The organism is Stappia stellulata (assembly GCF_020176715.1).
GTDB lineage: Bacteria > Pseudomonadota > Alphaproteobacteria > Rhizobiales > Stappiaceae > Stappia.
On the sequence record NZ_JAIVMF010000001.1, the window covers coordinates 225,475 to 339,481 of the forward strand.

A 114,007-nucleotide genomic window follows, 5' to 3' on the forward strand; every position below is an offset into this window, starting at 1 on the left:
CTTCGGGACGCTCGCGCTGATCCTGACCCTTGCCCTGAAGGCCGCGCTCCTGGCAACGCTCGCGGCGCGCTTTGGCGCAGGCGCCGCCGCCCTTGGCTGGCTCGCGGTGGAAAGCGGATCGCGCGTCGCGCTGGTCGGCGTCTGGCGCGCGCTTCCCGCGGCGCGACCCGGCGGGCTGTCCGCCCTTTGCGGCGCGCCGACACGCCGCGCCTTCGTCTGCGCGCTGGTGTTCGCCGGTCCGGTCTACGCCGTCTGCATCGTGGCCTATTCTCCCGCAGCACTCCTGCTCGCGGCACTGGGCCAGGGGCTGGCCGGATATGGCGTGGCGCGGATCGCCATGGCAAAGATCGCCGGGCAGACCGGGGACGTGCTCGGCGCGACACAGCAGCTCGCCTGTATTGCCGGATTGACGGGCTTGTGCATCGTCGTTTGACTGCGATGCGGGAACCTGTCCAACTTGCACCGCCCGGAGACGCCGGGGGTTGTTCCAAACGAAAAGACATGCCGCGATGACCGGATGCCGACTGACGATCCATGCAAACACGCCGGGCGGCTCTGCGCGCGCGGTGGTGCTGCTGTTGAGCCTCATGGTTCTGCTCGCGGGATGCGGCACAAGGCCGGACGCCGGCATTCTGGAGGTCTCGCAACAGGTTGCGAGCGATACGACCCCCCATACGATCCTGGTGGCGACAACACGCGAGCCGGACACGCGGCCTGGCACATTGTTCGGACGCGAGCGGTCGACGGGGCTCAATTTCGCGGAAGCGACCGTGTCCGTCCCCTCGACGCATGAAGCCGGCAAGATCGAGTGGCCATCAACGCCGCCGGGAAATCCGGAGACGGACTTCACCGTCCGGGCAACGCAACGGCTTGACGACGATACGTTCCGCGCGGCCCTGAATGCCGAACTCGCCAAGCGCCCCAAGGGCAAGCGCGAGGTCTTCGTCTTCATTCACGGCTACAACACGCGCTTTCCCGAGGCGCTCTACCGGATGGTGCAGCTGAAGCACGATTCCGGCCTGCCGCATGTCGCGGTGCTATTTACCTGGGCGTCGGGCGGCAATGTCACCGACTACCTCTACGATTCCAACAGCGCCACCATCGCGCGCGACGGTCTGGAGCGAACCCTGCGCATGGTCACCGGATCGAATGCGGAGAAGGTCAATGTGCTTGCCCATTCGATGGGCAACTGGGTTCTGACGGAAACAATCCGACAGATCCGGATCTCCGGACGCCCGCTTCCCGAACGCAAGGTCGGTGTGGTCGCAATGGCGGCCCCCGACCTCGATATCGACGTGTTCAAGGCGCAGATGCGCCGCGCTGGAAAACCAACAAAGCCCTACATCATCCTGGTGTCGCGCGACGATCGCGCCCTTCAGGCGTCGAGCCTGATTGCAGGCGGCAAACAGCGCCTCGGCGCCTATGAAAACGAAGCGGAACTGGCGGAACTCGGCGCCATCGTCATCGACCTGACCGACATCGCCGGGACGGATGCGGCCAACCACGGAAAGTTTGCGGAGATCGCCCAGGCCGCGCCAGAACTGCGCTCGGCGCTGCAGTCGCTGGAACTCAGGCCGCAGGTGTCGACCACGGAAACCACGGTCGATGCGGTCGGGAATACGGCCAAGGCCGCCATCACCTTCCCGCTCAAGATCCTGACCGCACCGCTGACGGCCTTGTCCAATCGCCAATAGTTCCCACATCGAAGGAAAGACGCGCGCGCCGCGCCGCTTTTCCAGGGGCGACGCCATGCGCCCTCGCCCAGGACCCGATTGCCTATGACCGCTCCGATCGACAGCCCCTGCATCAAGCTCTGCCGCATCGACACGGCCACCCGCCTGTGCGTCGGATGCCTGCGCACGCTTGAGGAGATCGCCGGCTGGGGCCGATTGACGCCAGAGGAACGGCGCCAGGTCATGGCCGCCCTTCCGGCACGCGGATCTCTCCTGACGGAGGCCGGCTGATGTTTCGCGGCGGCTTTGCCGGAACGCTGGTGCTGGTGGTTCTCGGCATCATCATTTTCGCGGCCATCCTGGCCTTTCTGACCGGTACGGACATGCCGGGAGACGGCACGATGTTTTCCGACGCCGGCCCCAGGGTCGTCGCGCTGATCGCGCTGCTGCTCGTGATAGGCGGGCCGATGCTTGCAGCGCCGCGTCAGATCCCGGCCTTGTTGCGCGGGCTCGTGCTGTGGACGCTGTTCGGCCTCGTGCTCGTTGGCGGCTACGCCTACCGGGCGGAACTGGAAGACGCCGGACGCCGGATCATGGGGACGCTGTGGCCGGGCACGGCCATCGAGGATCGCGCGGGCACGATCACGGTCGTGCGCGACCGGAGCCGGCAATATCGCATCAAGGCCCGGGTGAACGACGCGGCAGTCGATTTCGTGTTCGATACGGGCGCGTCGGCCGTCACGCTGACGCAGGACGACGCCCGCGCGGCCGGCATCGATCCGTCGACCCTGAGCTACACCGTGCCCGTTTCAACAGCCAACGGGCAGTCGACCTTCGCTTTGACCACGCTGGAGGAGCTGCGGATCGGCAGTCTGCGCCTTGAGGATGTGCGCGCCTTCGTGGCGCGGCCGGATGTGCTTGAAACCAGCCTGCTCGGCCTCTCGGCCCTCGACCGGCTGAAAGGGTGGCGGGTCGAGGGCGACCGGCTCATTCTCGAGCCGTGACGCGTCCGACCCGCCGTCTGATCAGCCCCAGAGGCTCCAGGCGAAGCGGGCCGCCACCAGCAGCAGGAACAGGCCGAAGAAGACCTCGAGCTGCCGCTTCGGCAGGGCGTGAGCAATCTTGACGCCGAAGGGAGCGGCAAAGGTCGTGATCGGAATGATCAGCGCCACGCCCAGCAGGTTGACGTACCCGAGGGAAAACGCCGGCAGGTCAGGATTTCCCCAGCCGGCCCAGATCATCCCGACAACGCCCGGAATGGAAATCAGCACGCCGGTGCCGGCGGAGGTCGCCACCGCCTGGTGGATCGGACGGCCGTAGAGCGTCATGAAGGTGTTGTTCATCACGCCGCCGCCGATCCCCATCAAGGTGGAGAAAAAGCCGATCAGCGCGCCGCACACCGCGCGCAGCGGGTTGCCTGGAATATCCGCCCCCAGCCGCCAGCTCTCCCGGTTGAACAGCATGCGCAGGCCGACGACGACGGCGATGCCGGCGAAGATCGCCTTCAGGCCGTCGCCGGACACATAGGCGGCAACAAGGCTCGCCACGATCACGCCGGCGGGCACCGGGATCAGCCAGCTCTTCAGGAGCTCCAGATCGGCGGCGCCACGCTTCTTGTGAGCCGCGAAGGAGCGCAGCGAGGTGGGGACGATAATGCCGAGCGACGTCGCGACGGACACATGCATGCGCACGGATTCGTCGACGCCCAGCCAGGTGAGAAACTCAAAAAGGACCGGAACGAGAACCGCCCCGCCACCGATGCCGAAGACACCGGCAAGAAGTCCGGCCACGGCCCCGGACGCGACCAACGCCACGACGAGCCCGATTATTTCGCCGTTGATCGACGAGAGATCCATGAAAGCCCCCAAGCACTGCGGGAAGAGGAAGCGGGAGGTGGGGCGGTTCGCCTAGCGACCGCCCGTCCCTGTCATTTCTAACTGACCCAGACCGGCGGCTTTGTCCAGTGTCGCCTCGCCAATCTCGGCAAGTGCCGTGTCCAGAACCTCGACGCCGGCGCCGGGACGAACCGCATCCACGGTCAACCGCCGCCGCCAGGCGCGTGCACCTGGAACGCCGTGATAAAGCCCGAGCATGTGGCGCAGGAGCTGGTTCACCCTCGCCCCCTCCTTGAGGCGCTCGAGAATGAAGGGCCGGAAGCGCTCGACGGCCTCGACCCGGCTCGCGACCGGGTCCGCCGTACCGTAAAAGCGGCTGTCGACGCCCGCCAGAAGCCAGGGATCGTGATAGGCGGCGCGCCCGAGCATGACCCCGTCGACATGCGGCAGGTGCGCGGACGCCTCCTCAAGCGAGCCGATGCCGCCGTTGATGCCGATGAAGAGATCGGGAAACCGGCGCTTCAAACGATACACGCGGTCATAGTCGAGCGGCGGGATGTCGCGGTTTTCCTTCGGCGACAACCCCTTGAGCCAGGCCTTGCGGGCATGCACCCAAAGGCCGTCGACTCCGCTGGCGACAACGGCGTCGGCCAGCGCATCGAGAGCGACCTCCGGGTCCTGATCGTCGACGCCGATCCGGCATTTCACCGTCACCGGGATGCGCACCACCGCCTTCATCGCCGAAACGCATTCGGCAACCAGCTCCGGTTCGCGCATCAGGCAGGCGCCAAACCGTCCCGACTGGACGCGATCGGACGGGCAGCCGACATTGAGGTTGACCTCGTCATAGCCGAAGTCCTCGACGATGCGCGCGGCCTCGGCAAGCTGACCCGGATCTGACCCGCCGAGCTGGCAGGCAACCGGATGCTCCAGATCGCGAAACCCCAAAAGCCGCTGGCGATCTCCGTGCACGACCGCTGCCGAGGCAACCATCTCCGTGTAAAGCAACGCATGCCGCGAGAGCGTGCGGTGGAACGCCCGGCAATTGAGATCGGTCCACTCCATCATGGGCGCAACGGCAAATCTGGCGTATTGGCTCATCTGCATGTTTGCATGTCTTCAGACTGTTGGCGGCTGCGGTCATGGGGAGGCGTGCGGCCTCCCCTTATGCAGCGTCCGCGACGCCGCATTTCAGATGGTCCGGCGCTTGCCTGCCTGGCGCTGTTGCAAAAAGGCGGGCATCGCGCTGGCACGGTCAAGGACCGGCCACTCTGCGGACGGCCTTCATATAGACGACTGTGCCGCGAAGGGAAACCGCCACGTCCTTGCAGGCGCAGGCGCGTGCCGGGGGAGCCACGGTGACCAAAGCGCTCACAACGGCCAGAACACCAGCAAAAGCGGAATGCTGACAACCACGACCAGGACTTCCAGCGGCAGGCCCATCCTCCAGTAGTCGCCGAAACGGAACCCTCCGGGACCCAGGATCAGGGTGTTGTTCTGGTGGCCGATCGGCGTCAGGAAGGCGCAGGAGGCCCCGATCGCGACCGCCATCAGGAAACTGTCGGGACTGACGCCCAATGTGGCGGCTATGCCGAGCGCAATCGGACAGAGCACGGCAGCGGTGGCCGCATTGTTCATCACATCCGACAAGAACATCGTCGTAATCAACACGACCACGAGCGCGGCAACGGGGTTGCCCTGGGCAATCGTGTCGACAAGGAACCGGGCGAGCAGGTCGGCTGCCCCCGTGCTCTGCATCGCGCCGGCAACCGGGATCAGCGCCGCGAGCAGGACGATCACCGGCCAGTCGATGGCGGTATAGACCTGCTGCAACGGCACCGTGCGCAGCACCATGGAGGCCAGCACACCGAGCGCGAAGGCAACGGCGGCGGGCAGCACGCCGAGGGTCACCACGCCGATCGCGGCCAGCATGATCGCGCCGGCGGTGATCGCCAGACGCTTGTCGGGAATGCGCAGCTCGCGCTCGCCGAGCGGCACGCAACCGGTCTCGTTGACGAACCCCGTGACCGCATCCGCTGCGCCCTGCACCAGCAGCAGATCGCCGGACCTGAGCTTGACCGTGCGAAGCCGGGCGCGCGGCGGACGGCCTTCGCGCGCGACCGCCAGCAGGTTGAGCCCGTAGCGGGTGCGAAGAAAAAGATCGCTGGCCGACTGGCCGACGATCGTCGATCCGGGCAGGACGGCGAGTTCACGCAGCACTATTTCATTGTTGCGATCGCGCTCCCGACGCTCGTCCTCGTCCGTCTCTCCGGGCTTAGAGCTGCCGTCTTCGTCGCCGGCCGTCTCGTCCCTGCCGGTAGCACCCTCTTTGTCCGCCTCGTCGTCGTGCCGCTCGAGCGAGATATCGAAAACGGACAGGGCCTCGGCCAGCGCATCGACATCGGCCTCGAGAACCAGAATGTCGTTCGCGCGGATATGGCGCCCGCCGTGGGGCGCGGTCAGGCGGACCTCGTTGCGCACCAGACCGACAACCTGCGCTTCGCTGTCCTCGATCTTGCGCTCGAAGGCGCGCAGGGTCATGCCGACCGCCTTGCTGCTTTCGGGAACATGCAGCTCCGTGAAGTAGGCCCCTGTTTCAAAGCCTTCCCCGGCTGCGGACTTGCGCGACGGCACCAGCCGCCAGCCGATGACGGCGACGAAGAGGACGCCGGCCACCGCAACGGCAAGCCCCACGGGCGCGAAGTCGAAGATGGCGAAATGCCCCGGCCCGACCTCGGCCCTGAAACCGGACACGATGAGGTTGGGCGGCGTGCCGATGAGCGTGGTCATGCCGCCGAGGATGGTGCCGAATGCCAGCGGCATGAGAACCTGACCGGGCGCCAGGTCGAGCCGGTCGGAGAGCTGCACCGCGATCGGCATCAGCAGCGCCATCGCCCCGACATTGTTCATGAAACCGGACAGCGCCGCGCCGAGGCCCATCAGCGCCATCATGCTCGTCATCCGCCCGGCATTGCGCGGCAGCACGCTGCGCGCCAGCCAGTCCACCGCACCCGTGTTCTGAAGGCCGCGGCTGAGCACCAGCACGCTTGCCACCGTGATCACGGCCGGGTGCCCGAAGCCGGCGAAAGCGTCCTCGGCCGGGACCAGTCCGGCGACCACGCAGGCCATCAGCGCGGCCAGCGCCACAACGTCGTGGCGATAGCGCCCCCAGAGGAAGAGGCCCATCGAGCCGGCGAGGATCAGGAAGATCAGCAGTTGAGGGGTCGTCATCAAAACGGCCTTCGAAGCTTCGCCGCCGGCGGTGGCGCTTGAACGAAAAACGGCGGTCGCCCGGAAAAGGTTCCCTTGTGCGCTCGTCACCCGCCGACCGAACCGCCTCCGTCCGCACGCCGGCGTGTTGGTGGCTTAGGCGTGACTGTTTATCGGGCCCGCGGCGCGCGCGCGATCAGATTCTGAGCAGGCGCCCCCTCACCCGCGCAACCGTCAAACCGCCTGGAGCGTGAAATCCGGCGAGCCCGCCCAGGTGAGCGTCCAGCTCGCGCCGGGACGCACGTTCTGGATGATCCCGGGATCGAAGGCGACGAAACACCGGCCGCCCTTGTGCCGGACAGACGGATAGACGAGGCCCCGGTGCCCGTGCCGGCGCAGATCGGCGGCCAGCGCCTGCCCGGCCGGATAGCCCACCAAGGGATCGGGATCGAGGGCCGGATGCTCCAGTCCATGGAGATCGGGGAAATCACCAATGAAATCCGCGAGCAGTTCGACGTAGCGGGCCTCGTCCTGATACCGGCCGATAAACCCGAGTTCGCGCGTGCGGTGAAAGCCGACTTCCTGCACGCTCGTCAAAAGGTCCCAGGAACAATACCATGCGCCGCGCTCGCCGCCGTTGAAGCGGTTGCCGTCGGCCCGGGTGTAGGTGAAGGCCGCGTTGATGTGGCTTTCGCCATAAAGACCGAGATCGTGCGCGCGGCGGGCGAAGGCCAGTTCCCGACGGTCGAGCGCGGGGCTGCCCTCCCGTTCCGCGATCAAGCGCGCGCTGGTTTCGCCTTCCAGCTCCGCCAGGATCGCCGCTTCCTCGTCGGTATCGACCAGCCCGCGCAGCACCGGAGGCTTGTGGTGGGTTTCGGAGATCAACCGGACCAATGCGCGATCGTTGAGAGACGTGATCTTCACACGCCACCCCGCAGCGCATCAACATAGGTGCGCACGCGCAGGATCTTGGGCAGCCCGCCGGCAATCATTGCATCGACGGGACGTCGGCCATCGAACTCGGGTCCGGCGTTCGCAAGCTTGACCCAGTCGCGCGAAATCGGCTCGCTGAAATAGAGCTCCAGCGACTTGTACAGACCGACAAGCGCCCCCAGACGCAGCATCTGGTCGCGCGTCAGGTCGCCTGCATAATCGGGCTTCTTCGCACGCTTCCAGGTGGAATCGGACATGTCGGCCAAAGCCGCCGCCTCGCGCAAGGTCAACGACCACGCATCGGCGATCCGGGAAAACGCCTTGAGCGCCACGGCCTGCCTGTCGGGCGCCGCACGCTCCATCACGAGACTTTCCATTCGGCAAACTCCTGAGACCACCTCAAGATACGGTCATATGATCTGAAAATCAAGCTCATATGACCCACACCCGACGACAGGGTCGCAATCGGCCCGAAAACCGCCGGGATCGTCTCGATGCAATGTCCGGGAGAGCCCTATCCCTAGGCCGCTGTCGCCTTCACCTGCGCAGCGGGGACAATCCAGTTGGCAAGATCCTCCAGATTCGGCGCAAGCTCGACTGCAAGCCCCCCGGAGAATTGCACAAATGCCTCGGCGTTCAGACGATTGAGGCCGACCAACACCGGAATGTCGGCCGAAAGCGCCTCGGCGATGGCGGTTCGAAACCCGCGTCCCTCCGCCTCGTGCTTGCCGAACTTGTTGACGATCAGGCAGTCCGCACCCTCGGCGAGCCGGGCCTCGACAAGTCCGACAGCCCGTTCCAGCGCGGCCGGATCGAGCCGGCACCCCCTCGCCTCACGCCCCAGGCTTTTCGAGATGCGGATCGATGGACCGTCGGGCAGGACCTGGACATCCATGTCGCAGGGTCCGGCGTCGTCGCGCTCTGCGTTGATCTGCACCACGCCGGTCGCACGGATCCCGTGCTGCAACAGACGACGCGAAAGACCGTGGAGCAGCAGGTCGGTATCGCCGCGCCCGGCGGCCATCGTATAGGCAATCTTCATGGTGCATCTCCTCACACGCCGGCAAACGGCTGGAATTCGACCAATGCGCCCTCCGGCAGCACGTCCGTTTCGGCCGGCAGGAACATCAGGCCATGCGCCGTCGGCAAGCCGCCGACACGCGCGGAATGGGTGGCATTCTGGAAAGTCACGACCTCGCGCCCCAAGGCGTCGAACCCGACAATCGTCACCGGCCGGATCTCGCATCTCCCTGCCTTGCGGCGAATGCCATGGGCGGTCACGACGTGGCGCCGGCGGGGGCCGGAGACGGATTGACCGCAAAGCCGCCGCAGCACTGCCGTCCCGAAGAGTTGCCAGGTGACGAAGGCCGCAAGCGGATTGCCCGGCAGGCCAAGCCAGAGGGCGGAACCGAGACGACCGAACGCCACCGGCTTTCCGGGCTTGATGGCGACGCCGGCAAAGCGGATATCGGCCTCAAGCTCACCAAGGGCCGCGCGGACATGATCCTCCTCGCCAACCGAGAGGCCGCCGGAGGTCACGACAAGATCCGCGACACCGGCCATCCTGGCCAGCTGCAGCTTGAGACCGTCGCGACAGTCGGCGGAATGCTCCACGGCAACAAGCTCGACGGATGGACGTGCCAACTCGGCGCACAGCATCGGGGTATTGGTGTCCCAGATCTGCGCCGCCGAGCGCGTCGCGCCCGCCGTTCGGATCTCGTCCCCGGTGACCAGCAGCGCGACGCGGATCCGCCTGCGCACCCGGACGTCGCCGGCGCCCGCCGCTGCGCAAGCGGCAATTTCGCGGGGTCCAAGCGTATGGCCGGCGTCGACCACCGTTTCACCCGCCGCCATCTCGCTGCCCACGCGGCGGATGTTCGCGCCGATGTCGGGCCGCCGGTCGATGCGAACCCGGTTCGCGAGACGCTGCACCTGCTCCTGCATGACGACCGTATCCGCCCCTTCGGGCACGGGCGCGCCGGTGAAGATCCGGGCCGCTGCGCCGGTTGCGAGGGGCCGGCCCGCGTTTTGTCCCGCCGGAACGCGCGCCGACACGGCGAACGTCCAGGGTCCGTCTCCGGCCAAACCGGCCGCTTCAATCGCATAGCCGTCCATTGCCGCATTGTCGAACGGCGGCATCGCCGCTTGGGCGAAAACCGGCTCGCCCAGGGTACGGCCGAAGGCCTCGCCAAGAACAAGGCGCTCCGTCTCTCCGACCGGCGCTGTGACCTCCGAGATCCGGCGCAGCGCCTCATCGAGACTGATGAGGGAGCTGGTGTGTTCCGGCGCGTCGCATCCGCAACCGTCCGGCATGTGCTTGAGCAGGACCGTCATTCCACCGTCTCCTTCAGGAAATGTCCGGGTCCGACCGTGCAATCGAGATCGCGCAATCGGCCGTCCTTCAGTCCGTAGATCAGGCCGTGGATGCGCAGGTTCGTGCGACGTCGCCACGCCTTCTGGATGATCGGGGTTTCGGCGACCCGTCGAACGCCCTCGATCACGTTCAGTTCGGCCAGCCGGTCGCGCCGCGCGTCGATGTCCGCGCATTTGGCGAGATCCAGTGCATATGCGCGCGCAAGACGGCGAACCGGCTCCAGCCAGTGGTCGGCCAACCCGTGCGGCATGTCCTCGGTCGCCGCCTTCACGCCGCCGCATCCGTAGTGCCCGCAAACGATGATCTCGCGCACCTTCAACGCATCGACGGCGAATTCCAGCGCCGACAGGAGGTTCATGTCGGAGGAATGAACGACATTCGCCACATTGCGGTGGACGAAGACCTCGCCCGGATCGAGCCCGGCGACGACATTTGCCGGCACCCGGCTGTCGGAACAGCCGATCCAGAAGAATTCCGGCGTTTGCTGGGACGCAAGCCGCAGGAAATACCCCGGGTCCTCCGCCTTGCGCGCCTGCGACCAGACGCTGTTTCGCTCCAGCAGATCAGCCAGCATGTGTCGTCTCCGTCGGTCGGCCAAGCCCGCGGCGCTGTCTCATCCGCAAGGAAAGGGTGTGCAGGTCGCTGTCGGTCAGGCGCAGTCTTGCAAACGGGAGGATGATCGCGTTCTCGAAGATCAGATGGTTCCTGGTGTGGCCGACATAAGCGACCACACGCTCGCGCTCGTCCGGCGACAGGCCGTCCCCGCCGCGCTCCAGCCGCGCGAGCGCGGCTTCGACGGGCGGCGTCTGCGCATCGCTGCGCCGGTGGTCGCCGACAAGTCGGTCGATGGCCTTCCCGATCTCGTCCGGCGGTTCACACCGGCGCCTGAGCAGCGGAAACAGATCCTGTTCCTCGTCTTCCAGGTGAAGGGGAAGTTCGTCCCTCAAGAAACCAAGAACATGGGTCACCTCAAACGACCGCGGCACATCGGCAGTGGCGATCCTTTCGAGCATGGCGCAGATCTCCCGTTCACGCAGATGGTCCTCGTGGAAAAAGGCCAGCGGATCACTCAACAGCTCCGGATCGGTTGGCCGCAGACAATCGCTCCGCCGCCCGGTGTCTGCATGGCTGCGCATCGGCCCCTCCTTTCCCGCTAGGCCGGGCGCAGGTCGCACCCGGTGATTTCGGCGGACGCGACCAGAACGTTGACGAAGGCGCGGGCTTCTCGCGCCCAGGCGGCCTTCTCCATCGCCGCCGATATCTTGTCGCGCACCGCCTCGAACGGCAGCGTGGCCCCCGGTGCGACCGCATCCATGCGGATGACGTGCCAGCCGTGGCGCGTCGCAACCGGCTCGGGCGTGATATCGCCCTCCGACAGCCGGCGCAGCGCGGCCTCGAACTCCGGCACCGTATCGCCGGGACCGAGCTGGCCTAGCGCCCCGCTCGAGCCCCTGGAACCGCAATCGCTGTGGTTCGCCGCCAGCCGGGAGAACCCGGCCGGGTCGGCGAGCGCCTGCCGTGTCAGATCGAGCGCCCTCGCTTTGGCCGCTTCGGCCTGCGCTGTATCGGCGTGATCGCAGGCGACGAGGATGTGCGAGACCTCCCAAAGCGGCGGCGCGCGGAACCGTTCGGGGGCGCGCGCCCATTCGGCGCGGATCTCCGCGTCTGTCGGAGCCTCGATCTCGACGGCGATTTCCAGAAGCGCGCGGATGAGCGCTTCCTCTTCGGTCTCGAACCGGCCGGGCCCGACCTCTTCCGGCTCCGCGTCGAGCCCGCGACGCCGCGCGTCCTCAAGCAGGAGCGTGCGCAAGACGACGGCATTTGCCGCCTTCTTCCATGCCAGGCCGGGCTTGCCCCGGGGCGCCTCGTGGTTTTGCGCTTCGGCGGCGATGGTCCGGCTGTCGATCACCTGCCCGTTGACGCTGACCGTGGTTTCGATCGCCGACGGCGCCGTGGCCTCGCCGGCGACCGTTTGTCCGTTGACGGAAAAGACGGTTCTTGGATTGGCACTCATGGTTGTCACTCCGCTGGCGTGGAGGGTGCGGAACCGGGCGCTCCGGCGGCCGCCGGGCGCGCACCGGGCTCACGGCGCGGCGGCAGAGGGGTCTGCCGGCGCGAGCGGACGATCTGGTATCCCGGCCGGGCCAGCAGATACCGCACCGGCGCAGCGAAGCCGGAGAAGATGTGCACCAGCCGCGTAAACGGAAACAGGATGGTGATCAGGAGGCCGAGGAAGATGTGGGTCTTGTAGAGCCAGTGCACGTCGACGACCATCGCCCAGGCATTGAGGTTGAGCATCACCACGCTCTGCGACCAGGTCATGAAGCGAACCATCTCGGATCCGTCCATGTGCTGGAGCGTCAGGAAGATCGTGCCGAGGCCGATGAAGAGCTGCAGCCAGATCAGGACCAGAATGCCGATGTCGGCAAAGCTGGTGGTCTGCCAGATCCGCGGATCGGTGACCCGGCGGTGGATCAGCATCGATGCGCCGATAAGCGCGAACACGCCGGCGACGCCGCCGACCAGAACCGCCAGCCATTGCTTTAGCGCATAGGGCACGCCCAGCGCATCCAGCACCCAGATCGGCGTGAACAACCCGACGAGATGACCGAAGAAGACGACGATGATGCCGACATGGAAAAGGACCGATCCCCAGAACAGCTGCTTTTGCCGCAGGAGCTGGCTGGACGACGATTTCCAGGTGAAGGGATCGCGTTCATAGCGTGCGATGGAGCCGACGATCAGCACGGTCAGCGCGACATAGGGCATGATCCCGAAGATGAAGTAGTCGATATCGTAGCTTTCAAACATGTTCGTGATCTCCCTATTGGCCGGCGTGCCGCTGCGCCGGATCGACCGGCATGTCCATGCGCGAAAGCATGTCGCGCACCTGCGGGCATCCCGCATTGGGGTCGGGACCGAAACGCACTTCGCTCTCCTCCCAGACCTCGTCCAGCGCCTCCAGATCGTTCGGATCGACGTCGGGTTGGTCCAGAAGCTCCGCGACGGCGGCGCGGTTCACGCTGTCTCCGCTCAGTTGCAGAAGCGCGATGAAGACGGCGGCATAGGCGCTTTCCCGCCGCAAGAGCCGCTGGTTCAACGCGGCCAGGATGTGCGCGGCATCGGCAAGCGTCGCCCGCGCCTCGGTGAACGGCCGCGTTGCCAGGAACTCCAGCAACACCGGCAGGTGATCGGGGAGTTCGCAGGTCGCGGGATCAAAGCCCCCGTCCCGGTAGGTTTCCAGCAGGCTGACCATCGCCCCGCCCCTGTCCCGGCTCTCGCCGTGGACATGTTCGAACAGGTTCAGCGATAAGGTGCGTGACCGGTCGAAGAGGCTGACGTAACGCTCCTCAAGCTCGTAGATGTCGCGGCCGGCAAGTTCCTCCACGAAAGGACGCAGGTCCCGGCGCGCCGCTGCGGTCAGACGCGTGTCCGATGCCAGCACGGCGCCGATTTCCGGCATGGCCTGCTGCAATCCGCGCGTCGGATAGCTGAGGAGAAGCGAGAGGGCCTTCAGGGTGCGGTCCATCACATCACCTCCTTCGGCATTTTCAGGGGCTTCTTGGCGCCGCCGAACAGCGACCCCTTGGAGACGCCGGTGGAACAGCCATTGCCATCGGTGAACCCGCAGCCACCCTTGAGGTCGTAGGCATCCTCGACCTGTTCGCGGTGGGTGGTCGGGATCACGAAACGATCCTCGTAGTCCGCAAGGGCCATGATCTTGTACATGTCCTCGATCATGGCACCCGTCAGACCGACGCGTGCGGCGACCGCCTCGTCGTTGACGCCGTCCACCGTCTTGGCGCGCATGTAGGAGCGCATCGCAAGCATGCGTTCCAGGGCTGTCGCCACCGGAGCCTCGTCGCCTGCGGTGAGCATATTGGCGAGATACCGCAAGGGGATGCGCAGGTTGCGGACATCCGGCATGTCGCCGTCCATGCCGATGGCACCCGCCTCTGCCGCATTCTGGATCGGGCTGAGCGGCGGGATGTACCAGACCATCGGCAGTGTCCGGTATTCGGGATGCAGCGGAAAGGCGACCTTCCACTCCATCGCCATCTTCCAGATCGGGCTTTCCTGCGCAGCCTTGATCCAGTCTTCCGGAATGCCGTCGGCCCGTGCGGCCTCGATCACCGCCGGATCGTTCGGATCGAGGAAGACGCCGAGCTGGGCATCGTAGAGATCGGTCGTGTCCTCGGCGTTCGCCGCTTCCTCGATCTTGTCGGCGTCATAAAGCATCACGCCGAGATAGCGGATCCGCCCGACGCAGGTCTCCGAACAGACCGTCGGATTGCCGCTCTCGATGCGCGGATAGCACAAGGTGCACTTCTCCGACTTGCCGGTGGACCAGTTGTAATAGACCTTCTTGTAGGGACAGCCCGAGACGCACATGCGCCAGCCGCGGCATTTCTCCTGATCGATCAGGACGATGCCGTCTTCCTCGCGCTTGTAGATCGCCCCCGAGGGGCATGACGAGACGCAGGTCGGATTGAGGCAGTGCTCGCACAGACGGGGGAGATACATCATGAAGGTGTTCTCGTATTCCCCGTAGATCTCCTTCTGGATGCCCTCGAAATTGTAGTCCTGCGAGCGCTTGGAGAATTCGCCGCCCAGGATCTCCTCCCAGTTCGGCCCCTTCTCGATCTTCTCGATCCGCTCGCCGGTGATCTTCGAGCGCGGGCGCGCGGTCGGAAACGCCTCCATCTCGGGAGCCGATTTCAGGTGGTCGTAGTCGAAGTCGAACGGCTCGTAGTAGTCGTCGATCTCCGGCATGTTCGGATTGGCGAAGATGTTCGCCAGGATCCGCCACTTCGAGCCCTGCCTGGGCTGGAGCTTGCCGGATTTCGTCCGCTCCCAGCCGCCTTTCCAGCGCGCCTGGTTTTCCCAGTCCGTCGGATAGCCGGTGCCCGGCTTGGTTTCCACGTTGTTGAACCAGGCGTATTCGACGCCGTCGCGGCTGGTCCAGACGTTCTTGCAGGTGACGGAGCAGGTGTGGCACCCGATGCATTTGTCGAGGTTCAGCACCATGCCGATTTGCGCACGGATTCTCATTCTGCGGCCTCCTTCGCGGTCGCTTCGCCGTCGAGCCAGTCGACTTTCTGCATCTTGCGGACGATGACGAACTCGTCCCGGTTCGATCCGACGGTGCCGTAGTAGTTGAACCCGTAGGATTGCTGGGCGTAGCCGCCGATCATGTGGGTGGGCTTGAGCACGGCGCGCGTGACGGAGTTGTGGATCCCGCCGCGCTTGCCGGTCTTCTCCGATCCGGGCGTGTTCACGATCTTTTCCTGAGCGTGATACATGAACGTCGTGCCGTCCTTGATCCGCTGTGAGACCACGGCCCGGGCGGTCAGCGCCCCGTTGATGTTGTAGAGTTCCACCCAGTCGTTATCGACGACGCCAGCGGTCTTCGCGTCGTTCTCCGAGATCCAGATCACCGGCCCGCCGCGATTGAGCGTCAGCATCAAAAGGTTGTCGGTATAGGTGGAGTGGATGCCCCATTTCTGGTGCGGCGTGATGAAGTTCAGCACCACATGCGGCGTGCCGTCGCGCGCCTCGTCGTTGATCTCCGCTCCGACGGTCTTCAGGTCGACCGGCGGCCGGTAGGACATGAAGCCCTCCCCGAAAGCGCGCATCCACAGGTGGTCCTGATAGAGCTGCTGACGCCCGGTCAGCGTGCGCCAGGGGATCAGCTCATGCACGTTGGTGTAGCCGGCGTTGTAGCTGACCTTCTCGCTTTCGATGCCGGACCATGTCGGCGACGAGATGATCTTGCGCGGCTGGGCCGCGATGTCGTTGAAGCGGATCTTGTTGTGATGCTCGCCGTCGGCGAGATGCGTGTGCGCCCGCCCGGTCGCCTTCTCCAGAGCCTGCCACGCCTTGACCGCGACCTCGCCATTGGTTTCCGGCGCCAGCATGAGGATCACTTCGCAGGCGTCGATCGCCGTTTCGATCTTCGGACGGCCGGCGGCCGGCCCCTTGGTCTGCACGCCGTTCAGGGCGGCGAGATTGTCGATCTCGTCCTGGGTGTTCCAGCTGATCCCCTTGCCGCCGTTGCCGAGCGTGTCCATGAGCGGGCCCAGCGCGACGAACCGGTCATAGATCGCGGTGTAGTCGCGTTCGACGGCGATGAAATTCGGCGCCGTCTTGCCCGGGATCAGGTCACATTCGCCCTTGGCCCAGTCCTTGACCTGATCCTGCGCGATCTCGGCGGGCGTATCGTGCAGGATCGGAAGCGCGACGACGTCGGTTTCCTTGCCGAGGACCTCCGGCGCGACGTCCTGGACCTTGCGGGCAATGGATTTGAAGATCTCCCAGTCGGACTTGCTCTCGTAGGCCGGATCCACCGCCGCCTGCAGCGGATGGATGAACGGATGCATGTCCGAGGTGTTCATGTCGTCCTTCTCGTACCAACTGGCCGTCGGCAGGACGATGTCGGAGTAGACGCAGGTGGTGGACATGCGGAAGTCTATGGTCACCAGAAGGTCGAGCTTTCCGCGCGGCCCCTCCTTGTGCCATTTCGCCTCCCTGGGGAGCTGGCGCCCCTCCTCGCCCAAGTCCTTGCCCATCACCCCGTGATCGGTGCCGAGCAGGTGCTTGAGGAAATACTCGTGCCCCTTGCCCGAGGACCCCAACAGGTTCGACCGCCAGACGAACAGGTTGCGCGGCCAGTTCGCCGGATCGTCCGGATCCTGGCACGACATCTCCAGATCGCCGGACTTGAGCTGCTCGGCGACATAGGTTGCGACATCCTTGCCCGCCGCCTTGGCGGCTTTTGCGACCTCCAGCGGATTGGTCTTGAGCTGCGGGGCGGAGGGCAGCCATCCCATGCGCTCGGCGCGGATGTTGTAGTCGATCAGGCTCGCATCCCAGTCGCCCTCCGGCGCGGTCGGCGACAGGATTTCGGACGCGGCCAGCGTCTCGTAGCGCCACTGGTCGGTGTGCGCGTACCACGCGCTGGTCGAGTTCATGTGCCGCGGCGGACGGCTCCAGTCGAGGGCGAAGGCCAAGGGCTGCCAGCCCGTCTGCGGCCGCAGCTTCTCCTGGCCCACGTAATGCGCCCAGCCGCCGCCGGACTGGCCGACGCAGCCGCACATCACCAGCATGTTGATGACGCCGCGATAGTTCATGTCCATGTGGAACCAGTGGTTCATCGCGGCGCCAATGATGATCATCGACTTGCCGTTGGTCTTCTCCGCGTTTCTGGCGAACTCGCGCGCGACATGGATGATCTTGTCGGCGGACACGCCGGTGATCTTCTCCGCCCAGGCCGGCGTGCCGGGCATGTCGTCGGCATAATCGCCGGTCACCCAGTCTCCGCCCAGGCCCCGGTCGAGGCCGTAGTTGGCGCAGAACAGGTCGAACACCGTCGCGACCACGATCTCGCCGTCCGGCGTTTGCACGCGCTTGACGGGAATGTTCCGCGTCAGGACCTTCGGGTGCTTGGCGTCGGTCCGGAACTGGCCGATCGCCTCGCCGCCGAAGTAGGGGAAGTCGACGCCGACGACATCGTCGTGATCCTCCTCAAGGACGAGGCTGAGTTTCAGCTTCGTGTCGGCCGTGCCGGCCCGTTCCTCGAGGTTCCATTCGCCGTGTTCGCCCCAGCGGTATCCGATGGACCCGTTCGGCGCGACCAGACCGTTCGACACCTCGTCGAAGGCCACGGTCTTCCATTCCGGATTGTTGGCTTCGCCGAGCTTGCCGTCGAGATCGTCGGCCCGCAGGAAGCGGCCGGGTACCATCTTGCCGTCCGTCTCGTCGAGCCGGACCAGCATCGGGAAATCTGAATAGCGGCGACAATAGTCTTCGAAATACTCCGTCTGCCGGTCGAGATGGAATTCGCGCAGGATCACGTGGCCGAACGCCATGGCGAGCGCTGCGTCGGTGCCCTGTTTCGCGTTCAGCCAGACGTCGCCGAACTTGGCGGCCTCGGAGTAATCGGGGCAGATCACCGCGGACTTGGTGCCCTTGTAGCGCGCCTCCGTGTAGAAATGCGCATCCGGCGTGCGCGTCTGGGGCACATTCGACCCCCACAGCAGCAGATAGCCGGCGTTATACCAGTCCGCGCTTTCGGGAACGTCCGTCTGCTCGCCCCAGGTCATCGGGCTTGCCGGCGGCAGGTCGCAATACCAGTCGTAGAAGCTCATGCAGACGCCGCCGAGCAGGCTCAGATAGCGCGAGCCGGCGGCGTAGCTGACCATTGACATCGCCGGGATCGGCGAAAACCCGAAGACGCGGTCCGGCCCGTAGGTCTTGGCGGTATAGGCATTGGCGGCGGCGACGATCTCCGTCGCCTCGTCCCAGGTGGCGCGCACGAAGCCGCCCTTGCCGCGTGTCTCGACATAGGAGGCACGCAGGACCGGATCGTTCTGCAGCCTGGTCCAGGCCTCGACCGGGCTCAGGTTTTGACGCAGCTCGCGCCAGACCTTCATCAACCGGCCGCGCACCAGAGGGTTCTTCACCCGGTTGGCGCTGTAGAGGTACCAGGAATAGGACGCCCCGCGCGCGCAGCCCCGCGGCTCGTGGTTCGGCAGGTCCGGGCGGGTGCGCGGATAGTCCGTCTGCTGGGTTTCCCAGGTGACGATGCCGGACTTCACATAGATCTTCCAGGAACACGATCCCGTGCAGTTCACCCCATGGGTCGAGCGCACGATCTTGTCGTGCCGCCAGCGGTTCCGGTAGGTGTCCTCCCAGTCGCGGCTTTCGCGGGTGACCTGACCGTGGCCGTTGGAGAATGTGTCCAGCTGCTTGGGCGTCAGGAAGTTCAGTCTGTCGAGCAAGTGGCTCATATCGTCATCTCCTGTGGCTCCCCGGCGCGCGCGGGCCGCGCAACCGGGGGCATGGATGGGTCAGCACGGCACCGGTGCGTTCTTGCGGCTGTAGAAGATCCAGGTGATCGCGATGCAGACCACGTAGAAGGCGAGGAAGCCCCACAGCGCGCCGTTGGGGGCGCCCGTCATCGAAATCGACGTGCCGTAGGCCTTGGGAATGAAGAAGGCCCCATAGGCGGCGATCGCCGAGGTGAAGGCGATGATCGCGGCGCTCTCGCGCTCGGACTGCTTCAGGGTCGCGGCCGCGTCCAGCTCCGGCATCAGCCGCGGGACTTCCCGGCGCATGATCGTCGGGATCATCTGGAAGGTGGAGGCATTGCCCACCCCGGTCAGGAAAAAGAGCGCCATGAAGCAGGCGAAGAAGCCCCAGAAGTTTCCGGTCGGGCTGGCCGCCGAGGGCAGGAACTGCAGCACGCCCCACACCGCGACGATCATGCCGAGGAACGTCCAGAAGGTGACGCGCCCGCCGCCGAAGCGGTCGGAGACCCAGCCCGTGGCCGCACGGCTCAGCGCTCCGACCAGCGGGCCGAGGAAAGCGTATTGCAGGACGTTCACATCCGGAAACTGCGTCTTCATCAAGAGCGGAAAGCCGGCGGCATAGCCGATGAAGCTGCCGAAAGTGCCGGTGTAGAGAATGCACATCACCCAGTTGTGGAACCGCTTGAAGATCACCGCCTGGTCCCTGAAGGAGGCCTTGGCGTCGGCGATGTCGTTCATGCCGAACCATGCGGCGACGGCGCTGAGCACGATGAACGGCACCCAGATGAAGCCGGCGTTCTGGATCCAGAGTTGGCTGCCGTCCTCAAGCGTGACGGGCTCGCCGCCGAGCGCGCCGAAAACCCCGGCGGTGATCACCATCGGCACGACGAACTGCATCACCGACACGCCGAGATTGCCGAGACCGGCGTTCAGCGCCAGGGCATTGCCCTTGGTTTTCTTCGGGTAGAAATAGGCGATGTTGGCCATCGACGAGGCGAAGTTGCCGCCGCCGAAACCGCACATCAGGGCAAGCGCCAGGAACACCGTGTAGGGCGTCTCGGGGTTCTGCACCGCAAAGCCGATCCCGAGCGCCGGCAAAAGCAGCGTGGCTGTTGAGATCGCGGTCCATTTCCGGCCACCGAAGATCGGGATCATGAAGCTGTAGAAGATCCTGAGCGTCGCGCCGGACAGGCCCGGCAGCGCGGCAAGCCAGAACAATTGTCCGGTCGAATAGTCGAAGCCGATGGCCGGGAGCTTGGCGACCACGACCGACCAGACCATCCAGACCGAAAAGGCCAGCAGCAGGTTGGGGATCGAGATCCAGAGATTGCGGGTTGCGATGGCATGGCCCTTGGCCTTCCAGAAGGCCTCGTCCTCGGGCCGCCAGTCGGTCAGGGTCGGGCCCGGCCGAGCGGCATTGGCGTTGGTGATTGTCATGGGGTCGGTCCTTTCAGACGCGGATTGCGGGGGGCGGCCGGACCCGGTCGGGGCGGCCGCCGGCCTCTCAACTCAGGCCGCCGGCTGGGTGGCCGAACGGGACGGGCGCGAGGCGCGCGGCTCCGGAGCGGGGTGCGGCTCCTGCGGCACGTCGGAGAGGAAGGTCTCCTCCGCCAGGCCCGGATGACGGGCACGCTCCATGCGCCGGATGGCGACATGCATCCACACGGTGGAAATCGCGACGATGACGAAGAGCAGCATGAAGGGAGCGGTCCACACGCCGGTCAGATCGAGCAGCACGCCGAAGGCGATCGGCAGGAAGAACCCGCCCAGGCCGCCGATCATCCCCACCAGACCGCCGACCGAGCCGACGTGATGCGGGTAGTAGACCGGGATGTGCTTGTAGACGGCCGCCTTGCCGAGGCTCATCAGGAAGCCGAGGATCACCGTCATCGCGACGAACACGCCGACGGACAGTCCGAAGCTGAACTCGATCGGCCCGGTGATACCCTGCACGACGTAGCTCGTCTGCGGGTAGCTCATGATGAAGAGGATCGCGAGCGAGCCGATGAACGTCAGATACATCACGAAGCGCGCGCCCCACTTGTCGGACATCCATCCGCCAAGCGCGCGAAAGACGGACCCGGGCAGCGAGTAGAGACCTGCGAAGACACCGGCGGTGGTCAGCGCCATCCCGTAGGCGCCGACGTAGTAGCGCGGCAGGAAACTGGCCAGCGCGACGAAGGCGCCGAAGACGAAGAAGTAATAGGTCGCGAAACGCCAGACCTGAATGTTCCGCAAAGGCTCCAGCATCGATCCCGCCGATACCGGGCCGGCGCCCGAGCGTTTGCGCTCCTCCTGCACCGGATCCGTCTTGGCCAGCAGGTAGAAGAGCACCGCAACGACGGCGAGAACGATGGCATAGACGCGCGCGGTCCCCTCCCAGCCGAGGGCAACGACCAGAAAGGGCGCGGCGAAATTCGTCACGGCGGCGCCGACATTGCCCGCCCCGAAGATCCCGAGCGCGGTGCCCTGGTGTTCCTTGTCGAACCAGCGCGAGGTATAGGCCACGCCGACGATGAAGGACCCGCCGGCCAAGCCGAGACCAAGGGCGGCGATGAGGAAGACCTCGTAGGTCTGAACGCTGGTCAGCAACCAGACCGCGACGGCCGTGATCAGCATCTGCAGCGGAAACATGATCCGCCCGCCGAACTGCTCGGTCCAGACGCCGAGGAAGATCCGGCTTACCGATCCGGTGAGGATCGGGGTTGCGACCAGCAAGCCGAATTGCGTGTCATTCAGCCCCAGGTCCTGCTTGATCTGGACCCCGATGATCGAAAAGATCGTCCACACCGCAAAGCAGACCGTGAAGGCGAAGGTGCTGAGTCCCAGGGCCCGGTACTGATCCGAGCGTGTGACGCCGTCGAGTGTGTGCATGAGCTGCCTCTCCCAACCTGTGTGCCCGCGCGTTGACCCGCGACAGGCGTAGGAAGAGAACTGCGGGACAAAACGGTCTTGCTGATTGATCCAAGTCAATCGGGCGGAAAAAGTCTATATAAATAAATGACTTGCAGAATATTATCATGTCTTAGACATCCGGTGATCAAGGCGGGTTGAAACGCCGGTCAATTTGACGCTTGATAATTGTCAAATCTTCGGACGCTGTCAGTGAGGGAAGCCACGTGCACAAAGAGATGCCCGAGTCGGATTATCCGGACATCCGGGAACTCCATTTGTTTTCGGACATGGCGCATGACAACTTCATGGCGCTGATGCGCGGAGCCTATGTGCAGGCCTTCCCGCCCCAGATCGAATTGATCACCGAGGGCGACCCAAGCGATTTCCTGCATATCGTTCTCACTGGCTCGGTCGATCTGTTTTGCAGTTGGAACGGACGCGAGACCAGCATGGCGACCGTCCGCCCGATCTCCACGTTCATTCTTGCCGCGACAATCCGCGATGCGCCCAATCTCATGTCTGCGCGAACGCTGGAGAAGAGCCGCATTGTGCTGATCCCGAGTCAGGACGTCCGCGCCATCTTCAACGTGGACAACAGCTTTGCGCGCGCGATCGTTGCCGAGTTGGCCCAATGCTACCGATCCGTCATCAAGAGCCAGAAGGATCTGAAACTCAGAACATCGCTTGAGCGTCTTGCGAATTTTCTTCTACGGCAGCAAAAACGCGCCGCCGGGGAAGCCGGCTTCGATCTGCCCTTCGAGAAACGGCGGCTTGCGTCCTTTCTCGGCATGACACCCGAGAATCTGAGCCGTGCCTTCAAGGGGCTTCAGCCCTATGGAGTCACCGTGACAGGCACCCGCATCACAATCGCAGACCAGAGCGATCTGGAGAAATTCGCAAAGCCCAGTCCGTTGATCGACGATCATTCGACCTGACCGCCGGCAAGCGGTCACCGGCCGCCCGAACTAGGACAGCGGACTGACGCCGAAGAGCCACGGATGCGCCAGGAGAAGCGCCGCATATAGCGCAAGTCCGGCACCAAGGCGCAGCAAGAGCTGCGTCCAGGAAGCCGGTTGGGAGATTACGGGTCGCGCCGCGATGCGGTCCCGGAGCCTGTGCCATCGCGCCCCCAGTTCCCGCTGTTTGCGGCGGTCGACCAGCCGCCCGCCGATCAGGGCAAAGCCCGCAAAGCTGCCGAACAGCAGCACATGGGCCAGATCGCCGTTCGGAATCAGATGCGCCGTGGCCCATAGCGCCAGCGCCAGCAGGAGCGGATGGCGAACAAGCCGCAGTATGCCGGGACGCTCGGGGTCGAAGCGGTCGTCAGCCCCTCCGCCGAAAGACAAAGGGTTCGGGCGCGTGATGGACAGGCCCAGGATCAGGCAGACAAGCAACATCAGCACCAGCGTCACATGGTTCTGCCAGGGTGCCCAATACCACAGCGGGATGTGGGGCGCGCGACCGGCAGCGGCGATGAGCCAGGCGAGGACGCCCAGGGAGAGCGCCGAATAGGCCAGCGTGAAGCCGCGCGGCCCGAGCCGGGTGATCAGGATCGGGCGGAGCGGCGGGCGGATCGGCACGGAATGCGTCACCAGAAACACCGCAAAGGCGAGTGCGAATTCCGCCCAGTCGGCCATCTGCGCCCCCTACCCGGCCTTGGCCGGCGGACGCTGGAGCAGAGAGGGGCCGTAGACGGCCGCATATCCGGCGAAGGCCAATAGCCAAAGACCGGCGGACACCGCATAGAGGAGCATTGCCTCTTCCGGCCAAAGGGCCGTCGCGACCCGCGCCAGCACCGAGATCGCAAGCGCTGCGTAGATCGCGACCGTCGCGCCGGACGCGCGCAAGGCACGCCCGGTGTGGCCCAGGGTTGCCCGCGTCATGACGGCCAGTGTCATCATGCCGATGGCACCGCCCGTCCACAGATGCTGCGCCGCCGTCCGTCCGAGCGTGTCTTCCCACAGGATCGCGGCTCCCAGAAGCAGCGCGCCAAGCGGCAGGAAGGCGTAGCCCGCGTGCAGCACCGTCACCAGAGGCTCGGCGAAGGTCCGGTCACCGGCCCATCGCGCAAGGCGGGCGAGGTGCAGCGCTCCGGCTACGATCAGGGCGGCTCCGGCGAAGGCACTGAGCGGCGCCGCGATCCACAAGAGCAGCGCCAGCAGCAGCGCCGCAAGCGCCAGCTTGTCGAACCGCTGCATGGGCGGAACGGGCAAGCGTCCGGGTTTGCGTTTCGCGAGCCAGTTGCGGGTGAACGAGGGAATGATGCGCCCGCCGATCACCGCGATCATCATGAGGGCTGCACCGAGACCGATCCGCAATCCGGTGCCGCCGGCGGCATAGCCGCCCTGTGCGGCCTCCCAGTGAAACACGGCATTGCCGAGAATGAAGACCGCGAGCATGCCGATCACGACCAGATTGCGCCAGTTCCTGCCCGCGACGATCTCCCGCCCGATTGCCAAGGCGAAGACCACCGGAAAGGCAAGGTCAATGGCGGCGACGAGACCAGGCGACAGCCCGGCCGAGAAAGCGACGGCGATGCGCCCCGAAAGCCAGATCAGCGCGAGAATGCCCAGCCGCCAGCCGACGATGGGCAGCCGCCCGGTCCAGTTCGGCACGGCTGTCAGCATGAAGCCTGCGACGACTGCTCCCAGATAGCCATAGAGAAACGCATGAGCATGCCAGGACACCGGGTCGAAGGCCGTCGGCAGCGTGATCGCACCGGCGAGCATCGCCATCCAGAGACCCATGGCGAGCGCGGCCCAAAGCGCCGCGCCAAGAAAGAACGGACGAAACCCGTAGCTCAGGAGCGCGCTCCCGCGCCAGGCACGCATTTGTGCGGCTGTCGAGGTCATCGCACAGCCTCCCGCATGAGCGCATGCAATCCGAAATCCGCGAAGACCGTCCGTCGCATCACCAACCCCATATTCAAGAGTTGATCGACACCTACTCCCTTTAAGCGGTATTTAAAATACCTGTTTTTAGCTTGATGAAGGTCTGCGGCGTCATGTCACGCGCCGGCTTCGGCCCGCGTGTCCGGGACGACCGCCTCAGAACGCCGCCGTGCCGACGAGACCGATCTCGACCGCGATCAGCGCCAGGATCAGCAGGAACAGGGTTTCCACGAGGATCACGGCGACATGCTGCCAGCCGAGCTGAAGCATGTCCTTCATGTTGGTGCGCACGCCGAGCGCGGAAATCGCGATCACCAGCATCCAGGACGAGGCGTTGACGCCAACCGTCGTCACGACTTCGGGAATGACACCGAAGCTGTTCAAGGTGGTCAGCGCCGCGAAACCGATCACGAACAGCGGCAGGCGGACCTTTCCCCCACCGCTGGCGCCGGAGCGGGCGAGCACCAGAACGACGATGATCAGCACGACGGGGAGCATGGTCACCCGCAACAGCTTGATGATCGTCGAGACGTCGCCGGCTTCCGAGGAGATCGAATAGCCGGCACCGACGACCTGCGCGACATCGTGAATGGTCGCGCCGACCAGGAACCCGCTTTGCGGATCGCTCAGGCCGAGCAGCGAAAACAGGATCGGATAGACGATCATCGCGATGGTCGAGATCGTGGTGACGGAAACGACCGTGAACAGCGTGTTGCGTTCCGTCTTGTCGTTGTGCGGGATGATGGAGGCGATGGCGAGCGCCGCCGAGGCTCCGCAGATCGCGACCGACCCGCCGGTCAACAGCGAGAACCGCCAGCCCTTGCCGAAGATCCGGCCGCAGACGAAGCCGCACCCGATGGTCAGCGCCATCAGGCCGACGACCGTCAGAAAGGTCGAGAGCCCGAGCGAGGCGATATCGGCGCCGGTGATGCGCATGCCAAGCAGCACGATGCCGGCCCGCAGCAAGGACTTGGAGGCGAACTCGATGCCCTTGGCAAAACGGTCGTCGCTCGCCAGGAAATTGAAGGCCATGCCGATCAGGAGCGCAAACAGCATGACGGGCGCGCCGTAGTGCTCGCCCAGGAATTTCGCCGCCGTCGCGACCGTGGCGGCGAGCAGCAGGCCGGGGAAAAGGGGGCCCCAACCGGACTTGAACTTCGTGAGCGAGGTTGAAACCACAAGGCACCTTTGAGGCTGCCCGGACGACGCGCCCGGGCAGCATTGACTGTTGACCCTAGCGTTTAGGCGCTGCGGTAAAGCTTTGTCATCGAGAATTCGCGATGACCGAGCGCTTCGGCCGCCGTCGCGCGACCGTTGGACGTGCGCCGGATCATCTCGATCAGCTCGTCTCCGGCCTCGTCGATGGTCATCTCGCGCCGGAGAATGCCGGATACGTCGACGTCGACATGCTCGCTCATGGTGCGCACCGTGCGCGGGTTGGCCGTGATCTTGATCACCGGCACGATGGGGTTGCCGATCACATTGCCCTGCCCGGTCGGGAAGGTATGCACGACATAGCCGCCGGCCGCCATCAGCGTCACGCATTCCGCGGCCGCCGAGGAACTGTCCATGAAGTAGAGGCCCTTGCCCGACTTCGGCGCCTCGGCAGGACCGAGAATGTCGATGAACTGCGACGTCCGGCCGATCTTCTCCAGATTGCCGAGCGCCTTTTCCTCGATTGTGGTCAGGCCGCCCTCGATGTTGCCCTTGGTCGGCTGGCTGTCGGAGAGATCATCCGTCTGATGGGCGAAGATGACATCATCTTGATACGCCTTCCACATCTTGTACCAGCGCTCGCCAACCTCCTCGTTGATCGCCCGCTTCTGGCAGATGTGCTCCGCGCCGGTGATCTCCGAGGTTTCGCCGAAGCAGCCGTAGATGCCCTCGGGAAGCAGCTTGTCGTACATGTTGCCGACCGTCGGGCACGAGCCGAGACCGGTCGTCGTGTCGCTCTCGCCGCATTTGGTGGAGACCCACAGCTCGGAGATCGAGCATTCCTCGCGCTGAAGCTCCGAGGCGAAATGAACGAACTCCTTGGCCGTGCGCGAGGCGTCCATGATCGTCTTGAGGTCGCCGTTCTGCTCGATGGAAAAGCCCTTCACCGGCTTGCCGGTGGCGGCGATGCCGTCCACGACCTTCTGGGTCCAGCCCGGCTCGATGCCGATCACCACGCAGGCGGCGACATTCGGGTTCGCGCCGGTGCCGATGATGGTGCGGAAATGCAGATCGAGGTCCTCGCCGAACTGCAGCCGGCCATAGGCATGCGGGATCGCCAGCGTGCCCTTGATGTTATTGGCCACCGCCTCGCAGGCCGCGTTGGAAATATCGTCGAGCGGCAGGATGACCACGTGGTTGCGCACGCCGACCCGGCCGTTCTCGCGCCGGTAGGCATTGATGGTGATGTTTGAGTATTTCGAAGCCATGGGAACCGTCCTTACCAGCGCTTGGTTTTGCAATTGTGGGTGTGGACGTGAGCGCCCTTCTCGATGTCGGCGATGAACTTGCCGATATCCTCACCGTATTTGATCGCGGTGTCGCCGGCCTTGATGTCCTTCAGCGCGATCTTGTGCCCGATCGGCACATCCGCCTTGGAGGTCAGCCGAAACGTCGAGTTGTCATGCGTGATGCAGCACAGCATGTCGGTGCCCGCCTTGAGCCCTTCGACGACGACGACGCCGACGTTGTCCTCCGCTTGGTGGACGAGCAGGTGTGGGATTTCAGCCATCCGGCTTTCCTTTCAGGTCAGATGTGGTTTCAGGATGATCTTCGGCGCGGTGACGGAGCCGGAGAGAAGATCGGCAAATGCCGCCGCGCCCTCCCCCAGCGGGCGCTGCAGCACCCAGTCGAGCGCGCCCAGGCGACCGTCGAAAATCGCGGCCGCCGTCTCGCGGAAGTCGTTTGCCGTATAGGTGTAGGTGCCGATGAAGGTGATCTCCTGGAGCGTCATGCGGCGGATATCGAGACCGCCGCTCGCCTGCCCCAGGCCGATATGGACGATCACCCCTCCGGGTGCTGCACGCCGGGATGCCTCCTCGCGCGTCGCCGCATAGCCGACGGCATCGACGATCAGGTCGAACATCCGCTGCGCCTGAAGGGCACCCGGATCGCGGGCGTCAAGCTTCACCTGATCGGCCAGATAGGCACAGCGCGGACCGTTCGGCTCCACCACGGTGATGTCGCTTGCCCCTTGCGCCCTGAGCGACAGCGCCGCGCCGACACCAATGGCACCGCCGCCGATCACCAGGACGCGTGCCTCTGAAAACGGCTTGACCAGCGCGCGTTGCGCCATTTTCGCCGCATGCCAGCCGCAGGCGACCGGCTCCGCCAGCGCCGCATGGTCGAAGGACACGTGATCAGGCACGGTCACGAGATTGCGCTCGGGGATGGCCAGGAACTGCGCGAAGGCGCCTTCGCGCGGCGGCATGGAGATGATCTGACGGTCGGCGCAGAGGTTTTCCCGGCCCGAGCGGCAGGCCTCGCAGGCCATGCAGGTCACCAGCGGATTGACGGTCACCCGCCGGCCGGTCTCCGGCCCGGACACGACCGTTCCGGCCGCCTCGTGACCGAGGATAAGCGGCGCCGGGCGGCGCTCGTCATGCCCCAGATAGGCATGCATGTCGGAGCCGCAGATACCGACGCTTTCGACGCGCAGCAGCGCCTCGCCCTCGGCGGGAACCGGGCTGTCGACCTCGCGGAGGTCCAGCGTCTTCTCGCCGGTATAGACAAGCGCCTTCATTTCGCGGTGAACCCCCCGTCGACCATCAGCGTCTGCCCGGTGACGTAACCGCCGGCATCCGAGCACAGGAACAGCACCGGTCCGTCGATGTCGCTCGGCTCGCCGTTGCGGCCGATGCAGGTGGCCGCCGCATTGCGCGCGGCACGCTCCGGATCGGCGAAAACGGCCGCCGTCAGCTCGGTGCGGAAGAAGCCCGGACCGATGGCATTGGCGGTAATCCCCTCCGCCGACCAGGCCTGCGCCATGGCCCGCGTCATCTGCACCACGCCGCCCTTGGTGGCGCCATAGGACAGCCCGCCGGGAAAGGCGCGATAGCTTTGCAGGGAGGCGAAGTTGAGAATGCGTCCCCAGCCGGCCTTGCGCATGCCCGGTACCAGCGCCTGCGCCAGAAAGAAGGGCGCGGCCAGATTGAGGTTGAGCGTCACATCCCAGCCTTCCGGGGTGATTTCATCCGCCGGTTCGCGGGTGTTGATCCCTGCCGCATTCACCAGAATGTCGGGCGGGCCGAAAGCGGCGCTCACGCGCTCCGCGATCCCGGCGACCTGATCGCGCTGCGCCAGATCGCCGACGACGAAACCGGCAGCCTCCCCCGCCTGACCGGCCCAGTCCTCGAGGGCGTCGCCCCGGCGCGCGACGCCGACGACCTTTGCGCCGGCGGCGAGCAACACATCGGCCGCGCGCCGGCCAAGCCCGGCACTGGCCCCGGTGACGCAGGCGGTCCTGCCGGTCAGGTCAAACAATGCGGAAGGAGACGGAACGGACATTGTGGCTCTCACATCCCCGAGGTCAGGTCGAAGGTCTCATCGGGGAAATATTTCTTCAACCGGATGTCCGCCGTGCGGGCGTGGCCTTCCATGCCCTCAAGCCGCGAGATCCGCGCGGTTGCCTCGGCAACCGGCTTCGCGCCGTCGCGGGTAGCGCGCTGCCAGGTCACGATCTTCATGTATTTGTGGACCGACAGGCCACCGGTGTAATTCGCCGCACCCGAGGTCGGCAGCACGTGGTTGGTGCCCGACGCCTTGTCGCCGAAAGCGACTGTCGTTTCCTCGCCGAGGAACAGCGAGCCGTAGCACTGCAGGCGTTCCAGCCACCAGTCGAGGTCCTGCGCCTGCACCGTCAGGTGCTCCGGCGCGTAGTCGTCGGAGGTGGCAGCCATTTCCTCGCGGTCGTCGCAGACGATCACCTCGGCATAATCGCGCCAGGCCGCCTCGGCATTCTTGCCGTTCATCTCCGGCAGGTCGGCGATCAGGCGCGGCACGATCTCCATCACCTTGCGGGCCAACGGCTCATTGTCCGTCACCAGCCAGACCGGCGAATTGTAGCCATGCTCCGCCTGACCGACGAGGTCGGCGGCGACGATCTCCGGATCCGCCGTTTCATCGGCCAGGATCAGGCTGTCGGTCGGGCCGGCGAACATGTCGATGCCGACGCGGCCGAAGAGAATGCGCTTTGCTTCCGCCACGAACTGGTTGCCCGGACCGACGAGAATATCGGCCTTCGGCAGATCGAACAGGCCGAAGGCCATGGAGGCCACGCCCTGCACGCCCCCCATGGCGAGGATCGTGTCCGCGCCGCAGAGGTCAGCGGCATAGATGATCGCGGGCGCGATGCCGACGTCTGGGCGCGGCGGCGAACAGGCGGTGATGCTGCCGCAACCGGCGACCTTTGCCGTCGTCACCGTCATGATCGCAGACGCGATGTGACTGTAGCGCCCGCCCGGGATGTAGCAGCCGGCAGCCCGCACGGGGATGCTCTTCTGCCCGGCAACAAGGCCCGGAACCACCTCGACTTCGATGTCCTTGAGCGTCGCCTTCTGGGCCTCGGCAAAGCGGCGGACATTGTCATGGGCGAACTGGATATCCTTCTTCAGCTTTTCCGGAACCTTGGCGATCGCCGCGTCGATCTCGGCGCGCGTGAGCTTGATGGCGCCGTCGTAGCGGTCGAATTTCGCGGCATATTCCAGTGCTGCCGGCTCGCCGCGGGTCTCGATGTCGTCGAGGATGGCTTGCACCGTGTCACGCACGTCGGAGGCACCGCTGGTCGGCGTGAGATCGGCTTTCTTGAGATATTTGCGGGACATCCGAAACGGCTCCTACTGGTAGATTGCTGGCAGCAGCGTCGTGGAGATCGCCGGAACGAAGGCGATCAACAGAACCACGATCAGCATGCAAAGGACGAAGGGCACGGCGTAGACGGCGATCTTGAGGATCGATTCACCGGTGAGGCCCGAGACGACAAAGAGGTTCAGTCCAAGGGGCGGCGTGATGAACCCGACGCCCAGAGCCGTGATCATCATGATGCAGAACTGGATCTCGTTCATGCCGATGTTGTCGGCGAGCGGCTTGAGGATCGGCGCCAGGATCACGATGTTCGGCGTTGTCTCCATCACGCAGCCGGCCGCGACCAGGATCAGGATCATCATGATGATCAGAACCGTGGGGTCTTCCGAAATGCCGGTTGCCGCTGCCACGAAGCCCTGCGGCACGCCCATGATCGCCAGCGCCTGAGCGAGCGGCAGCGAAAAGGCGATGATCGGCAGGATCACGCCGTTCACCTTGGCCGAACTGATCAGCATCGAGGGGAAGTCGGACAGTTTCAGCGTCTTCAGGATGAACCCGAGAATGATCGTCACGATCACCGCCGTGGCGCCGGCTTCCGTCGGCGTCAGACGGCCGGAGAAAATCCCGTAGAAGATGATCCCGGGCACGAGAAAGGCATACCAGCCCGACTTGAGTGTGGTTCCCAGACGCGCAGCCCATTCGCCGAATGTCATCTGACCGCCGCCCTCGAAGGAGTAGATGCGGTTCATCACGATGTTGGTGATCAGGATGGAAAGCAGGATCGCGACGCCCGGAATGACCGCGGCGAGAAACAGTGTCGACGCCGAGATGCCGAGCACGAGACCGATGATGATATAGGCGATGGACGGCGGGATCAGGATGCCCGTGCAGGCACCGGCCGCGACCAGCGCGCAGGCATAGGGACGCGGATAGCCGCTTTCCACCAGCCGGGCGATGGTCATGCGCCCGACCGCAGCCGCTCCGGCAGCATCCGAGCCGGAGATCGCGGCGAACATGCCGCAGACCAGCACCGTCGCGGAGCCGAAGCCGCCCTTGGTCCAGCAGGTCAGCGCCTCGGCGACATCCAGGAACTTGCGACTGAGACCGGTGCGCACGAGCACGTCGCCGGTGAGGATGAACAGCGGGATCGCGGTCAGCGCGAAGGCGTCGATCCCGTCAAAGAGGGATTCCCCCAAAAGCGAGAGCGGCAGCGCGCCCGAAAGATAGAGCATGGCGATGGCGGCGGCACCGATCGCGGCCCACACCGGGATCGCAAGCGCGCACATCACGACGAAGATCAGAACCGGCAGGTAGAAATCCCAGCCAAGCTCGACCGTGTTGAGTTGTTGTTGCCACAGCATTGCGCGCCCTCAATCAAACATCTTGTTGCCTTCGAAGACCGGCGCACCGGTTCGAAGGGATTGAAGATCGTGGGCGAATGACTGAAGCAGTCGAACGACCATCAGCGAAAAGCCAACCGGCACGGCCATCAGGAACCACACCTTGGACACCCTCAGACCGTCGGTGACGGACCCGAACTTCCAGGACACGAGAACTGTCTCGAACGACCAGTAGAGAGCGACCAGAGCCACCGCGAACATCACCACATCGCCGAGGATGTAGATGAAGGCTTTCGCACGCGGCCCGAGATAGTGAAGGATCACATCTATGCGGATATGGGCGCGCTCGCGCACTGCCGAGGCGGCACCGATCCAGGCGAGGTAGATGAACGAGTAGCGGACGATTTCCTCGCCCCAGATCGACGAATAGGCAAAGACCTCCCGCCGAACGACCTCGATGGCCATCGTCAGCACGAGCATGACGTAGAAGCCGAGAAGCGCCCACCGCTCCGCGTTTGCATTCAGGGTTTTCAACATGGTCGCTGCACCCGGTTTCAGGCACAAAGGTGCCGTTGGCGGACAGGGTCCGCAGGCGATGTGCGTCTGGAGCTGGGGCCGGCGCCGGAAACGGCGCCGGCCGGATCATCCACGCCCTCAGGCGTCGTGGACGTAGTAGCGACCCATGGTGCCGGCCGCCTCGTCGAACTTCGCGAAGGTGTCCATCGAACCGGCGAGATCGGCCTTGAATCCGTCCCACTCGCTGCGCTGGTAGCCGCCGGCCTCCTTCCACTCGGCGAGCTGGTCGTCGCTGAGCGCATGGAACTCGACACCGGACTTGCGAAGTTCCGCCATCGCGTAGTTGCGGGCAGCGGGAACCTTGGCGAGGTTCTGCTGCGCGGTGATCTCGGAGGCAAACTCGATGCCTTCCTGAACGTCGGCCGGCAGGCTGTTGAACCACTCGAGATTGCACGAGTAGATCTGGCTGTCGGGCACCGCCTGGGTGAAGGTCACATGGCTCAGGATGTCCTTGAAGCCGAAGACGTAGAGCGCGCCGACGGACGGATCGAGCGCATCCGCAACGCCCTGCTTGATCGCCGAGGGCGTTTCACCCCAGGCAACCGGCGTCGGGTTGGCGCCGACAAGGCGGTAGTACTGCTGCAGCATCTCGGAGCCCGGCACGCGGAACTTCACGCCCGACAGGTCACCCGGCGTCATCACCACATTGCCGCCCTTGCGCACGGCGACGACGCGCGGATCGATCACCACATAAAAGAGCGGCTTGAAGCCCTTGGCCTCGACCTTGGGATGCACCTGATCCTTCCAGGCTTTCGAGTTCACGAGGTTCACGAACCGCTGGTTGGATCCGCAGAAATAGGGAAGATTGATCAGATCGGCGGCCGGCGCGAAGGGCGCGAAATTCGAGATCGAATGCTGCGCGGCCTGAATGGTGCCGCCCTGCACCTTCTGGACAAGCGCGCCACCGGCACCGAGCTGACCGCCCGGCGCGAGCTTCACATAGACCTTGCCGTTGGTGGCGTTCTGGATGTTTTCCTTCAGGTCGAGCTGCAGGATCGGATAGCTGCGCGACGCGCCAAGCACATAGGCCGTGGCGATGGTCATGACGTGCTCGGCCGCGGCCTCGCGCTCCCGCTCTTCCTTGGCGGTCTGGGCGGCAGCCTCCGACGACCACAGCATGCCACCTGCGCCGGCGACGATCGCGGCGGTAAAGGCGCCAGCGCTGGTCAGCTTGAGAAAATTCCGGCGCTCGGCCGATTGAATCGTGTCGTCTGCAGTCATGTGCTTTCCTCCCAGTCAGCAACCTTGAAGAATTGTTATTTTTGATACTCGCGCTTTTCAGCCTGAAGCACGGCGACAACGAAACAAACCGTTGCGACAACCAGAAGGGCCAACTCGCCGAGATTTCCCAGCGGCGACACCCATCCGGCGGATGCGAACAACACATTCGCGAAAAATATGGCGAACGAAATCGCGGCCAATATCAAAAACATCGAGACCTCCCTTCGGCGTCCTCCAACGCCGATGCCCCATTTGTAAGCGCTTACATTTAGAATTGCAAGCTTTTCCACCCATGGAATTGCGCCGTTTGCGGATTTGGCAAAACCCAGTATATCTGGACCCAAACAGGGGTCCTTGCCGACGATGGAGCTGAAACCGCCAAAGTCCGATCTGCCGACGTTGGAAGATGTCGCCAGGGCCGCCGGCGTATCCACCGCCACCGTCTCGCGCAGCCTGAACTCACCGGATCAGGTTTCCGAACGCACGCGCCAGCGCGTGATGGCAACCGTTCGCGCGCTGCGCTATTCGCCGAACTTCGGCGCCCGCGCGCTTGCCGCCAAGCGCACCAACACGTATGGCGCGGTTATCCCGACGATGGAAAACGCCATTTTCGCGCGCGGCCTCGAGGCATTTCAGAAGGTTCTGGTCGCCAATGGCGCGACCATGCTGGTGGCAAGCTCGTCCTACGATCCGGCAATCGAGGAAGACCAGATCCGCACCATGATCGCCCGCGGCGCGGACGGCATCCTGCTGATCGGCGCCGAGCGCGACCCGGAGATCTACGACTTCCTCAAGGAACGGCATATCCCGGTGGTGATCGCCTGGTCCGGGACGGGTGTCTCCGCCCTCTCCTGCGTCGGCTTCGACAACCAGGCCGCCGCCCGCGAGCTGGCCGCCAGGGCCATCGGGCTCGGGCACCGGCGGATCGCATTCATCTCCGCCTATACCGAAAACAACGACCGCGCCCGCGACCGTGTGGCGGGTGCGCGGGCCGCGCTCGAGGCGGCCGGGCTCGACCCGTCGGCCATGCCGGTACTGGAAACGAAATACTCCATCCAGTGCGGACGCGACGCCTTCGTCGAGCTGATGCGGGAGAGCCCCCGCCCGACGCTGGTGATGTGCGGCAATGACGTGCTGGCCGCCGGCGCGATGCGCGCGGCGCATGAGCTTGGCCTGAAGGTTCCGGCCGACGTCTCGATCACCGGGTTCGACGATATCGAACTGGCGACGGTCATCCAGCCGGCGCTGACCACGGTGCATGTGCCGCACCGCCAGATGGGCGGGCTTGCCGCCGAAGTGCTGCTGGCGCAGGTCCGGGACAATTCTGCGGCCCAGCAAGTCAATCTGGAAACCTATATCGTCGAGCGCGCGTCCCTCGCCGCGCCCGGCTTTCAGCCGACCGTGGCCGCGGAATAACGCGGACGCGGCTTCGACCTGTTCAGCCGGCCAGGTGACAGGCCGCCTCGTGATCGCCGGACAGGACCCGCAGGCGCGGATCGTCGGTGCGGCAGACCGCTTCGGCAATGGGGCAGCGCGGATTGAAGTGGCACCCCGGCGGCGGCGCGAGCGGCGACGGAATTTCCCCGAGGATCGGCTTGAAGTGAACGAGTTCATCCTCTTCCACGCGCAGTTTGGGAACGCTCTCCATCAAGCCTTGCGTATAGGGATGCTTGGGATTGGCGTAGATCTCGCGGGTCTTTCCCGATTCCACAATCCGGCCCAGATACATGATCGCCACGTCGTCGGAAACATGCCGCACGACCGACAGGTCATGCGAGATGAACACCAGCGTGATCGCCATCTCCCGCCGCAGTTTCAGGAACAGATTGACGATCTGCGCCTGGATCGACACATCGAGCGAGGCGACCGGCTCGTCGCAGACCAGAACGTCCGGCTGCATGGCAAGGGCGCGGGCGATCGCGATCCGCTGGCGCTGACCGCCCGAAAACTGATGCGGAAACCGGTCGACGAAGGAGCCGTCGAGACCGGCGCGTTCCAGATAATCGGCGACATAGGCCTTGGCATCGGCCTTTGTGGTCAGCCCGTGGGCAATCGGCCCTTCGGCGATGATATCGCCGACCCGCATGCGGGGATCGAGCGAGGCGAAGGGATCCTGGAAGATCGTCTGGATGCGGGTCCCCGCCTTCTTGCCGTCCTTCATCACCGGTTCGCCGTCGAGACGCACCTCGCCCGAAGTCGGCTCCATGATCCCGGCGATCATCCGTCCAAGCGTCGACTTTCCGCACCCGGATTCCCCGACCAGCCCGAGCGTCTTGCCGCGTTCAACGCGAAGCGTCACGCCGTCCACGGCCCGCACGGGGCGCATGTCGACCTTGGCGCCGAGCTTCGCGACGATCTTGTCGGTCAGCGTGACGCGCGGCGCGAACCGCTTGTAGACATCCTCGATGGTGATGAAGGCATCGCTCATGCGGGTGTTCCGTCCAGAAGGGGATGATGGCAGCGGTATCCGCGCCCGGTCTCCGGGGTCATCGGCGGCGCCTCGCTGCAAAGATCCGTCGCGCGGTCGCAGCGCGGGCGGAACGGACAACCCTGCGGCAGGTTCAGGAGCGAAGGCGTCGTCCCGGGAATCTGCTCGAGATCCGTGCCGGGTTCGGCCATCGCCGGAAGCGAGCGCAGCAGGCCGGCGGTATAGGGATGGCGCGGTGCCCGCAGGACCTGCGCCGTCGGCCCCTCCTCCACGATCCGCCCGGCGTACATGACCAGGATCCTGTCGGCGAGTGCGGAAACGGTGGAGAGATCATGGCTGATCCACACCAGCGCGGTCCCCATCTCGCGTGCAAGTTCGCGCATCTCGCTCAGGATCTGCGCCTGGATCGACACGTCGAGCGCGGTCGTCGGTTCGTCCGCGACGATCACCCTCGTGCCATGCAGCAGGGCAATCGCAATGGCGACGCGCTGACGCATGCCGCCGGAGAACTGATGCGGATAGGCATCGAGCCGCGCCTCGGCGTCGGGGATACCGACCCGGGTGAGAGCATCGGTGGAGCGCGCGCGGGCTGCGCTTTTCGACAGCTTCTCATGGGCGTTCAGCGCCAGCTGCATCTGCTGGCCGATGGTGAGCACCGGGTTGAGCGTCATCATCGGGTCCTGGAACACCATGGCGATCCGCGCGCCGCGCACCTTGCGAAGCGCAGCCGGGCTCAGCCCGACGAGTTCCTGTCCGTCGAGTTTCACCGATCCCGAAACGACCCGGCCCGGCGGGTCGACCAGACCGATCAGCGAGAAGCCGGTCACGGATTTGCCGGACCCGGATTCGCCGACAAGACCGATGATCTCGCCCTTGTGGAGCGAAAAGGACACGCCGTCGACCGCCTTCACCACGCCGGCGCGGGTGTGAAACTGGGTGGTGAGGTCGCTCACCTCCAGGATCGGCGCATCGCTCGTGGTCGGGGATGCGCCGCTCATCGGTTCAGCCTCGGGTTCAGGATGTCGCGGACATGATCCCCGACAAGGTTGATGGCAACGATCAGGATGATCAGGGCGATCCCCGGATAGACCGAGATCCAGTAGCGGCCGGACATCATGTATTTCACGCCGTTGGAGATCAGCATGCCGAGCGAGGGCTCGGTGACGGGAAGCCCGAGCCCGAGAAACGACAGCGTCGATTCAAGCGCGATGGCATAGGCGACCTGCACCGTCGCGACGACGATCAGCGCGGGCATGGCGTTCGGCAGGATGTGGCGGAACACGATGCGCGTGTTGGAGAGCGGTGTGGCACGCGCCGCCTCGATGTAGTCCTTGGAGCGTTCCGCCGAGGCGGCACCGAAGGCCGTGCGCGCGAAATAGGCGTATTGGGCAGCGACAAGTGCTGCGATCAGCTGCGCCTTGCCCTGTCCGAGTGCTGCGACCAGCACCAGCGCAAGCAGGATCGGCGGGAACGACAGCTGAAGGTCGATGATGCGCATCAGCACGGTCTCGAACCAGCCGCGATGATAGGCGGCCAGAATGCCGATGGTCGTTCCGATGACCAGGCCGACGGCGCCGGCGAAGATGCCGATCTGGATCGACACGCCGAGACCGTAGAGGATCGCCGACAGCAGATCGCGCCCCTGCGCGTCGGTGCCGAGCCAATGGACATATCCGCCCGATCCGACCCAGCCGGGCGGACGCCGCGCATCGCGAAGCGACAGGCCCGACAGGTCGTAAGGGTCCTGCGGCGCGATGAAGGGCGCAAAAAGGGCCAGCAGCAAGATGATGCCGACGACCACCAGCGCTGCGAGCGCAATTCGGTCCTCGCGAAAGCGGACCCAGAGGTTGCGCCAGGGGGAAACGGCTTTATCGGTCATTCGGCTCTGCCCCGCCGCAGGCGCGGATCGAGCAGCGCATAGGCGATGTCGACGCACAGGTTGATGGTGACGAAGAGCCCCGCCGTGAGGATGAGATAGGCGACCATCACCGGGCGGTCGAGGTTCTTGATGGAATCGATGATCAGCTTGCCGACGCCCGGCCAGGAGAAAATCGTCTCGGTGACCACGGCGAAGGCGAGCGTCGAGGCCAGTTCCAGCCCGAAGACCGTGACGATCGGGATGGAAATCAGCTTCAGCACATGCCGCGACAGGATCGTCATTTCCGAAAGGCCGGCGGCGCGGGCGAATTTCACCGTGTCGGAGAGCATCACCTCCCGCGTGCCGGCACGGGCCAGACGCACCATGATGGCAAGCTTGAACAGCGCCAGATTGATCGCCGGCAGGACGAGATGCGACCAGCCGTTCAGCGTCAGCACGCTCCACTCGATCCCCAGAAACTCCACCGTTTCGCCGCGTCCGCCCGACGGCAGCCAGCCAAGCGAGACGGCAAAGGTGAGAATGAGGATCAGCCCGACCCAGAAGGTGGGCACGGAGAACCCGAGGATCGAAATCGCCATGATCGCGCGCGCCGCAAAGCCATGCGGCTTGTAGCCGGCGTAGATGCCGAGCGGCACGCCGATCAGCGTCGCGCCGAGAACGGCGGTGAGCACGAGTTCGAGCGTCGCCGGGAGGCGGTTGCCGATCAGGCTGAGCACAGGCTCGTTGTAGATGTAGGACAGCCCCAGATCGCCCTTGAGCAGATTGGAGATGAACAGGAAATATTGCTCGACCAGGGACTTGTCGAGACCGAAGCGGGCGATCGTGCGCTCCCGCACGTCCTGGGTCGCCTCCGGCGGTATCAATACATCGAGCGGGTTGCCGATGGCATAGACGCCGGCGAAGACGATCACCGACATCGCCGCCATGATGACGACCCCTTGGAGCAGGCGTTTCAGAAGAAAGCTCGACATTTCGGTCCAGTCTCGGGTCGTGCCAGACGATGAAGGTGATGACGGACGAATGGAGAGGCGGCCGCAGCACGTGCCGCGACCGCCCGTTATGCCAACGGCTTACTTCGCCGGCTTGATGTAATAGGCAAGGGTTTCCTCGTCGGCGCGCGGGGTGACGACGACCTTGTCCTTGTCACCGGCCCACACCGACTGCAGAACGACGATGGAGATGTAGGCACGGTCGGCCATCGTCTTTTCCATCGCTTCCTCGAAGAGCGCCTTGCGCTTGTCGGCGTCGAGTTCCTGCGCACCGGCCTGGAGAAGGCGGTCGACCTCATCGTTCTTGTATTCGATGCGGTTGAACGCCCCCATCTTCACCTCGTCGTTCGGCGAATGGGCCAGCGAGCCGAGCGTGTAGGAAGCCTCGCCGGTGAGCGTGCCCCAGCCGTTCATGAAGACCGAGTATTCCTTGCGCGCCTGCGTGGGGAAGTAGACGGTCTTGGAGATGGCATTGACGTTGGTGTCGATGCCGATCTGGGCGAACATCTGGCCAAGCCCCTCGCAGATTGCGCCATCGCCCGGCAGACGGTCGTTGGTGCAATAGAGGTCGATCTGGAACCCGTCCGGATACCCGGCCTCCGCCAGCAGCGCCTTCGCCTTGTCGACGTCGTATTCCGGGGTCGGAATGTCGTCGGAATAGCCGAAGAAGCCTTCCGGCATCATCTGGTTGGCCGGCTTGCCGAGACCTTCAAGAACGATCTCGACCATGGTTTCGCGGTCGATCGCCAGATCGATGGCCTCACGCACGCGCGGATCCCGCAGCGGGTTTTCCGCAAGCGCGCTGCCGTCCTTGGCCCGCACCTTCGGCGTTTCCTCGCGCTGATCGAGCTGCAGGTTCATCACATAGACGGAATCACCGATGAAGGTCGCGATATTGGGATCGGAATCCAGCGCCAGATAGTCGGCGGAGGAGACGTAGTTGATCACGTCGACATCGCCGGCCTTGAGCGCGGCAAGACGCGATGCATCATCGGAGATCTCCTTGCGCACCACCGTCTCCCAGGGAGCCGGGCCGCGCCAGTAGTCGTCGAACCGCTCAAGCACGAGATCGCCCTTCGGCGACCAGGACGCATATTTGAACGGGCCGGTTCCGATTGCCGCCTTGCCGGAGTTGAAGCCTTCCGCCGAGGTCTCGGAGGTGGAGTAGTCCTTCGCCGCATCGGCGGAGACGATGAACAGGCGCACGAAGTCATACGGCAGGGTCGCCGCCGGACCATTGGTGTGAATGTTCAGCGTGTGGTCGTCGACGATCTCGACCTCGCTGACCCGGCGGACATAGATCTCCGTCGTGGTCGGGCCGGTAACGCTCGGGATGCGCTCGATCGAGAACTTCACATCCTCGGCGGTAAAATCGGAACCGTCGTGGAATTTCACGCCTTCGCGCAGCTTGAACTCCCAGGTGTCCTCATCGACCGGCTTCCAGGAGACGGCAAGACCCGGCTCCAGCTGCAGGTCATCCCCGGTCCACACCAGCGGATCGAAGATGTGCTTCACCGCATCGGCCTGGGATCCCAGCGCGGAATAATGCGGGTCCATCGATTCGGGTCCGCCGCGCACGCCGACGGTCAGGTCCGCGGCGCTCACCGTTGTCGCGACCGCAGACAGGGCCACGGCAAAGGCAAAGGCTTTCGAGTGTCGTTTCATGGCTTAGTTGCTCCTCTCCCCTCATGCGGCAAGCGACCGTGCCGCCGCCGTGAGTTCAACAGATTCCATCTGGATTAGTTCCTATTTGTATATTTCCAAATGGAACTTGTTTATCTCAGAATGATGGGCCACTCTGGTGCCGTCAAGTCGATTTTGAAGGCAGAGATTTTCGGCATGGAGCCAGAACGAGCACGGCGGAAACGCGCGGACCAGGTCGGTATCGCATCCGCAACCACGAGCATCGCGGAGAGCGCGATGCCCGAAATGTCACCCGGCGCGCCCTTGTCCGACCTCGACGAGATGACGGCGGCGAAGCTGTGGAACAATCCCTGCTGGCTCACCTACCGGCTGAACTATCTGGCATTGCGCTACAACGTCCCGCTCTACGAATGGGTGGAGCGAACCTACGGCCTCTCGCGGCCGGAATATGTGGTGATCTATTCGCTCGGACTGAAGGACGGCTCCGTCGCCCGCGACATCGCGATCTCCTCCGGCTTTCCGCAAAACACCCTCAGCCGCGCCACCCAGAAACTCGTCGGCCTCGGACTGATTGAACGCAGCTCCGATGACGCCGACCGGCGGCGCAACGTGCTTCGGCTGACGAAGGCCGGACGCACCCTCTTCAATGAATCGCTCCCGCGGTTCGTCGACTACGAGCACATGATGCTCGAGGCGCTGGACGAAACAGAACGCGAGACGCTGTCCGGCCTGATGGCCAAACTGGTCATGGCCTCAACCCGCTGGCCCGCCCGCATCGAGACGGACGGGGATCAGCCAAAAAAACAAACACGTCGTGTGGAGTGAACTGCGATGCGCATCAGTGAGATGAACTGGATGGACGTTGAGGCGAGGGTCGCGGAGGACGACCGTTGCATTCTGCCCATCGGCTCGACCGAGCAACATGCCCAGCTGTCGCTGAGCGTCGATTCCATCCTGGCGGAGCGCGTTTCCGTCGAGGCGGCCGAACCGCTCAAGGTTCCCGTCTTTCCCGTGATGCCCTTCGGGCTCGCCCCTTATTTTGCGGGCTATCCCGGAACGATCACGCTGCGCGTGGAAACGCTGACGGCCGTGATCCGAGACGTCATCGCCTCGCTCGACCGCTCCGGGTTCCGCCGGATCCTGATCGTCAACGGCCATGGCGGCAACCAGCCGGCCGGCGCCGTCGCCAACGAGCTGATGATCGATTCTCCGCATTTGAGCATCAAGTTCCACAACTGGTGGAGCGCCCCGAAAACATGGGCGAAGGTCCAGTCGGTCGACCCCAGCGGCAGCCATGCCAACTGGATGGAAAACTACCCCTGGACGCGGCTGGCCCATGCGCCTGCCCCGCGCCCGGCGACGCCCAAGCCCGCACCCGACATGGTCGCGACCAAGGCGGCCGAACCCGTCCTTGCCCGCGAGTTGCTCGGCGACGGCGCCTTCGGCGGCGACTATCAAAAAGACGATGCCGTGATGCTCGACATCTGGAACACCGGCGTTGCGGAAGTGCGAGACGCTCTGGAGGGACCATGGCCGACCCGATCCTGATCTGGGGCGCGGGCGCCATCGGCGGAACGCTCGGGACCTATTGGGCCCGCGCGGGCGAAGACGTCGTGATGGTCGATATCGTTCCCGAACACGTGGAGGCATGCCGCACGACCGGCCTGTCGATCACCGGCCCCGTGGAGGAATTCCGCCAGGTCGTGCCGTGTGTGACGCCCGAGGAGCTTTCGGGCACCTACCGACGCGTCGTCCTGGCGGTGAAGGCGCAGGCAACGCTCGGCGCTGCCACAGCCCTCAAGCCGTTCCTCGCCGAGGACGGATATGTCCTCTCCGCCCAGAACGGCCTGAACGAACTGGAGATCGCCGAGGTCGTCGGCGCCGACCGCACCATGGGCGCCTTCGTCAACTTCGGCGGCGACTGGCACGGCCCGGGCGAGATCCTGTTCGGCAATCGCGGCGCCGTCGTGATCGGCGAGATCGACGGATCGATCCGCGAGCGCACCCGCGACATGTTCCGCCTGATGCAGATCTTCGAGCCGGACGCCGTGTTGAGCGACGACATCTGGGGCTGGCTCTGGGGCAAGCTCGGTTATGGCGCGATGCTCTTCGGCACCGCCCTCACCGACGATTCCATGGCGGCGAATTTCGCGGATCCCGACCGCCGTCCGGCCTGGCGCGCGCTTGGGCGCGAGGTCATGGCCGTTGCCCGCGCGCGCGGCGTGACGCCGCGCGGCTTCAACGGCTTCGACCCTTCCGCCTTTGCGCCGGAAGCCACCGACGAGGTCACCGATGCCTCGATCGAGGCGCTCGTCGGGTTCACCAGCAAGACGGCGAAGACCCACACCGGGATCTGGCGCGACCTTGCCGTGCGCAAGCGCAAGACCGAGGTCGACCAGCAGATCGGCACCATCGTGCGTCTGGCGCAGGAAGCCGGCGTCGAGACGCCGGCACTGCGGGCTGTGGTCGATCTGATCCATGACATCGAGGACGGACGGCGTCCGCAAGCGCCGGAGACCCTTCAGGAGTTGATTTCCCGATGCAGCTGAATTTTGCCGGAAAGCGCGCGTTGGTGACCGGCGCCGCGCAGGGAATCGGGCGCGCCATCGCCCTCGGCCTGCAGCAGGCCGGCGCCTCCCTCACCCTCGTCGACATCGACGAGGCGGGGCTTGCCGCTTCCGCCAAGGACCTCGACGCGGACTGCTTCGGCGTCGACCTTGGCGACCGGGCCGCGGTGCACGCGATGGTCGGCGACCTCGCCGGCCAGGGCAAGGCACCGGATATTCTGGTGCATGCCGCCGGCGGCACGCGCGGCCAGGCCGGGCGTCCGCTGGAAGAGATCGACGAGGACGCCTGGCACGAGATCTTCCGGGCCAATGTCGATGCCGCTTTCTGGCTGGCGCAGGCCTGCGCTCCGCATATGCGCGACAAGGGCGCCGGACGGATCGTCGCCATTGCCTCGGGTGCGGGCCTGCGCCCGTCGCTGACCGGCATTCAGGCCTATACGGCCGCCAAACACGCACTCGTTGGCATCGTGCGCCAGCTTGCACTGGAACTCGGGCCGCAGGGCATCACGGTCAACTCCGTCGCCCCCGGCTTCGTGCGCTCCAATCCGACCACCGAGCGTCAGTGGGAGGCGATGGGCGCCGACGGCCAGCAGCGCCTCGTGCAATCCATCCACACCCGGCGCCTCGGCACGGCGGAGGATATCGCCGCCGCAACGCTCTTCCTGGCGTCAGACCAGGCGGCCTGGATCACCGGGCAGATCCTGAGCGTCGACGGGGGCCGCGCATGAGCGATCCCGTCCTCACCCGACTGCAAGGCGACCGCGACGGTATCCTTGAGCGTCTTTGCACGCTCGTTTCCGCGCCCTCCGTCAGCACCGACCCGGCCTACGCGGACGGCATGGCCCGTGCCCGCTCGATCCTGCGGGAGCGGCTTGCCGCGGCCGGCTTTGACGGCGTGCGGGAGATCGATGCCGGCGGACATCCGGCGGTCTATGCCGAATGGCTCGGCGCGCCGAACGCGCCGACCTTCATCGTCTACGGCCATTACGACGTCCAGCCGCCGGATCCGCTCGTGCTTTGGCACTCCGAGCCTTTCGCACCCGAGATCCGCGACGAACGGCTCTACGGTCGCGGCGTCTCCGACGACAAGGGCCCGGTCTCCATCGCCATCGAAACGCTCTCCGCCTTTCTCGCGGGCGAGGGCAAGTTGCCGGTGAATGTCCGCCTGCTGATCGAGGGCGAGGAGGAAATCGGCAGCGCCACGCTCGGCGACATCCTGGAGCGTCACCGCGATCTCTTTCAGGCCGACGCGGTGATTTCCGCCGACGGCGCCCGCTGGCGCGCCGATCTTGCCAGCATCAACGTCGGCTCGCGCGGCAGCCTGCGCTGCGAGGTCGCTTTAAGAACCGCCTCCAAGGACCTGCATTCAGGGCGTTTCGGCGGCGCCGTGCGCAATGCTCTGCACGAGATGGCGGCACTGCTTGCGAGCCTCCACGACGCCGACGGTCGCATCGCGGTCGAAGGCTTTGCGAATGACGCCACCCCGCTCGCCGCAGAAGAGCGCGAGCGGATTGCAGAGATCCCCTTCGACGAGGCGGCCTTCTTTGCCGGGATCGGGGCGGACAGCCACGGCGAACCCGGATTTACCGCGCTGGAGCGCCTCTGGTACCGACCGACGGTCGAGGTCAACGGCATGTGGGGCGGCTATCAGGGCAAGGGTTCCAAGACCGTGACGCCCTGCGAGGCCTTCGCCAAGATCACCACCCGCCTCGGCCCCGGCCAGGACCCGGCACGCGCGGTGCGCCTGCTTGAAGACCACCTGCGCCGTCATTGCCCGCCGGGCGTGGAGCTGACGCTCGACATGCGTGACAGCGGCACGGCGGCCTATACGGTTCCGGCCGATCACCCGCTGCTCTTGACGGCGGAAGCAGCGCTTGAGACCGCCCTCGCCCAGCCGCCTGTCCGGGTGCGCATGGGCGGAACGCTTCCGCTTTCGGACATCGTCCGCGACGCGCTCGGGCTCGACACGGTGACCATGTCCTTTTCCACGGCGGACGAGGATTTTCACGCGCCCAACGAGTTCTTCCGCCTCAGCGCCATCGACGACGGTGTGGTCGCCTGGGTGGACTTCATTCGCCGTCTGGGCGACCAGACGCCGGATCTCTACGCCCCTTACAAGGCGTCGACGTGAGCCGGCGACAGCACGGGATGCGGCCATGAGCGGCAATCTCAAGGGTGCCTTGCTGCTCATGCTCGCCGCCGCCGTCTTCACCGGCGAGGTGCTGCTTGTACGGCTTGCCGGCGATGCGGCGGCGACATCCCAGATCGTCTTCTTCCGGGCCTTCGCGCAGCTGCTACTCGGCACGGCGATGGTGGTCGCGGCCCGCGGCGGCTTCGGAACGAAACGCCCGGGGCTACAGATTGCCCGCGGCCTGACCAGCCTCGGCGTCTGGTCGCTCTATTACATCAGCTTCCTGCTGCTCGACCTGGCGCTTGCCTCGACGCTGACCTTCTCGACATCGCTCTTCGTCGCGCTGCTGGCGGCACCCGTATTGGCCGAGCGCATCGGCGCCGCGCGCTGGATCGCGACGCTGGTCGGCTTCGCAGGCGTGGTGATTGCCGCGGGCGTAACGCCTGCCTCCTTCGAGCCGGCAGTGCTTCTCGGGATCGCAAGCGCGGCCCTTGCCGCCGTGCTGGTGATCATGAACCGGATTCTGGTACGTACGGAGAAGACGCCGACGATCATGTTCTACATCGGCGTGGTGACGACGCTCGGCACCCTGCCCTTCGCCAGCGCCAACTGGCAGCCGCTGTCCGACACCGGGTTCCTGCTGCTCGCCACGGCCGGGCTCGTCGGGGCCGGCGGCATGTGGCTGACAATCGAGGCCTATCGCGCCGGCGAGGTGTCGGCGCTTGCCCCCTTCCCCTATCTCAGGCTCGTCTTCGCGGTCGCCGCGGGCTACCTCGTGTTTGCGGAAATCCCGGCCTGGAACACGGTGCTCGGCATGGCGATCATCGTGGCAAGCACGATCTATGTGGCACGCGCCGAGCACCGGCGCGGGCTCGCCGCCCCGCACCGATAAGCCCCTCTCGCCTCAACGCGCGTCGGCCGGCAACAGGTCGGCCGGCAGGTTCTGATAGCTGACCGGCCGCAGGAACCGGCGGATTGCCATCGTGCCGACCGAGGTGGCGCCGAAGTTCGTCGAGGCCGGATACGGCCCGCCATGCACCATGGCATCGCAGACCTCGACCCCGGTCGGAAAGCCGTTCGCGAGAATACGCCCGGCCTTGCGCTCCAGCACCGGCATCAGCCGGGACGCCATCTCGGTGTCGGCGGCATCCATCTGCAGGGTGCAGGTCAACTGCCCCTCCAGCATGCGGGCAATCGCCAGCATCTCGTCACCGTCATCCACGATCACCACGATCCCGAGCGGGCCGAAGACCTCATGCAGCAGCGCATTGCTGGCAAGCAGATCCTTGCCCGCCACGCGGTAAAGCTGCGGCGTGACCGCCCGGGTGTCGCAGCTCCCCTCAAACAGCGCCTCGACTCCCGTCACGTCGCGCACGCGTGCCCGTCCCGATGCGAAGGCCGAGGCGATCCCCTCGGTCAGAACCGTCTGGCTTGCGACCGAGGACAGGCTCGCGACGGCATCGGCGACAAAGGCGTCGGCTTGAGCTCCTTTTTGCAGGATCACCACGCCGGGATTGGTGCAGAACTGCCCGGCGCCCAGGGTCAGCGACGCGGCCCAGCCGCTGGCAATGTCGGCCCCGCGCGCCGCAAGCGCCGTCGGCAGGACGAACACCGGATTGACCGAACCAAGCTCGCCGTAGAAGGGGATCGGCTCGTCGCGCGCGGCGCAAAGGTCGAAGAGCGCACGCCCGCCGCCGAGCGATCCCGTAAAGCCGACGGCCTTGATCAGCGGATGCTGCACCAGGGCCGCGCCGAGCGCATTGGTGTTGCCCTGGATCAGCGAGAAGACGCCGGGATCCATCCCCTCGGCTTCAATCGCGGCGGCAAAGGCCTGCGCGACAAGATCGCTGGTGCCGGGATGAGCGGGATGGCCCTTGACCACCACGGGGCAGCCGGCGGCCAGCGCGGAGGCGGTATCGCCGCCAGCGACCGAAAAGGCCAGCGGGAAATTCGACGCGCCGAAAACCGCGACCGGCCCGATCGGCCGCTGAAGCAGCCGGATTTCGGGGCGCGGAAGCGGCTTGCGGTCGGGGAGTGCCGGATCATGCCGGCGGTCGAGATAGGCGCCCGCCTCGATGTGATCCGCGAACAGCCGCAGTTGCCCCGTGGTGCGGCCGCGCTCGCCCTCGATCCTCGGCACGGGCAGCCCGGATTCCCGCGTCGCGATCTCGGTGATTTCCGCACCGCGTGCCTCGATCTCGTCGGCGACACGGCGCAAGAACCGGGCCCGGGCGCTTCTTTCGCTGTAGCCGAACGACCAGAACGCCTCTTCCGCCGCGCGTACGGCGGCATCGACCTCGGCGGCGCCACCGACCGGGAAGGCCAGCGCCTCTCCGGAAACCGGCGCGGACTGGAACGTCGCGTCGCCGCCGACCCATTCGCCCGCGATCAGATGCTTGCCGATGATCATGAGTGCCCTCGTCTGTTGAATGCCAAAACGCGAGGGACTTTACCGTCCCCCGCGACGTTCGTTGTTTGCACGAATTTCTAAAGCAAAGCAGGATCTTACGAAACCGCCAGTCTCCGCGAATTCGAGGATTGCCCCTTCGCCTTCGAGCTGACGGACTGCTCGGACCCAGCGACGGCGGGTCCGGGCGGGGCTCCAGAGCCGTCTCCACCGGCTTGCAGATCGCGACAGTCTCTTGGGAAACGCCGCGACGAGACCCGTCACGGAACTCGCCAAGGCAAGGGTCTAAAGCTTTTCATCAGGCTCCAGCGTCATCGCCTTGCCAAGCGAGCCGCACACGATGAAGCCGTCGACGCCTGCTTCCATCCGGAGCGTGAAACAGCGCTCGCTTTCCTGTGCGTCGAGCGCGTCATCGCTCGCGAATTTCGTCGGCACCGCCGGGAAAACGCCACGCCACGTGCGAGCTGCCCCCATATTGATATATCAATGATATTCACATGCGCTTGCGCGGCATCAACCCCTGATATATCAATTCGGTCGGACGCCACACGGAGTGACACGTTGGAAAGACCGAACACGTCTCAGGCGCATGCCGCCTATCTCTGTCTTGAGGAAAAAATCGTGTCCCTCGCGCTGCGGCCCGGCAGCGCGCTTACGGAAAAGCAGATCATCGAACAGATCGGGCTGGGCCGCACGCCGGTGCGCGAGGCGATCCAGCGGCTCTCCTGGGAGGGGCTGCTCGAGATCGTGCCGCGCTCGGGCATCCGCATTTCGGATATCCGCCCGGAAGACTATCTGCGCGTGTTGGAACCGCGCCTGGCGCTGGAACCGATCTTTGCCGGAAAGGCGGCCCGCTTCGCGGACGCCTCCCACCGCGAGCGCCTGGCCGAGTGCGCCGCAGCGATGGAGACGGCGGCGCGGACGGCGGACGTCCCGCTTTTTCTCAAGGCCGACAAGACCTTCGACGCCATTCTCGAGACGGCTTGCGCCAATCCGTTTTTGGGAAAGATGCTCTCCCCCCTGCAGACCCATTCCCGCCGGTTCTGGGTGCGCTACAGCTCGGACCGGGACCTGGGCGCGTCGGCGGCCCTGCATGTGCAGGTGATGAAGGACATCACCCGACACGACGAAGCGGCCGCCGAGCGCAGCATGGCCGCACTCATGGAGGCGTTGAATTCCAAAGCGCGCTCGCTCGTGCGGTAGCGAAGCCTGGGATGCTCAGTCCACCGATCGCGACCAGAGCGCCTGCGATGTCACCCCGACGATGATCGTGAACATGACGGCGGTCATCACAAGGGCCGCCACGATGATCACCGGGTAGCCGAAGATCGCGACGCAGATGCCGAAAAGCGCGAGGATATTGATCGCGAAGGCCAGCCGCTCGGCATAGGAGCCTTGCACGGCACTGCGAATGAACAGCCCGACAAGCGGGATGCGATAGACCAAATTCAGCATGTCTTTCCGTCCTGGGTTCAAGCCATATTGCCCCTCAAGTACGTATTTCGGCGTAGGTCGCCTCCGGCACCATGTGACAGACCGCCGCTGCGCCAAAAGTGACCAGCCGTGCGCGGCTACCGGCAATAGGCGGCGTTGCGCGGCGCCAGGTCGAAGTGAAAATGGTCGTCGTGATAGGCATCAGACCCCGGCCCCAAAACCGTGGTGAAGGGACCGCAGGCGAGCGCCCGGACCCGCCGCTGGAACCGGGCCGCGGGCGAGGTATCCTTCGGGTCCCGTGGCGATACAGCCCAGTCGCCGCCATCTGCAAGGGTCAGCCCGCGAACGTCGATTGCGCGCCCGTAGCCATGCTCGCTCAGCTTCGCCCCCGCCTGCCGGTTGCGTCCGCGACAATCGTAGGAGGCGGCGACATGCAACATGGCGATCTCCGTGTTCATCGTGGCGCGAACCTCTTCCCTCAGCGGCTTCCGGACAAACCGCACCAGCTTCAGGGCGGTCGTGCAGGACAGCGTCGCCGCAGGGCTCAACCGGGTATCGCCGATCCGCTCCAGCTGGACAGGGTCGTCGATCCGGCACCCGAGAGGTCCGGGATCGGGCACTGGAAGAGAGCGGAAAACCGCACCGGCCTCGGCGAGCTGCACAGCACAGGTCGAGGCAGCCTGCGGCGGGGCGTCGTTGTTTGCGACCGTTTCGACAGGCTTGGGCTGAGGCAGCGGAACCGGATCCGCCACGGCCTGGCCGCCGGCACCCGCAGCGCTCCCTGTCGCGGCACACAGGGAAAGGACCACGAGACCGAGCGCGCGCAAATGGCGCGTGCGGCGCGTGACGGTCGATGCACGGGTTCCGGCCCGAGCGTCACGACGCGCTGCATCTGCGCGTCTCTCCGGGCACCAAACTCCATCCCTTGCACCTGCCCGCATTGCCACCGTCCGCTTTCTCTTCAGTGCCGGGTATCGCCTTGCGACACCGCCCGTGTATCCTGCGCGGCAACACGCGCCCTGTCACGCGCTCCCGACCATCAAGAAGCGATGACGTGCAATCAGGGCCAACCAGAGGCCGACCTTGGAAAAATCCCAATTCATCCTCCGCCTCAGACGAACCGTGCGGGGGTTCTTGTTCATTCCCGCCGTTCTTGCCCTGCTTGGACTGGTGCTTGCGCCCGCCGCCGTCTGGGTCGACCGGACGGACGTGTTCGGGCCGGTCTTCGATCTCGTTCCCTTCCTCGCGATCAGCGCGAGCGGCGCCCGCGCTGTGCTTGGAACCATTTCCGGGGCAACGATGACGGTCATCAGTCTTGTCTACTCCCTGACGCTGGTCGTCTTCACCCTGGCCGCGGGAAACATCGGGCCGCGGCTGCTTGAAACCTTCACCGACAACCGCGTCAATCAGACGACGATCGGGATGCTCGGGGGAACCTTCCTCTATTCGCTGATTGTTCTTTACGTCGTCGGAGAGACGGAAGTCCCGCGCATCGCCGTGGCCGTCGCGATCCTGCTGGCCACGACCAGCTTCTTCGTGGTCGTATACTTCGTGCACGACACGGCGCAACGCGTCATGGTCGACAATGAAATCGGGCGCACCCAGCGCAAGCTTCGCGCCGCGATCGACCGGTTGCTCGATGACGAACCGCATGAATCCGCGAACGATCGCGACGCCCTGCCAACAACGAAGGGGCGGCCTGTCCATTCCACGAAATCCGGCTATGTCACCGCCGTGCAATCGAACCTGCTGCTTTCGGCCGCCCGGTCCGGCGACGGCTTCGTGCGGGTGATTGCCCGCCCCGGTGCCTTCGTCGTGGCAAAGACGCCCGTTGCCTACATTCATGACGATGACGGGAAAATCGACCCGCAGGCCGTTCGCGATGCGATCTATCTGGAGGATGTGCGGGCGTCCGATGGCGACATCCAGTTCAACGTCCACCTGAATGTCGAGATCGCCCTGCGGGCGCTGTCGCCCGGCATCAACGATCCCTATACGGCGATCAGCGCGCTCGATCACCTGTCGGCATCGCTTGCCATGGTCCTGCAACGCGGAGCGCCCTCCTCTCTGATCTGCGACAAGGACGGAAACCCGAGGGTGTGGCTTGAAATTCTCGACGTGAAGGAGATCGTCGGCGCCGCGCTCCATCCCCTGCGCCGGGCCGCGCGGGGCAACGTGATGGTGCTCCTGCATCTGATCGCCGCCATCGGACGCATGGCGGTGGTGGTGCGCGACGAACATGCCGGCGTGCTGCACCAGCATCTGCGGCTGATCGCCAGCGATGCGGCCCATTCGATCGGAAACCGGGACGACAGGCGGGAAGTGGCAGAGGCGCTGCGCAAGGCCCGCGTGCAGACACCGGGACACCGCAGCCTGGCCGCCGCCAGCGACAACTAGGCGCTTGCGCAATCCGCGCAAAGGCCGCGCAGCTCGACGGTCGACTTGGCCACGCGGAACCCGCTGGCGTCGGCGATTTCGCGGATGCGCTCGACCAGCGCGGTGTCGCTCACCTCGGCCACGCGGCCGCATTGCTCGCAGATCGTGAAGGCGACCGTGGTATGCCCGTCGCATCCCGGGTGCTGGCAGGCGACAAAGGCGTTCAGGCTCTCCAGCCGGTGCACCCGGCCGCTCTCGACCAGCTTTTCCAGTGCCCGGTAGACCTGGGGCGGCGCCCGAAACCCGGCGTCGCGCAACTGATCGAGGATCGTATAGGCGCTGAGCGGGGCGTCGGCGCGCGAGAGCGCTTCGAGCACCAGGCCCTGGTTGCGGGTCAGTCCCGTGCGGTCGTCTTCACTGACACTCATCGGTGCATAACCTCAGACTGCGGGCCCGCGCTGCGGCGCAGGGCGCGTGTGATCCAGGACGCCAGCGGACTGAGGCTGGCAAGAAACAGCGCAAGTGCCGCGACGACGATCGATGGCCCCGAGGGCGTGTCCCACTCCAGCGAGGCAAACAGTCCGCCAACGACGGAGACAATGCCGAACAGGGCCGCAAGCACGGCCATCTGTTCGGGGCCGGTGGAGAACCGCCGCGCGGTCGCGGCCGGTATGATCAGCATCGCGGTAATGAGCAAGACGCCGACGATCTTCATCGCAATGGCGATCACACCGGCCATCAGCAGCATGAAGACGATGTTCGCGCGCTGCGGATCAAGGCCCTCCGCTTCGGCCAGTTCCTGATTTACGGTGGCGGCGAACAAGGGCCGCCAGATCCAGGCAAGCACTGCCAGAACCACCACGCCGCCGCCATAGACGAGCGCGATGTCGTGGACGGATACCGCAAGAATGTCGCCGAAGAGCAGCCCCATCAGGTCGAAACGGACCCAGGTCATGAAGGCGAGCGCCACCAGGCCCAGCGCCAGCGCGGAATGAGAGAGCAGACCGAGCAACGCATCGGACGACAGCGAGGCACGGCGTTGCAGCGCCAGCAGCGCCAGCGACACGCCGGCCGAGACCGCGAAAACGGCAAGGGTGACATTCACCTGAAGCAGCAGCGCCAGCCCGACGCCGAGCAGCGCGGCATGGGAGAGTGTATCGCCGAAATAGGCGAGCCGCCGCCAGACGACGAAACAGCCAAGCGGCCCCGCCACGGCGGCAACGCCGATGCCGGCGACAAGCGCGCGGACGAAGAAATCATCCAGCATGGCGGGTCTTCTCCTCGCTCGTCGTGGCACCCTCTGCACCGGGATCCTGTGCGACGTCGTGCGGATGGCAGTGATCGGTGACCGTGCCGTCGGCATGGCGCACGCGCCCGTCCGGCAAATGGGTGTGATCGTGATGGTGTTCGTAAACGGCCAGCGTGTCCGATGCCCGGCCGCCGAACAGGCGCCGGTACTCCGCGCTGGAGGCGACCGCCACCGGCGCACCCTGGCAGCAGACATGCCCGTTCAGGCAGATGACGTGATCGGTCGCCGCCATCACCACATGCAGGTCGTGGGAGATCAGCAGCACACCGCAGCCGAGATCGTCGCGGATGCGCTTGATCAGATCGTAGAGCGCGATCTCGCCGGTATAGTCGACGCCCTGGACCGGCTCATCGAGCACGAGCAGGTCGGGCTTGCGGCACATCGCCCGCGCCAGAAGCGCCCGCTGGAACTCGCCCCCGGAGAGATTGCGCACCTCCGCAGAGCGCAGATGCGAGATCCCGGTCGCGGCAAGCGCTGCCCTGGCGTCTTGCGGATCGGCCCTTGCCGTGAGCGACAGGAAGCGTTCAACGGTCAGCGGCAACGTCCAGTCGATCATCACCTTTTGCGGAACATAGGCGACGCGCACATCCGGGCGGCGCTCCGCCCTGCCCTCGTCGGGCGACAGGATGCCGAGGGCCATCTTGGCAGTGGTGGATTTGCCGGAGCCGTTCGGCCCGATCAGCGTGACGATCTCGCCGGGGCGAACCGCGAGATCGACCCCGCGCACAAGCCACGCGCCGTCGCGTTGGACACCGGCATTCGACAATGAGACGAGCGGGCTGCTCGGCGCAGAAGCGCCGGTCGGATCGGAATTCGAAATCACGGGATCCCCATGTCCGGAACAGAGACCGGAATTTTTCGGTCACAGGTGTTGCGTCAACCTATGCCACACGTTATAGCATAACGCAATGATGTGATTTTATAACATGACAAACGCCACCCTGGAGCTTCCATGTCCCGTATCAAAACCCTGTTCCTGTCCGCCTCTTTGCTCGGCCTGTCGTCCGGCGTGGCAATCAGCGCCGAGATGACGGTTCTCGCCTCGATCAAGCCGGTGCATGCGCTGGTCGCGGGCGTCATGAAGAATGTCGGCACGCCGGGCCTTCTCGTGGAGGGCAACGCCTCCCCCCATGCCTACAGCCTGAAACCCTCCCAGGCGGCCGCACTTCAGCAGGCGACCCTGGTGTTCTGGGTCGGGCACGATCTGGAAACCTTCCTCGACAAGCCGCTGGAGACCATCGCGACGGACGGGGTTTCAATCTCCCTCGCCGAGGCGCCGGGCGTCACTCGACTGCCGTTTCGCGACGCCGGAGCCGATGTGCACGACGACCACGGACATGATGACCACAAGCATGACGACCATAGTCATGACGACGACGGGCATTCCGAGGCGGCGCATGCCGATGACGGCCATGGTCACGACCATGGCGAAGGCGCGACCGACCCGCACGTCTGGCTCGACCCTGCCAATGCCAAGGCAATGACCCTGCATATCGCCGAGACGCTCTCCCAAGCCGACCCGCAAAATGCCGAGCGCTATCGGCAGAATGCCGCGGACCTGACAGCCCGCATCGAAACCATGACGCAGGAGATCGCCGCGGAGCTCGCTCCCGTCCAGGAGCAAGGCTATGTCGTCTTCCACGACGCCTATCAGTACTTCGAGAAACGGTTCGGCCTTTCTCAGGTGGGCGCCATCACGCTTTCCCCCGAAGCCACGCCAAGTGCGGCGCGCATTGCCGAGATCCAGCACAGGATCGAGGACACCGGGGCGGTCTGCGTCTTCTCCGAACCGCAGTTCAATCCCAAGTTCGTCAACGTGGTGATCGAGGGCACCCCGGCGCGCACCGGCACGCTGGACCCTCTCGGCAGCTCATTGCCGGACTCAGCCGACCTTTACGTCGAGCTGATGCACGGGATGGCGCGCGCCTTCACGGACTGCCTTGCGCCGGCCGAATAGCGCGGGCGTGCCAAGCCGGTTGCGCGGGACCGCGCAATCTGCAAGTTTCGCACTGGATGGTTGTCGAGGGCCAAAGCGCCCGAGACATGAAAAGGGAACACGGTGAGGCGTACCCAGAAGGGACCGAGACCGTGGCTGCCCCCGCAACTGTGAGCGGAAAGCCGACCGCACATGCCACTGCCCCACGTTCGGGCGGGAAGGCGCGGCCCGGCGACGACCCGCAAGCCAGGAGACCTGCCATCCACGCGCAACTTTTCTATCCGGGCGGGGCGTCCGGGAGGATGGACAAAATGACCGATCTACGGCCCCAGAGCCAAAATCAGACATGGCGACGTCTTTCCCGCACCCGGCCGACCGGTTTGCAGGAGCGCCATGACCCGCGACCTGACACACACGTCTGACGTGGTTTTCCCACTCTCTGCGCAAGCATGTCCGCACCGCATCGCGGTCTGCACGACATGCGGCAGGCGCGCGGACGGCTCGCCCGGTGCCGGCGCGCGCCTCTTGGAGCGTTTGCGCGATGCGATAGCGTCAGACCCGCGCCGGACCGGATCGTTTGCGGCGTTCACGCTCGTCGACGTTGCCTGCATGGCCGGCTGCGCGCGCCCCTGCACGATCGCGTTTCAGGCAGAGGGAAAGGCGTCCTACCTCTTCGGCGACATCGACCCGGAAGCCGACGTTGCGGCCCTTGTCGCCTTTGCCGTTCAATACGCAGGGCTTGCGGACGGATGGTGTTCTGCAAGCAGCCGACCGCCGGCGCTCGTCAACAAGACGCTCGCGCGACTGCCGGCGCTTGCGCCGAACATCCCTGCGTCCCGATCCCTTAAGGAGAAAGCGCGATGAGCCACACCACAGGCAAGCCGGTCGCGATCTCGCTGGAAGGCGTCGGCTACGCTCCACCGGGCAAGGCCAGGCTGGTGGAGGACATGAGCTTTCATGTCCATGCCGGGGAAATCCTGGCGGTTGTCGGCCCCAATGGCGCCGGCAAGACGACGCTTGTGCGCATGATCGCAGGTCTCTGCGAGCCGACCGACGGCGATATCCGTCTCTGGGGCCAGCGCTTTTGCGACATCACGCCGGCAGAACGGGCGCGTCGCATCGCCTATGTCGGCCAGCTTGAGGAACCGGACACCCGGCTCACCACCGCGCAATACGTCAGCCTCGGCCACCTGCCGCACACGGGGTGGCGTGGCACGCCTGCGCCGGGCCGGACCATGGCTGAGGTCATCGCGCTGTGCGGGCTGACCGATCTCGCGCACAGGCGCATCGGAAATCTTTCGGGCGGCGAACGACAGCGCGCGAAGCTTGCCCGGGCGATCTGCCAGCGGCCTGAGCTTCTCGTTCTCGACGAGCCGACCAACCACCTCGATCCGAATGCCCGCGGTGCGCTCTTGGGTCTGGTGGCCAGTCTTGGCATCACCGTGGTCGCCGCCTTGCACGACCTGACCCTGATCGACGCCTTTGCAAGCCACGTTGCGCTTGTTCGTGGCGGCCGGCTGGAGGCCTATGGCCACCCGGAAGAGGTGCTCAGTCTCGCCAACATCCGCAAGGTCTTCGATGTCGGCTTCCATCGCCTACCCCACCCGAGCGAAGACCGGCACCTGACCGCCCTCGATGTCTCGCTCGCTCACATATCGTCTCTCGCACACTCGAAAGGACTTTAGTCCAATGCGGCGTTTTCTTGTTTCCCTCACCGCCTTGCTCACCACGGTCGCGGGCGCTGTCGCGGATCCCGTGACGGTGGACAATTGCGGGACACCGCTCACCTTCGAAAGCGTGCCGCAGCGCATGGTGGTGCAGGACATCAACATGAGCGAGATGGCCTTCGCGCTCGGCCTTCAGGACCGGATGGTCGGGGTCAGCGGCATCAGCGGCTGGTACAAGACAAGCCCGGCCTTCGACGAGAAGCGCGGCGACATTCCGGAAATTGCGCCCAAATACCCGACGCTTGAAAACCTCGTCGCAGCCGCACCCGATCTCTTCTTCGCCGGCTGGTACTACGGCATGAAGCCCGGCGGCGAGGTCACCCCCGACACGCTCGCACCCCATGGCATCAAGACGCTGATCCTCACCGAAAGCTGCGTCCATCTCGACAAGGACCGCCCGGCGGCAAGCCTCGACCTTCTCTACGATGACATGCTGCGGCTTGGCCGGATCTTCGACAAGGAGGTTGCGGCGCAGACCCTTGTGGACGGCTGGAAGGCGAAGGTAGCCGAGATCTCGGGGCGCATCGGCGACGGCGCACCGCTGCGGGTCTTTCTCTATGATTCCGGCGAGGACAAGCCCTTCACCGCCGGCAAATACGCGATGCCGACCGCGATGATCTCCAGCGCCGGGGGCACCAATATCACCGGCGACATGGACACGAGCTGGGGCACGACCTCCTGGGAGACCGTTGCCGCTGCCGACCCCGAATTTCTGATCCTGCTCGACTACCAGAATGGTGCCGGCGGCGACGCGCTCTTCCGCTTCCTCAAGATCCACCCGGTGATGCAGCACACCAGCGCCGTCAAGAACGAACGCTTCATCAAGCTGCGCTATGAGGAACTGACGCCGGGACCGGCCAATATCGCGGCAATCGACAAGCTCGCCCGCGCCCTCCACCCAGACGCGTTCTGAGCCCCGTGCGCTTTGCACTGTCCATCGCCGGGCTCGCGCTTCTGTTGCTCGCACTGCTGGTCGCGGCCATCGCCACCGGCTCCACCGCCCTGCCCTTCGGCAAGGTGGTGGCGACGCTCGTCGGTGCCGCGTCCGACGCAAGCGCAAGCAGCCGCATCATCCTCGACCTGCGCCTGCCGCGCGCGCTTCTGGCGCTGATGGTCGGTGCCGGTCTCGGCATCGTCGGCTGCCTGCTCCAGACGGCGACGCGCAACGATCTGGCCGACCCGTTTCTCTTCGGCCTGTCGTCGGGTGCGGCCGCCGGCGCGGTTTTCGTGATCACGATCACCGGGGATCTCTTCGGCATCTGGACCCTGCCGGCCGCCGCCTTCACCGGCGGCATGGCCGCCTCCGTCATCGTGCTGATGTTGGTCACCCGCATGGGCGACCAGGGACCGGCGCGGCTGGTCCTGGCGGGCCTTTCCGTCTCCTTCCTGTTCATGGCCTTCACCAACTATCTGGTGTTCGCGGGCGACCAGCGCGCGGCGCATTCCGTCCTGTTCTGGTCGCTTGGCGGTCTCGGGCTCGCGCGCTGGGACCTTCTGCCCGTGGCTCTTGCCGGCCTTGCGGTCATTCTCGTCTTCGCCCTTGCGCAGCACCGGCGCTTCGATGCCCTGCTCGCCGGCGACGACACCGCCCGCACGCTTGGCGTCGACGTTGCCCGCTTGCGCAAACTGACGTTTCTCGCCTGTGCCTTCGCCACCGCCGCCTTCGTCTCGATCAGCGGGGTAATCGGCTTCGTCGGGCTGATGGTGCCTCATATCGCGCGCGCGCTTGCCGGCCCGCTGCATGGCCGGCTGATCCTGCTCTCCGCCCTGATCGGCGGCTGCCTCTTGCTGCTGAGCGATATCGTCGCGCGCAGTCTGCTGGCGCCGCAGGAACTTCCGGTCGGGATCGTCACCACCTCCATCGGCGCGGCCTTCATCCTCGCGCTGCTCGGGCGGTCACGCTAGGCCGGCGCGACGGCTCAGTCCGGGACGAAGGACACGACTTTCTTCAGGCAGCGCAGCGAGAAGCTCGACTTCGAGTGGCGAAGGCCGGCGACCTTGAACAGGCGTTCGCGCAGGAACGCCTCCACCCCTTGAGTCCCATTGGCGGCGATCTTGACGAAATAGTCGTAATCGCCGGCCATCAAATAGACCTCGAGAACCTCGGGGATCTCGGCCATCACCCGGCCGAACTCCTCCAGCACCTCCGCGTCATGACGGTCGAGGGACACCTCCACCATCACGGTCTCGCCGACGCCGAGCGCCGCATGGTCGAGAACAGCGGTATAGCCGGAGATGATCCCCTCTTCCTCCAGCCTGCGCACCCGCTGCCAGCAGGGGGATGGCGACAGGCCGACCTCGCGCGCCAGTTCCGTGTTGGACAGCCGCCCGTCCGCGACCAGCGCCTTGAGAATGCGACGGTCGATTTCATCCAGCATTCGCCCCATGGAAATCTCCTTTTGCGAATTCCCGATACGTAAAAAGAATATTCCGCACCATCCGCGATATTCAGCAAATACGGCAAGAAATTTCGACCATTGCGCGCAATCATACGGGCTATTACACGCCGCCGGATTTCCGCTGGGTCACTTCCCGGCGGCGGGGCTTGCCAGGGAGCGGAGGCGCAATGGATTTCGGGCTTTCGGAAGAACAGACACTGATTTTCGACACGGCGCTGGATTTCGGACGCGACGCGATCGCACCCCACGCCTACGACTGGGAAAAAGCCGGCACCATCCCGCGCGACATCCTTCAAGAGGCCGGCGCGCTCGGCTTCGGCGCGATCTATGTTCCCGAGGAGCTTGGCGGAACCGGCCTGTCGCGCCTCGACGCGACCCTTGTCTTCGAGGCTCTGGCACACGCCTGCCCCTCGGTCGCCGCCTTCATCTCGATCCACAACATGTGCACCAACATGATCGCGAAATACGGGAGCGATGCGCTCAAGGACCAGTGGCTGGAGCGGCTGGTGTCGCTGGAGGCGGTCGCCTCCTACTGCCTGACCGAGCCCGGCTCCGGCTCGGATGCCGCGGCCCTGCGCACCCGCGCGACACGGACCGATGATGGCTACAGCCTGTCGGGCGCCAAGGCGTTCATTTCCGGCGGCGGCTATTCCGACCTCTATGTGGTGATGTGCCGGACCGGCGCCGACGGTCCCAAGGGCATCTCCACGCTCGCCGTACCCGACGGCAGCAATGGCCTCAGCTTCGGCGCGCATGAACGCAAGATGGGCTGGAAGGCACAGCCGACCACACAGGTCCAGTTCGACGACTGCGCGGTTCCCGCCGACCATCTGCTTGGCGAGGAAGGCCGCGGCTTTTCCTACGCCATGGAGGGGCTTGACGGCGGACGGCTGAACATCGCCGCCTGTGCGCTCGGCGGGGCGCAGGCAGCCCTTTCCACCGCGCTCGACTACATGGGCGAGCGCACCGCCTTCGGCAAAAGCCTCGACCAGTTCCAGGGCCTGCAGTTCCGCCTCGCGGAGATGGAAATCTCGCTTCAGGCCGCGCGGGTGTTCCTGCGCCAGGCCGCATGGAAACTCGACACGGAGGCCTCGGACGCCACCAAGTTCTGCGCCATGGCCAAGGCCTTCGTCACCGACACCGCGTTCAAGGTGACCGACGATGCGCTGCAACTGCTTGGCGGATACGGCTACCTGGAAGACTATGGTCTGGAAAAGACGCTGCGTGATCTGCGCGTGCACCGCATTCTGGAAGGCACCAACGAGATCATGAGACTGATCACCGCCCGCGCGTTGCTTCAGGAGCGCGACAGGGGCTGACGTTTCCGCCGGCCCGATCCGCAAGGACGGCCCGGCCAACACGCGAGGAGGAGGCCCCATGACCGAACCAAGGCCGCTTGCCCTTCATGTTCCAGAACCGGGATGCCGTCCCGGCGACACGCCCGACTTCTCCGACTTCGAGATCCCGCGCGCCGGCGCCGTCCGCCGGCCGGAGGTCGACGAGGCGCCGGAAGACATGCGCGACATGGCGTTTTCGGTCGTGCGCGTCCTCAACAAGGCCGGCGAGGCCGTCGGCCCCTGGGCCGGAATCCTCGACGCGGAGGCGCTGCGCAACGGCCTGCGCCACATGATGACGCTGCGCCAGTTCGACGAACGCATGCTCAAGGCCCAGCGTCAGGGCAAGACCAGCTTCTACGTCCAGAACCTCGGCGAGGAGGCCGTCGCCTGCGCCTTCCGCATGGCGCTCGAAGACGGCGACATGAATTTCCCGACCTACCGTCAGGCGGGGCTGCTGATCGCGGGCGGCTATCCGATGACGCAGATGATGAACCAGATCTATTCCAATTCGGCCGATCCGCTGAAAGGCCGGCAGCTGCCGGTGATGTATTCCGCCCGCGACCACGGCTTCTTTTCCGTGTCGGGCAACCTCGGCACCCAGTTCATCCAGGCGGTCGGCTGGGCGATGGCCTCGGCGATCTCGCATGACACGCGCATCGCGGCGGCCTGGATCGGCGACGGCTCGACCTCCGAAAACGACTTCCACGCCGCCATGGTCTTCGCCTCCACCTACAAGGCGCCGGTCATTCTCAACATCGTCAACAACCAGTGGGCGATCTCCACCTTCCAGGGCATGGCCCGCGGCGGCGCGGTCACCTTCGCCGCGCGCGGCCACGGCTTCGGCATTCCGGCGATCTGCGTCGACGGCAATGACTATCTGGCGGTGCATGCCGTGGCGAAATGGGCGGCGGAACGGGCGCGCTCCGGCCTCGGTCCGAGCCTGATCGAACATGTCACCTATCGCGCCGGCGGTCATTCCACCTCCGACGACCCGTCGGCCTATCGCTCCAAGGACGAATTCTCCGCCTGGCCGCTCGGTGACCCGATCGACCGGCTGAAGCGCCACCTGATCACCATCGGCGAATGGAGCGAGGACCGGCACACCCAGGCCCAGGCGGAGATCGTCGACACCGTGCGCAGCGCGCAGCGCGAGGCGGAGGCCAATGGCACGCTGATTTCCGGCGACAAGCCGTCGCCGCGCAGCATGTTCGACGATGTCTTTGCCGAAATGCCCCCTCACCTGCGCGAACAGCGCCAAGAGGCAGGATACTGACATGGCCCGCATGACTATGATCGAGGCGATCCGCAACGCCCATGATCTCGCCATGGAGCGGGACAAGCGCGTTGTCGTGTTCGGCGAGGATGTCGGCTATTTCGGCGGCGTGTTCCGCTGCACCGCCGGCCTGCAGAAGAAATACGGACCGCACCGCTGTTTCGACGCGCCGATCAACGAGAGCGGCATCGTCGGCGCCGGGATCGGCATGGCGGCCTACGGGCTGAAGCCGGTCGTGGAGATCCAGTTCGCCGACTACATGTATCCCGCCTACGACCAGATCGTGTCGGAGGCCGCGCGTCTCAGGCATCGCTCCGCCGGTGACTTCACCTGTTCCATGGTGATCCGCATGCCGACCGGCGGCGGCATCTTCGGCGGCCAGACCCACAGCCAGAGCCCGGAGGCGCTGTTCACCCATGTCTCGGGGCTGAAGGTCGTCATGCCGGCCAATCCGCGCGACGCCAAGGGGCTGCTGCTCGCCGCCATCGAGGACCCGGATCCGGTGATCTTCCTGGAGCCGAAGCGGCTCTACAACGGTCCCTTCGACGGCCATCACGACCGCCCGGTGGTGCCTTGGAAGAACCATGAACTGGGCGATGTGTCGGAGGACTATTACACGGTCCCGCTCGGCAAGGCGGAAATCGCCCGTGCCGGCGAGGCGGTGACCGTCCTGGCCTATGGCACCATGGTCTATGTCGCGCAGGCGGCGGCCGAGGAAGCCGGCGTCGACGCCGAGATCATCGACCTGCGCACGCTGCTCCCGCTCGACCTCGACGCCATCGAGCAGTCGGTGCGCAAGACCGGGCGCTGCATCGTCATTCACGAGGCGACCAAGACCTCCGGCTTCGGCGCGGAGCTGAGCGCATTGGTTCAGGAGCGCTGCTTCTATCACCTGGAAGCGCCGATCGTGCGGGTCACCGGCTGGGACACGCCCTATCCGCATGCGCAGGAATGGACCTATTTCCCGGGGCCGGAGCGCATCAAGCAAGCCTTCACCCAAGTTCTGGAGGGTTAGAACATGGGCCTTTACACGATTACCCTGCCCGACGTCGGCGAAGGCATCGCGGAAGCGGAGCTGACCGAATGGCAGGTCGCCGTCGGCGACGAGGTGGCGGAGGACGACGTCCTCGGCACGGTGATGACCGACAAGGCCGCCGTCGAGGTTCCCTCGACCGTTGCCGGAAAGGTTGTCTGGCTGTGCGGCGAGCCCGGCGATGTCATCGCCATCGGCGACAAGTTCATCCAGATCGAGGTCGAGGGCGACGGCAACGACACCGCCGCGCCCGCACCTGCCAAGGCACCCGAACCGAAGGCGGCGGAACCGGAAGAAACCGGAACCGCCGATGCCGACGCCGACCAGCCCGCGCCCAGGGCCACGGGCGCGGAAACGCCCGCAACGGCAAAGACACCGGCCGCCGAACCGCACCGTGCCGGCACGACGGTCCGGCGCGAGCCGCTCGCCAAGGGCGAGAAGCCGCTTGCATCCCCGGCGGTGCGCCGGCGTGCGCAGGACGCCGGCATCGACCTTCGCCTCGTCGGCGGTTCGGGTCCGGCCGGGCGCATCCTGCACGAGGATCTCGACGCCTATGTCGAGCACGGACCGGTGACGGGCCGAGGCGGCGCGCGGCTTCCCGCAACCGGCACCCGCGAGGTGAAGGTCGTCGGCATGCGCCGTAAAATCGCGGAAAAGATGGCGCTTTCCTGGTCGCGCATTCCGCATATCACCATCGTCGAGGAAATCGACGTGACGGCGCTGGAGGAGTTGCGCGCCAAGCTCAACGCCGCGCATGGCGCGGAGCGCGGCAAGCTCACGGTGCTGCCCTTCGTGATGCGGGCCATCGTCAATGCGGTTGCCGCCCAGCCGGAGATGAACGCCCGCTACGACGACGACGCCGGCGTGATCCACCAGTCGGATGCCGTGCACATCGGTATCGCGGCGCAAACGCCGGCGGGCCTCACCGTGCCCGTCGCCCGCCACGTCGAAGCGGCAAGCCTGTGGGAGAACGCGGCCGAGCTCGCGCGCCTTGCAGAAGCGGCGCGCACGGGCAAGGCGACGCGCGAGGAATTGAGCGGGTCGACCATCACCATCACCTCGCTCGGACCGCTCGGCGCGCTGGCGACGACGCCGATCATCAATCACCCGGAAGTCGCCATCGTCGGGATCAACAAGATGACCACGCGCCCGATGTGGGACGGCGAGGCGTTTCGCCCGCGCAAGATGATGAACATCTCCTGCTCCTTCGATCACCGGGTGATCGACGGATGGGATGCCGCCGTCTTCGTCCAGAAGCTGAAAACGCTGCTGGAAACTCCAGCGCTGATGTTTGTCGAGGAGTGAGGCGATGAGTGACCTGACCTGCAAGCTCTTGATCGTCGGCGCCGGCCCCGGCGGCTATATCTGCGGCATTCGTGCCGGACAGCTCGGCATCGACGCCATCGTCGTCGACGAGCAGAAGCCGGGCGGAACCTGCCTCAACGTCGGCTGCATCCCCTCCAAGGCGCTGATCCACGCGGCCGAGGAATTCCACAAGCTGACCCGCTACAACGGCCAGTCGCCGCTCGGCATTCGCGCGGAGCAGCCTTCCATCGACCTTGCCCAGACCGTCGCCTGGAAGGACGGCATCGTAAGTCGGTTGAATGCCGGCGTCGCGGGCCTGCTGAAGAAGGCGGGAACCCGGCTCGTCACCGGCCGCGCCACCTTTCTCGACGGCAAGACCGTGAAGGTCACCACCGGCGACAGCACCGTCCAGATCCGCGCCCAGGCCGTCGTGATCGCGACCGGCTCGGAACCCGTGGAGCTGCCGTTCCTGCCGTTCGGCGGCAAGGTGATCTCCTCCACCGAGGCGCTTGCGTTGACGAAGGTCCCGGAAACCCTTTGCATCGTCGGGGCCGGCTACATCGGCCTGGAGATCGGCATCGCCTTCGCCAAACTCGGCGCCAAGGTCTCCATCGTCGAGGCGGAAGACCGCATCCTGCCGCAATACGACAGCGCCCTCACCCGCCCTGTGCTCAAGACGCTGCATGGCCTCGGCATCGACGTGCACCTTGCGACGAAAGCAAAGGGCGAGAGCGGCGACGGCCTCGCAGTGGAAACGGCGGACGGCGCGGAAAAGGTTATTCCCGCCGACCGGATCCTCGTCACCGTCGGACGGCGACCGCGCTCGGAAAGCGCCAATATCGCAAGCCTCGGACTTGCGACCGACGGCGCGTGCCTGCTCATCGACGACAACTGCCGGACCTCGATGAACGGTGTCTATGCCATCGGCGATGTCGCCGGCGAGCCGATGCTCGCCCATCGGGCCATGGCACAGGGGGAGATGGTGGCGGAGATCGTCGCCGGTCACCGACGCTCCTGGGACAAGCGCTGCATTCCAGCGGTCTGCTTCACCGATCCGGAGATCGTCACCTGCGGCCTGTCGCCGGAAGACGCCAAGGGCGCGGGCCTCGACGTGTCGACCGGCCAGTTCCCCTTCAGCGCCAATGGGCGCGCCATGACGATGGAGGCCGAGGACGGGTTCGTGCGCGTGGTCGCACGAAAATCCGACGGCCTGATCGTCGGGCTCCAGGCCGTTGGCAGCGGCGTCTCCGAACTCTCGGCCGCCTTTGCCATCGCCATCGAGATGGGCGCGCGCACCGACGATCTCGGCGCGGTGATTCACGCCCATCCCACCCAGAGCGAAGGCCTGCAGGAAGCCTGTCTGGCCGCGCTCGGGCACGCCTTGCACATCTAGCAGGCGAAGCCGCTCATCGATGCGAGAGGCCTGGTCGCCCGGCCGGGCCTGACGGTGATGGCAAAGAGTGCGATTGCTTTCCTGCGTCATACCGCGCAAGCGAAGCGCGACCCGGTATCGGAGAGCCAGGGATTCTTGCTTTTCGTACGACACCCGCAAGAAACAGCGGCTCTCCGATCCCGGATCTCCGCTTGCGCGGAGTCCGGGATGACGAAGCTTGGTGGTTTTGGCAATTCCAGGCCCGGTCGCCCGACCGGGCCTTTTTCGTGTCGCTCCTGCTTGCGGACAAAAAACGACCGGCACCCGTCTGCCGGGCACCGGTCGAGGTGGGGAGATCCGGACGCCGGATGGTCAGTCGAACAAGAGGTTCGGCAGCCATAGCGCCACTTGCGGGAACGCCAGGACGAGCGCGAGCGCCAGTCCCTGCAGAAGAACGAAGGGAACGATGCCCCGGTAGATCTGTTTCAAGGTCACGAGACCCCGGGCCGTGCCCTTGAGATAAAACAGCGCGAAGCCGAAGGGCGGCGTCAGGAAGCTGGTCTGAAGGTTGAGCGCAACCAGGATCGCGAACCAGTAGACCGCATCGGCCGGGGCGACATGGGCGCCGAAATCGAGGGCGCCAACGATCGGCGCGAAGATCGGCAGGATGATCAGCGTGATCTCGATCCAGTCGAAGAAGAAGCCGAGCAGGAAAATCAGCAGCATCAGGACCGCAAGCACGCCCCAGGGACCAAGCGCCGTCGCGTCGACGAGCGAAAGCACGAAGTGTTCGCCGCCGAAACGGCGGAACAGATAGGAAAAGGCGGTCGCCCCCACGAAGATGAAGAAGATCATCGACACGGTGTCGAGCGAGCGCGACAGCACCTCGTGCAAGCCCTTGAAATTGAGCCGCCGGCGAACGAGCGCAAGCACCAGCGCGCCGAGCGCGCCGACGCCGCTCGCCTCCGTGGGCGTGGCCCAGCCGCCCAGGATCGAGCCGAGCACCAGCCCGATCAGGAGCGCCGGCGGCACCAGTCCGCCGCCGAGCTTGATCCAAAGCAGCCGCTTTTCCTCACGCGTCAACGGCGTCGCGGCGCGCGGCGCCAGTTGCGGCTTCAGGAAACTCGCCGTGACGATATAGAGAAGATACAAGGCCGACAGCATCAGTCCGGGAATGAGCGCCGCCATGAAGAGCTTGCCGACGGAAATCGTCAGCAGGTCGCCCATGATCACGAGCATGATGGACGGCGGGATTAGGATCCCGAGCGTCCCGGATGCGGCGATGGTGCCGGTGGCAAGCGAGGGGGCATAACCCGAGCGCAACATCATCGGCAACGCGAGGAGCGTGAGCATTGCGACCGAAGCGCCAATGATGCCGGTGGACGCCGCCAGGATCGTGCCCATCATCGTCACCGCGATCGCCAGTCCGCCGGGCACACGCCGCATCAGGATTTGCAAGCCGTCGAGCAGATCCTCGGCGATCCCGCTTTTTTCCAGAAGCGTTCCCATCAGGACGAACATCGGCACGGCCACCATCACCGGATTGGCGACGATGCCGCTGAAGATCCGGTTGACCACCAGAGGCAGATGCGCGAGGCGGATTTCGCCGAGCGCCAGCCCCAAAAGCGCGAAGAACAGCGACACGCCGCCGAGCACCACCGCGACGGGCAGTCCGGAAAAAATGAAAAGGACCAGCGTGACAAACATGAGCGCCGGCAAAAGGTCCACGAGCATTTTCGCAGGTTCCTTGTAGTCAAGGGCAAGAAAAGACGACGGCCAGGCGTTCAGGCATCACCGGCGAAGGGCCAGGCGGCGCCGTCCCTGCGTCCGAGATAGGCGACACATCGCAGCAGGACCGATACGGCGGACAGGATCACCAGCGAAAAGCCGATGAAGAGAAACGACTTGATGATCCAGCGATTGGGCAGGCCGGCGCCGCCGACCGACCCTTCGCCGGAGACGAAGGCCCGCATCGCGTAATCGATGGAAAACCACGCGAGCGCCGACACATAGGGGATCAGGAACGCGACAATGCCGAAGGTCTCGAGCCAGATTTTCGTCCGGTCCGGGAAGTTCTCGCGAAACAGGTCCACGCGCACATGGGCATCGCGGAGATAGGCCGCGCCGAACCCCAGCATCATTGCCGCGCCGTGCAGATGCCATTGCAGGTCCTGCAGGCGAATGGAGCCGGTGTTGTAGAACTTGCGCCCGACCACGTCGTATCCGATGACGAGCGCGAGCAGCAGAAGCAGCCAGCCGCCGAACGCGTGCCCCGCACGCGGCAGCGCGGCAAAGAGCCGTGCCAGAGAGGTCATGTAACCGCACTTTCCAAGCTGAGGAGCCGAGGGCGCGCCGGGCGGCCGCTCAAGACGGGAGCGTCACCCGCAACCGCGCCCGGAGACCGAACGCCGCGCGGCCCTGTCGGGCCGGCACGGGCCGGCCGGCGACAGCGCCGCATCGGACCGGAACGGCCCGATGCGGCGCAAGCGTCAGCGCATATAGCCGAGCGTCCGCCACTGCTCGTGCGCGGAGCGGAAGTCGGAATAGGACTTCCAGACCTTGGCGAAATCCGCGTCGGCGGAGAGCTCCTCGACCACCTCGCCCCAGGCCGCTTCCATCGCCTCAAGCACCTCCGGCGACCACTTGTGCAGGGTCACGCCCGCTTCGGTGAGCTCCTGAAGCGCCTCGAACTGGATGGCCTCGCCCCAGGCGATGGACTCCGTCACCGCCGACCGGCAGACCTCGTTGACCGCCATCTTGTTGCGCTCGCTCAGACCGTCCCAGACGTCGCGGTTGATCAGCAGCGAGAACAGCGACGTCTGCTGGTGCCACCCCGGGAAGTAATAGTGCTTGGCATAGGCCTGCATGCCGAGCTTGAGGTCGAGCGCCGGCATGGAAATCTCCGCAGCGTCGATGGTGCCGAGTTCAAGCGCGGGCACCGTGTCGCCGACGGGAAGCGTCTGGGCGGACACGCCGAGCTTTTCCATCACGCGGGCGCCCAGCCCGAAGAAGCGCATCTTCTTGCCCTTCAGTTCCTCGACCGAGTTGATCGGCTCGCGGAACCAGCCGGAGGCCTCCGGCGGCAGGGTCGCGCACAAAACGCTCTTGATGCCGTGCTTGGCGGTGATCTCCTCCCAGATCTCCTGACCGCCACCGTGGTAGTACCAGGCGAGATATTCCGGCGCTTCCGGACCGAAGGGCACGGAGGTGAACATGGCGGCGGAGGGAATGATCCCTTGCGCGAAGCCGGGCGAGTACCAGGCCGCATCGACCGCGCCGGTCGACACCGCGTCCCAGGCTTCGGGAGCCGGGACAAGCGCGCCCGGCTCGTTGAAGACGAGGTTCAGGTCGCCGTCGGTCAGCACCGAGATCCGCCGGCCGATGTCCTTGCCGATGTCGCCGATGATCGGGAAGGATCCCGGATAGACGCTCGTCATATCCAGATCCCGGGCGGACGACGCCGTGGTGGCCCACAACAGGGCAGCCGCCGCGGTCGCGAGGGTCAGCGTTGCTTTTGTCGACTTCATGTCTTTCCTCCCTTGAAAACACGTCAGGATCTGTCGGTGGCATCCACCCCGGCCGACAGATATCCGCCATCCACCGCCAGCACTTCGCCGGTGACGTAGCTTGCAGACGGTGAAACCAGAAAGCCGATTGCCTCGGCCAGTTCTTCCGGCTCCGCGTAGCGGCGGAGCGGAATGCGCGCGGTCCAGCGGGCCGCAAACTCCGCGGTGTGAAGGCCCGCGACCATCGGCGTGCGCACTGGTCCGGGCGACACCGCATTGACCCTGATGCCGAGGGCGGCGAATTCGGTCGCCAGCACCTTTGTCAGGGCGATCACGGCCCCTTTCGACGCGCCATAGGCCGCGCGCCCCGTGTTGCCGATCATGCCGGAGACCGAGGCCAGGTTGACGATGGCCGCCTCCGGCGCACGCCATGCGCTGGCGAACGCCTGGCAGGGAACGAAACTTCCAACGACATTGACGTCGAGGACCTCGCGGAAGGTCTGGGCGCTCGTATCTAGGGAATGGATGTTGCGCGCGATGCCGGCCGAATTGACCAGCCCCGACAGGGGGCGGTCGAAGTGATCGCAAATGCGCGAAAGCGCCGCGCGGATCGCCGCCTCGTCGCAGACATCGGCCGCAAGCCCGAGAACCCGCGATTGCGCATCCGCAAAGGCCTTGCGCGCGGCCGCGACCCTGTCCCCGTCGAGATCGATCAGGGCAACACTGGCGCCGGCCTCCAGCAGCCAGGCCGACGTCGCAAGGCCGATGCCCGACGCACCGCCGGTGACCACATAGATGCGATCGGCAAGCAGGGGAGCCGCGCTCATGTGCCCGCGGCTCCCTGCCCGACCGCGGGATCGCTCGCGAGCCATTCCTCAAACACGATCTCGAAGGTCACGCAGACCGGATTCTGACCGCGCACGAAACGCCCGCCGCAGATCCGGCCGCTCGGCTCGGCCAGCACCCCCGTCACGCTGGCAACCGGGTTGCCGTCCGCATCGGAGCGCACCTCGCCGGACAGTCCGACAACCTCTACCGCCGGACCGCGAAGCACCTGGACCGTCTCGTCGGAAAGGCTCACGCAGGCGTCGTTGAGACTGCCGAGGCTGCCGCGAATGAAACAGCGGGCAATCCCCTCGCGCAGACAGATCTTCTCGATGCCGTGAACGAGATCCTCGTTCGGCCGCACACGCGCATAAACGATCCGCCCAGTGGTTCCCGTTTCGATTTCTGATCCATCGCTCATGCGCGTGCCTCCACGTATCCAACGGGGGAAAAGATCGCGTGGTTGGTTTCCGGGTCCTCCACCTGACGGATCTTCAGCCGGCCAAGCACGTTGACGCGCACGACAAGACCCTCGCCGCCGATCCGCGTCGCCCGGGTATCCAGATGGCCGCCGGCGACATGCCCGCGTTCGGGATCGACGAACCAGGCGTGGCAATGCACCATCGGCTCGCCGGACAGCGCGAGCCCAAGCGTCGCCGCACCGCCCAGGACCCGGACCGCGCCCGCATCGCGCATCGGCGTATAGGTGGCGACCGTGTGCCCGCTCGCATCCCTCGCGGCGAGGCAATAGACGCAAGGGCCGAAGGCTCCCCCGATCAGCGTGACGGCAGCCGCGCGGGCCTCCCCCTTGCACATCCGGCGCACTGCCGCGTCCAGCGCATCGACCAGGCTTTGCCCGGCCTTAAGGCGCACGCGCGCCGTCCGGGAAGCGACGTCGGACAAAATGGAAAACCGCTCGTGCGCCACCGGTCCTGGATGGCGCAACAGGCGGGACGACGGTCTGGCCGTCTGTGCCCGGCTCATTGCGCGGCCTCCAGCGACGATCCGCCGTCCGCCATCCGCTTTTGCAGCGCGTCGCGCACGAGCGCCTTGGTGACCTTGCCGTATCCCGACTTCGGCAGCGCATCGAAGACCTCGAACCGTTTCGGGATCTTGTAGCCGGCAAGCCGCTCGGCCAGCGTCGCCTTCAGGGCCGGGACGTCCAGCACAGCCCCGGGTTCCAGGACCAGCGCTGCGACCCCGATCTCGCCCCATTTCGCGTCGTCCATCCCGACGACACAGGCCTCGACCACCGACGGGCAGGCGACCAGCTTTTCCTCGATCTCGAGCGGATAGATGTTCGACCCGCCGGAGATGAACATGTCCGAGGCGCGGCCGGTGATGTAGAGAAAGCCGGCATCGTCGAAATGCCCGATGTCGCCGGTGCGGAACCATCCGTTGCGAAAGGCCGCCTCATTCGCCGCGTCATTGCGGTAGTAGCCGTTGAATACGGCCGGCCCGATCACGCAGATCTCGCCGTTTTCATAGGCGGGCAGCGCGCGCCCGCTGTCGTCCTGGATTTCGATCTGGATGCCCGTTCGGGCCACCCCGCAGGTGCCGATGCGCACGCCCGGGCCGTCTGTAATGTCGTGCAGATGCGGCGGCAGGACGGTGATGTTGCCCGTCACCTCCCCCAGGCCGAAATACTGCACCAGACAGGGCCCGAGCTTTTCGAGCGCGGCCTTTTGATGCTCGCGCAACATGGGCGCGCCGGCATAGATCACATAGCGCAGCGACGCGTGATCGTGGGCGTCGACTGCGGGATCCGACACCAGCGCGCTCAGGATGCTTGGAACGGTGAAGATGTTGGTCACGCGATGTGTCTCGATCAGGCGAAACACCTCGGATGCCTCCAGGCTGCGCGCCTCGGTCAGAACGCTCGGCACTGCGCGCGCCACCTGGATCAGCTGGTGGATCCCCGCGCCGTGGGACAGGGGCGCGACGACGAGTGAGACGTCGTTTTCCGTCATGCCGGGCATGAGGTCGGCCAGGTGGTTGTTGATGACGAAGGCCATCTGCCCGTGGCTGAGCACGGCGGCCTTGGGCTTGCCCGTGCTGCCCGAGGTGAAGAAGAACCAGCAGGGGTCGTCCCTTTCAACCGGTGCGGCCCTGAACTCCGTACCGAGACCGGCCGTGACGAGGTCGGCGTAGCGGTGCTCGCCGTCGCGCGGCCTGTCGAAACAGACAAGGATCTGCGCGCCCGCGGATCTGGCAGCATCCGCCTGTGCGGCGAACTCCGCGTCATAGATGATCGCCCGTGCGCCCGAGGCTTCGGCGACATGCGCCACATCCGCCGGCAGGATGCGGAAATTCGTCGGCACCCAGACGGCGCCGAGCTTAAACACCGCAAACATCGTTTCGAACATCTCGAGCGAATTGCGCGCGTGGATAATGACCTTGTCGCCCGGACCGATGCCAAGCGCTGCCAGCGAAAATGTAAAGCCGTCGACACGGGCGTTCATCTCCGCCCAGCTCCAGCTCCGCTCCCCCTGGATCACCGCCGGCCGGTCCGGGAAGCGGCGGGCCGCCTCGGTGAGCAAGTCGCCAAGGTTCATCACCCGGTTGGAGATGCGGTCGCGACCCGAGCCGCTCATTTCAGCCGCTCCAGCACGGACACATAATTGGCGACGGCCGCGCCTCCCATGTTGAACACCCCGGCAAGGCGGGCGTCGTCGAGCTGCATCTCGCCGGCGACCCCGGCAAGCTGCATTGCCGCCATCACATGTTGGGACACGCCGGTCGCGCCGATCGGATGGCCCTTGGATTTCAGTCCGCCCGAGGGATTGACCGGCAACCGTCCTGTGCGCGTCGAGACGCCCTCGTCGATGACGCGATGCCCCTGCCCGGCCGCCGCCAGCCCCATCGCCTCGTATTCCATCAGCTCGGCGATGGTGAAACAGTCATGCGTTTCCACGAAGGACAGATCGTCGATGGAGATGCCGGCCGTTTCATAGGCCTTCGTCCAGGCCTGCGCCGCCCCTTCGAAGGAGGTGCGCGAGCGCCGGCTGAGCGGCAGGAAATCATTGACGTGCTCGGCTGCGCGGAAATAGATCGCGCGCGGTGCGGAGGCGAGAGCCACATCCAGGTTGCACAGCACGACGGCCGCCGCGCCATCGGATATCAGCGAGCAGTCGGTCCGCCGCAGCGGTCCGGCAACGACCGGGTTCTTCTCCGAAACCGTGTTGCAGAACTCGAAGCCGAAATCCTTGCGCATATGCGCGTAAGGATTGCGGACGCCGTTCTCGTGGTTCTTCGCGGAGATGCGGGCGAGACTTTCGCGGCAGTCGCCGTATTCCTGGAAATAGGCCTGTGCGATGTTTCCGAAGACGCCCGCGAACCCGCCGTCGATGCCGGCTTCTTCCCGGCGATAGGACGCCCCCAGAAGAATATCGCCAACCTCAGGGGTCGGCGTTGCAGTCATCTTTTCGACGCCGACGACAAGCACCCGACGTGCGCGGCCGCTCTCGATCTGTCGCAGCCCGGCGTGAAGGGCAGCCGACCCCGTCGCGCAGGCGTTTTCCACCCGCGTCGCCGGCGTGAACCGCAATGCAGGCTCTGCGAGCGCCACGAGAGAGGCCTGAAAGTCCTGTTTCGAGAAGCCGTTGTTGAATGCCCCGACGAATATCGCGTCGATCTCGGAAGCGTCCGTTTGGGCATGCGCCAAACAATCCTTGACCACTTCCGCAATCAAATCCTCTGCTGAATCAGCACCCGACTTACCGAACACTGTATGTGCCCAGCCGGTGATACACGAACCCATCCGATCCCCTCCCAAGGACACAAGTCACTCGCTCGCTGATCGAAATATATCGGCACCCAATTAGCTGTTCTTGCCTTTTTGAGCCGCATGTATACGCTTACGCGCATATTTCTCGCGCATTGGTATCGATATGGAGTTTTTGCATGCAACCGCTTGATGAGACCGACCTGAAGATTCTCCGCGTGCTGCAACTGGACGGCTCGCTCTCCGTCTCGGAGGTCGCCGACCGCGTCGGCCTGTCCCAGTCCCCCTGCTCGCGCCGCATCAACCGAATGCAGGAGGACGGCGTCATCACGGGCCGTTCGGTGCTGCTCGACCGCCGCAAGCTCGGTTTCGACGCAACCATCCTCGTGCGGATCAAACTCTCCGGCCACGGGCGCCAGTCGATTTCCGTCTTTCAGGAGGCGGCGATGCGGATCCCGGAGGTTCAGGTCGTCCAGCTGATGCTCGGGGAATTCGACTTCAACCTGCGTGTGGTCGTCCGAGACATGGATCATTTCCAGACATTGCTGCGCGATAAGCTGGTGATGCTTCCGGGCCTTCACGAAATCCAGAGCACAGTGATCCTCGAGGAAATGAAGTATACCGCACATCTTCCAATCTGATTTTTTGAATCAACACGCTTCACAAAGACCGACGCAAAGATTGAATGACGTGTCCGGTATCGACAAATCTGAATATAGACATTGAGAATATGCAGCGTTCCGATAGCTTTTGGATCACAAGACTGCAAAGGAAATAATTTCGATTGCGTCTTTTCAGAACTTCAGGGCCTCGTGGCGGAATGGCTACGCAAGGGATTGCAACTCCCTTTATCCTGGTTCGACTCCAGGCGAGGCCTCCATTCCCTCCGACATCTTCACCGTCTGCCATCCGGCCGGACGCAACCTTCGCTTTGCCGGTCACGGATGGGCGGGCTCAAGGTCCGTTGCGGCTTTCAGCGCCTGACGGTCGACCTTGCCGGTCGAGGTCTTCGGCAGTTCCGCGACAATCTCGAGGGTCTCCGGTGCCATATAGGCGGGCAGGCTCTCCGAAAGGTGGCGCTTGAGCGCACGCAGGCTCAGCTCCGCGCCCTCCGTCGTCTCGACGACGGCGGCAAGATAGCGCGTTGCGTCGTCAGCGACCCTGTCGACCACCGCGACGGCCGCGACCTCCGGGTGTTTCAGCACCGCTTCCTCGACCTCGCGCAGATTGATGCGATAGCCGCGGATCTTCACCTGCGCATCCCGGCGTCCGACATAGGCAAGAACCCCGCCCCGGCGGATCTCGACCAGATCGCCGCTGCGGTACAGACGGTCTTCATAATCGTCGTGCACCGGGTTCTGGACGAATTTTTCGGCGGTCATCTTCGGGTCACCCCAGTAGCCCTTGGCGACGGTGGGGCCGCGCGCGCATAATTCGCCGATGCTGCCGGTTTCCGTCAGGGGGCGGTCGTTCTCGTCCAGAACGACAACCTCCATGTGCCCGCAGGGCTTTCCGATCGGCAATGGCGCGTCATCGGGAAGATGCTCGATCGCATGGCAGGTCACATCGTTGATCTCGGTGGCGCCGTAGATGTTGAAATAGCGGGCGCCGGGCAGTTTCTTCATCAGGCCGCGCAGGGCCTGCGGCGGATAGGGCTCGCCGGCGAAGAACACGACCCGAAGCGCGCCAAGGTCCGTCTGCCGCTCCTTGATATGCTTTTCCACGATCATCAGCACGGACGGCACCGACTGCCAGATCGTAATGCGGTTGTCGGCGATGAATTTCACCAGGTCCACACCGAGAAAACCGATCCCCTGCGGCACCAAGCACACGGTGGCGCCGCGCGCGAGCGTGACATAGAGATCGAAGAGCGAGAGGTCGAAATGAAACGGCGCATGTGAGGACACCCGGTCGGCCGGGCCGACACCAAACTGCCGCGCCGCCCATTCCACGAAGGCGACGATGTTGCGGTGGGTGAGCATCACGCCCTTGGGACGCCCGGTCGAACCCGACGTGTAGAGGATATAGGCGAGGTCTCCTTCAAGGGCGTGGCGCGGCGGCGCCGTGCCCGAGGCCTGGGCGACTTGCGCGGCGGACACGATGCGCACGCTCGCGTCGGCCAGGTCCAGCGGCCTGTCGCCAACCACCACGACCGTGTCCAGCTCGCCGCCGTCCGCGAGAAGGGTTTCCAGCCGGCCCTGCTTGTTACCGCTCGTGATCAGCACGCGGACACCGCAATCGGCGACGATGAAGGCCATCCGCGCCACCGGGCCCGTCGGATCGAGCGGCACGCAGACGGCATCGGCCTTCATGATGCCGATCAGGCTGGCAAGCGAGGCGATCGACTTGTCGAGATAGACCCCGACCCGGTCGCCCCGCTTCACACCGCAGGCCTTCAGCGCGTTGGCGATCCGGTTGCTCTCGGCCATCAGTTCGCCATGCGTCATCGACGCCGCGCCGCAGCTCACCGCAATCGCACTGGTGCGCAGGGCATGAGCCTCTTCCAGAAGCCGGGGAACGGTGGTCGGCATGGTGTCCTCCTGCGGTGCGGTCGGTCCGGTCTGTCCTGCGTCTCAAAGAGCCGGCTGGCGCATCAGATAGGCGAAATACTCGTAGCGCTCGCCGAGGAACCGCTCCGCCTTCGCCCACATGTCTTCCTCGGTGATCGCATGGGGGTATTTCTCCCCCACCCGAGAGCGGGCGAAGAGCGGCCGGAGCGTGGTCATTGCGAGGATGTAGAAGAGGTCGTGATCCATCTTGTAGCTCTTGCGCCGGTCGCCATCCCAGTCGTTGCGGATCGCTTCGCGGTGCTTCTTCAAGAGGAACAGATGCGGGATGAAATAGCCCCAGAGCCGGCGGGACAGCGGGCGGATCTCCTCTTCGGGAATGTCGGGAAAATAGCCGCTGATCTTCGCCGTGATCGGATCGAACTCCATCAGGTTTTCCAGCGTGTATTTGTCGAGCGCGGTCGGATAGCCGATCTTGCCGACCATGCGGTAGATCGCGCTGACGAGATCGCGCCAGGCCTGCATCGCCTTGGCCGGCCCCGGCAGGTGGTTGATGTCCTGCACGCTGTCGAGATCGATCAGGAAGAGCTGCTTGCTCTCCACCGAATAGACGAAGTTCCCCCAGTCGCCGGAGTAGCGGTACATCTCCGTCAGCGAGAAATCGTGCAGCAGCTTTCCGGCCTCGCGGGCGAGCGCCTGGATCACCTTCAGCCGCACGCGCTCGTCGTCCGGATCGCCCTCGATGCCGAGGCTTTCGCGGATGCCGTCATAGTGGACGTCAAAGGCGGGATCGGTCCCCCGCGTCAGCCCCGCGCCGAACAGGATCTCCGAGATCCGATAGGAGGCCGATCCCGGCGACAGCGTGATCACCGCGCCCATCGGCTGGCCCTGAAACCGCAGGGTCTCGTCGTATTCGATCACCGCCAGCGGCGCGATGCTCGGGACGCCGTGCTCGATCAGTCGTTGCGACGACCAGAACTCGCGATGCGCGCGCTCGTGCACGATCCCGCCGATCGGGCTCGGCGAGGAATAGGCGTATTTGTACTCGCCCTCGTTGGAAATGCCGAAATGCGGATAGGTGACCAGATATTCCAGCAGGTCGGTGAGCGGCGGGACGGGATCGTTGCTCGCGTCGTCATGCAGCTTGTTGGAATATTCCGCATCGCCTGGCAGGATCGGGTTCCACAGGCCGACGCCCTTGAGCTTGGCGGCATGGAAGGTGACCGAGGGATCGCTCTTCAGCGCCACCGGCTCGTGCAACTGCTCCCAAGCGCCGCGCCCGCGGCGGGTGAAGGTCGGCACGTGCCCGTTCCAGCTGGCGATATCGAGAAGCCGCCGCCTCTCGGCGTCGGAAATATCCAGCCCATCGAAGCTGTGGGTCACGGTGTAGTTGAGCTTGTGATGCATGTTCATGGCAATACGTCCCGAAAAAAGCGGTCGGCGATTGGGGTCAGGCGTAGGTGCGGCTGCCGAAGATCGCCGAGCCGACGCGCACGCTGCTGGCACCGTGGCGAATGGCGGTCTCATAGTCGCCCGACATGCCCATCGAGCGGCGCTTGAGACCGGTTTCGTCCGCGAGTTTGGCGAGCAGGTCGAAATGCGGCGCCGGGTCCTCGCCGGCGGGCGGAATGCACATCAGCCCCTCGATCTCCAGGCCGTGCACGTCCTGGCAGCGCGTGACGAAGGCGACCGTCTCGTCCGGGTCGATGCCGGCCTTTTGCGGCTCGCGTCCCGTGTTGACCTGCACATAAAGGCGCGGCGCGCGGCCCTGCTTGCGGATCTCGCGGGAAAGTTCCGCGGCGAGCTTCTCCCGGTCGACCGTCTCGATGACGTCGAAGAGCGCGACCGCATCGCGGACCTTGTTGGTTTGCAGCGGGCCGAGCAGGCGAAGCTCAAGATCGGCGAACTCCTGCTTCAGTCCCGGCCATTTGTCGCGCGCCTCCTGGACCTTGTTCTCGCCGAAGACGCGCGCGCCCGCCTCGATCACCGGCCGGATCTCGTCCGCGCTCCAGGTCTTGCTCACCGCGACCAGCGTGACCGGGTCGCCCGTGCCGTCGCGGTCCTTTTCGGCGGCGGCGATTTTCGCCTGCACCGCGTTCAGTCGTTCAACCGATTGGTTCATGATCCTCATCCATCCATTCTTCTGTTCCTCCACCCCTCGAGCCAGACGGCGACGGGCGGAGCGTCTAGCCGGCCACCCCGAACAGCCTCGGGACGGCGAGCGTGATTGCCGGAAAGGTCGCCGCCAGAACGACGATCACGATATGCGCGCAGATGAAGGGCACGGCTTCCCGCACCGCGCCCTCGTATGGCGCGTTGGCGATGCGCGCCGCCGTCATCAGCGTGAGGCCGACCGGCGGGGTGATGTTGCCGAGGTTCAGGGCAAGCAGCATCACCATGCCGGCGTGCAGCGGATCGAAGCCGAGCTCCACCAGGGCGGGCGCGAGAACGGGCACCGCGATGATGATCGCCGGCAGCACGTCGATGAACATGCCGATGACGATCAGCAGCGCCGCCACCGCCAGGATCTGGACATGCGGACTGTCGCTCATCGTCGAGATGGTCTCGGCCGCGTGGCGGGCGATGCCGGAGCGCGTCACATACCAGCCAAGTACGTTCGACGCGCCGAGCAGCAGGAACACCACGCCGCTGAAACTCACCGTGGAGACAAGCGCCTCCCAGAGATCCCGGCGCGACAGGCGGCGATAGGCCACGCCGCCGAGCACGAGCGCGTAGATGCAGGCGATCACCGAGGCTTCCGTCACCGTCGTCAGGCCGGTGAGAACGCCGACGATGATCACCAGCGGAATGCCCATCGCGGCAAGCGCACCGATACCGGTGCGCAAGATCACCTGGAAGCGGACCGGCCCATGGGCGCGGTATCCGCGCCGCCAGGACACGACACTGCTGACGGCGAGCATTCCGACCCCCATCAGGACCCCGGGAAGGATCCCGGCGGCGAAAAGCCCGAGAATGGAAATGTCCCTCAGGGTCGCGGCATAGGCGATCATGATGATGCTCGGCGGGATGATCGGGCCGACCATCGCCGAACAGGCCGTCACCGCCGCGCAATAGGAGGCGCTGTAGCCCTCGCGTCGCATCGCGGGGATCAGCGTGCGCCCGATCGCCGCCGTCTCCGTGACCGCCGCGCCGGTCAGCCCGGCGAACATCAGGCAGGTGGTGACATTGACGTGCGACAGGGCGCCGGGCACCCGCCCGAACAGGCTGCTTGCAAAGGCGATCAGCCGGTCCGTCAGGCCGGCGCGGTTCATGATCTCGGCGGTGATGATGAAATAGGGAACGGCGATCAGGACGTAGCCGGACACGCCCGAATAGAAGCGGTCCGGCAGAATGCTCAGGAAATCCGCGCCGCCGATGGAGACGGCCCCGGCAAGGCCGGCAGCGGTCAGCACAAGGCCGAGCGGCAGCCCGATCACCATCAGGAAGACGAAGACGAAAGTGGCGCTCATCGTGTCGTCTCCAGTGACCGGCTTGCCGGCGCGGACGCCGGCTTGGCCTCCGCCTCCGCCTCCGGTCCGGCATAGCCGCCCGGGGTCCAAACCATGCCGCCGTCGGTTGCAGCCGCAAGCTCGCCGTCGAGCGCCAGGTCCGCGTCGCGCTCCTCCAGCAACGCCACGCCGTCGACGAGATGCAGGCACAGCACGACGCCGGCGACCGGAACGGCGGCCGCGGTCCAGCGATGCGAGACCTGGATCGTGTCTGAGACGATGAAGAGATGCGTCGCGCCGAGGAAGAACTCGGCTCCATACCAGACCAGCGCCACCGCGAAGATCGCCACGGCCGCCAGATTGACCGCCTGCGCGATCCGGCGCCCCCAGCCGGGCAAGGCCCGAGCGGCGACCAGGATCGCGATATGCTCGCCGTATTTGAAGGCGACGGTGATGCTGAGCATGCCGAACCAGGGAAGGAACAGGCGCAGGATGGAGGGGCGTGTGTTGGCGTAGAGCCACGCAAGAATGCCCTCGTCGAACATCTCGCGCCGGCCGGCGGCCGAGAGCGCGGAGGCCAGAAGCTCCAGCGCCACGCCAAGGGCGGAGACGAACAGCATCGCAAGCAGCAACACCGCGCACACGGCAATGGTCGCCTTGTTCGCGACATCGCTTATCCGGTGGAGACGGTGTCTCAGGGTCATTGCGAAAGGGTCCTTGATCGTGCACCGGATGGCGGTTTCGCAGACAGTTGCGCGACACAAGCGCCAGAACGGGCCTCAGAACCGGGCTTCAGAACCGGGCGCCGGCAGTCCCGCTTCTCAGGGACGCGCGGAGTTCCCGCCGCGCGTTCGCTCGTCACCCGACGAGCGGGACGTGTCGCTGCGGACCGTCGTCAGTCCAGATACCGCTCGAGATTTGCCTGTCGCTGGCTTTGATGAATGCGATCGATCTCGGCGCGCATGTCATCGAACAGCTTCGCCTTCGGGCCGAATTCCTCCACGAGCCAGTCGCGGTAGATCGGTTGCGCGATGTCGCGCATCCGCATCTTTTCCGCGTCCGAAAGAACGTGGCATTCCTTGAATTTCTCGCAGGAGTTCACCCAGCCGACCACGGTGATCTGCGTGGCGATGCCATGGGCCATCGCCACAGCCTCGCGGGCGGAGGCGACGATGATTTCCTGATAGTCCCGCGGCAGGTCCTTGAACCACGCCTCGCTGACGCTCCAGGTGATCGTGTTGTACACGTGCCCGCTCCAGGTCGTGTAGTCGGTCACGTCATAGAGCTTGAAGATGTCGTTGACGCCCGGCGCATGGAAATGCCCATCGACGAGACCCGTTGCCAGCCCGGTCTGCAACTCGCCCCAGGGCAAGGGCGTGGGCGCGGCGCCGAGCGCCCGCATGATCGTCATATGGGCCTGGTTTTCCTCGACGCGAATGCGCATCCCCTTGAGGTCCTCGACCGTCTTGATCAGCCGCTTGTTGTTGGCGAAGGCAACAAAGCCGCCGCCATCGTCGAGCGTGCCGAGATAGCGCAGCCCGCTTTCGGCGACCATCGGCTTCATGAACTCCGCAAACCACGCGGAATCGAAGAAGGCCCAGGCCGTGCGGTAGTCGGGAAAGAGAAACGGCGCCGTGATCATTTCGTAGTTGCGGTAGAAGGATGCCTGCGTTCCCGATCCCAGCATCACCGACTGAATGGTCTTTCCCGCACGCGCCTGCTGGGCGGCCTCGACCTCGCCACCGAGCGCGCCATTGCCGAAGACCTCGACCTGGACCGCGCCCCCGGTTGCGGTTTCGACGAGCTGCTCGAAATGCTTCAGCGCAGGCGCTGTCTCGTTGTTGGTGAGATCGTCGGGATAGAGGTGGGCGATGGTCATCGTGTAGTCCGCCGCCTGCGCCGCGGAGGTAACGCCGAACAGCGCCATCAGCAGCCCGGCCAGCCACCCGCCGCGGAAATGCGGCCTGGCCGACGTCCCGGGTTCCGGACCGCCGCGATCGTCGTGGACCGAGCTCTCGAACAGGTTGCAGGCCCGACCGGTCTCGCCGCTCGAGGGGCAAGACATTCGCACGGCGTCGATCATTGACCCCTCCAGGTTCAGAAGACCAGCTGCAGTTTCAGCCTCTTCAAAACCTATTCAGCAACCAATGGTCGGTCTAATTCTATTTTTCTATTTCTGGTAACACTTGGGACTTGCCTGTCGGCCGGCGTCTGTCCCTCAAAAAACGGGTCTCAAAACACACAGCGCGCGCAACGACCGGGACCGTTTCCGATCCCGGTCGTCGTGCCCGCCGTGGGGCATCGCTTGCCGCGTCAACCGCTGACGGCGCCTTTGCTGGCCGAGGTCGCGAGTTGCGAGTATTTGCTCAGCACGCCCGACTTGTAGCGGGCCTCGGGCTGGCGCCAGGCGGCCGCCCGCTTGTCGAGTTCCGCCTGATCGACGTTGAGCTGCAGGAGCTGCGACGGTGCGTCGATGGTGATGCTGTCGCCCTCCTGAACAAGCGCGATCGGGCCGCCGTCGAAGGCCTCGGGCGTGACGTGGCCAACGAGCATGCCCCAGGAGCCGCCGGAGAACCGGCCGTCGGTGATCAGCCCCACCTTGTCGCCCAGACCGCGCCCGATGATCGCCGAGGTCGGTGCCAGCATCTCGGGCATTCCCGGACCGCCTCTCGGTCCGAGATAGCGCAGGACCAGCACGTCGCCCGGCCGGATCCGGTCCGACTGGATGGCGTCCATGGCCGACTGCTCGTCGTCGAAGACCCGCGCCGGACCGGTGATCGAGGTGGACTTGAGGCCGGTGATCTTCGCCACCGACCCTTCCGGCGCGAGGTTGCCGCGCAGGATCGCGAGATGGCCTTCCGGATAGAGCGCCTTGTCGATCGGGCGGATGACATCCTGATCCGCCGGCGGCGCATCCGGCACGCTCTCCAGTTCCTCCGCCAGCGTCCGGCCGGTGATCGTCATGCAATCGCCATGCAGCAGGCCCGCATTCAGAAGGATCTTGAGCACCTGCGGGACCCCGCCCGCCTTGTGCAGATCGACCGCCATATATTTGCCCGAGGGCTTGAGGTCGCAGATCACCGGCACCTTGCGGCGCACCCGCTCGAAATCGTCGAGGGTCCACTCGACCTCGGCGGCATGGCAGATCGCGAGGTAATGCAGGACGGCATTGGTGGAGCCGCCGGTCGCCATCACCAGCGCGATGGCGTTCTCGACGCTCTTGCGCGTGACGATGTCACGCGGCTTCAAGCCCTTCTTGACCGCCTCGACCAGCACCCGGGCCGACTGGGCCGTGGAGTCCCTCTTCTCCTCATCGATGTTCGCCATCGTCGAGGAATAGAACAGCGCCATGCCAAGCGCCTCGAAGGAGGAACTCATGGTGTTGGCCGTATACATGCCGCCGCAGGCCCCGGTGGTCGGGCACGCATTGCGCTCGATGCCCTCGAAATCCTCCTGGCTCATGCGCCCGGCCTTGATCGCGCCCACCGCCTCGAAGGCGGAAATGACGGAAAGGTCCTCGCCCTTCCATTTGCCCGGCTTGATCGTGCCGCCATAGACGTAGATCGCCGGCACATTCGCCCGCACGATCCCGATCATGCCGCCCGGCTTGTTCTTGTCGCAGCCGCCAAGCACCAGAACACCGTCCATCCACTGGCCCTGCACCGTCGTCTCGACGCAATCGGCGATGACCTCACGGGAAATAAGGGAGTATTTCATCCCTTCCGTGCCCATTGCCATTCCGTCGGAAATCGTCGGAACGCCGAAAATCTGCGGGTTTGCACCAGCGTCCTTGATGGCCGCAACGGCAATGTCGGCAAGCGGCTGAATGCCCGCATTGCACGGCGTGATGGTCGAATGACCATTGGCAACACCGATCATGGGATTGTCGAAATCTTCCTTCGTATAGCCGAGGCCGTAAAACATGGCCCTGTTCGGCGAACGCTCGATCCCTTGCGAAATCGTCTTCGAACGCTCGTTGTATGGCACCCGATATCCTCCTTGCGGGACTGTTTCGTTGTCGTCATCCGCCGACCGCACGCCCCCGGGCTTCCCCGATTTCGGCCGTCGCCGGGCGACGCCCCCCCCTTTCCGGTCGAGCCCCGACCGCGCGGCGCGAAACCGCCGGCGCACGCCCGCGATACCTGGCGGAGGCCCGAGCGCCCACCCGGCGCGCGGTCCGCCGCTCTCCAGCGCAGCTCCGTCAGGTCCACCAGCTGTGTCAGGGGTGTACCGTCCCTGCCGCTTTCCCGCTTCGTCCCGTGGAAGCATTTGAGAAATAGACAGATTTCAGGAAACTACCGCGCCCCTCCATATTTCAGAAATATATTTGTCTTTATCCATTAGGTCGAAATTCATATCAAACAAGCGCCGGACGACAGCCGTGTCGCCCGGCTGGAACCTATCCCCCGTGGCCGTTGAGGACCACGCCGGGGGAGCCGCCAACGGGCGGACTTGCGGCGCAAGCGCCCACGGGGTCGCCCGGATCTCCGGCCGGGGCCGCCGCGTGCTCGCCGATGGCCTGAGAAATCTCGACAAGCCGGGTCACGGTCGGCGAGGGATCGTCGCGCCGCCACACCAGCCCGGTCTCGATCATCGGCGGCTCGCCGTCGAGATCGACATAGACCACGCCCTGCCGGCCGAGCCGCTTCAGGGAGCCCGGCACCAGCGCGATCCCCATCCCGGCGGACACCAGGCTGATGATCGTCTGCATCTGGATGGCCTCCTGCCCGATGGTCGGCTGGATCCCGTTGGTGACGAAATAGGTGGTGATGATGTCGTGGAAGGCCGGCGCGCTTCGTCGCGGGAACAGCACGAGAGGCGCCTCCGCGACATCCTGAAGGCGCAGCCGTCCCTGTGCCAGTTCGATGCGCCCGCGACGCACCCACTCCTCCGGCACGGCCGCGACCAGCGGCTCGCGCAACAACGGCAGATAGGCAAGCGAGGCATGCAGCGTCGCGTGCAAGGGGATGATCAACCCGGCGTTGATCTCGCCCTGGAGCAGCGCTTCGACCTGAAGGTCGCTCGTCATTTCCTTCAAGGAGACCTTCACGTCGGGATAGGTCGCGCCATAGTGGCTGATCAGATCCGGCAGGAGGTTGTAATCCGCCGTCGTCACGAAGCCGAGCTTCAGGCTTCCGATCTCGCCGCGCGAAAGCTGCCTGGCCAGCCCGGGCAGCGCCTCGACATCCTCCAGCAGTTTGGTCACATGCGACAGAAGGTGTTCCCCGACGGGCGTCAGGGCGACATTGCGTTTCGTTCGCTTGAAGAGCGTGACCGAGAGTTCCTCCTCCAGAGCAAGGATGGCCTGACTCAACGGCGGCTGCGTCATGCAGAGCCGCTCGGCCGCGCGACCGAAATGCAACTCCTCCGCAACCGTCACGAAAAACTTAAGCCTCCGAAGATTCATTGCTTGCCTTCTTCTATTTTGGGATCGCCTACCAATGGACGATCTTTTCATTCGAAGCACGTCTTTTTCCGCACGCAATCATATATTTTTGAACCTTCAGGGAACGCCTTATTAAGGTTGCATTTTAGATTAGTTTCGCGTGCTAATCGCAAATATAATACACGCAATATGATTTTGTCACTCGTATGGCGATAACAGCAATCGGAACTATAAATATAAAATTTATATAAACATGCATTTGCGTCTATCTGGAATGCAACCAAATCAAAACGAATGAGGCGAAGAGTTGTCCATCATCAAGTTCAGAACCAAACAAGATAACTCTTCCGACAATGGTATATTCTTAAAATTGTAAATTATGATTTGTCTTTATGAAACGAGCGGAAATCTGAGGCATTGCCGGGCACGACCCACGACCCCACCGAAACGCCCTCTCCCGCAAGGATGCAACCAAGCCGACAGGAGCGACCAATGGATTTCAGTTTCTCTCCCGAGCAAGACGCCTTCAAAGACAAGGTCACGGGGTTCGCGCAGGCGGAGTTGAACGAGGGCGACCTGAAGCAACGCGATGCCGATTGCATCCTGTCCCGGGACTTGTGGAAGAAGATCGCCGACTTCGGAATTCTCGGCCTGCCCTTCGACAAGGACTACGGCGGGAGCGAACAGGACATCATCACCACCGTTCTGGCGATGGAGGCGCTTGGCTACGGCTGCCGCGACAACGGCCTGCTGTTCAGCATGAACGGGCAGATGTGGACCGTGCAGATGCCGATCGCGCAGTTCGGGACCGACGCGCAGAAGGACAAATATCTCCGCGGCCTGATCAAGGGCGAGTTGATCGGCGCGCATGGCATCACCGAGGCCGAGGCCGGCTCCGACGTGATGGCGCTCGGCACCACCGCGACGCGCGACGGCGACGACTATGTGCTGAACGGCGCGAAGGTGTTCTGCACCAACGGGCCGGTCGCCGACGTCTTCGTGATCTTCGCCACCGTCGACAAGAGCGCCGGGTCCCTCGGCCTCACCGGCTTCGTCGTGGAACGCGACACGCCCGGCCTCATCGTCAGCGAGAACCGCAAGAAGATGGGCCTGCGCACCTCTCCGATGGCCTGGCTGACGCTGGAGGACTGCCGCGTTCCGGTCACCGCACGCATCGGCAAGGAAGGCCAGGGCGGGCGGATCTTCAACAACTCCATGGAGTGGGAACGGGCCTCGATCCTGGCCAATCTCGTCGGCGCGATGGAGCATCAGGTCGAGGAGTGCATCCGCCACGCCAACAAGCGCACCCAGTTCCGCAAGCCCATCGGCAAGTTCCAGTCCGTCTCCAACCGCATCGTCGACATGAAGCTCAGGCACGAGACGTCCCGGCTGCTGCTCTACAAGGTCGCCTGGCTGAAGAAGACCAAGGGCAGCGCGGCGATGGAGGCGGCGCTCGCCAAGCTCTACCTCAGCGAGGCCTGGGTCGCGTCGTGCCAGAACTCCGTCGTGATCCACGGCGGCTACGGCTACATGGCCGACCATGAGGTCGAACGCGATTTCCGCGACGCGGTCGGAAGCCTGCTCTATTCGGGGACATCCGACATCCAGCGCACCATCGCGGCCCGTGCCCTCGGGCTTTGAGCAATGTCTTCAATAGTATAAATCACAATAAATCCCGAAATGCATATCAGTCTATATGAATATAATCTGAGCGATTAATTGACTTGATCGGGGTTATACGTATCATTTACTGAAGTTTATTCCAGTAAATTCGAAAAACGGAATGAACTTCATTCAGGGCAATCGCATCGAACGCCGCGTTGGCAACGCGGGGAGCTTGCCCCGCCGGCGAAGGTCCGAGGGTCCGGCCCGGTGCCGCTTCCGGTCGCGAATGCCGCCCGGCCGCCAGTTTGCAGGAGGAGACCGACATGGACGCGCAGACGGTAGAACAAGACGACGTTCACAAGACGATCTACGACTATCTGATTGAAAACTCCGGCGTGAACGTCTCCGGGGGGATCGATCCCGAAGAAAACCTTCTCGACAGCGGCATCCTGGACAGTCTCGGGATCGCCGAAATCACCGAGTTCGTCGAAAAGACCTTCGACATCTCGATCGACGAGGACGAAATCACCTCGCAGAACTACCGCACGGTCACGGCCTTCACCGCGTTTTGTCGCGAGAAAATCGCCGCCTCGGCGACGTGAGTGGACCGACCTTCCTCAATCCGGGGGCGAAAAGGGACAGACGGATCATGTCAAGTAAAGTGAAGGCCGATCTCATTTTGATCCACGCGCCGGCCATCTATGATTTTCGCAACCGCGACGACTTCGTGCTCGGCTGGTACGCCAGCCAGGAAAGCAGCAATGTCACGCCGATCTTCGAGATGCACCCGCTCGGCTTCCTGTCGATCAAGAGCTTCCTGGGAGAGCGCGGCCTCGACGTGAAGATCGTCAATGTCGCCTCCCTCATGCTCAAGCACCCGACGCTCGATGTCGAGAAGCTGCTGGAGCATCTGGACGCCCCCGTCATCGGCCTCGACCTGCACTGGCTGCCGCATTGCCAGGGCTCCGTCGAGGTGGCGGGACTGGTGAAGAAGGTCCACCCGGAGAGCTTCGTCGTGTTCGGCGGGATCGTCTCGACCTATTACGCCCGCGAGATGATGCAATACCCGCAGATCGACGGCGTCATTCGCGGCTACGACACGCTGGAGCCGCTGGCTAGCCTCGTCGATCAGGCCAAGCGCGGCGTGCGCGGGCGCTTCGCCGTCGAGAACATGATCTACAAGGACAAGGGCGAGGTCATCGACAACGGCCACAGCTACACGCCCGAGGTGCTCAACGACGTCGCCATCGACTGGTCGAAGATGTTTCCCAAGACCTCGAGCTTGCTGAACATGCCGAACCTGATGGTGCTGCCGAACACCGGCTGCCAGCAAAGCTGCGGCTGGTGCTCCGGGTCCCGCTGGGCCTATCAGCGCATGATGAACGTGGAGAAGAAAACGGTCTTCCACCGGCGCTCCGAGCAGCTCGCGCGCGAGATCATGACCTTCCCGAAGACGGAATCGCCGCTCAGCGTCTACACGCTGCAGGCCTATTCGGAATCCTCCCCGCGCCTGCTCGACTATCTGGCCGCCGTCGCCGACAGCGGCGTGGTGAAATCGGTCTCCTTCGAACAGTTCCGGCTGACGAAGATCCCGGTTCTCAAGCAGATGGTGGAGGTCGCGCCGAACCTCGACATCTACATCAACCTCTCCCCCCAGTCGCACGACGTGGAGATCAGCCGCCTGACCGGGCGCGGCACCTACACCAACGAGGAGATGGAGGAGTGGATCGCGGCGGCGATGGATATCGGCATCAAGGGCGTCTACCTCTGGTACACGATCGGAATGCCGAAACAGACGCATGCCTCGGTGATGGAAACGGTCGCCTATTCCGCCCGGCTGATGGAGCGCTTTCCCAACGACAAGATCATCCCGACGATCTTCGGCATGGTGCCCTTCCTCGATCCCGGCTGCCAGTGGTTCGAGGAGCCGGACCAGCACGGCTACACGGTGTTCCACCGGGACCTGGAATCGCACCGCAAGTCGCTGACGCAGCCGCGCTGGCGCGATGCGATGAACTACGAAACCAAATGGATGAAACGCGACGAATTCCTGCCGAGCATGTATGAGGCGATGCAGGTGATGGCCAACCACAAGGCCGATTACGGTCGTATCACCAAGCGCAGCATCGACATCGTCAACGGCCGGATCGATCACTTGCGCCATCTGACGACCTCGATCGACCGCGCGATGGACGCGGACGGGCGGCTCCCGGCCTCGCTCAGGCGCGAGATCGGCGCGCATAACGACGAGATCCTGTCTTATGCGGCGGACGTCGCGCTGGTGAAGAAGCCGCTGTCGGGCCGTTGGTACGACGATCACACAGTTCCCCGCGAGATCATCGACGCCTGCGTGCGCGAGCGCGCCGCCGCCTGAGTGCACAGGGCGCGGCTTGCCGGCCGCGCCCCCCTCACCCGTCCCGGATCAGCCCTCGCCCATCGACGCGAGGGCGGGCCACGCCCCGCGCCCGGTTGCTTGCAACGGCCTCGCCCCGGAACCGCGACCTCAAGAGACACCCGCCATGACGAACGACAGCGTTGGAATACTCGCAGCCGCCCGGTTCCTGCCGCCGAAAACCCTGCCGCTCGACGGGATCGCTGATGCGGAAAGCGGCCCCGTCGACGCAAGCGCCCTCGGGCCCCTCGGGATCGAAAGCGTGCATGTGTTCGAAGGCGAAAGCCCGACGGATATGGCCGTGACGGTCTCCCAAGCCGCGTTGAGCGAGGCCGGCCTCGGCCCGCTCGATCTGGATGCGATCATCGATTTTTCCGTCATGCCGCAGCGCTATGTCGAGCCCGCCTGGTCGATGAGCAACGAGTTGCAGGCGGAGCTTGGCGCGAAACACGCCTTCACGCTCGGCTTCAGCGGCGGCGGGTCCGCCAACATCCACGCGGCGCTCAAGTTCGCCCGCGCGCTGATCCGCGCCAATGCCGATGTGAACACCATCCTTCTGGCCGCCGCCGACAAGGCGATCCCGGGCAACCGAGTGTTGAGCGCCGGCGAGCCGGTCACCGTCATCGGCGACGCCGCAACGGCGCTGATCGTGCAGCGCAACGCCCCGTCGGCAATCATTGTCGACACGATCTCCACCTCCAACGGGGTCCTGCACGACGTGCTCAACATCCCCGGCGGCGGCATGGCCCATCCCACACGGCTCGACCTCTACAAGCTGACGCTCGATGAGGCGAAATATCGTTCGCGCGACCGCATGGGCGAGCTGCGCAAACTCGCCGACAAGATGCTCGCGCGCAACGGGCTCGCCCGCGAGGGCATCGATCATTTCCTCACCGCGAATATCTCGAAAGACGACACGGAGGCCTTCTCCCGGACGATGGAAACCAACGGCCGCCTGCACCGTGACAATCTGGGCCCCTGCGGCCACGTGCATTCCTGCGATCTGGTGCTGAACTACATGAGCCTGCGCCAGAACGGCGGCGCTCCCGGCCACCACGTGCTGATGGCCTCCCACGGGATGGGCTTCTTCCTCGGCGCGACGCTGCTGAAACTTTGACAGGGACAAATGCCATGGACCACGTCGGAATCCTTGCCGAAGCCTTCTATCTCCCGCCGGACAAGAAACGGGTGGAGGACGTTTTCCGCGACGAAAGCGTCCCCTTCGGGACCCTGTCGAAGAACATCGACTTTCAGCGCGACATCGGCATCGAGGACATTCACGTCACCAACGACCTGCCGTCGGTGCTGGCGCTAGAGGCCGCGAAACGCGCGCTGGACCAGTCGGGCGTCTCCGCCGAAGAGATCGATCTGGTTGTCGACTTCACCAGCATTCCCGAGGACTACGTCGGCCCGACATGGTCGGCGGCCGGGCTCGTCCAGCAGGAGCTCGGCCTCGTCAACGCCTTTTCGACAGCGGTGAACACCGGCGGCTGCGCCAGCTACCACCTGGCGCTCAAGTCGGTGATGGCCCTGATGCTCTGCGATGACGATGTCGAAACCGCGCTGCTGTTTGCCGGCGACCGCACGCCGGACCTCAACAAGACCTACTATCCGATCACCGTCGCCTCCGACGGCGGCAGCGCGCTGGTGCTGCGCAAGAACGCGGACCGCGCCCGGATCCTGGAGGTGGAAACGATCTCCATCGGCCGGCTGCACGATGTCTGGTATGTACCGGGCCTGCAAAACCGCGAACCGAACGAGGAGGTGACGGAAAAACTCCTCCACATGTACGCCAAGATGGACAAGTTCAACGAGGGCGTCATCCCGATCAACTTCCGCATGTTCGGCAAGGTGATGGACCGGCTGTTGAAGAAGCTCGATCTCACCCACGACGACGTCGACTATTACATCTACCCGACGTTCTCGACCTGGGATCAGGCCTATTTCATGAAGAAGTTCGGTCTGACGCCGGACAAGGTCTATACGAGCGCGCTCAAGCACCGGGGCCATGTCCAGGAAAGCGACATGGTGATCAACTACGCCGAGGCCGTGGAGCAAGGGCTGATCAAGCCCGGCGACACCGTGATGGTCGTCTCCAACGGCGCAGGATTTGCCTGGTCGGCCGCGCTGATCCGGCACTGAACCGGCACGGCGGATGTCGGGCGATCTCCGGGGCAGCGTGGACGCGGACGCCGTTCTCATCCGCCGCCAGGGGCGCGCGGGACGGATCACGCTGAACCGTCCGCGCGCGTTCAATCTTCTGACCCGCGCGATGGTGCGGGCGATCCATGCCGCGCTCGACCTGTGGCGTGACGACCCCGAGGTCGAGTTGCTCGTCATCGACGCGGAGGGGCGCGCCTTTTGCGCCGGCGGCGACATCCGGGAAGTCCACTCCCATGTGGTCGCGGGAAATCTTGGCGACGCGCGGGAGCATATCCGGGACGAGTACCGCCTCGACCTGAAGCTCGCCCGCTACCCCAAGCCGGTTGTTGCGATCATGAACGGCGCGGTCATGGGAGGCGGGATCGGCTTGGGGTGTCATGCGGGCCACCGTGTCGCGGGTGAGCGGTTCCAGTTGAGCCTGCCGGAATGTTCCATCGGCTGGATCCCGGATTCCGGCGCAACGGCACTGCTCGCCCGCACCCCTTGCGGCGTTGGCGAACTGATGGCGCTTGCCGGATTGCAGATCGACGGCGCCGACGCGCTCGATCTCGGGTTCGTCGACTACACGATGGACGGCAACCGGTGCCAGGAGGTGATCGACACCCTTTGCGCGACCGGCGATCCCGCCGTCCTCGGCATCCATTCGACGCCAACGGGAGAGCCCGGCCTGCGCGATAAGGTCGGACGGCTTCGACTTTCCGCTCCCATCGACACTCCGGTCGCGCTCGCGCAGGCCCTCGAGCGCGCGGGCAAAGCCCCGGAAATGGCCGATTGGTGCGCGAGGCAACTGACGGCATTGGCGCGCGGCGCGCCGCTTGCCCAGGCACTCGCCCTGCGCGCGCTTGAGGCGCAACGGCAAAGGCCCGGTCTTGCGCGCGCGCTTTCACTGGAACTGCGGATCGTCTCCGCGCTGATGCGCCACCCGGATTTTCGCGAAGGAATCCGCGCCATGATGATCGACCGGGACAGAAAGCCGGTATGGACCTCGCCGGCCGGAACCGTCTTCTCGCGAGCGGAGACCGATCCGTTCCTTCGGCGCGCCGACACCCGAAACGTCATACGCAAATTCACCGAAGACCCTGCAAAATAAATATTTCCCCCCGTTCGCGCCGCCCCCTACCCTCGCGTATAGGGCGCATTTTCCAAAAACACACCCTTTGATGGCGATCATCTGATGGAGACGCGCCCGCCCCCTGCGAGAGGCGCAGCCTGCGCCCCCGCAGGGCAAGACCGTCGTCGCCCACCGCGCCCGACTGTGTGCCAGCCCGCGCGGGGCGGTATCCGGCAGACCCAGATTTCGGGGACCCAGTCATGACATCCGTGCCACATCCGTCCGACTCGTCACTTCTCGGCAACTGGCCGACACTCGCCGTCGCCGCGTTGGGATCCTTTCTGGTCATTATGGACGTGACCGTCGTCGCCATCGCCCTTCCCTCCATCGAGCGGGATCTCAAGGCGAGCTTTGCCGAACTGCAGTGGATCATCAACGCCTACAACATCGCCTATACCTCGGTGCTCATTGCCGTTGGCGCCTTCGCCGACTGGTTCGGGCGACGACGGGTGATGGTGATCGGCCTGTTCATGTTCGGCGCGATGTCGCTTGTCGTCGGACTGGCGGAAACCCCGATGGCCCTGATCCTGGGGCGCGTCGCGCAAGGCCTGAGCGCCAGTGCGATGCTGATCCTGGGCGTTGCCCTGATCTCCAACGCCTTCCAGGGCGCGCAGCGCGCGCAGGCCTTTGCCGTATGGGGGGTCTCCATCGGTTGCGGCGCGGCCTTCGGCCCCATCGTCGGCGGCATCCTCGTCGATGCATTGAGCTGGCGCTGGATCTTCCTGCTCAACGTGCCGCTCGTCGCGATGCTGATCACCCTGTGCTACTGGCGCGTGGAAGAATCCTCCGACCCGAACGCCGGCGGTCTCGACTGGCCGGGCATTGTCACCTTCACCGGTGCGCTCGCCTTTCTGAGCTACGGCGTGATCGAGGGCGGCGAGATCGGCTGGGGCGACACCACCGTCGTTGGCGCGCTGATCGGCGCGGCGGTCCTCTTCCTCCTCTTCATCATCATCGAAAACACGGTGAAGAAGCCGGCGTTCGACCTCCGCCTCTTCAAGATCCCGACCTTCACCGGCATCCAGTTGGTCTGCGTTTTGAACAGCATCACCTTCTGGGTCATGCTGGTCTATCTGCCGATCTACTTCCAGGTGGTGCTTGGCATGTCGGCCTCCTCGGCCGGTCTGATGCTGATGCCGATGACCATCCCGCTGCTGCTCTTCGCGCCGATCGGCGCGCGGCTCGCGGCGCCGAAGAAGCTCGGCGTGCGCGGCCTGATCGCCTTCGGCTGCGTCCTCATCGCCATCGGCTTCGCCTGGATCTGGGCCGCGCCGCCGTCGGAGGCGATCATGTGGGCGGTCGCCTTGTTCCTGCTCGGTGTCGGCACGGGGCTGATCAACGGGGAGCTCTCCAATGTCGCGACCGCCGTCGTGCCGCCGGAACGCGCCGGTGTTGCCTCCGGGGTGAACATCACCTTCCGCCACGGGTCCTTCACCCTGTCGATCTCGGTGTTCGGCGCGGTGCTCCTGTCGAGCATCACGCTGCAGCTCGGCGCGGCGCCGGATCTCGCCGCCGGACTTGGCACAGGGCTGATCGACACGGCGAACATGATCGCGCGCGGCGACTTCAACGGCGCGGTGCTGTCGGCCCCGGCGGAGCTTCAGCCAGCGCTCACCGACTTCGGCAGGCAGAGCTTCTCGGTCGCCTTCTCGGTGCTCCTGGGTATCGTCACCGTGCTTTCGGTCATCGCGATTGCGGTCTCCGCCTTGATGATCCGCGCCCGCGACCTTTTGGCCGGCCCGGAAGCGCAGGTGGCGCCGGGCGAATAGACGCCCCCCGGCCTCAGCGGCCGGCCCCGCATCCGGGCCGGTCGCACCACGGCACCGCCAACGGAAAACGCGCCCCCTCACGGATGGCGCGTTTTTTTTTCGGCCGGCAATCGGCAAACGGGGGGCGGTCAGCTCCAATAGGTGAGCGGCTTGTCTTCGCCGCGATAGCCGACAAAGCAGGACGTGGTGACGCGCCGGGACCCTTCCGCCGGCGTCACGCAGTGAATGAGCTGCGAGTTGAAGAGCACCAGGTCGCCATTGCCCGGGCGGATCACCACACGGGGCTCGCCCAGCCCGTCCCGGTCGATACCGTCGCGGGTCACCTGTTCCTCGTCCTGTTCGGGCGTCGGCTCGGTGAGCCAGAGCTCGAGCTCCCCGCCGGCGTCCGACATCTCCAGATAGATGTTGACGGCCAGTTGCCCCGTGAGGTCCGAGGTTCCGTCGATCAGCATCCGGCCCAGCCGGTCGTTGTGCGGCAGCATGCGCGCGCCCGGTTCGATCACCCGGCAGGTGCCGACGAAGCTCTTTTGACCGTCGATGTTCTCGATCGTCGCGCCCGCCGGCCAGACCTCTTCCAGCAGCAGGCGGAAGTGATCCATCGGCGACAGGTGCGGATACATCATGTCTCGAATGCCCCAGATCGAGCGCACCGCCTCGCTGTGATAGCGGCTGGCGTTCTCCGTGCTCTTCTCGACGTCGACATATCCCATGCCGAGCCGCTTCAGCGCGCTCTGGATCTTGTAGGCCTCGAGCTCCGAATGACTGGCGATGCGATGGGCGAATTCCGCCGACAGATCCGCCGGATAGAAGCCCGGCACATGGATTGCGTCCGTCGTTTTCTCAATCAGTTTGCGGATGCTGTCACGGGTCAGCTCCTTGGAGATCTCCACGGTCTTCAACATGTTCCTGCTCCTCAAGGGTCGCGACACGACGGCGGCCGCGGCAAGATCCGTTCTTGCCCAGAGCCAGCCTCGGTGGCCGCTATTTTCCCCCGCGAGCGGACCAAGAACAAATATCGATTTCGTATCTGTTTCCGTGACTTATCAGGACTTTTTGAAGGCGCTCGGGCAGCACTGTCACGCCGCCCGCACGCGCGGCGGCCGGCCCGGAGAGCGGCCTCCCGGTGCCGATCGTACCTGCCCTTCGTCCGCCCGGTTCACAGCGGAACGAAACGCCAGGCGAAGTCGCCAACCGCACCGACCGCCCGTCCGAGCGCACTGCGCCCGTAGCGACCCGTGCCGACCTTGGCGAGCGGGTTTTCCAGCGTGCCGGCGTATTCGAAGCCCTTGTCCGGATCGTTCGGATCGAGCAGCTGCTGGTTGTCGCGAAGCTGCAGCCGATTGATGCAATTTCGCGGAAATTCGGACGAAAAAAGATCAAAACGCGCAAATTTTTCGACAAGATTTGGCTGAGTTGCCTGGTAAACGGCGACGCATTCGCCGACCAGCCCCCAGAAATCCTCCTCCGCCAGTTCGTCCCGCTCGTCGAGGATGGCGGCGAGATGACGGAAGAAACAGTCGAAGACGTCGGTGAAGATCCCGTCCATGCGCACGTCGTCGGCAAGGGTCGCGCAATTGCGCCGCACGACCGGAGGCAGGCTCTCGCCTCCGTTGAGAATGCGCATTTCCTCCGCCAGATCCTTCATGATCACACGGGCCGGGGTGTCGCCGTTCATGATCAGGATGATGTTCTCGCCATGCGGCATGAAGATGATGTCGTAGGCGTAGAAACAATGCAGGATCGGCGTCAGATAGGCCCGCAGGTAGCGCCGGATCCACTCCTCCGCCGACAGGCCGGAGCGGCGGATCAGTTCGACCACCATGGCATCGCCCTGCGGATCGACATGCAGCAGTGCTGCCATGGTCATCAGGCGTTCGCCGGGCCTCAGCAGATTGACCGGGCTCTCCCGCCAAAGTGCTGCAAGCACATGATTGTGCGGGGTATCGGCGCCGAGCGCCTGCTCGTAATAGGCATTGGAATAGCTCAGCGTCGCGACCTCGCAGATCAGGCTGAAGCCGACCGACTGCAGGCACGGGTCGCCGGCCAGGAGGTTGTGAAGCCACTCGTTGATTTCAGGCGTGGTGCGCATGTCCTCGGGCGACAATCCGCGCGCCAGCATGAAGCCCATGTTGAGGATCGACAGCGCCATCTTGACGTAGCGCTTCGACGGCTCGGAGGCATTGAAGAAGGTGCGAATGGACTGCTGCGGCTGATATTTGTCGCGCGACAGGCCGAGATAGACGATCCGCCGCTGCGCGATCTCCGGCGCAAAGCTCATCGAGATGCGGTTGAACCACTGCCACGGATGGACCGGCATGTAGTAATAGTCCGAGGGCTCGACGCCTTCCTTCAGGAGGCGCGCCTCGAACAGCATCAGCGTCTCGGGCCCGAGTTCCTCGGCCACCAGCCGGTCCCAGGGGAGCGAGGTGATCCCGCTGTAGCTTGCCCGCTCGCGCAGGACCGCGATCCACACGATCTGCAGCGGATCGGCGGCTTCCGGCGCATAGACGGTGTAATCGAGCGTGTCGAAACCGAGACGCCCGTTGTTGGCGACGAACGAGGGATGGCCTTCCGTCATGCCGGTCTCGATGGACTGGAAGCTGGCGGCGGCGAGATCGTGAACCCGGTGCGGGCGCATCGTCTCCTTGTAGGCAGTGCCGTAGAGAATGCTGCTGATCTCGTCGAGATAGACCGGCAGCATGGCGTCGCGAATGCCGAGCACGTCCTTGAATTCGATGATGAAACTCAGCGCGTCGAGGTCGAGGGAGCGACCGTTCCGGCGTTTCTCGATCGACTGCGGATCGATGTTCCAGTGGTCGAGCATCATCCGCTTCGCCTGGAACCGGTATTCATGGGCCTCGTCGGGAGAGCGCAGGACGTAGGTGTCCCGCTGCCCGGTTCCGGCTCCGACCTTCACAGGCGCCAGCAAGCGCTCGTGCGAGAACTCGGCAATCGCCTTGCGCACCAGCATGCGGTTGGCGCGGCGCCAGACGCTCGGCGCAAGATGCGCGACCGCCTTGGCATGAGGCTGCGAGAACCGGGTCTCGGATGCGAACATATCCATGTCGCCTCCTTACGCTCCGGCCGAAACGGCAGCGCCCGGGCTGCTTTCAGGCGCGGAGAACCGCTGGAACGCGGTGCTTTGCTCGATCGGGTAATAGGGCTTGCCCAGCACCTCGCGAATGATCACCGAGTTGCGGTAGCAGGACTGGCCAAGATCCGGCGGCAGGTAGCCGTCGGCATGGATCTCCGCGTTCTGGATGAAGATCCCCCCGCCTGTCGTGTCGATCGACCCGTTGCGCGCCACCGCGATGCGGCCGTTGTCGCTCCAGTTGATCCGCTCCTTGAGCGGCGCCAGATAGGCGGGTGCCTTGAAGCGGTAGCCCGTACCGAGGATCAGCGCCTCGCTTTCCAGCGCGAAGGTCTTGTCTTCCTCGCTCTGGTGGAAGGTCAGCTGGAACCGCCCGGTCACCTCGTCGCGCGCGCAGGCGGTGATTTCCGTGTTCGACATGAGCATCGTGTCGACATCCCCGTTCAGCCGCTTTCGATAGCGCAGGTCGTAGATGTCGTTGATCAGAGAGGGATTGATGCCCTGGAAGATCGCCTTTATCTCCTCCACCAGCGCCGCGCGTTTCGGCCGCGGCAGGGCATAGAAATAGTCGGCGTAGTCGGGCGTCGTCATCTGCAGCGTCAGCTTGGTCAGCTCGCGCGGAACGAGACGCGACGACCGGGTGAGCCAGTTCAGCCGGTAGCCATGGCGGTCGATGTCGCCCAGGAGATCGTAATAGACTTCGGCCGCGCTCTGGCCGCTGCCGACGATCGTGATGGAGGATTTCGACCGCAGCGCCTCGCGATGGCGCATGTAGTCGGCCGTATGCACGATCCCGTCACGATGGGCCTCGCAGGCGTCCGGCACATTCGGCACCATGCCCGACCCGAGGACGACGCGTCGCGCCAGCAACGTCTTGCGCTGCCCCATCTTGGTGTTGAGGCAGGTGACGCGGTAAAGCCCGCTCGCCTCGTCGTAATCGATTTCCTCGACATCACGATTGAAGACGACATTGTCGAGCCGTCCCGCCGCCCAGCGGTAATAGCGGTTGAACTCGTTGCGGAGCACGAAGAAATTGTCGGTGTCGAGCAGGACGGCATAGAACGCGTAGATCCGGCCCGTCTGCTTGAGATAATTCAGGAAACTGAACTGGTTGGTCGGATCGGCAAGGGTCACCAGATCGCAGAGGAACGGGGTCTGGAGCGTTGCGGTTTCAAGCAGGGTGCCATCGTGCCAGTTGAACTGGTCACGGCTTTCCAGAAAGAGGCAATCCAGATCCTTGATCGGCTGGGTCAGACAGGCCAGGCTCAGATTGAATGGCCCGATCCCGACCCCGATCACGTCATATGGTCCGTTCGTCATGCGCCACCCTTTTCGTTGTTGTCTTGCGCAACCCTGGACAATCGAGCCTTGCGGCTTGTGTCGAGCGTCTCCCGGCCGACAGGCCACGCCCTGACAGCCCGCTCGCACGCTTGCGACGCGAGTTTCTGCGCCCAGGCGGACGCCAGATCGTATCCTTCAAGATTAGGACCACGGCCCAAGGCGTAGAAATATATATTACCCGCAACCTTGGGTTCATTTTCGTATGAAAGCCGGGAATCTTTGCTTCACCGCCGGCAACGGTCGTGAACTTTCTCTGCGTATCCTTAATAGGAAGACGGCGCCGATCCGGTAAAGTCGTGCGATTCCGTGCCCTCGATCGGCGGTGTGAAGATGCTCAGGCAAATGGAGGGGTCGCGAACCACCATGCGGTGGGCATCGTTCCGGTTCATGATGAAGACGGTGCCGCCGGCGCCATTGGTGTCGATTGGATGGCGCCCCTGGCGCCACACATATTCGCCGCTGCCCTCGATGTAATAGCAGGACTCGAAATGGTGACGGTACTGCAGCGGGGAATCCGTGTCCGCATTGCCAAGGGTCTGGCACAGCGCAAACCCGTAGCCGTCCGCCCGCACGAGCAACCGCCGGCTTTGCCCGTTGCCCCAGAACACATCGCGCGCGGTGCCTTCGATCTCGTCGACGCTTCGCACGACCGGTCCGGCCGTGACCTCAAGAGGATCGCCGGCGAAGATCGAACACAGCCGCATGTCGGTATCGGCGGCGACGCGGACCCGCGCATCCGCCGGTGCGGCGACCAGCGTGTTCGCGACGAGCGGCCAGCATCTGCCGTCGATACAGACCGTCCCCTCGCCCGACAGGCAGAAGTGCGCTTGCGCACCGAAGGGGCCGCAGGCTCCGTCGCGAAGGGTATCGTCCACTCCGGACGGAAACGCCGTATCGAAAAGGCTGTGTCCGACATTGTCCCGTCCGGACACGATTTCCCTGGAGGCAATTGTTCTAAAGACCGGCGCGTCACCGGCGGCCTTGAATGTCCTTACGATCATCTCGACCCTCCTTGCCCCCGATGGTCTGCTTGCCCCAGATGGTCTGCGCTTCCGGACCCAGGCGCTCCCGGCCGGCACGGGCCCTGACGCCACAGGATTGCGACCTTTCGCGCAAGACGGCCGCAGCCCAGCGATAGAAAAAGCCAGCCTGAAAGCGTACTCAAACGATGGAATTAAATATAAATTACAACTTAGGGTAACTTTAAACGCATTATTGAACCAACATCCCACGTCTACAAATATTTAATTCCAATCAAATAACCCCTTACAAGATATTTCCTGCCGCAACTTCCAAGATGTAATGTTTTTTAAGACAGCGGCCTTAGGAAAGGCGATGCCGGGGCAAGCGCAATGCCGGATACCGATTTCTGGGTGTTTGGATATGGGTCCTTGATGTGGCGACCCGGCTTCGCGCATGCCGAGGTTCACCGGGCGCGGATCCATGGGTACCGGCGCGCCCTGTGCGTTTATTGTTGCGAACATCGGGGAACGCGCGAAAAGCCGGGGCTCGTCTTCGGTCTGGACAAGGGCGGCTCGGTGGTCGGGCGCGCCTTTCGGGTGCCTGCCGGGGAACGCGCGCCCACCATTGCCCATTTGCGCGCCCGCGAACTGGCGGGCGGGGCCTACCGCGAGCGGATCCTTCAGGCGCGCCTTGGATGCGGGGCGGAAGTTCCGGTGCTTTGCTACACGGCCGACAGGGCGCACGAGCGCTACGCGGGCGGACTGTCGCCCTCGGCCGCCGCCCGTATCGTCGCAGATGCCTCGGGACGCTCCGGGGCAAACACCGACTATATGCTCAACACCGTCCGTCTGCTGCACCGGCTCGGGATCACCGACCCCTGGCTTTCCGACGTGGCGCGGCGGCTATCCCAGCAACGCGAAGCGGGGACGATGTGACGCCTCCGCGTTCGCGCCGCGACCGCAAAGCTGCGCCTCAGACGACCGGCGTGCGCGCCGTCATCTCCCGACTTTTCTGCATCTCGACACGCTGTCCGCGCCCCGGACGCGCCAGGATCTCGCCGTTTTCGACAATCACCTCGCCCCGCGACAGGACCGTGGTCGGCCAGCCGGTGATCTCGCGTCCGGCAAACGGGTTGTAGCCGACATTGTCATGAAGATCGTTGTCGCCGAAAACCTTGCGGACGGTCGGGTCCCAGATCGCGATATCGGCATCCGCGCCCGGCGCGAGATGCCCCTTGTTGGTCAGGCCGAAGATGCGGGCCGGCGCTGTCGACGTCAGCTCGACGAATTTCTCCGCGCCAAGCCTGCCCTTGCCGACCATCGCATCGAACATCAGGGGAAGCCGCAGTTCCAGCCCCGGCATGCCATTGGCAATGCGGTTGAAGGGCGCATCCGCGCCATTGGCGAATTTTCCGCTCTCATCCATGCGGTAGGGCGCGTGATCGGAGGTTACGAGCTGGAGATCGCCGAGCGCCAGAGCCTGCCAGAGCGCCTCCTGATCCTCTGCCTGGCGCTGGGGCGGACTGCACATGAAGGCGGCCGCCTCGCGGCCCGGACGGTCCAGCACGTCCTCGCGCATGAAGAGGTAATGCGGGCAGGTCTCCGCCTGAACCGGTGCACCGCGCGCCCGCGCCGCGCGCACGATGGCAACCCCCTCCTTGGTGGAGACGTGAAACAGCATCACCGGCTGCCCGGTCGCCTCGGCGAAGCGGCACACGCGTTCCAGCGCCTCCAGTTCGGCAAGACGCGGATGGGAGGCCGCGTGATGCTTTGGTTCCGTCTTGCCGTCGCCGAGCAGCCGCGCGGTCGCCCAGCGGATCAGCCCGTCGTTTTCCGCATGGAAACAGACCATCGCGCCATGGGCGCGGGCGACATCCAGAACGTTCAGGATCGAGAGATCGTCGAGCCGCACCTTGTCGTAGGTGGTGAAGATCTTGATCGAGCGATGCCCCGCCTCGATGAGGCGGGCGATATCGTCGAGATTCTCGCCGGACGTATCGGCAACGATCATGTGGTAGGCGTGATCGATCAGCGCGCCGCGCTCGGCAAGCGCCGCATAATCGGCCATCACCCTGGAAATGCGCATGCCGGGGTGCTGGGCGGCGAAGGAGACCGTGGTGGTCGTTCCGCCGAAGGCGGCCGAGCGGGTCGCGGTCTCGAACGTATCGGCATTCATCACGCCCGCGCCGGACAATTGCTCGATGTGACAATGGGTGTCCACACCGCCCGGCATGACCAGACGACCGCTCGCGTCGATTTCGCTGCGCCCGCGCGCCAGTCCGCGACCGAGGGCTGCGACCCGTCCCTCGCTGACGGCCACATCGGCCTCGAAGCGGCCCCCGGCCGTTACAACGGTCCCGTTCCGGATCACCGTATCATAGGCAGTTTCGATCATGACGCCTCCTTTCGTTGCCCAATGGATATACACGCTGTATACCGGAACTGACAACGGGCTCGATTGCCGATAGCATAGGCAGTGAGCAATGGTTGGGAAACGTGTCCGGGACGAGGGTCCGGCGGACCCCTGGCGGAGCAGACAGAATGAGCAGCACCGAAATCGGACAAACGCTGGCCGAATCGACTCACGACCGGCTGCGCCAGATGATCGTCAGCGGCGAACTGCCCGCCGGCACCCGCCTGCAGGAAAAGCCCTTCGCCGACCGCCTCGGCGTGTCGCGCACGCCGGTGCGCGAGGCCATCGCCCGCCTGGTCTCGGAGGGGCTTGTTACCCGCTCGCAAGGCGGCGTGCCGGTTGTGAACCAGATCTCCATCTCGGAAATCATTGAAATCCTTCATGTTCGACGTCTTCTGGAATGCGAGGCCGCGCGTCAGGCCGCCAGCGTGAACTCCCCCGTCGAGCCGCTCCTGGAGCTGCGCGCCCGCACCAGGGCGGCGCTCGAGGGCGCGCGCCCCGGCCCCGGAGAACACGCAGACCTCGACGAGGAACTGCACACCACGATTGCCCGAATCGCCGGCTCGAAGCTGCTGACCGAGCTCGTTCAAAGCCTGAAGCTGAAGACCCGGATCTTCGACAAGGGCTTCATTCCCGACCGGTTCGAGCCGGGTCTTCACGAGCATCTGGAGATCCTGGATGCGATTCTCGCCCGCGATGCGGACCGCGCGGGCGAAGCCATGCGGCGGCATCTCGACAACGTGCGCGAAGCGATTCTCACCCACATCCACCGCCTCTACTGACCGTTCGCGGGTTCTCGACGGCTGAGTCGGCGCACGCCCATTGACACTGCATTCATACGGTATACCATCAGCATTCTAACTCATCCAAGGAAGAGCGCCCATGACAGACACACCCGCCATCCAACGCCCGGAAGGCGAAGCGCAGCTCACCATCACCTTTCTCTATTACCGCGACGTCCCCAAGGCGCAGGCCTTCTACGAGAAGGTTCTCGGCCTGACGCTGGCCATCGATCAGGGCTGGTCGAAGATCTACAAGATCGCCGGCACCGGCCACGTCGGGCTGGTCGACGAGACCCGCGGCGCCCATCGCGCGGCCGACACCAAGCCCGTCCAGCTCTGCCTGCGCGTCGATGACGTCGATGCCTGGCACGCCTGGGTGAAAAGCTGCGGCGTCGCCAATCTGACCGAGGCCAAGGACAGCCCCTCGCTCAAGATCCGCGCCTTCATGTTCGACGATCCGGAAGGCTACCAGATCGAGATCCAGACCCCGCTCGCCTGATCGATCGTCGTTTTCGTCAAACAATGAGCAAACGAGGGCGGACCACCGCCCCGCATCACCACCAGTTGGGAGTTCCCCGATGACACTGCATACCGATTTCAAGCGCCTTCTAGCCTCCGTCGCCGTCGTGGCCATGACCGCCACGGGCGCGATCGCCGCCGACAAGTCCCTGACCGTTGGCCTGACCTCCGACGCGGTCCACATGGACCCGCAGGCGGGCGAGGAGCTCAGCTCCAACATCATGTACTACCACCTCTACGATCCGCTGGTGCGCCGCGACGCCGAGCTTCAGTTCGGCCCGGGTCTCGCCGAGAGCTGGGAGCTCACCGACGACGTCACCTGGGTTTTCACCCTGCGCGAGGGCGTGACCTTCCATGACGGCGACACGCTCAAGGCCTCCGACGTGATCTTCACGCTCGACCGGCTGAAGGGCTCGCTGATGGCGAACCTCGCCGCGAACATCGAGAGCTTCCAGGCCATCGACGACCGCACCGTCGAGATCAAGACCTTCCGCCCCTATGCGGCGCTGCCGAACGATCTCGCCGCGATCCTGATCCTCTCGGAGGATCACGTGAAGAAGGTCGGCGACGATCTCGACCGCCAGCCGATGGGCACCGGCCCCTACAAGCTGGTGGAATGGGTCAAGGAAGACCGCATCGCGCTCGAGGCCTTCGACGACTACTACATGGGCGAAGCCGAGATCGAGAACGTGACCTTCCGTCCGATCACCAATCCGGCGACCCGCACCGCGGCGCTTTTGACCGGCGAAGTCGACATCGTCCAGGATCTCGCGGTGCGCGACGTCGACCGGGTGAAGCGCGCGGAAGGCTATGAGGTGGTCACCCGGCCGAGCCTGCTGAACCTGGTGCTGGCCCTCGACATGCGCGAGAAGAGCCCGACGATCGAGGGCGACAACCCGATGACCGACCGCCGCGTGCGCGAGGCCATCGCGCGGGCGATCGACGTCGACACGATCTCCAAGATCATCATGAACGGCCTGTCGACGCCCTCCGCGCAATATGTTCCGGAAAGCCATGTCGGCCATGCCGACGGCGAGAACTTCCGCGAGCTCTATCCCTTCGACGTGGAAAAGGCGAAGGAACTGATGGCGGAAGCCGGCTTTGCGGACGGCTTCACGATGACGCTGGACGCCACCAACAACCGCTATGTCAACGACGCGCAGATCGCCCAGGCGCTCGCCTCGATGCTGGCCAAGATCAACATCGAGCTGAAGCTCAACCTGATGCCCAAGTCGAACTTCTTCGGCTACATCCGCGTGCCGTCCGAACAGTCGAGCTTCATCATGTCCGGCTGGGACGTGCCCTCCGGCGATGCCGGCTCGATGTACGGCGTGATGTTCTACTCGCGCGGCAAGAAGGAAGGCTACGGCCAGGTCAACCGCGGCTCCTACTCCAACCCGGAAGTTGACGCGCTGATCGACAAGGCCGACAGCACCCCGCGGGTGGCGGAGCGCGACGCCCATCTTCAGGAGGTCACCAAGATCCTGCTGAAGGACATCCCGATGATCCCGGTTCACTACGAGCAGGACATCTACGGGGCGAGCACGGCGGTCGACTTCACGCCGCGCACGGACAAGTTCCTCTGGGCCTACGACATGGATATCGAGGGCTGATCCCTCGTCAAACGAACCGGCGGCGCGCCAGCGCCGCCGGTTTTCTTACCTGAGACAGCCAACCAGGGATTGCGCGCGTGCTCGGTTACACGATCAAACGTCTCTTGCAGATGATCTTCGTCCTGTGGATCGTTTCGGTCATCGTCTTCTTGATGATGAGCTTCACCGGCGACCCGGTCTTCATGGTCATCCCGATCGATTCCACCCAGGCGGAAATCGACCAGGCACGCCGGATCCTCGGCCTCGACCGCTCCCTGTTCGAGCAATATCTCGTCTTCATGAACGGAATGCTCCAAGGCGATTTCGGACGGTCCTACGTCTATCGCCAGCCGGCGATGGACCTGATCCTGGAACGGCTTCCGGCAACCATGGAGATCGTCGTCGTGGCGATGATCTTCGCAGCACTGGTGGCCATCCCGCTCGGCGTCTACGCCGGCGCCAACCCCAACCGCACGGCCAGCCGCGCCATCATGTCGGGATCGCTGCTCGGCATCTCGCTGCCCAGCTTCTGGGTCGGCATGATGCTGATCTTCCTGCTCGCGGTGCAATGGCAGATCTTCCCCTCCTCCGGGCGGGGCGACACGGTCGAGTTCATGGGGCTGAAGCTGTCGGTCCTGACGCTGGACGGCTGGTATCACATCATTCTGCCGTCGCTGACGCTCTCGCTCGCGACCATGGCGATCATCCTGCGCATCACCCGCGCCGGCATGATGGAGGTCATGCGCCAGGACTACATGAAGTTCGCCCGCGCCAAGGGCGTGTCGCGCCGCGGCGTGCTCTACGGGCACGGCTTGCGCAACGCGCTGATCCCTGTGGTCACGATCTTCGGCCTCCAGCTCGGCGATCTCATCGCCTTCGCGACGATCACGGAAACCATCTTCGCCTGGCCCGGCCTCGGCAAGCTCCTGATCGATTCCATCTATCGCGCCGACCGCCCGGTGATCGTCGTCTACCTGATGCTGGTCGCCTTCATCTTCGTCGTGATCAACTTCATCGTCGACATGGTCTACACCTGGATCGACCCGCGCATTACGGTGAAATGACATGAGCGCGACCTTTCTCTCTTCCGAATTCTTCCACAATTACAAGCGCAACGCCTCGGCCATCGCCGGAAGCATCATTCTGATCATCTTCGCGGTGATCGTAGTGGCCGGCCCGCTGTTCGTGGCGCAGGATCCCTATGACGTCGGTCAGCTCAACCTGCTGGACAGCTACAAGCCGCCGGTGTGGCTGGAGGGCGGCGACCCGCGCTTTCTGCTCGGCACCGACGGCCAGGGCCGCGGTGTGCTGGCCGGCATCCTCTACGGCACCCGCGTGTCGGTGATGATCGGGGTCACCGCAATGCTGATGTCCTGCATCATCGGAACGACGGCGGGCCTGCTCGCCGGCTTTTACGGCGGACGGCTGGACGCGGCGATCATGCGCATCGCCGACATCCAGCTCTCCTTCCCGTCCATGCTGATCGCGCTGTTCCTGATGTCCGCCTTCGGAACCGGCATCGACAAGGTCCTGATCGCGCTGACCGCCGTCGGCTGGGTGGTCTATGCCCGTACGGTGCGCGGCTCGACGCTCTCCGAGGTGCAGAAGGAATACGTGCAGGCGGCCCGTGTCGCGGGACTGCGCGACGCCAAGATCATCCGCCGGCACGTCCTGCCGAATGTCATGACGCCGCTGATCGTCGTCGCCACCGTTCAGGTCGGCACCTTCATCCTGATCGAGGCGAGCCTGTCGTTCCTCGGCGTCGGCGTGCCGATCACCCAGCCCTCGCTGGGACTGCTGATCAAGAACGGCTTCGACGTGCTGTTCTCCGGGCTGTGGTGGACCTCCGTCTTTCCGGGCCTCTTCATCATGGCGCTGGTGTTCGGGATCAACCTGTTCGGCGACTTCCTGCGTGACGAACTGAATCCGAGGTTGAAATAATGGCCGAAGCAAAGACGGCAGACGCCACAGCATCGGAAACGCTGCTGCGCGTGGAGGATTTGCGCACCTGGTTCCACACCTTCTCCGGAACGGTGAAGGCGGTCGACGGCGTGAGTTTCTCCGTCAAGCGGGGCGAGATCATGGGCCTTGTCGGCGAAAGCGGCGGCGGCAAGTCCGTGGTCGGTTTCTCGATCCTCGGGCTGATCGACCCTCCGGGCAAGATCGAGAGCGGCGTGATCGAGTTCAACGGCGAGAACCTGAAGGACGCCGGCGACGCACGGCTGCGCGACATTCGCGGCCGCGACATCGCCATGGTGTTCCAGGACCCGATGACCTCGCTTAACCCGCTGCACACCGTCGGCGAGCAGATGGACGAGATGCTGCGTCTTCACACCGATATGGATGCAAGCCAGCGTCATGCGCGCTGCGTCGAGGTGCTCGAGGACGTCGGCATCTCGCGGGCCGCCGACCGGCTGAAGGCCTATCCGCATCAGTTTTCCGGCGGCATGCGCCAGCGCGTGGTCATTGCCATCGCGATGCTGGCGCAGCCCAAACTCGTCATCGCCGACGAGCCGACGACCGCGCTCGATGTCACCATCCAGGCGCAGATCCTGAAACTGATGCGTCGCCAGATCCGCGACAACGGCGCCTCCATGATCCTGGTGACGCACGATCTGGCGGTGGTCTCGGAGATGGCCGACCACATCACCGTTCTCTACTGCGGCAAGGTGGTGGAACGCGGCCCGACGGATGACGTCATCCGCCGTCCGTCGCATCCCTACACAAGGGGCCTGATCGACAGCATCCCGAACCCGGCCCATCGCACGGCCCGGCTCAAGCAGATCCCCGGCGCCGTGCCGGATATCCGCAAGCTGCCGAAGGGCTGCAACTTCCAGGACCGCTGTCCGCGCGTCGGCGCGGTGTGCCGCGAAAGCGAGCCGCCGCTGGTTGCGACCGGAGCACGCGCCCATGCCTGCCATTTCCCGTTGAAGGAAGGGGAAACCCAATGACGGCCATGCTTCAGGTCGAGAACCTGCACCAGGAATTCCGCATCGGCGGTTCGCTCCTGGACCGCATGAAGTTCACCGACGGCCGACTGCGGTTCCCCGACACGCGGGTGAAGGCGGTCAACGGCGTTTCGCTCACCGTCAATCGCGGCGAAGTCGTCGCGCTCGTCGGGGAAAGCGGATGCGGCAAGTCGACGGTCGCCAAGACCATCGCCCGCATTTACCGCCCCTCCCGGGGCGCGATCCGCATCGAGGGCGAGGACATTTCCTCCTACGGCGTGCGCGAGATGCTTCCCGTGCGCTCCAAGATGCAGATGATCTTCCAGGATCCCTTCGCATCGCTGAACCCGCGCCAGAAGGTCCGCGACATCGTCGCCGAGCCGCTGCTGGAACAGACGCAAGGACGGGCCGCGCGCAAGGACGTCGCCCAGAAGACGCTGGACCTTCTGGCCCGCGTCGGCCTCAACACCGAACACGCCGGACGCTATCCGCACCAGTTCTCCGGCGGCCAGCGCCAGCGCATCGGCATCGCCCGGGCGCTGTCGGTCAATCCGGGCCTGATCATCGCCGACGAGCCGGTCTCCGCGCTCGACGTGTCGATCCAGGCGCAGATCCTCAACCTGATGATGGACCTGCGCGACGAGTTCGGCCTCGCCTATCTGTTCATCAGCCACGACCTTTCGGTGGTGCATCACATCGCCGACCGGATCGGCGTGATGTATCTCGGCTTCCTGGTCGAGACGGGGCCGCGCGAAAAACTCTTTTCCGCGCCGCGCCACCCCTATACGCGCGCGCTGCTGTCGGCGGCACCTTCCATCGAGAAGACGCGCCCGCGCGAGGAAATCGAGCTGACTGGCGAGGTTCCCTCCGCGCTGGACCTGCCGAGCGGCTGCTGCTTCCGCACCCGCTGCCCGCTCGCCTTCGAGCGCTGCAAGGTGGAACGCCCCACCCTCAAGGACATGGGCGACGGACAACAGGTCGCCTGCCATCTCACCGACGAGCCGGAGCGCGACATCTCATGATGCCGAACCACACCGCCCCCTTGGCAATGACGCTGTCTCACGCCGCCCCCGTGACCATCGCCCTGCCCCGCCTGCCGCTCGGCGACCCGCACGATTGCACCGACGCCAATGACGAACTGACGCTCTACCAGACGTTCTACGACACGCTGGTGAAGCGTCGCGACGGTGCCTATCACGCCCAGCTCGCCGAGAGCTGGACGGTGAGCGAGGATGCCCGCTCCTGGACCTTCACGATCCGCCCCGGCGTCGCCTTTCATGACGGCACGCCCTGCGACGCGGCCGCGGTTGCACAGTCGCTCGAACGCATGGCGCGCGAGGACAAGGGCTATACGCTGGGATCGCCTGCCGTATGGCGGCAGTATCTCGGCGGCGCGGAACTCGAGGCGGACGGCCAGACGCTCACCGTCCGCCTGACGGCGCCGATGGCGGATCTCCTGGACGTGCTCGTCCAGGGCTTCATCGTCGCGCCGTCCGTCTTCGACCGGCCCGACGCCGGGGACACGACCGCAATTTGCGGAACCGGCCCCTATCGCGTCCAGAGCGCCGGCAAGGACCGTGTTGTCGCAACCCGCAATCCGGACCATTTCGCGCCAGGCGCGAAGAACGAGACGCTCATCTTCGTGCTTGAAACGGATGCGGCGGAACGGGCCCGCATGCTCGCCGACGGACGCGTCCAGGTCGCCAACTCGCTCGACCCGCATATCGGCGACATCGAGGGCGCGACGCTGGTGCGTTTCACGGCGCCGGTCGCGATCATCTATCTGCTCAACTCCGCCAAGGGTCCGCTACAGGACGGTCGCGTGCGACGCGCGCTGTCGCTTGCCGTCGACCGAGAGGCGCTGATCGACACGGTGCTCGACGGCGCCGCCGATCCGCTGCACGGCTTCGTCAGCCCGCGCCATTTCGGTGCCGGAAGCGAACCCGTTCCCGGTCCCGATGTCGCGGCGGCACGCGCGCTCCTTGCCGAAGCCGGATATGCCGACGGGCTGACGCTGACGCTCGACTGCCCGACGCGCCTGCCGGACGAGGCGCAAAAGCTCACCAATGATCTCGGCGCGCAGCTTTTCGCCATCGGCGTTCGCTTCGACGTGCGGATCCACAAGGACCGCGAGGCTTATGCGCATATGGTCCGCCGCAAGGAAATCGGCGATCTCTGCGTGTTCGATTCCAGCCCGATGTCGACCTTCCGCGTGCTCTACGAGAAGATCGACTCCCGCACGGCCGGCGCCTGGTGGCAGGGCTATCGCAACGAGGCCATCGAAGCACTGATCGACCAGGGACGCGTCACGACGGACACGCAAGCCCGCGCCGCGCTCTACCGCAGGGCCTATGCCGAATTGCAGGGCGATCCGGCGTGGCTGACGCTCTACAATCCGCATCGCGCGGTGGGTCTTCGCGGCGATCATCCCGGTTTTCGCATGCGCGAGCACGGCGTGATCGACGTCGCCGACCTGCCCGACTTCACGTCCGATAGGGAGACCGCCAATGGCTGATCTCATCGTCACCGGCGGAACGGTCATTGCCGTCGACGCCGACCGCCGCATCATCGAAAACGGCGCCGTCGCCATCTCGGACGGGCGCATCGTCGCCGTCGGTCCGGCGGCGGAGGTCGCGGAGCGCTATCCGAACGCCGAGACGCTCGACGCCACCGGCAAGGTCGTCATGCCCGGGCTGATCGACGTTCATGCCCATGCCGGCCACGGCCTGGTCAAGACGATGGGCATGGACATCGGCAACCGCTGGGAAGAGATCTGCGGCGAAGTCTATACCACCGGCTCGACGCCCGAGTTCTGGCATGCGGAAGCCCGACTTGCCGCACTGGAGCGGCTGACCTTCGGCGTCACCACCGGCGTCTCGCTGCTCGGCGGCGGCGACACCATCATGCGCACCGACGATCCGGTCTATGGCGCGGCCCATGCGCGCGGCGTGCTCGAGGTCGGCACGCGCTCCGTGGTTGCCGTCGGCCCGACCCGCGCCCCGCATCCGCGCACCTATGCCAATGGCGGCGCGGACCCGAAGCCGGTCTCCTTCGAAACCCAGCTCCAGACCTGCGAACGGTTGCTGAAGGACTGGCACGGCGCGGGCGACAACCGGGTGATGATCGCCCTGCTCTACCCCGTGCTGCGCAACGAGCATGAAAGCGACATGCCGCGTGCGGACTACGAGGAGGCGATCCGCCAGGCGCAGGCGACGCGCGCGCTGTCGCGCGATGCGAAGGTGGTCTTCACCCAGGACGGCCACTGGAAGGGTTCCATTCTGCGCGCGAAGGCGCTCGGCCTGCTCGGTCCGGATGCGCTGCTGTCGCACGCCATCGACATCACCGAGGAAGAAGTCGCGATCTGCGCCGAAACGGACACCCGCATCGCGCACAACCCTTCTGCCGTCGCCTCGATCCTCGGCCGGTGCCCGGCCATCGAGCTGATGGAAGCCGGCGTGACCGTCGGCCTCGGCTCCGACGCGACCGCGCCGGACCGCTCCGCCGACATGTTCCGCCACATGCAGCAGGCCATGCACTACCATCGCCGGCACTTCCGCGACCCGAGCGTGCTGCCGCCGGGCAAGGTGGTGGAAATGGCGACCATTGACGCCGCGAAGGCGCTCGGCCTCGACGCGGAAATCGGCTCGCTCGAGGTTGGCAAGCGCGCCGACATGATCCTCGTCGACATGCAGCGCCCGCATCTGGCGCCCGACAACATGGCCGCGCATCGCGTCGTGAACTTCGCGAATGGCAACGACGTCGATACGGTGATCGTCGGCGGCGAGATCTGTCTGAAGGATCGCAAGCCGACGCGGGTGTCCGGCGCAGAAATCCTGGCCGAGGCCGCGCGCGAGACCGACGCCATGATCGAACGTATCGGCGCGGCGGCGGACCTGAAGATGCAGCCCGGCTTCTGGAAAGAGCCGCGCGCGCGCAAGACGGAGCCCCGGTCATGACCCTGCATATCCTCAACCCGAACTCCTCGCGCGTCGTCACCGACGGGATCGATGCAGCCATCGACCCGATGCGCGCGGGCGCGGGCGTCGACATTCGCTGCCACCTTCTGCCCGAGGGACCGCCGGGGATCGAGACGCAGGCGCATGTCGACGGCGTCGTGCTGCCGCTGCTTGCCCAGGCGCGCGCGCTCGAAGATGAGGCCAGCGCCTTCGTGATCGCCTGTTTCTCCGATCCCGGCCTTGCGGCGCTGCGCGAGCAAAGCACCCGTCCGGTGCTCGGCATCGGCGAGAGCGCCTATCTCACCGCGCTGACGATGGGGCAGCGCTTCGGCATCGTCTCGATCAAGCGCGGCTCGGTCGCACGCCACATCAAGACGCTCGGCGCCATGGGCATTCTCGACCGGCTGGCCGCCGACCGTCCGATCGACCTCGGCGTGGCCGAACTCTCCGACGAGACCCGCACCCGTAGCCGGCTTGAGGAAGTCGGCGCCCAGCTTCGCGACTCCGACGGCGCCGACGTTCTCATCCTCGGCTGCGCCGGCATGGCCGGCTATCGACGGGACCTTCAGCAAACCCTCGGCATTCCGGTGATCGACCCGTGCCAGGCGGCAACCGCGATGGCGCTCGGCCGCATCGCGCTCGCCCGCTGCGATTGAACTTGAAAAGGAAAAGACCAAGATGATGAGACTGAGCGAAGACGCACGCGGCGTCTATGTCATTGCCATCACACCGTTTACCGACACGGGCGCGCTCGATCTGGAAGGCTGCGACAGGCTGGTCGACTTCTATCTGGAGGCCGGCGCGACCGGCCTGACGGTGCTTGGCATGATGGGCGAGGCACCCAAGCTGACGGTGGAGGAATCGCGCAAGGTCGTCGGCCGCATCCTCAAGCGGGTGGACCGACGCGTTCCCGTCGTCGCAGGTGTCTCGGCGCCCGGCTTTGCCCAGATCGACGCGCTGACGAAGATGGTGATGGGCGACGGCGCCGCCGGCGTGATGATTGCCCCTCCGGGGAGCTTGCGCACCGACGACCAGATCGTCGGCTATTACACGCAAGTTGCGGAGCTTATCGGCGACGTACCTTTCGTTCTGCAAGACTTCCCGCTCGCCACAGGCGTGCAGATGTCGGTCTCGACCATCGCGCGGATCGTCAACACGCTTCCCACCTGCGTCTGCCTGAAGCATGAAGACTGGCCGGGGCTTGCCAAGATCACCGCATTGCGCAAGGAAGGCACCCTCGACCGGCGCATTTCCATCCTCTGCGGCAACGGCGGCATGTTCCTGCCGGAGGAGATGGAACGCGGCGCCGACGGCGCGATGACCGGTTTCGCCTATCCGGAGATGATGGCGACCGTCGTCGAGCATCACGCCAAGGGCGACATGGAGCGGGCCCGCGACCTGTTCGACGCCTATCTGCCGCTCGCCCGTTTCGAGCAGCAGCCGGGCCTCGGCCTTGCCATTCGCAAATACACCCTCGCCAAGCGCGGGATCATCGCTTCCCCCGCCCTGCGCAAGCCGGGCAACGCGCTGGACGCGACGACACGGGGCCAAGTCGACCGCCTGATCGCGCGCCAGGAAACCCGTTTGAAGGAGCTGAACTGATGGATCTGGGTCTTGCCAACAAGAAGGCGCTCGTTCTGGGCGCAAGCCGTGGCCTCGGCCGCGCCATCGCCGAAACGCTGGCGGCCGAGGGTGCGCATGTGATCGCTGCTGCCCGCAACGCCGACACCATCCGCGACTGGGCAGCCGACCTGCCGGCCGGCAAGGTCGAGGCGCTCGCGCTCGACCTCACCGACATCGAGGCGGTGGACAAGGCGATCGACGGCATTCTGGCCGACGGCGGCGTCGACGTGCTGGTGAACAACATCGGCGGCCCGCCCCCGGGCACCGCGCAGGCGGCAAAGCGCGGCGACTGGATCGCCCAGTTCGAGGGCATGGCGGCAAACCTCTTCCACATCACCGGCCGCCTTCTGCCGAAGATGCAGGAACGCGGCTTCGGCCGGGTGATCACCATCACCTCCTCGGGCGTGGAACAGCCGATCCCGAACCTAGCGCTCTCCAACGGCATTCGCGCCGCCGTCGTCGGCTGGTCGAAGACGCTCTCCAACGAGGTCGCCAAGGACGGCGTGACGGTCAACGTCGTGCTGCCGGGCCGCATCCACACCGCTCGCGTCGACGAGCTGGACGCCGCCGCCGCCAAGCGCACCGGCAAGCCGGTGGAACAGGTCGCGACCGCCTCGGCCGCCGCAATCCCCGCCGGCCGCTACGGACGCCCACAGGAATTCGCCGACGTCGTCACCTTCCTCGCCTCGACGCGGGCAAGCTACGTCACCGGCAGCCGCATCCGGATCGACGGCGGCGCGATCAAGGGCATCTGAGGCGGGTTGGTCTCAGAAGCGGTGAACGACAAAAGCCGGAGCGCGGCAGGTGCTCCGGCTTATAAACTGAGAGAGGACTCGCACCTACACCCCTAAAATTTATCTGACAAAAGAGTATTTTTTTATTTACTCGCCATAGAGTTGCATTCATAATAACAACGTTAACATCCGTGAGTAGTAGTTACAATTCCATATCGCAGGGCAGTTGATGACAGATTTTATTGATAATTTGTTTTTTGCTTTTCAACTCTTTGGGTTTTTATTTTTTTCAAAGGTCATAATATATGATGGATCAAGAGAAATAATAACATACAAAAAAATAAGAAAATTTCCGAAAAAAATGTACGGAATGGAGACTTATATTAATAGTCATCATGTCAGTGAAAAATACGCCTTTTTTACTCTTATTTTGTTATACTCTCTTATACTAACCATATCTACAATATATCTATTAGATAACATAAATAGTCTGGAGGTCTTCCGATGGG

At 64.9% G+C, this 114,007-nt stretch carries 106 protein-coding genes, 1 tRNA gene, 1 pseudogene and 1 riboswitch (2 of these 109 running past the window's edge); of the genes and pseudogenes, 47 read left to right on the forward strand and 61 right to left on the reverse strand.

Annotation, left to right across the window (positions count from 1 at the left end; translation table 11 throughout):
* The 4 genes from LC092_RS01105 to LC092_RS01120 form a co-directional block, all read left to right on the forward strand.
* A protein-coding gene (locus LC092_RS01105; RefSeq protein WP_224804202.1) for an adenosylcobinamide-GDP ribazoletransferase crosses the window boundary here: on the forward strand, positions 1-433 show its 3' portion. 395 nt of this gene lie to the left of the window's left edge; only the last 433 of its 828 coding nucleotides appear in the window; its start codon lies off the left edge, out of view; it ends in the stop codon at positions 431-433.
* A 76-nt stretch (positions 434-509) separates the two neighbouring features.
* Positions 510-1,694 (forward strand): alpha/beta hydrolase, encoded by a 1,185-nt coding sequence (locus LC092_RS01110; protein ID WP_224804203.1) that lies wholly within the window; start codon positions 510-512, stop codon positions 1,692-1,694.
* An 84-nt stretch (positions 1,695-1,778) separates the two neighbouring features.
* A complete protein-coding gene (locus LC092_RS01115; protein ID WP_224804204.1) occupies positions 1,779-1,964 on the forward strand; it encodes a DUF1289 domain-containing protein in 186 nt (61 codons plus the stop codon).
* Positions 1,964-2,677 (forward strand): TIGR02281 family clan AA aspartic protease, encoded by a 714-nt coding sequence (locus LC092_RS01120; protein ID WP_224804205.1) that lies wholly within the window; start codon positions 1,964-1,966, stop codon positions 2,675-2,677. The genes LC092_RS01115 and LC092_RS01120 overlap by 1 nt, the downstream gene beginning before the upstream one ends.
* A gap of 21 nt (positions 2,678-2,698) precedes the next feature.
* Here LC092_RS01120 and LC092_RS01125 read toward each other — a convergent pair whose 3' ends face one another.
* The 15 genes and pseudogenes from LC092_RS01125 to LC092_RS21320 form a co-directional block, all read right to left on the reverse strand.
* Positions 2,699-3,529 (reverse strand): sulfite exporter TauE/SafE family protein, encoded by an 831-nt coding sequence (locus tag LC092_RS01125; protein WP_224804206.1) that lies wholly within the window; start codon positions 3,527-3,529, stop codon positions 2,699-2,701.
* Between the two features lie 51 nt (positions 3,530-3,580).
* Positions 3,581-4,615 (reverse strand): tRNA dihydrouridine(20/20a) synthase DusA, encoded by a 1,035-nt coding sequence (gene dusA / locus LC092_RS01130; RefSeq protein ID WP_224804208.1) that lies wholly within the window; start codon positions 4,613-4,615, stop codon positions 3,581-3,583.
* Between the two features lie 264 nt (positions 4,616-4,879).
* Positions 4,880-6,739: an SLC13 family permease gene (locus tag LC092_RS01135; RefSeq protein WP_224804211.1), complete on the reverse strand. Its 1,860-nt coding sequence runs from the start codon at positions 6,737-6,739 to the stop codon at positions 4,880-4,882.
* A 213-nt stretch (positions 6,740-6,952) separates the two neighbouring features.
* Positions 6,953-7,642 (reverse strand): RES family NAD+ phosphorylase, encoded by a 690-nt coding sequence (locus LC092_RS01140; protein ID WP_224804213.1) that lies wholly within the window; start codon positions 7,640-7,642, stop codon positions 6,953-6,955.
* Entirely contained in the window at positions 7,639-8,028 is a 390-nt protein-coding gene (locus tag LC092_RS01145; RefSeq protein WP_224804215.1) for an antitoxin Xre-like helix-turn-helix domain-containing protein, read from the reverse strand. Before LC092_RS01145 ends, LC092_RS01140 begins: the two co-directional genes overlap by 4 nt.
* Positions 8,029-8,171: 143 nt before the next feature.
* Entirely contained in the window at positions 8,172-8,693 is a 522-nt protein-coding gene (locus tag LC092_RS01150; RefSeq protein ID WP_224804217.1) for a DUF2478 domain-containing protein, read from the reverse strand.
* Positions 8,694-8,704: 11 nt separating this feature from the next.
* Positions 8,705-9,985 carry a gephyrin-like molybdotransferase Glp gene (glp, locus tag LC092_RS01155; RefSeq protein WP_224804219.1) on the reverse strand — a complete coding sequence of 427 codons (1,281 nt, stop codon included), beginning with the start codon at positions 9,983-9,985 and terminating at the stop codon, positions 8,705-8,707.
* Positions 9,982-10,599, reverse strand: a complete 618-nt coding sequence (locus LC092_RS01160; RefSeq protein WP_224804221.1) for a carbonic anhydrase — start codon at positions 10,597-10,599, stop codon at positions 9,982-9,984. The genes glp and LC092_RS01160 overlap by 4 nt, the downstream gene beginning before the upstream one ends.
* Complete coding sequence (locus LC092_RS01165) at positions 10,589-11,200, reverse strand: hemerythrin domain-containing protein (protein WP_224804223.1); 612 nt, start codon at positions 11,198-11,200, stop codon at positions 10,589-10,591. The genes LC092_RS01160 and LC092_RS01165 overlap by 11 nt, the downstream gene beginning before the upstream one ends.
* Positions 11,179-12,039 carry a peptidylprolyl isomerase gene (locus tag LC092_RS01170; RefSeq protein WP_224804225.1) on the reverse strand — a complete coding sequence of 287 codons (861 nt, stop codon included), beginning with the start codon at positions 12,037-12,039 and terminating at the stop codon, positions 11,179-11,181. The genes LC092_RS01165 and LC092_RS01170 overlap by 22 nt, the downstream gene beginning before the upstream one ends.
* A gap of 5 nt (positions 12,040-12,044) precedes the next feature.
* Positions 12,045-12,836: a respiratory nitrate reductase subunit gamma gene (narI, locus tag LC092_RS01175; protein WP_224804227.1), complete on the reverse strand. Its 792-nt coding sequence runs from the start codon at positions 12,834-12,836 to the stop codon at positions 12,045-12,047.
* 13 nt (positions 12,837-12,849) lie between these two features.
* Complete coding sequence (gene narJ, locus LC092_RS01180) at positions 12,850-13,554, reverse strand: nitrate reductase molybdenum cofactor assembly chaperone (protein ID WP_224804229.1); 705 nt, start codon at positions 13,552-13,554, stop codon at positions 12,850-12,852.
* On the reverse strand, positions 13,554-15,077 hold the full coding sequence (gene narH / locus LC092_RS01185; protein WP_224804231.1) for a nitrate reductase subunit beta: 1,524 nt from the start codon (positions 15,075-15,077) through the stop codon (positions 13,554-13,556). The genes narJ and narH overlap by 1 nt, the downstream gene beginning before the upstream one ends.
* Positions 15,074-18,814 (reverse strand): nitrate reductase subunit alpha, encoded by a 3,741-nt coding sequence (locus LC092_RS01190; RefSeq protein WP_224804233.1) that lies wholly within the window; start codon positions 18,812-18,814, stop codon positions 15,074-15,076. Before LC092_RS01190 ends, narH begins: the two co-directional genes overlap by 4 nt.
* A 60-nt stretch (positions 18,815-18,874) precedes the next feature.
* A pseudogene (locus tag LC092_RS21320) lies at positions 18,875-21,709 on the reverse strand (nitrate/nitrite transporter).
* A gap of 200 nt (positions 21,710-21,909) precedes the next feature.
* Here LC092_RS21320 and LC092_RS01205 point away from each other — a divergent pair.
* A complete protein-coding gene (locus LC092_RS01205) occupies positions 21,910-22,665 on the forward strand; it encodes a helix-turn-helix domain-containing protein (protein WP_224804239.1) in 756 nt (251 codons plus the stop codon).
* A gap of 30 nt (positions 22,666-22,695) precedes the next feature.
* Here LC092_RS01205 and LC092_RS01210 read toward each other — a convergent pair whose 3' ends face one another.
* The 12 genes from LC092_RS01210 to LC092_RS01265 form a co-directional block, all read right to left on the reverse strand.
* Positions 22,696-23,367, reverse strand: a complete 672-nt coding sequence (locus LC092_RS01210; RefSeq protein ID WP_224804240.1) for an NnrU family protein — start codon at positions 23,365-23,367, stop codon at positions 22,696-22,698.
* Positions 23,368-23,376: 9 nt separating this feature from the next.
* Positions 23,377-24,582, reverse strand: a complete 1,206-nt coding sequence (locus tag LC092_RS01215; RefSeq protein ID WP_224804242.1) for an NnrS family protein — start codon at positions 24,580-24,582, stop codon at positions 23,377-23,379.
* A 195-nt stretch (positions 24,583-24,777) separates the two neighbouring features.
* Positions 24,778-25,800 carry a YeiH family protein gene (locus tag LC092_RS01220; protein ID WP_224804244.1) on the reverse strand — a complete coding sequence of 341 codons (1,023 nt, stop codon included), beginning with the start codon at positions 25,798-25,800 and terminating at the stop codon, positions 24,778-24,780.
* Between the two features lie 62 nt (positions 25,801-25,862).
* Positions 25,863-27,044, reverse strand: a complete 1,182-nt coding sequence (locus LC092_RS01225) for a UxaA family hydrolase (RefSeq protein ID WP_224804246.1) — start codon at positions 27,042-27,044, stop codon at positions 25,863-25,865.
* A gap of 11 nt (positions 27,045-27,055) precedes the next feature.
* Positions 27,056-27,346 (reverse strand): UxaA family hydrolase, encoded by a 291-nt coding sequence (locus LC092_RS01230; RefSeq protein ID WP_224804248.1) that lies wholly within the window; start codon positions 27,344-27,346, stop codon positions 27,056-27,058.
* Positions 27,347-27,358: 12 nt separating this feature from the next.
* Positions 27,359-28,357, reverse strand: a complete 999-nt coding sequence (locus LC092_RS01235) for a zinc-dependent alcohol dehydrogenase (protein WP_224804250.1) — start codon at positions 28,355-28,357, stop codon at positions 27,359-27,361.
* Complete coding sequence (locus tag LC092_RS01240) at positions 28,354-29,121, reverse strand: SDR family NAD(P)-dependent oxidoreductase (protein WP_224804252.1); 768 nt, start codon at positions 29,119-29,121, stop codon at positions 28,354-28,356. The genes LC092_RS01235 and LC092_RS01240 overlap by 4 nt, the downstream gene beginning before the upstream one ends.
* Positions 29,122-29,129: 8 nt before the next feature.
* On the reverse strand, positions 29,130-30,437 hold the full coding sequence (hisD, locus tag LC092_RS01245; RefSeq protein ID WP_224804253.1) for a histidinol dehydrogenase: 1,308 nt from the start codon (positions 30,435-30,437) through the stop codon (positions 29,130-29,132).
* Between the two features lie 12 nt (positions 30,438-30,449).
* Positions 30,450-31,778 (reverse strand): TRAP transporter large permease, encoded by a 1,329-nt coding sequence (locus tag LC092_RS01250; RefSeq protein ID WP_224804255.1) that lies wholly within the window; start codon positions 31,776-31,778, stop codon positions 30,450-30,452.
* Positions 31,779-31,787: 9 nt separating this feature from the next.
* Complete coding sequence (locus tag LC092_RS01255) at positions 31,788-32,294, reverse strand: TRAP transporter small permease (protein WP_224804257.1); 507 nt, start codon at positions 32,292-32,294, stop codon at positions 31,788-31,790.
* Between the two features lie 117 nt (positions 32,295-32,411).
* Positions 32,412-33,554 (reverse strand): TRAP transporter substrate-binding protein, encoded by a 1,143-nt coding sequence (locus LC092_RS01260; protein ID WP_224804259.1) that lies wholly within the window; start codon positions 33,552-33,554, stop codon positions 32,412-32,414.
* Between the two features lie 35 nt (positions 33,555-33,589).
* Complete coding sequence (locus LC092_RS01265; protein ID WP_224804923.1) at positions 33,590-33,994, reverse strand: hypothetical protein; 405 nt, start codon at positions 33,992-33,994, stop codon at positions 33,590-33,592.
* On the opposite strand from LC092_RS01265, the gene LC092_RS01270 reads away from it, so the two are divergent.
* Positions 33,918-34,970, forward strand: coding sequence for a LacI family DNA-binding transcriptional regulator (locus LC092_RS01270; protein ID WP_224804261.1), 1,053 nt, complete (start codon positions 33,918-33,920; stop codon positions 34,968-34,970). The two genes, LC092_RS01265 and LC092_RS01270, sit on opposite strands and share 77 nt — an antisense overlap.
* 22 nt (positions 34,971-34,992) lie before the next feature.
* On the opposite strand, the gene LC092_RS01275 is transcribed toward LC092_RS01270, so the two are convergent.
* The 5 genes from LC092_RS01275 to LC092_RS01295 all read right to left on the reverse strand — a co-directional run bounded on the left by LC092_RS01275 (position 34,993) and on the right by LC092_RS01295 (position 40,515).
* Positions 34,993-35,982 (reverse strand): ABC transporter ATP-binding protein, encoded by a 990-nt coding sequence (locus LC092_RS01275; protein WP_224804263.1) that lies wholly within the window; start codon positions 35,980-35,982, stop codon positions 34,993-34,995.
* The gene (locus LC092_RS01280) at positions 35,979-36,980 is read right to left on the reverse strand and encodes an ABC transporter ATP-binding protein (protein ID WP_224804265.1); all 1,002 of its coding nucleotides are present in this window, start codon (positions 36,978-36,980) and stop codon (positions 35,979-35,981) included. The genes LC092_RS01275 and LC092_RS01280 overlap by 4 nt, the downstream gene beginning before the upstream one ends.
* The gene (locus LC092_RS01285; RefSeq protein WP_224804267.1) at positions 36,977-37,861 is read right to left on the reverse strand and encodes an ABC transporter permease; all 885 of its coding nucleotides are present in this window, start codon (positions 37,859-37,861) and stop codon (positions 36,977-36,979) included. The genes LC092_RS01280 and LC092_RS01285 overlap by 4 nt, the downstream gene beginning before the upstream one ends.
* On the reverse strand, positions 37,858-38,832 hold the full coding sequence (locus LC092_RS01290) for an ABC transporter permease (protein ID WP_224804269.1): 975 nt from the start codon (positions 38,830-38,832) through the stop codon (positions 37,858-37,860). Before LC092_RS01290 ends, LC092_RS01285 begins: the two co-directional genes overlap by 4 nt.
* 99 nt (positions 38,833-38,931) lie before the next feature.
* A complete protein-coding gene (locus LC092_RS01295; RefSeq protein WP_224804271.1) occupies positions 38,932-40,515 on the reverse strand; it encodes an ABC transporter substrate-binding protein in 1,584 nt (527 codons plus the stop codon).
* Between the two features lie 255 nt (positions 40,516-40,770).
* Here LC092_RS01295 and LC092_RS01300 point away from each other — a divergent pair, with 255 nt between their 5' ends.
* Genes LC092_RS01300 through LC092_RS01325 form a run of 6 tightly spaced genes read left to right on the forward strand, consistent with a single transcriptional unit; the run spans position 40,771 to position 46,084 of the window.
* Positions 40,771-41,319 carry a MarR family winged helix-turn-helix transcriptional regulator gene (locus LC092_RS01300; protein WP_224804273.1) on the forward strand — a complete coding sequence of 183 codons (549 nt, stop codon included), beginning with the start codon at positions 40,771-40,773 and terminating at the stop codon, positions 41,317-41,319.
* A 6-nt stretch (positions 41,320-41,325) separates the two neighbouring features.
* The gene (locus LC092_RS01305; protein WP_224804275.1) at positions 41,326-42,042 is read left to right on the forward strand and encodes a creatininase family protein; all 717 of its coding nucleotides are present in this window, start codon (positions 41,326-41,328) and stop codon (positions 42,040-42,042) included.
* Positions 42,024-43,043, forward strand: coding sequence for a ketopantoate reductase family protein (locus tag LC092_RS01310; protein WP_224804277.1), 1,020 nt, complete (start codon positions 42,024-42,026; stop codon positions 43,041-43,043). The genes LC092_RS01305 and LC092_RS01310 overlap by 19 nt, the downstream gene beginning before the upstream one ends.
* Positions 43,034-43,789, forward strand: coding sequence for an SDR family NAD(P)-dependent oxidoreductase (locus LC092_RS01315; RefSeq protein ID WP_224804279.1), 756 nt, complete (start codon positions 43,034-43,036; stop codon positions 43,787-43,789). The genes LC092_RS01310 and LC092_RS01315 overlap by 10 nt, the downstream gene beginning before the upstream one ends.
* Positions 43,786-45,192, forward strand: coding sequence for a dipeptidase (locus LC092_RS01320; protein WP_224804281.1), 1,407 nt, complete (start codon positions 43,786-43,788; stop codon positions 45,190-45,192). The genes LC092_RS01315 and LC092_RS01320 overlap by 4 nt, the downstream gene beginning before the upstream one ends.
* 25 nt (positions 45,193-45,217) lie before the next feature.
* Entirely contained in the window at positions 45,218-46,084 is an 867-nt protein-coding gene (locus tag LC092_RS01325; RefSeq protein ID WP_224804283.1) for a DMT family transporter, read from the forward strand.
* Positions 46,085-46,096: 12 nt separating this feature from the next.
* Here the strand turns inward: LC092_RS01325 and LC092_RS01330 are convergent, their stop codons facing one another.
* Both LC092_RS01330 and LC092_RS01335 read right to left on the reverse strand, forming a co-directional pair.
* The gene (locus tag LC092_RS01330; RefSeq protein ID WP_224804285.1) at positions 46,097-47,602 is read right to left on the reverse strand and encodes an aldehyde dehydrogenase (NADP(+)); all 1,506 of its coding nucleotides are present in this window, start codon (positions 47,600-47,602) and stop codon (positions 46,097-46,099) included.
* A 282-nt stretch (positions 47,603-47,884) separates the two neighbouring features.
* Complete coding sequence (locus tag LC092_RS01335) at positions 47,885-48,073, reverse strand: dihydrodipicolinate synthase family protein (protein WP_412103503.1); 189 nt, start codon at positions 48,071-48,073, stop codon at positions 47,885-47,887.
* An 87-nt stretch (positions 48,074-48,160) separates the two neighbouring features.
* Here LC092_RS01335 and LC092_RS01340 point away from each other — a divergent pair, with 87 nt between their 5' ends.
* A complete protein-coding gene (locus LC092_RS01340) occupies positions 48,161-48,802 on the forward strand; it encodes a GntR family transcriptional regulator (RefSeq protein ID WP_224804286.1) in 642 nt (213 codons plus the stop codon).
* 15 nt (positions 48,803-48,817) lie between these two features.
* Here the strand turns inward: LC092_RS01340 and LC092_RS01345 are convergent, their stop codons facing one another.
* On the reverse strand, positions 48,818-49,054 hold the full coding sequence (locus tag LC092_RS01345) for a hypothetical protein (RefSeq protein ID WP_224804287.1): 237 nt from the start codon (positions 49,052-49,054) through the stop codon (positions 48,818-48,820).
* A 116-nt stretch (positions 49,055-49,170) separates the two neighbouring features.
* Entirely contained in the window at positions 49,171-49,785 is a 615-nt protein-coding gene (locus LC092_RS01350) for an extensin family protein (protein WP_224804288.1), read from the reverse strand.
* A 370-nt stretch (positions 49,786-50,155) separates the two neighbouring features.
* On the opposite strand from LC092_RS01350, the gene LC092_RS01355 reads away from it, so the two are divergent.
* The gene (locus LC092_RS01355; RefSeq protein ID WP_224804289.1) at positions 50,156-51,430 is read left to right on the forward strand and encodes a DUF2254 domain-containing protein; all 1,275 of its coding nucleotides are present in this window, start codon (positions 50,156-50,158) and stop codon (positions 51,428-51,430) included.
* Here the strand turns inward: LC092_RS01355 and LC092_RS01360 are convergent.
* Genes LC092_RS01360 through LC092_RS01370 form a run of 3 tightly spaced genes read right to left on the reverse strand, consistent with a single transcriptional unit; the run spans position 51,427 to position 53,538 of the window.
* Entirely contained in the window at positions 51,427-51,837 is a 411-nt protein-coding gene (locus LC092_RS01360; protein WP_224804290.1) for a Fur family transcriptional regulator, read from the reverse strand. The genes LC092_RS01355 and LC092_RS01360 overlap by 4 nt on opposite strands.
* The gene (locus LC092_RS01365; protein ID WP_224804291.1) at positions 51,834-52,676 is read right to left on the reverse strand and encodes a metal ABC transporter permease; all 843 of its coding nucleotides are present in this window, start codon (positions 52,674-52,676) and stop codon (positions 51,834-51,836) included. The genes LC092_RS01360 and LC092_RS01365 overlap by 4 nt, the downstream gene beginning before the upstream one ends.
* Complete coding sequence (locus LC092_RS01370) at positions 52,666-53,538, reverse strand: ATP-binding cassette domain-containing protein (protein WP_412103513.1); 873 nt, start codon at positions 53,536-53,538, stop codon at positions 52,666-52,668. Before LC092_RS01370 ends, LC092_RS01365 begins: the two co-directional genes overlap by 11 nt.
* A gap of 132 nt (positions 53,539-53,670) precedes the next feature.
* On the opposite strand from LC092_RS01370, the gene znuA reads away from it, so the two are divergent.
* From znuA to LC092_RS01395, 5 genes are all read left to right on the forward strand, one after another.
* Complete coding sequence (gene znuA / locus LC092_RS01375) at positions 53,671-54,675, forward strand: zinc ABC transporter substrate-binding protein ZnuA (RefSeq protein WP_224804292.1); 1,005 nt, start codon at positions 53,671-53,673, stop codon at positions 54,673-54,675.
* A gap of 40 nt (positions 54,676-54,715) precedes the next feature.
* A riboswitch (cobalamin riboswitch) is annotated at positions 54,716-54,932 on the forward strand.
* A 115-nt stretch (positions 54,933-55,047) separates the two neighbouring features.
* Positions 55,048-55,518 carry a DUF1636 family protein gene (locus tag LC092_RS01380; protein ID WP_224804293.1) on the forward strand — a complete coding sequence of 157 codons (471 nt, stop codon included), beginning with the start codon at positions 55,048-55,050 and terminating at the stop codon, positions 55,516-55,518.
* Positions 55,515-56,339: an ABC transporter ATP-binding protein gene (locus tag LC092_RS01385; RefSeq protein ID WP_224804295.1), complete on the forward strand. Its 825-nt coding sequence runs from the start codon at positions 55,515-55,517 to the stop codon at positions 56,337-56,339. Before LC092_RS01380 ends, LC092_RS01385 begins: the two co-directional genes overlap by 4 nt.
* 4 nt (positions 56,340-56,343) lie before the next feature.
* Complete coding sequence (locus LC092_RS01390; protein ID WP_224804297.1) at positions 56,344-57,294, forward strand: ABC transporter substrate-binding protein; 951 nt, start codon at positions 56,344-56,346, stop codon at positions 57,292-57,294.
* A 5-nt stretch (positions 57,295-57,299) separates the two neighbouring features.
* Positions 57,300-58,286: a FecCD family ABC transporter permease gene (locus tag LC092_RS01395; RefSeq protein ID WP_224804299.1), complete on the forward strand. Its 987-nt coding sequence runs from the start codon at positions 57,300-57,302 to the stop codon at positions 58,284-58,286.
* 14 nt (positions 58,287-58,300) lie between these two features.
* Here the strand turns inward: LC092_RS01395 and LC092_RS01400 are convergent, their stop codons facing one another.
* Positions 58,301-58,768, reverse strand: a complete 468-nt coding sequence (locus tag LC092_RS01400) for an Lrp/AsnC family transcriptional regulator (RefSeq protein WP_224804301.1) — start codon at positions 58,766-58,768, stop codon at positions 58,301-58,303.
* A gap of 179 nt (positions 58,769-58,947) precedes the next feature.
* On the opposite strand from LC092_RS01400, the gene LC092_RS01405 reads away from it, so the two are divergent.
* From LC092_RS01405 to lpdA, 5 genes are read left to right on the forward strand one after another with little or no spacing between them, the layout of a single operon-like run.
* Positions 58,948-60,099, forward strand: a complete 1,152-nt coding sequence (locus tag LC092_RS01405; RefSeq protein ID WP_224804303.1) for an acyl-CoA dehydrogenase family protein — start codon at positions 58,948-58,950, stop codon at positions 60,097-60,099.
* 58 nt (positions 60,100-60,157) lie between these two features.
* Complete coding sequence (locus LC092_RS01410; RefSeq protein WP_224804305.1) at positions 60,158-61,390, forward strand: 3-methyl-2-oxobutanoate dehydrogenase (2-methylpropanoyl-transferring) subunit alpha; 1,233 nt, start codon at positions 60,158-60,160, stop codon at positions 61,388-61,390.
* 1 nt (position 61,391) lies between these two features.
* The gene (locus LC092_RS01415; RefSeq protein ID WP_224804307.1) at positions 61,392-62,405 is read left to right on the forward strand and encodes an alpha-ketoacid dehydrogenase subunit beta; all 1,014 of its coding nucleotides are present in this window, start codon (positions 61,392-61,394) and stop codon (positions 62,403-62,405) included.
* Positions 62,406-62,408: 3 nt separating this feature from the next.
* The gene (locus LC092_RS01420; protein WP_224804309.1) at positions 62,409-63,728 is read left to right on the forward strand and encodes a dihydrolipoamide acetyltransferase family protein; all 1,320 of its coding nucleotides are present in this window, start codon (positions 62,409-62,411) and stop codon (positions 63,726-63,728) included.
* Between the two features lie 4 nt (positions 63,729-63,732).
* Positions 63,733-65,121 carry a dihydrolipoyl dehydrogenase gene (gene lpdA, locus LC092_RS01425; protein WP_224804311.1) on the forward strand — a complete coding sequence of 463 codons (1,389 nt, stop codon included), beginning with the start codon at positions 63,733-63,735 and terminating at the stop codon, positions 65,119-65,121.
* 351 nt (positions 65,122-65,472) lie between these two features.
* Here the strand turns inward: lpdA and LC092_RS01430 are convergent, their stop codons facing one another.
* The 8 genes from LC092_RS01430 to LC092_RS01465 all read right to left on the reverse strand — a co-directional run bounded on the left by LC092_RS01430 (position 65,473) and on the right by LC092_RS01465 (position 73,191).
* Positions 65,473-66,834, reverse strand: a complete 1,362-nt coding sequence (locus tag LC092_RS01430; protein ID WP_224804313.1) for a TRAP transporter large permease — start codon at positions 66,832-66,834, stop codon at positions 65,473-65,475.
* Positions 66,835-66,884: 50 nt separating this feature from the next.
* On the reverse strand, positions 66,885-67,415 hold the full coding sequence (locus LC092_RS01435) for a TRAP transporter small permease subunit (protein ID WP_224804315.1): 531 nt from the start codon (positions 67,413-67,415) through the stop codon (positions 66,885-66,887).
* Between the two features lie 174 nt (positions 67,416-67,589).
* The gene (locus LC092_RS01440) at positions 67,590-68,627 is read right to left on the reverse strand and encodes a TRAP transporter substrate-binding protein (RefSeq protein ID WP_224804317.1); all 1,038 of its coding nucleotides are present in this window, start codon (positions 68,625-68,627) and stop codon (positions 67,590-67,592) included.
* Between the two features lie 23 nt (positions 68,628-68,650).
* Positions 68,651-69,433, reverse strand: coding sequence for an SDR family NAD(P)-dependent oxidoreductase (locus tag LC092_RS01445; RefSeq protein WP_224804319.1), 783 nt, complete (start codon positions 69,431-69,433; stop codon positions 68,651-68,653).
* The gene (locus LC092_RS01450; protein WP_224804321.1) at positions 69,430-69,852 is read right to left on the reverse strand and encodes a PCC domain-containing protein; all 423 of its coding nucleotides are present in this window, start codon (positions 69,850-69,852) and stop codon (positions 69,430-69,432) included. The genes LC092_RS01445 and LC092_RS01450 overlap by 4 nt, the downstream gene beginning before the upstream one ends.
* Positions 69,849-70,415 (reverse strand): DNA-binding protein, encoded by a 567-nt coding sequence (locus tag LC092_RS01455; protein ID WP_224804323.1) that lies wholly within the window; start codon positions 70,413-70,415, stop codon positions 69,849-69,851. The genes LC092_RS01450 and LC092_RS01455 overlap by 4 nt, the downstream gene beginning before the upstream one ends.
* Positions 70,412-72,025 (reverse strand): acyl-CoA synthetase, encoded by a 1,614-nt coding sequence (locus tag LC092_RS01460; RefSeq protein ID WP_224804325.1) that lies wholly within the window; start codon positions 72,023-72,025, stop codon positions 70,412-70,414. The genes LC092_RS01455 and LC092_RS01460 overlap by 4 nt, the downstream gene beginning before the upstream one ends.
* Positions 72,022-73,191 (reverse strand): acetyl-CoA acetyltransferase, encoded by a 1,170-nt coding sequence (locus LC092_RS01465; protein ID WP_224804327.1) that lies wholly within the window; start codon positions 73,189-73,191, stop codon positions 72,022-72,024. The genes LC092_RS01460 and LC092_RS01465 overlap by 4 nt, the downstream gene beginning before the upstream one ends.
* Positions 73,192-73,334: 143 nt before the next feature.
* Here LC092_RS01465 and LC092_RS01470 point away from each other — a divergent pair, with 143 nt between their 5' ends.
* Both LC092_RS01470 and LC092_RS01475 read left to right on the forward strand, forming a co-directional pair.
* Positions 73,335-73,796, forward strand: coding sequence for an Lrp/AsnC family transcriptional regulator (locus LC092_RS01470; protein WP_224804329.1), 462 nt, complete (start codon positions 73,335-73,337; stop codon positions 73,794-73,796).
* Positions 73,797-73,961: 165 nt separating this feature from the next.
* Positions 73,962-74,035 (forward strand) — tRNA-Cys (locus LC092_RS01475).
* 58 nt (positions 74,036-74,093) lie between these two features.
* On the opposite strand, the gene LC092_RS01480 is transcribed toward LC092_RS01475, so the two are convergent.
* From LC092_RS01480 to LC092_RS01515, 8 genes are all read right to left on the reverse strand, one after another.
* Entirely contained in the window at positions 74,094-75,686 is a 1,593-nt protein-coding gene (locus tag LC092_RS01480) for an amino acid adenylation domain-containing protein (RefSeq protein WP_224804331.1), read from the reverse strand.
* Positions 75,687-75,728: 42 nt separating this feature from the next.
* Positions 75,729-77,075 (reverse strand): hypothetical protein, encoded by a 1,347-nt coding sequence (locus LC092_RS01485; RefSeq protein ID WP_224804333.1) that lies wholly within the window; start codon positions 77,073-77,075, stop codon positions 75,729-75,731.
* 37 nt (positions 77,076-77,112) lie between these two features.
* Positions 77,113-77,784, reverse strand: coding sequence for a YggS family pyridoxal phosphate-dependent enzyme (locus tag LC092_RS01490; protein WP_224804335.1), 672 nt, complete (start codon positions 77,782-77,784; stop codon positions 77,113-77,115).
* A 64-nt stretch (positions 77,785-77,848) separates the two neighbouring features.
* A complete protein-coding gene (locus LC092_RS01495; RefSeq protein ID WP_224804337.1) occupies positions 77,849-79,132 on the reverse strand; it encodes a TRAP transporter large permease in 1,284 nt (427 codons plus the stop codon).
* Positions 79,129-79,815: a TRAP transporter small permease gene (locus LC092_RS01500; protein WP_224804339.1), complete on the reverse strand. Its 687-nt coding sequence runs from the start codon at positions 79,813-79,815 to the stop codon at positions 79,129-79,131. The genes LC092_RS01495 and LC092_RS01500 overlap by 4 nt, the downstream gene beginning before the upstream one ends.
* 191 nt (positions 79,816-80,006) lie before the next feature.
* Positions 80,007-81,194 carry a TRAP transporter substrate-binding protein DctP gene (dctP, locus tag LC092_RS01505; protein WP_224804341.1) on the reverse strand — a complete coding sequence of 396 codons (1,188 nt, stop codon included), beginning with the start codon at positions 81,192-81,194 and terminating at the stop codon, positions 80,007-80,009.
* A gap of 230 nt (positions 81,195-81,424) precedes the next feature.
* The gene (gene ilvD / locus LC092_RS01510; RefSeq protein WP_224804344.1) at positions 81,425-83,098 is read right to left on the reverse strand and encodes a dihydroxy-acid dehydratase; all 1,674 of its coding nucleotides are present in this window, start codon (positions 83,096-83,098) and stop codon (positions 81,425-81,427) included.
* Between the two features lie 412 nt (positions 83,099-83,510).
* A complete protein-coding gene (locus tag LC092_RS01515; protein ID WP_318245890.1) occupies positions 83,511-84,569 on the reverse strand; it encodes a LysR family transcriptional regulator in 1,059 nt (352 codons plus the stop codon).
* A gap of 420 nt (positions 84,570-84,989) precedes the next feature.
* Here LC092_RS01515 and LC092_RS01520 point away from each other — a divergent pair, with 420 nt between their 5' ends.
* The 7 genes from LC092_RS01520 to LC092_RS01550 all read left to right on the forward strand — a co-directional run bounded on the left by LC092_RS01520 (position 84,990) and on the right by LC092_RS01550 (position 93,537).
* On the forward strand, positions 84,990-86,138 hold the full coding sequence (locus LC092_RS01520; RefSeq protein ID WP_224804348.1) for an acyl-CoA dehydrogenase family protein: 1,149 nt from the start codon (positions 84,990-84,992) through the stop codon (positions 86,136-86,138).
* Between the two features lie 287 nt (positions 86,139-86,425).
* Positions 86,426-86,704 carry an acyl carrier protein gene (locus LC092_RS01525; protein WP_224804350.1) on the forward strand — a complete coding sequence of 93 codons (279 nt, stop codon included), beginning with the start codon at positions 86,426-86,428 and terminating at the stop codon, positions 86,702-86,704.
* A 47-nt stretch (positions 86,705-86,751) separates the two neighbouring features.
* Entirely contained in the window at positions 86,752-88,476 is a 1,725-nt protein-coding gene (locus tag LC092_RS01530; protein WP_224804353.1) for a cobalamin-dependent protein, read from the forward strand.
* Positions 88,477-88,621: 145 nt separating this feature from the next.
* Positions 88,622-89,611, forward strand: coding sequence for a ketoacyl-ACP synthase III family protein (locus LC092_RS01535; RefSeq protein ID WP_224804355.1), 990 nt, complete (start codon positions 88,622-88,624; stop codon positions 89,609-89,611).
* 14 nt (positions 89,612-89,625) lie between these two features.
* On the forward strand, positions 89,626-90,636 hold the full coding sequence (locus LC092_RS01540; RefSeq protein ID WP_224804357.1) for a 3-oxoacyl-[acyl-carrier-protein] synthase III C-terminal domain-containing protein: 1,011 nt from the start codon (positions 89,626-89,628) through the stop codon (positions 90,634-90,636).
* 13 nt (positions 90,637-90,649) lie between these two features.
* Positions 90,650-91,747, forward strand: coding sequence for an enoyl-CoA hydratase/isomerase family protein (locus tag LC092_RS01545; protein ID WP_224804359.1), 1,098 nt, complete (start codon positions 90,650-90,652; stop codon positions 91,745-91,747).
* Between the two features lie 221 nt (positions 91,748-91,968).
* A complete protein-coding gene (locus LC092_RS01550; protein WP_224804361.1) occupies positions 91,969-93,537 on the forward strand; it encodes an MFS transporter in 1,569 nt (522 codons plus the stop codon).
* Between the two features lie 128 nt (positions 93,538-93,665).
* On the opposite strand, the gene LC092_RS01555 is transcribed toward LC092_RS01550, so the two are convergent.
* From LC092_RS01555 to LC092_RS01570, 4 genes are all read right to left on the reverse strand, one after another.
* Positions 93,666-94,439 carry a 2OG-Fe(II) oxygenase gene (locus LC092_RS01555; RefSeq protein WP_224804362.1) on the reverse strand — a complete coding sequence of 258 codons (774 nt, stop codon included), beginning with the start codon at positions 94,437-94,439 and terminating at the stop codon, positions 93,666-93,668.
* A gap of 254 nt (positions 94,440-94,693) precedes the next feature.
* The gene (locus LC092_RS01560) at positions 94,694-96,601 is read right to left on the reverse strand and encodes an IucA/IucC family siderophore biosynthesis protein (RefSeq protein WP_318245891.1); all 1,908 of its coding nucleotides are present in this window, start codon (positions 96,599-96,601) and stop codon (positions 94,694-94,696) included.
* 9 nt (positions 96,602-96,610) lie between these two features.
* A complete protein-coding gene (locus tag LC092_RS01565; RefSeq protein WP_224804363.1) occupies positions 96,611-97,948 on the reverse strand; it encodes a lysine N(6)-hydroxylase/L-ornithine N(5)-oxygenase family protein in 1,338 nt (445 codons plus the stop codon).
* Positions 97,949-98,232: 284 nt separating this feature from the next.
* On the reverse strand, positions 98,233-98,970 hold the full coding sequence (locus tag LC092_RS01570) for an ectoine synthase (protein WP_224804364.1): 738 nt from the start codon (positions 98,968-98,970) through the stop codon (positions 98,233-98,235).
* Positions 98,971-99,321: 351 nt separating this feature from the next.
* On the opposite strand from LC092_RS01570, the gene LC092_RS01575 reads away from it, so the two are divergent.
* A complete protein-coding gene (locus tag LC092_RS01575) occupies positions 99,322-99,867 on the forward strand; it encodes a gamma-glutamylcyclotransferase (RefSeq protein WP_224804365.1) in 546 nt (181 codons plus the stop codon).
* A 37-nt stretch (positions 99,868-99,904) separates the two neighbouring features.
* Here the strand turns inward: LC092_RS01575 and hydA are convergent, their stop codons facing one another.
* Positions 99,905-101,326: a dihydropyrimidinase gene (gene hydA, locus LC092_RS01580; RefSeq protein WP_224804366.1), complete on the reverse strand. Its 1,422-nt coding sequence runs from the start codon at positions 101,324-101,326 to the stop codon at positions 99,905-99,907.
* Positions 101,327-101,472: 146 nt separating this feature from the next.
* Between hydA and LC092_RS01585 the strand changes: the two genes are divergently transcribed.
* From LC092_RS01585 to LC092_RS01645, 13 genes are all read left to right on the forward strand, one after another.
* Positions 101,473-102,126: a GntR family transcriptional regulator gene (locus tag LC092_RS01585; RefSeq protein WP_224804367.1), complete on the forward strand. Its 654-nt coding sequence runs from the start codon at positions 101,473-101,475 to the stop codon at positions 102,124-102,126.
* A gap of 100 nt (positions 102,127-102,226) precedes the next feature.
* Positions 102,227-102,625 carry a VOC family protein gene (locus tag LC092_RS01590; protein ID WP_224804368.1) on the forward strand — a complete coding sequence of 133 codons (399 nt, stop codon included), beginning with the start codon at positions 102,227-102,229 and terminating at the stop codon, positions 102,623-102,625.
* A 79-nt stretch (positions 102,626-102,704) separates the two neighbouring features.
* Positions 102,705-104,258, forward strand: a complete 1,554-nt coding sequence (locus LC092_RS01595; protein WP_224804369.1) for an ABC transporter substrate-binding protein — start codon at positions 102,705-102,707, stop codon at positions 104,256-104,258.
* Between the two features lie 77 nt (positions 104,259-104,335).
* Positions 104,336-105,301: an ABC transporter permease gene (locus tag LC092_RS01600; RefSeq protein WP_224804370.1), complete on the forward strand. Its 966-nt coding sequence runs from the start codon at positions 104,336-104,338 to the stop codon at positions 105,299-105,301.
* Position 105,302: 1 nt separating this feature from the next.
* Positions 105,303-106,178 carry an ABC transporter permease gene (locus LC092_RS01605; RefSeq protein WP_224804371.1) on the forward strand — a complete coding sequence of 292 codons (876 nt, stop codon included), beginning with the start codon at positions 105,303-105,305 and terminating at the stop codon, positions 106,176-106,178.
* Positions 106,178-107,188, forward strand: coding sequence for an ABC transporter ATP-binding protein (locus LC092_RS01610; protein WP_224804372.1), 1,011 nt, complete (start codon positions 106,178-106,180; stop codon positions 107,186-107,188). The genes LC092_RS01605 and LC092_RS01610 overlap by 1 nt, the downstream gene beginning before the upstream one ends.
* Positions 107,185-108,207 (forward strand): ABC transporter ATP-binding protein, encoded by a 1,023-nt coding sequence (locus LC092_RS01615; RefSeq protein ID WP_224804373.1) that lies wholly within the window; start codon positions 107,185-107,187, stop codon positions 108,205-108,207. The genes LC092_RS01610 and LC092_RS01615 overlap by 4 nt, the downstream gene beginning before the upstream one ends.
* Complete coding sequence (locus LC092_RS01620; protein WP_224804374.1) at positions 108,204-109,700, forward strand: ABC transporter substrate-binding protein; 1,497 nt, start codon at positions 108,204-108,206, stop codon at positions 109,698-109,700. Before LC092_RS01615 ends, LC092_RS01620 begins: the two co-directional genes overlap by 4 nt.
* The gene (locus tag LC092_RS01625; RefSeq protein ID WP_224804375.1) at positions 109,693-111,141 is read left to right on the forward strand and encodes an amidohydrolase family protein; all 1,449 of its coding nucleotides are present in this window, start codon (positions 109,693-109,695) and stop codon (positions 111,139-111,141) included. Before LC092_RS01620 ends, LC092_RS01625 begins: the two co-directional genes overlap by 8 nt.
* Positions 111,138-111,797, forward strand: coding sequence for an aspartate/glutamate racemase family protein (locus LC092_RS01630; RefSeq protein WP_224804376.1), 660 nt, complete (start codon positions 111,138-111,140; stop codon positions 111,795-111,797). Before LC092_RS01625 ends, LC092_RS01630 begins: the two co-directional genes overlap by 4 nt.
* 22 nt (positions 111,798-111,819) lie before the next feature.
* Positions 111,820-112,743: a dihydrodipicolinate synthase family protein gene (locus tag LC092_RS01635; RefSeq protein WP_224804377.1), complete on the forward strand. Its 924-nt coding sequence runs from the start codon at positions 111,820-111,822 to the stop codon at positions 112,741-112,743.
* Entirely contained in the window at positions 112,743-113,519 is a 777-nt protein-coding gene (locus LC092_RS01640) for an SDR family oxidoreductase (protein WP_224804379.1), read from the forward strand. The genes LC092_RS01635 and LC092_RS01640 overlap by 1 nt, the downstream gene beginning before the upstream one ends.
* Positions 113,520-114,002: 483 nt before the next feature.
* Positions 114,003-114,007, forward strand: the start of a protein-coding gene (locus LC092_RS01645; RefSeq protein ID WP_224804381.1) for a Hint domain-containing protein. 1,303 nt of this gene lie beyond the right edge of the window; only the first 5 of its 1,308 coding nucleotides appear in the window; its start codon is at positions 114,003-114,005; its stop codon lies off the right edge, out of view.

Excerpts from the sequence above, each read along its gene's own strand:
- LC092_RS01115 (WP_224804204.1), top strand. The coding sequence starts at position 1,779 with ATGACCGCTCCGATCGACAGCCCCTGCATCAAGCTCTGCCGCATCGAC.
- LC092_RS01345 (WP_224804287.1), bottom strand. The coding sequence starts at position 49,054 with ATGCTGAATTTGGTCTATCGCATCCCGCTTGTCGGGCTGTTCATTCGC.
- LC092_RS01635 (WP_224804377.1), top strand. The coding sequence starts at position 111,820 with ATGATGAGACTGAGCGAAGACGCACGCGGCGTCTATGTCATTGCCATC.
- LC092_RS01325 (WP_224804283.1), top strand. The coding sequence starts at position 45,218 with ATGAGCGGCAATCTCAAGGGTGCCTTGCTGCTCATGCTCGCCGCCGCC.
- lpdA (WP_224804311.1), top strand. The coding sequence starts at position 63,733 with ATGAGTGACCTGACCTGCAAGCTCTTGATCGTCGGCGCCGGCCCCGGC.
- LC092_RS01240 (WP_224804252.1), bottom strand. The coding sequence starts at position 29,121 with ATGTCCGTTCCGTCTCCTTCCGCATTGTTTGACCTGACCGGCAGGACC.
- LC092_RS01640 (WP_224804379.1), top strand. The coding sequence starts at position 112,743 with ATGGATCTGGGTCTTGCCAACAAGAAGGCGCTCGTTCTGGGCGCAAGC.
- LC092_RS01515 (WP_318245890.1), bottom strand. The coding sequence starts at position 84,569 with ATGAAAAGATCGTCCATTGGTAGGCGATCCCAAAATAGAAGAAGGCAA.
- LC092_RS01145 (WP_224804215.1), bottom strand. The coding sequence starts at position 8,028 with ATGGAAAGTCTCGTGATGGAGCGTGCGGCGCCCGACAGGCAGGCCGTG.
- LC092_RS01570 (WP_224804364.1), bottom strand. The coding sequence starts at position 98,970 with ATGATCGTAAGGACATTCAAGGCCGCCGGTGACGCGCCGGTCTTTAGA.
- LC092_RS01235 (WP_224804250.1), bottom strand. The coding sequence starts at position 28,357 with ATGAAGGCGCTTGTCTATACCGGCGAGAAGACGCTGGACCTCCGCGAG.
- LC092_RS01150 (WP_224804217.1), bottom strand. The coding sequence starts at position 8,693 with ATGAAGATTGCCTATACGATGGCCGCCGGGCGCGGCGATACCGACCTG.
- LC092_RS01135 (WP_224804211.1), bottom strand. The coding sequence starts at position 6,739 with ATGACGACCCCTCAACTGCTGATCTTCCTGATCCTCGCCGGCTCGATG.
- LC092_RS01610 (WP_224804372.1), top strand. The coding sequence starts at position 106,178 with ATGGCCGAAGCAAAGACGGCAGACGCCACAGCATCGGAAACGCTGCTG.
- LC092_RS01210 (WP_224804240.1), bottom strand. The coding sequence starts at position 23,367 with ATGGCCGACTGGGCGGAATTCGCACTCGCCTTTGCGGTGTTTCTGGTG.
- LC092_RS01385 (WP_224804295.1), top strand. The coding sequence starts at position 55,515 with ATGAGCCACACCACAGGCAAGCCGGTCGCGATCTCGCTGGAAGGCGTC.
- LC092_RS01575 (WP_224804365.1), top strand. The coding sequence starts at position 99,322 with ATGCCGGATACCGATTTCTGGGTGTTTGGATATGGGTCCTTGATGTGG.
- LC092_RS01250 (WP_224804255.1), bottom strand. The coding sequence starts at position 31,778 with ATGCTGTGGCAACAACAACTCAACACGGTCGAGCTTGGCTGGGATTTC.
- LC092_RS01110 (WP_224804203.1), top strand. The coding sequence starts at position 510 with ATGACCGGATGCCGACTGACGATCCATGCAAACACGCCGGGCGGCTCT.
- LC092_RS01605 (WP_224804371.1), top strand. The coding sequence starts at position 105,303 with ATGAGCGCGACCTTTCTCTCTTCCGAATTCTTCCACAATTACAAGCGC.
- LC092_RS01125 (WP_224804206.1), bottom strand. The coding sequence starts at position 3,529 with ATGGATCTCTCGTCGATCAACGGCGAAATAATCGGGCTCGTCGTGGCG.
- LC092_RS01260 (WP_224804259.1), bottom strand. The coding sequence starts at position 33,554 with ATGACTGCAGACGACACGATTCAATCGGCCGAGCGCCGGAATTTTCTC.
- LC092_RS01590 (WP_224804368.1), top strand. The coding sequence starts at position 102,227 with ATGACAGACACACCCGCCATCCAACGCCCGGAAGGCGAAGCGCAGCTC.
- LC092_RS01255 (WP_224804257.1), bottom strand. The coding sequence starts at position 32,294 with ATGTTGAAAACCCTGAATGCAAACGCGGAGCGGTGGGCGCTTCTCGGC.
- LC092_RS01420 (WP_224804309.1), top strand. The coding sequence starts at position 62,409 with ATGGGCCTTTACACGATTACCCTGCCCGACGTCGGCGAAGGCATCGCG.
- LC092_RS01190 (WP_224804233.1), bottom strand. The coding sequence starts at position 18,814 with ATGAGCCACTTGCTCGACAGACTGAACTTCCTGACGCCCAAGCAGCTG.
- LC092_RS01415 (WP_224804307.1), top strand. The coding sequence starts at position 61,392 with ATGGCCCGCATGACTATGATCGAGGCGATCCGCAACGCCCATGATCTC.
- LC092_RS01230 (WP_224804248.1), bottom strand. The coding sequence starts at position 27,346 with ATGGCTGAAATCCCACACCTGCTCGTCCACCAAGCGGAGGACAACGTC.
- narI (WP_224804227.1), bottom strand. The coding sequence starts at position 12,836 with ATGTTTGAAAGCTACGATATCGACTACTTCATCTTCGGGATCATGCCC.
- LC092_RS01290 (WP_224804269.1), bottom strand. The coding sequence starts at position 38,832 with ATGTCGAGCTTTCTTCTGAAACGCCTGCTCCAAGGGGTCGTCATCATG.
- LC092_RS01215 (WP_224804242.1), bottom strand. The coding sequence starts at position 24,582 with ATGACCTCGACAGCCGCACAAATGCGTGCCTGGCGCGGGAGCGCGCTC.
- LC092_RS01315 (WP_224804279.1), top strand. The coding sequence starts at position 43,034 with ATGCAGCTGAATTTTGCCGGAAAGCGCGCGTTGGTGACCGGCGCCGCG.
- LC092_RS01445 (WP_224804319.1), bottom strand. The coding sequence starts at position 69,433 with ATGAGCGCGGCTCCCCTGCTTGCCGATCGCATCTATGTGGTCACCGGC.
- LC092_RS01335 (WP_412103503.1), bottom strand. The coding sequence starts at position 48,073 with ATGGGGGCAGCTCGCACGTGGCGTGGCGTTTTCCCGGCGGTGCCGACG.
- LC092_RS01270 (WP_224804261.1), top strand. The coding sequence starts at position 33,918 with ATGGAGCTGAAACCGCCAAAGTCCGATCTGCCGACGTTGGAAGATGTC.
- LC092_RS01485 (WP_224804333.1), bottom strand. The coding sequence starts at position 77,075 with ATGAACATGCATCACAAGCTCAACTACACCGTGACCCACAGCTTCGAT.
- LC092_RS01410 (WP_224804305.1), top strand. The coding sequence starts at position 60,158 with ATGACCGAACCAAGGCCGCTTGCCCTTCATGTTCCAGAACCGGGATGC.
- LC092_RS01305 (WP_224804275.1), top strand. The coding sequence starts at position 41,326 with ATGCGCATCAGTGAGATGAACTGGATGGACGTTGAGGCGAGGGTCGCG.
- LC092_RS01170 (WP_224804225.1), bottom strand. The coding sequence starts at position 12,039 with ATGAGTGCCAATCCAAGAACCGTCTTTTCCGTCAACGGACAAACGGTC.
- LC092_RS01565 (WP_224804363.1), bottom strand. The coding sequence starts at position 97,948 with ATGACGAACGGACCATATGACGTGATCGGGGTCGGGATCGGGCCATTC.
- LC092_RS01295 (WP_224804271.1), bottom strand. The coding sequence starts at position 40,515 with ATGAAACGACACTCGAAAGCCTTTGCCTTTGCCGTGGCCCTGTCTGCG.
- LC092_RS01530 (WP_224804353.1), top strand. The coding sequence starts at position 86,752 with ATGTCAAGTAAAGTGAAGGCCGATCTCATTTTGATCCACGCGCCGGCC.
- LC092_RS01625 (WP_224804375.1), top strand. The coding sequence starts at position 109,693 with ATGGCTGATCTCATCGTCACCGGCGGAACGGTCATTGCCGTCGACGCC.
- hisD (WP_224804253.1), bottom strand. The coding sequence starts at position 30,437 with ATGTCCCGCAAATATCTCAAGAAAGCCGATCTCACGCCGACCAGCGGT.
- LC092_RS01470 (WP_224804329.1), top strand. The coding sequence starts at position 73,335 with ATGCAACCGCTTGATGAGACCGACCTGAAGATTCTCCGCGTGCTGCAA.
- LC092_RS01225 (WP_224804246.1), bottom strand. The coding sequence starts at position 27,044 with ATGGCTTCGAAATACTCAAACATCACCATCAATGCCTACCGGCGCGAG.
- LC092_RS01595 (WP_224804369.1), top strand. The coding sequence starts at position 102,705 with ATGACACTGCATACCGATTTCAAGCGCCTTCTAGCCTCCGTCGCCGTC.
- LC092_RS01525 (WP_224804350.1), top strand. The coding sequence starts at position 86,426 with ATGGACGCGCAGACGGTAGAACAAGACGACGTTCACAAGACGATCTAC.
- LC092_RS01620 (WP_224804374.1), top strand. The coding sequence starts at position 108,204 with ATGATGCCGAACCACACCGCCCCCTTGGCAATGACGCTGTCTCACGCC.
- LC092_RS01585 (WP_224804367.1), top strand. The coding sequence starts at position 101,473 with ATGAGCAGCACCGAAATCGGACAAACGCTGGCCGAATCGACTCACGAC.
- LC092_RS01480 (WP_224804331.1), bottom strand. The coding sequence starts at position 75,686 with ATGCCGACCACCGTTCCCCGGCTTCTGGAAGAGGCTCATGCCCTGCGC.
- LC092_RS01405 (WP_224804303.1), top strand. The coding sequence starts at position 58,948 with ATGGATTTCGGGCTTTCGGAAGAACAGACACTGATTTTCGACACGGCG.
- LC092_RS01560 (WP_318245891.1), bottom strand. The coding sequence starts at position 96,601 with ATGGATATGTTCGCATCCGAGACCCGGTTCTCGCAGCCTCATGCCAAG.
- LC092_RS01455 (WP_224804323.1), bottom strand. The coding sequence starts at position 70,415 with ATGAGCCGGGCACAGACGGCCAGACCGTCGTCCCGCCTGTTGCGCCAT.
- LC092_RS01520 (WP_224804348.1), top strand. The coding sequence starts at position 84,990 with ATGGATTTCAGTTTCTCTCCCGAGCAAGACGCCTTCAAAGACAAGGTC.
- narJ (WP_224804229.1), bottom strand. The coding sequence starts at position 13,554 with ATGGACCGCACCCTGAAGGCCCTCTCGCTTCTCCTCAGCTATCCGACG.
- LC092_RS01450 (WP_224804321.1), bottom strand. The coding sequence starts at position 69,852 with ATGAGCGATGGATCAGAAATCGAAACGGGAACCACTGGGCGGATCGTT.
- LC092_RS01495 (WP_224804337.1), bottom strand. The coding sequence starts at position 79,132 with ATGAGCGCCACTTTCGTCTTCGTCTTCCTGATGGTGATCGGGCTGCCG.
- dusA (WP_224804208.1), bottom strand. The coding sequence starts at position 4,615 with ATGCAGATGAGCCAATACGCCAGATTTGCCGTTGCGCCCATGATGGAG.
- LC092_RS01545 (WP_224804359.1), top strand. The coding sequence starts at position 90,650 with ATGTCGGGCGATCTCCGGGGCAGCGTGGACGCGGACGCCGTTCTCATC.
- LC092_RS01500 (WP_224804339.1), bottom strand. The coding sequence starts at position 79,815 with ATGACCCTGAGACACCGTCTCCACCGGATAAGCGATGTCGCGAACAAG.
- LC092_RS01430 (WP_224804313.1), bottom strand. The coding sequence starts at position 66,834 with ATGCTCGTGGACCTTTTGCCGGCGCTCATGTTTGTCACGCTGGTCCTT.
- LC092_RS01320 (WP_224804281.1), top strand. The coding sequence starts at position 43,786 with ATGAGCGATCCCGTCCTCACCCGACTGCAAGGCGACCGCGACGGTATC.
- znuA (WP_224804292.1), top strand. The coding sequence starts at position 53,671 with ATGTCCCGTATCAAAACCCTGTTCCTGTCCGCCTCTTTGCTCGGCCTG.
- LC092_RS01615 (WP_224804373.1), top strand. The coding sequence starts at position 107,185 with ATGACGGCCATGCTTCAGGTCGAGAACCTGCACCAGGAATTCCGCATC.
- LC092_RS01400 (WP_224804301.1), bottom strand. The coding sequence starts at position 58,768 with ATGGGGCGAATGCTGGATGAAATCGACCGTCGCATTCTCAAGGCGCTG.
- LC092_RS01120 (WP_224804205.1), top strand. The coding sequence starts at position 1,964 with ATGTTTCGCGGCGGCTTTGCCGGAACGCTGGTGCTGGTGGTTCTCGGC.
- LC092_RS01160 (WP_224804221.1), bottom strand. The coding sequence starts at position 10,599 with ATGCTGGCTGATCTGCTGGAGCGAAACAGCGTCTGGTCGCAGGCGCGC.
- LC092_RS01465 (WP_224804327.1), bottom strand. The coding sequence starts at position 73,191 with ATGGGTTCGTGTATCACCGGCTGGGCACATACAGTGTTCGGTAAGTCG.
- LC092_RS01435 (WP_224804315.1), bottom strand. The coding sequence starts at position 67,415 with ATGACCTCTCTGGCACGGCTCTTTGCCGCGCTGCCGCGTGCGGGGCAC.
- LC092_RS01280 (WP_224804265.1), bottom strand. The coding sequence starts at position 36,980 with ATGAGCGGCGCATCCCCGACCACGAGCGATGCGCCGATCCTGGAGGTG.
- LC092_RS01440 (WP_224804317.1), bottom strand. The coding sequence starts at position 68,627 with ATGAAGTCGACAAAAGCAACGCTGACCCTCGCGACCGCGGCGGCTGCC.
- LC092_RS01365 (WP_224804291.1), bottom strand. The coding sequence starts at position 52,676 with ATGCTGGATGATTTCTTCGTCCGCGCGCTTGTCGCCGGCATCGGCGTT.
- LC092_RS01380 (WP_224804293.1), top strand. The coding sequence starts at position 55,048 with ATGACCCGCGACCTGACACACACGTCTGACGTGGTTTTCCCACTCTCT.
- hydA (WP_224804366.1), bottom strand. The coding sequence starts at position 101,326 with ATGATCGAAACTGCCTATGATACGGTGATCCGGAACGGGACCGTTGTA.
- LC092_RS01390 (WP_224804297.1), top strand. The coding sequence starts at position 56,344 with ATGCGGCGTTTTCTTGTTTCCCTCACCGCCTTGCTCACCACGGTCGCG.
- LC092_RS01490 (WP_224804335.1), bottom strand. The coding sequence starts at position 77,784 with ATGAACCAATCGGTTGAACGACTGAACGCGGTGCAGGCGAAAATCGCC.
- narH (WP_224804231.1), bottom strand. The coding sequence starts at position 15,077 with ATGAGAATCCGTGCGCAAATCGGCATGGTGCTGAACCTCGACAAATGC.
- glp (WP_224804219.1), bottom strand. The coding sequence starts at position 9,985 with ATGACGGTCCTGCTCAAGCACATGCCGGACGGTTGCGGATGCGACGCG.
- LC092_RS01330 (WP_224804285.1), bottom strand. The coding sequence starts at position 47,602 with ATGATCATCGGCAAGCATCTGATCGCGGGCGAATGGGTCGGCGGCGAC.
- LC092_RS01550 (WP_224804361.1), top strand. The coding sequence starts at position 91,969 with ATGACATCCGTGCCACATCCGTCCGACTCGTCACTTCTCGGCAACTGG.
- LC092_RS01630 (WP_224804376.1), top strand. The coding sequence starts at position 111,138 with ATGACCCTGCATATCCTCAACCCGAACTCCTCGCGCGTCGTCACCGAC.
- LC092_RS01360 (WP_224804290.1), bottom strand. The coding sequence starts at position 51,837 with ATGAGTGTCAGTGAAGACGACCGCACGGGACTGACCCGCAACCAGGGC.
- LC092_RS01460 (WP_224804325.1), bottom strand. The coding sequence starts at position 72,025 with ATGAGCGGCTCGGGTCGCGACCGCATCTCCAACCGGGTGATGAACCTT.
- LC092_RS01285 (WP_224804267.1), bottom strand. The coding sequence starts at position 37,861 with ATGACCGATAAAGCCGTTTCCCCCTGGCGCAACCTCTGGGTCCGCTTT.
- LC092_RS01300 (WP_224804273.1), top strand. The coding sequence starts at position 40,771 with ATGCCCGAAATGTCACCCGGCGCGCCCTTGTCCGACCTCGACGAGATG.
- dctP (WP_224804341.1), bottom strand. The coding sequence starts at position 81,194 with ATGATCGACGCCGTGCGAATGTCTTGCCCCTCGAGCGGCGAGACCGGT.
- LC092_RS01535 (WP_224804355.1), top strand. The coding sequence starts at position 88,622 with ATGACGAACGACAGCGTTGGAATACTCGCAGCCGCCCGGTTCCTGCCG.
- LC092_RS01310 (WP_224804277.1), top strand. The coding sequence starts at position 42,024 with ATGGCCGACCCGATCCTGATCTGGGGCGCGGGCGCCATCGGCGGAACG.
- LC092_RS01275 (WP_224804263.1), bottom strand. The coding sequence starts at position 35,982 with ATGAGCGATGCCTTCATCACCATCGAGGATGTCTACAAGCGGTTCGCG.
- LC092_RS01540 (WP_224804357.1), top strand. The coding sequence starts at position 89,626 with ATGGACCACGTCGGAATCCTTGCCGAAGCCTTCTATCTCCCGCCGGAC.
- LC092_RS01555 (WP_224804362.1), bottom strand. The coding sequence starts at position 94,439 with ATGTTGAAGACCGTGGAGATCTCCAAGGAGCTGACCCGTGACAGCATC.